The following is a 115,343-nucleotide window of genomic DNA, read 5'->3' on the forward strand; positions in this document are numbered from 1 at the left end:
GATCCCTGTATTTTTATCTACAATGAAAAAAAAGGTGAATGTGGAGGTTCAAATTCGTACTGCAGCAATGGATTTCTGGGCAAATCTTGAGCATGAATTAAAATATAAAAATGAATACAAAGACATGACGCTGATTCAAGAGCTGAAGCATTGTTCAGAGACGGCACACTTGCTGGATAAAGAGATGCTGCATTTAAGAGATAGAATCACATTGTTTAATCATTCGTCTTTATCAGGATAAGAGGTGTAACATGAAAATAAATAAAAAATACATAATCATCACTATTATCAGCTTGGCTGCTGTTTATTTTATCTTCTTTTTTAAATTGCCCAACCGATATATATTGAAGCCTGGACCTTTGGGAGATGCCGTTCAGATGGTTTCTGTAGCAAATACACCGGAAACGACAGAAGGGAAGGCCTTTGTCACTACAGTCAGACGACGTCAAGCGACGTTAGCCAGCTATCTGGCAGCTCTGGTCTCTTATTATTCGGATGTGAAAACAGATTACACGAATCAGGGGATCATGGGGAGAGATAACCAGGATATCCAACGAGCCTTTATGGCGAACTCTCAGCAAAAAGCGATCGTTGAAGCTTATCGGGCAGCTCAGATTGAAAATGAACTGAAAGCTGTAGGCATAAGGATTATGGCAGTCAATCGGGAGGCTTCAAGCTTAGATGATTTACGAGTCAATGATATTTTGACAGCGGTGAATGATGAACCGTTTTCGCAGGAAATACTCTCTGCTCTACCAGAACTGCTTCGCGCGGGAGAGACCAAGCTAACTGTTATCAGAAATGGAGAAACAGTAGATTTAACTGTGGAAAAAACAGAGCTGGAAGGGTATTTGTTAAGTGCTGTGCTGGCTATCGAGGAAAAAACACCATCAGTTATGATTGATTCAAAAGGCTTTGGCGGACCTTCGGCAGGAGCAATGCTTACATTGAGTATCTATCAGCAGCTTACCGGTCAGGACTTGCTGCAAGGCCGAACGATTGCCGGAACTGGCACGATTGAAGAATCAGGACTAATAGGTCAGGTTGGCGGGATTTCACAAAAAGTAGCGGCTTCTCACTCCGCAAGGGCTGAAATCTTCTTTGTTCCTGACTGGGCAGACCTTGATGTGACCTCGGAGTCAAATTATGCTGAAGCAGTGAGAACAAGAGATTTTTTGCAGTCGGATATGGAAATCGTTCCGGTAAATAATCTGCAGGATATCATCAGTTATTTAAAAGAAACTCAGTAAGCCCAATACGCAAACGAGTCTATACAATAAGTCCATAGAAAAACACCAATGAAATACCTGAATAGGGTTCATTGGTGTTTTTAGGTAAAATAAAAGAGTACAGATTGCCCCTGTACTCTACCTAGAAAGGACTAAAACAAATGCATACTGATTCTAACATGCAAGCAACTTACTTTGGAGCTATCCACTTCTTATACTCCATCAAAAAATAATAGCGCAGGGTTCATTAACGACCTCGTTGAAGCTCTCCAAATTTCTGAACCTTATCTGTTTGGCAGACCCAGAGAGTATGACCTGAGGCTATATTGAAATTACTTTTATTCGCTTACACCCACAGTGTCTTCAGTAGTCGGAAAATCCAGCAGTTAGCCAAAGAAAATCTTTCTGCCTGTTGGTTGACTCAGGAACTGGTTCCCTCCTATATATCGGTCTAGTATGTTGACCACCTTAAAATTAAATGATGCTTCTAACCCAAGAAATGTGCAGCCAGCACGGGAGCAACTCGGCAAAAAACGCCGATTTCATCTCTAACTGGAGTCAAACTAGCTGTAAAAATTATAGAAACAGCTGGTAATTCCCCAGTTGCTTTTGAGGCTGCTCGTTCTTGTTGTTAAAGCATACAAGTTAAAATTTTCTATCATTGAATATCATTTATGAACGATCTCTTAATATAATTTGGTCAGAGCACTAGGATAAGTCATCCGAGATTCATTATAAAGGATTTTTTTTGTTTTTGGATAGTGAATAGTTTAATGCAACATCAAGGATAAAACCAGTGAATAAAATTTCTCGTAAAAATTTCGTTCACTGGTTTTATGAATTTATAAGATGATTTTAATAGGTTGGATATATAAATGCTCAGTAGTATCTTCGATGGTTAGGAAATACATAGAAGGAAGCCTTTCATTCATAAAATGACCTTGTATAGCCATTTCTAAAGCTTAAAGATCGCCATTGAATGTTTAGTAATGAAGACCAATTCCTCCCATTATACAAGATCTGATCAGCCATGTTAGGTACGGATTTTACGTATGCTCGTGTTTTGGGTTCAAAATTACCAAGTATTTCTGTTAGTGCATCATTTCCCTCTAAATGGTTTGATGTTGCTGTCTCCTAAATTTTTGCAGCTGAAGCAGAATGTAGACCTAAACCAAAACAAGAAAAGCTGATAACGAATAAACAAAATGATGTGATAACTTTTTCATAAAAAATCCTTTCTAAAAATTTTTTTGAACTCTTTTATAGTACAATAATAAAAAGATGTCTAATTGTTAATAATTTTTTTAATGAAATAGTACAAAATGGAGGTATTTTATGGAGTTGATTATTGAGAATCTTACGGTGAAAATTGGAAAAGAGAAAATTATTGAACATTTATGTCTTCAAGTGGCTTCTGGTGAAGTACTGGGTGTCGTTGCACCTAATGGTACTGGTAAAACCACCTTATTTAAAACCATCGGTACATTATTGCCAATTGAACAAGGGCGAATCGCACTCTCCCATTTTGATTTGGAAACAAACCGAAAAATGTATCTGGGCAATATATTCTTTATTGAAGGTGTAGACAATTTATATGAAAATTTAACAGCAAGAGAACATTTAAATTATGTAAACCATATCTGGAAAGGGAAAGATGAGGTTGACAAAATTTTGACCTTGTTACAAATGACAGACTATGCAGATAAACCCGTTAAAAAGCTGTCACTAGGTATGAAGCAGCATCTATTGATTGGCATGTATCTAGCTAGTAATGCAACTGTTTTGCTATTTGATGAACCGCTTAATGGTTTAGACCCAACTAGTGTGGAAATCGTCAATAACTGCTTAAAAAGACTGAGTGAAGAAAATAAAATTATTCTTCTTTCCTCACACGATTTATTTAACTTGGAAAGAACCTGTTCGAGAGTTGTTTTTATGAAAAATAAAAAGATTGCTCGTGTAGTGAAACAACTAACTCATCTCGAAGAAGAATACAAGCTTATTTTTCAAGGAAAGGGGCGCTTGTAGCATGTTCATTTTTGAAATTAGAAAAATATTAAAAGAAAAGAGTTTTTATTTTCTTCTGGCGCTCTTCTTTTTGATGTTATTATCACCAGTTTTTTCAAGAGATACTTTGAATGACCAATTTCAAGCTGTTCAGCTTAAAAGCGTGCTGAAACAAAATAAGGAGAATATCAATCAATTAGCAGATACCCCGGAAGCAAGTACCCTCGTTAAAGACTTAAAGGAAGTGAATCACCGTTTAGAATCAATGCTTGAGGCGATAGAGCAGGGTGATAAGGAAGCATTAGTAAAAACAGAATATGAATTAGAAATGAAAAATTTGGAGGATACACTTTCAGGAAAATTATACGGAAGGCCGTTAGTGGAACAAGAGAAGACAGTGAAAGAGTTACACTTTTTAATTGAAAACCAGATTACACAAGTTGACTACAATAAAACGAAAATGCCTGGTCTAAATTATCTGCATATGACCGTATCATACGGCCTCCCTTATACTTTTTTCTTTGTATTTATTGGTTTGATTATTTCAGGAATAATGACTCTAGAAAAAAGGAAGCACACGATTTCATTTTATAATGTACTCCCTGTTTCTCCTTTAAAGAAGATGTTCATCAAAATAGCATCAGGATTCATATATACTTTTTTAGGGACACTGTTCTTTTTCGTTATTGTCTTCCTAATCTTTAGTGCTTTTGAAGGAACAGGTTCACTGGATTATCCAGTTGGGATTATTACTAACAATGGTGAAGCCGAACTTATTACACTTTCTGTGTATTTATTACGTATTTTCGTTTTGTTTAGCTTGTGGTTGCTCTTCTTTTCTTGCCTAAGCTTTCTGATTTCGCTGTTCACAGGGAATAGTGCTGTAAATATGTCAATGCTGTTCTTTTTGATTTTGGGCGCTGAATTTTCACCATTTAAAAATGATTTTCTGATTACTTCTCACGTTAATTTTCCCAACATTGTAGTTGGCGGCTCAGGATATACAGAGCCTATAGGAACAACGATTTCCTTTCCATTTTCAGCAGGTATTATTTTGAGCTATTGCCTAGCTATACTACTTGTTTCCTATTTCGTTTTAAAAAGAAAACGTTGGGTTTTTTAGTGAAGATTGGGACTGCAATGTCATCAAAGTAAGGAATTCAGCAGGTTATTGAGAAATGGAAAAAATTGAAAATAAGCAGGACCATTTGAAAAACTGATCATTTTTTGTAAAACAGCTGTCATGGTTCTGCCTTTCTTTCATTTTTTGACAAACCAAATAAGCCGACACTTATCTGCTTTTAGAAAGTAATGCTATTTTTTGTGGCAGAATAAACGCGGTTTTTTCCAAAGTGAGTTGACTTTCTTGCTCAAAGGCGGTGAACATAGAGTAATAAAACAGTACCGGAGAGAATGATCTTGGACGAATTGATAAAGCTATTGGACGACCATACGACTTACATCGGGCATGAACTAATTGAAGATGCTTTTACTATTTGTGTTTCGTCAAATCGACAGATTGCTGCCTGTCCTTTGTTTAAAAGCTAAATTGACTATGGAAAAGACTACTTGAAGAAAGTCCTGAATGTTCAGATTATTATTTCCCCAACACAACGTGTTGCACATGATAAAGAAGATCAAAAAATCTCTCCAGCTAATGAAACCCGCAAAATGACTTTGGAGAAAAAATACAGAAGAATCAAAGGCTTTCTGCCGTAACGAACCGAGATGTACCGATTGTCCGCTAAGTTCCTGCTTGACAGTTGTTTGAGCCCCCTGGTATTGTTCTTGATGAATGTTTAAAATAGTTAAATTTGAGTATTTTTTTGATATCACGAGATATGGTCTGTCGTTCCCTTCTGTTTTTTTGTGTAGTGACTTAATCTTAACAGAGAACGATAGGTTATTTTACTCTGAAATAAGAACGGGACTGAGGAATTATCTCTAATTTCATCAGTCCCGTTTATTATAGAGCTTCTTTTTATAACGCCAATTATAAAAATTAAGCTAGACAATATGAAAGATCATTTATGATACACTCAATCTGTATTTCAAACTAAAGAAAACAAGGAGTACTCATAAATGATCTATATCAATATTGTTATAAACAAACTCATCTTAAATAGGATATTATTTTCATTTCAATCAACCGGTCCGTTATGCAGCTCAAAAATTGGACTGTACACTTCAGGATGATTTATAATATCTATCTGTCTATTTGACAGGGAGTAGTTCATATATCAGTGATGTCTTTTAATTCTGCTTTCTCGGTTAATGGTTTATAAATAGTAACAATTGAAAGTTTTGTCTCAGCATCTGGAATAACAGGAGTTACTTTACAAACTAACTTATAATTTACACCGGCAACGATCTGAGTACCAAGTAGGGCAAAAGGTTCTATCTTTGACCCTACAAAGCCACTAACAGCTTCCTCTAAAACCTTTCTTACGTCTTCTGTGATTTCTGGTGTTTCAGGAATAGTCCAACCGCCAACTTTTGTCATAAATAATTCCTCCCATGTGCTTATTTTCAAAGTAAAAATCACTTTGTAAATAAAATTATATAATGTATGTCTGGATTGTGCAACAAATATGGTGTAAATTGCTGGAAAATGTAATTTGATCACCACATAGCATCTTTAAAAATACGCGGTTAGGCAATAATCGGTTACTTCGAAAAAATCAGTTTATGAGAAAGGAATACTGATATGAAAAAGAAGGATTGTTTTGAATGTGACGAAGAACTAAGGTTCAATACAAATATTGGCAATCCAGAATGTGAAGATTGCGGATAGATATATATTCATAAATTGACTATGTTGTTTTGAAAGCTTTTTATGATCGAGAGCAAGAGGAGCCTTCGACGGGCTTAGAAGCTGTTAGGATGGAGTATTTTCCAAACGGTTTTATATAAAAGTGATCTATTTCAAAAACCGTTGTTTTTGAGAAGAGAGAATTTTTATTGACATGGAATGACTACCATAAATATAAAGGTAAGGGCGGTCAATTTAGCTTTGATACAGAAAAAGATGAATATGTTAGATGTGGGCTATTTTTATAAGAGTATTCAGATGTATTGGGAGAAAAATTACCTGATGACTGCTATGTTGATGGTTTCAGAAATGATCTAACAGTTTGCAAATGGTGTGCCCAAAAATTGTCAAACAAAGTGTAGCCTATTCAATCTCATAAAAAAGAATCGGAGACTGGGATGAAATGATAGGCTCTCTATAAAATAGAGCTATTTTTCCTTGTCTACTTTATAGGGAGCCTGTCTATCCTGCTGGCTGCTTCTTATCAAGTCATTTTTAATGTTGATTTTATCTTTTTTTCCCTCAATACTGCCAGATTCAGAATAAAGAACGCTGTCGCAAAGCATAGAAGAATCATGAGGTTAAACAGAACATCCTTCTGGAAGTCTGCATTTAGCTGGGCAGATTCTGCGATCAGCTCATTGGTTCGTGCAAACCAGTAAGTCGGCGTGAACGAACCAATTTTTAAAACGAATGCCGGCATGATCGAAGCTGGAACGAAAATACCACCCGAGAAGCAGCTGCCCATGATAAAGACATTGTTGATACCGCCGATGGCTTCATTGTTGTGGATAAAGCTTGTAATAAAAGTTGAGAAACTGACCATGACAATAAAGAACACTGCGGTATTTAGTAAAGTATAGCCTGTATATGCGTTAAAGCCGCTCCTTGTAAAAATCAGCATATAGATAATAAATGCCAGTGTGATAGTAACAGAATAACCGAGCATACCTATGGAAATACGACGGGAAAGCTTTTGCTTGGAAATTGGCGAACAGTTATTGCGGTGCTTAATTTCTGGACGGTTAAAGGCCAGATTAATGACTGCATAGCCGGAAAAAATGGAGGTGAACAGTCCATACGCCAATAAATTAAATACTCTTGCTGTTACCAGTCGATTTTGCTTTTTGGCATGATTTGCATTCAGCACAACTTTCCCATTGGAGATGAGGCTTTTGTTTGTTGTTTTAATAAGTTCAGAGGTTTCCATATCTGCTGCTTTTTGAAAATCCAAATAGGTATTCAGATAGTTATTAATATAGGTATCCATTAATGATTTTGAGAAAGAGTCCGGTCTTGTCTGAACTTCCATCATAGGTATTTTGCCCGCTGAAAGCTTAGAAGCAAAGCCCTTTTTGATCGTCAGGATGTAATCAGTCTGACGGAAATACAGCGCATCATCTTTACTTTTTTGATTATTTTCAAGCTTCATAACATCAGCACGCTGTTCAATGTATGAAGCTAAGGCTTTACTAAGCTCAGAGTTGTCTTCGTCGATGATGGCTGCAGCAGCTGTTTCCAGATTGCTGACATCAGCCGAAGAGGAGCTGGAATATAAAAAGGTGACTGCAAACGTAATGATGACACCTAACAGCAGTGAACCTTTATTCTTTTTAAGGATTTGCAGGATAGCATTATAGATGGTCATAGTGAGCCTTCCTTTCGAAGTAGAAATTTGCAAGAATAAAGAAAACAGTAAAGCCGATTAAATATAGAATATTTGTAAAAAACGGTTGGATATCGCTGTAGTAATACAACTGATAAAAGCTTTCGCTCAGCAAGTTGACCAGATTGATGCGCCCTAAAATCGGGAAGTTCATATCAATCGTATATTTGATTTGTTCGGTTCCCATCATGCCGGCTAAAAAACTCATCATCATAGTCAGTGAAATGGCAATCGATGATTTTTTGTTGAAATCTCCTTTAACTGTATGGGCAATAAATGATCCGAAAGCAAGTGCACATAGACATCCTAATGCGCAGGTAAGGATAATCCAGCCCCAGCGCTGCCCGAAATCTACGCCGTAGACAAAGTGGAATACAGCTAATTGAATAAGTATTTCCAGGAAAAACAACGTATACGCAGCGAGCATATTGCTGATAATAATCAATAGTTTATTTGTTGGTGCCATGCTCAAACGAATCCCGTTTGGCGACTGATCAGCTTTTTCGTCATTGACATTTCTCAACCCCCAGAAAAATCCGTACATACAGGCCATTCCAACGAGGGTGAAGAAGTAAAAGCTTTTAGTACTGCCGTTTTTTGAATACTCATTTTCCTCAATAAAGTTTTTCTGTGAAAAATAGTCTTCTGTAAGCTGCTCCGGTGTTACTTGCCCGGAAGCAAGCAGTGTCTCTATCTTTTGTTTTTGCTGCAGATATTGATCCAAAAATTCTTTTAAAATAGTCTGGCTGATGCCGTCTGCTGCAATATGAAGGGTAATTTCATCTCCGTCAAAGCTGTAATAGCCGCTGATTTTTCCGCCTTCCAGCTGCTTTTGAGCTTCTGCGGCAGACAGTTCTTTATTTTTGAATGCAGGCTTTTCTCCCACTTTTAGCTGTTCTAAAATGCTGGTGAACGGTGCAATATTTTCTTCATTTTTAGCAACAACAGCGATATCTGACGGCTCTACAACATCCAGATTATCCAATCCGCTAAACGCAAAGTTAAACAGCAATCCCAGAACAATTGGGAAAGCCAATGTCCAAAACAACAACGAATAATTTTTTGACATAACCTTTATGCGATATTTATATAAATGCCAAAACATAATTTTCCTCCTAATCCCGCAGCTCTTGGCCGGTAATTTCAAGAAACACATCATTTAACGTAATTTCCTGTGTGCGGATACTTCCATATGAGACAGCCTGCTGCTCCAAATAGTTCAGTAATTCGATAAGTGTCGTTTTCGTATTTGAAGTTTGGATGGTCAGATAATTGTCTTCATGAACAGCTTCCAGAACGTTTGCCAGCTGATGGATTTGCTGGATATGGCTCTGAGAAAGCTCGGGAATCTCGAGAACCAGTTTTTCATTGTTGCGAATCATGTCCTTCAACTGTTCTTTGCTTCCTTCTGCAATCACCTGTCCTTGATCAATAATGACGATTTGATTGCACAATAATTCAACTTCTTCCATATAATGTGTGGTGTAAACAACAGTTGCTCCTTGAGCATTCAGTTCTTTGATACTGTCCAGAATTTTATTCCGGCTTTGCGGATCAACAGCCACAGTTGGCTCGTCCAGAAAGATTAATTCCGGTTTATGAACGATTCCGCAGGCGATGTTTAGTCGGCGTTTTAGCCCGCCGCTTAATTTGTTCGGAGTAAACTTTATAAATTCTTCCAGTCCGACGAGTTGGATGACCTCGTCCACATGTTGAATGCGTGCGGCCTTATCTGTAATATACAGACCACAGTAATAATCAATGTTGTCTTTCACTGTAAGTTCTTCAAAAACAGCTACTTCCTGAGGAACGATACCAATTCGGCGCTTCAAGTCATAACGGTTGGGCGCCATCGGTTCTCCAAAAAGTTTGATTTCACCACGGTCATAGGAAAGAAGGGAGAGCATACAGTTGATTGCTGTTGATTTTCCGCTGCCATTCGGTCCGAGTAAACCAAGAATGTCGCCGTTTTTTACGTTCAAATTAAAATGATTTAAAGCAGTTAGGTCCCCATAGCGTTTTACCAGATTATTTATTTCGATGATCATATGAAAAACTCCTTTAAAATTTCTTTATACTATGACTATAATAAATTGAGAAAACATTCACTAGTGAATATTGTCCAAATAAAACATGACAAATGTCATAAAAAAGAGGAAAGATATGAGAAAAGACAAAATTTATGTGTTGGAACAGGGTCTTTTTCTAATGATTGGTATTTTGCTGTCAATGCAGGAACACTTTCAGCCTCAGCTGATTATTTATCCATTGACTGCTGTCATTTTTTGCGGAGCAGGTTATCTTCTGGTACCTGAAAAAAATAGATGGCTGCTGCCGATTTTTTTTGCAGGACTGGGTGTTCGCTGGCCGCTGCTTCTGTTTTATTTGCCGTTGATTCTGCGTATTTTTGGTTCAAAACAGTGGAAACAGCCGAGTGTCCAGTTTTTGGCTGCTGCCTTTATTATGTATTTGTCGGGAAGCCTGTCATTAAGTTATCGTTCGATTGTGCTGGTGGTTTCGCTGGCTGCTCAGCTTGGCTGCTGGAATCAGCAGAGATATAGGCGTCTTGAAAAACAATTTAGGCTTTTAAAAGATGACAGTTGGGAAAATCAGCAGCAGTTAGAAAATAAAAATAAATTGTTACAGGAAAATCAGGAATCACTAATTGAACTGGAAATTTTACAGGAGAGAAATCGAATTGCTCGTGATATACATGACAATGTTGGTCATCTTTTGTCCAGTGCCATTATTCAATTAGGTGCTATCGAAGCTCTTAATCAACAGGAGAATTTGATGAAGCCTGTTCAATTACTAAAAGAGACCGTTCATCAGGGAATGGATAATATTCGCGAAAGTGTGCATGATCTGCATCAGGAGACATTGCCGTTAGATATGGCTGTTGATTTAATGGTGAACGAGTTTCGGTTTTGTCCGGTGGAGATTAAAGGGACATTTTTGGAGCGGCTGTCCGCTCAGGAAAATAAGGTGCTGATTATGGTTATCAAGGAAGCTTTATCCAATGTAATGAAGCATAGTCATGCATCAAAAGTTGTGATTGGGTTTACTGAGATGCCTGCCTTTTATCGCTGTAAAATTAGTAATGACTGTAGTAAAAAAGTTGAATATGATCCGACTGAAGCAGGAATCGGAATTACAGGAATGCATCAGCGTGTGAGGGGAATTGGTGGACAACTGCACGTGAAAGCATCAAAAAATGAATTTTTACTTACCGTTATTTTACCGAAAGGAGGAAGGATATGATTCAGGTAGTTATAATAGATGATGACGTACTGGTAACGGAGTCGCTGAAAACAATTTTGGAGGCTTCGGGAGAGATTGAGGTAATTGGTTTGGGGCATGATTCATCTGCTGCAGTTAGATTGTACAAAGAGTTGAGACCGGATGTGTTATTAACGGATATACGAATGGGTGAAATGACAGGGATTGATGCCTCTAAGAAAATTTTGGCAGAGTTTCCGCAGGCAGCGATTCTTTTATTAACAACATTTTCAGATGATAAATACATACGGGAAGCATTAAAGGTTGGAGTGAAAGGGTACCTGATTAAGCAAAATCTGGCGGCAATTCTTCCTTCTGTGAAAGCTGTTTACAATGGACAATCTGTTTTTGGGACACAAATCATCGATCACCTGTCGAATATATTACAAGAGACAACACAGGAACAGTCCTCTGACTACCAGCTTTCCGAAAGGGAAGAAACGATTTTGCTTCAGGTAGCTGCCGGAAAAAATAATCATGAAATTGCCAAAGAGCTGTTTCTTAGTGAAGGTACTGTGCGTAATTATATCAGTCAACTTCTTGAAAAGCTGAATGTACGTGACCGGACGCAGCTGGCTATTTTTTATTATCAGAAGTATAAGTAGGAATAGGACGAAACTGTATTCCCTAAAATAAATGGGTTGCCTGCAAAGTGCAGAACTATAATAATTTTTTAGGAAAAAAATGTATGAACTGCCAATAAAATCTAAACTGTCCCCCATAGAGGACACTCTTTTTCTAAGTGTCTACTCTATAGGGGACAGTTTAATCGTCTGGTTCATACACTTTTTCTTTATATTTTTATACTGGCTGCCTCAAGAAAAGATTCCGTTTTCATCTCGCAATTAGCTAGTGTATTGACCGAATTAAAACTAAGCTATGCTTCTAACCCAAGAAATGTGCAGCCAGCATGGGAGCAACTCGGCAGAAAACACCGAGTTCGTCCCTAACTGGAGTCAAACTAGCTGTAAAAATTATAGAAATAGCTAGTAGTTCCCTAGTTGCTTTTGAGGCTGCTCGTTCTTGTCATTGAAGCATACACGTTAACATTTTCTATCTTTGTACATCAGTTGTAACCGATCTTTTATTATAATTTATAATTTGGTCAGAGCGCTAGGACAAAAGCACGAAGAAAATACTAGTGAAAATTAGACCATTTATTTTTCTGAATCCAAAATTTTTCTACAGTTTCAGAAAAATAGCTCTTCATGTTTTTGTCGTGACAATTACCCAATTCTTTCCCCTTCGCCGTATCCATGAGAACTGCCCCAGTTAAACTCTTTCAAGCAGGTATCAATGTCCTCTTCAAAAGAGAAGATGCTGATTCCTTTTTCTTGGATTTTATTTGTGTCCAGACGCAAGTCTCGAAAAGAACCAGTATAACGCTGATCGTCAGGTAAAATGTATTGTTGGATCTTTTCTTTTGAAAAACCTAATTTTTTCCCAATTAGCTTTGCTGCTTCATAGCTGGATAAGTTGTTGGTACTGGAAAAATGATACGTATCTGTCGGCAGCTGAATAATTGTTTCAAAAGCATCTGTCAGCCGTTTTGCGTAAGTTAAGCCGCGAACCTCATTGACTGTGAAGACAGCCGGTTTCTGATAGAAGAGAGTCTGCATGACTTTTTTTATGATATTGGGACTTTCCTTAATTCCCGGAGAAGACAAGCCCATCATCCATGACAGTCTGAGAATCAGATAATCACTGCTGTTGTTAAGTAGAAATTGTTCAACCTCTATTTTTTGCCGACCATAAACAGATGAACTGTTCGTTTCCTGTACCTCTGAGAATGGACCTTTTTCTGCTGCATTGTTGAAGACCTGTTCCGTACTCAAAAAGACAAAACGAGCTTTTTTTCTTTGGCATAGTTCAGCAATTTTTATGGCGCTTTCGGTATTTATTCTTTTTGTTGCTTCTGGATTGCTTTCACAATCTGCTGTTTGCGTACGGGCAGCTGTATGAAAAACAAGGTCAAAATCCAGCTTTTCAAAATAAGCAGCAGTCTTTTTTGGGTCAGTTAAGTCTACGTTAGAACGTGTGACTGGGATAAAGTGAAAATTTTCTTTATTTGTTTGCTGAATAAGAGAAGCTAAATAACCATTGGCTCCGGTGATTGCAATTTTTTTCATAGGATTAAACCACTGGATTAATTGTTATCTGACCATCTACTGCTTCCTTTTTTAACTCCTCGATAATTGCAATACCTGCACTGGTGCCAATTCTTTCAGCGCCACAGGCAATCATCTGTTTAAAGGCAGCAGCGTCTCTTATTCCTCCGGCTGCCTTCACCTTCACCTGTGATCCTACTTGTTTTTTCATTAGTTTTACATCTTCAAAAGTGGCTCCGGTAGCAGCAAAGCCAGTGGAGGTCTTGATGTAATCCGGCTGTACTTCTTTTGCAATTTGGCAAAGCTGAATTTTTTCTTCCTCAGTCAGATAGGCATTCTCAAAAATAACTTTTGACGGGACATTTGCCTGACGACAGACAGCAACGATTTTTTCCATTTCTTCTTTTAAGTATGACCAGTTCCCGGCCTTTACTTCGGTCAGATTAATCATATAGTCGATTTCAGTGGCCCCTGAATCAATTGCATTTTGTGTTTCTGCAACCTTTGCTTTAATGGTTGTTTGTCCAAGAGGGAAACTTATAGCAGCCCCAATGCTGATATCACTGTCCTTTAAAAATAAACTACATCGTTTGGATTGAACCTGGTTGATTGCAACCATTTTAAAATGGTAAGTCCTTGCTTCTGAGCAGAGCTTGCTCATATCTGCCTCTGTTGCATCTGCCTTAAGATTTGTGTGGTCAATAAAACGCGCTAATTCATCAATAGTATACGTTGTCATTATTTATCCTCCTTTATGTATTTACATAATAGATGATAAAACAAGATTTGTTTATTGTCAATTGAAAAAATAATTACATTTTAATGTTGACAGCGATTTCTTTAGGGGTTATTATGATTTTGTTGAGTTATTTGTAATTACATAAAAGGAGTGGTTGAATGAAGTTGATTTTGGCATCTCATGGCGATCTTTGTACAGGTATGTTAAGCAGCTATCAAATGATTGCAGGGGTAAACAAAGATATCGCTGTCATCTCACTGACAGATGCAGGTATTGAAGATTTTGTCCGGCGGTTCAATACCATGTTGGATGAATTTGTTCGAACGCACGAAGTTTTAATTATCACAGATATTAAAGGTGGAACGCCATACAATGAAGCATTTAACTACTTTCTGAGAAAAAAGGAAAAAGTTCGAGTCATTTCAGGAATGAATCTTCCCATGGTAATTGAGACGGGGCTCAATTTACAAACCAAATCGCTGGGTGATCTGTATTCTCTGGCACTGGATATTGGAAGAAGCGGGATTGAAGGAGCAGAAGAGATCGAAACACAAACGGATGATATTGAATTTTAAATAGGAATGGAGAGAGGATAATGACAATTACTTTAGCAAGAGTCGATGACCGTGTGATACATGGGCAGACGACAACCAGATGGACGAAGGCCCGGTCTGTACAGGGAATTTTAGTTGTAGGAGACGATATCGCCAACGATGATTTAAGAAAAAGAGTATTGAAGGCAGCTGCCGGGAATTTAAAGTTGGGTGTTTATACAACGGAACAAGCAGTGGAAAGCATTCCAAAAGGAAAAAATTCTGACAAGGATTTCTTTTTAATCAGCAACTCGCCTCAAACCTTTGCAAAGCTGGTGGAACTGGGAGTGGATTTTGGCAGGAAATTAAATGTTGGACCGATGAATACTCGCGAAGGAGCCAAGGTACTGGGAAGAACAGTGGCAATTGATGGAAAGGATTATGAAGCATTTGAGTATCTGGAAAAAAATGGCATTGAAATCGGGTTTCAGCTGTTGCCTGATGATGAAGCAAAGCCATGGAAAGTGATGAAAGACAAATTTGATTCAATGACTTAGAGGAGGAATGTAGAAATGGATGGAAGTTTATTTTTACCGGCGTTGCTAACAGGTATTTTCTGCTACTTGGGCGCTATTGAAAGTCCCTGGCTGTTTGGAATGAGCGGCGGATTTTATGTGGTTGGCCGGCCGCTGGTGGCGGGACTTTTGACAGGTATCGCGTTTGGCGACATTCGTGCGGGCGTATTATGCGGGCTCGCTGTTCAAGCGGTTTTTATTGCCAACTTGTCAACCGGAGGAGCCACCAACAGTGAAATTACTTATGCTGCTTATGGCGGAATTGGTTTGGCTCTGGCAACAACGAGAGATCCGGCAGTTGCAGTGACATTGTCGATTTTAATCGGTCAAACGTTTGGACTTATTTTTTATAACACTCGGATGGCGCTGTATTCTTTTTGGAATACAAAAGCGCAAAAAGCAGCAGAGAATATTGATGATCGCGGAATTGTATTGAATCATGTCGTCTATCCGCAGATCACTACTTTCCTGCTTCGGGCCGTACCGATTTTTGCTGCAATCTTTTTTGGACGGGGACTAGTTGACTGGCTGCTGTCAAATGTGCCTGAGGTAGTTACCGATATTATCTCTGTTTTAGGCGGGGTTCTTCCTGCACTTGGGATTGCGATGTTAATGGGGATTGTTGTGAAGGACAAAATTCATTTGGTATTTTTCTTTGCCGGCTTCGTATTGATGGCTTTTGCCGGTTTGAATATGATTGCTTTAGTGTTTATTGCAGCAATGGTCAGCTATGTTGTCTATTTAAGTACTGGGAGCAGCGTGTCAAAAGGGAATACTGTTTCAGCAGCAGAAGCAGTTGGTTCAGATGCTGCATATGAAGATGACGATTTGTTCTAGGGAGGGCTAGTTAATGGATGTACAAAAAGAAAATAGAATGACGAAAAAGGAATTGCGCCAGATTTGGAAGCGGTGGGGTTTCACGCACCTTTCTTCCATGAGTTATGAAAAATTGCAGGCACATGCATGGGCATTTTCTTATTTGCCTTTTGCCGAGAAATATTATAAAAATGACCTGGAAGGAAAAAGAAAGTTATTACTCAGACATTCCATGTTTTATAATACAGAGCCACAAACCGGTCAGATCATTAATGGTATTGTTGCTTCGCTGGAAGAAGAGATTGCTCTTGGCGGAGATGTACCTGAAGAAATGCCGATTAACATCAAGACAACCTTGATGGGGCCGCTTGCTGGAATTGGGGATTCAATCATCCAGGGAATTATTGTACCGATTTTATTGTCTATTGGTATGGGATTGGCCGCAGGTGGAAATGCCTTAGGTCCGATTTTCTATATTATCAGCTATGGAATCGCCGGACCGCTGATTTCTTACCTGTGTTTTATGAATGGGTATCGTTTAGGAGTAAATGCAATTGATGTAATCATTGGTGAAAATGCGAAACGAATTACAGATGCGTTCAACATCTTGGGGATCATGGTTGTTGGCGGTCTGGCAGCTTCTAATATCGTGTTGAATACAGCCATTGAAATTCCTATGGGAGACGAGGTACAAAGTCTTCAAACCGTTTTGGATGGCATATTTCCAAACGTTTTACCATTGGCAATGGTTTTGCTGGCGTGGTATTTGTTAACATCAAAACAATTGACGGCAACAAAAGTGATTCTGGTACTGACTGTGATTTCTGCAGTTGGGGTTATGTTGGGAGTATTTTAAAAAGATGTTGTGACAAGCTTCTCCATGTGATGAGTAACTGCAGGAGCACGTACACGATTTTAACTGCGACGAGTAACCGCAGGAGCACGTGTACGAACAGAAGTACTAAGCACATCATGTATCATCTACTCTGACAAGTCACTCGTAGTGAAATGAGAACCGTAGATACAAGGACTTTCCACTGATGCAAGAACCTTTAATGAGACGGTATGTGTCTGATGATCAGAGGAGATAGCAATAAGTCATTCCTGTATTAAAAGCTTACTCCTATGCTTCTTACGAATACTCGAATCATACGAAGACTGGAACACTATTTATTCGGTTTTTAGGGGCTGCAACATACTAATGTCACAGCCCTTTTTTCTTAGGAGGGGAAATAATGTATATTTTAGAACCGATTTCCAAAGAGCGAATTTGGGGAACGCCGCGATTGCATGGATATAATGGTGCAGAAGAAATAGAAAGAATCGGCTCTGTTTATTCTGCAAGTGCAATCGCAGAAATAGACTGCCGGCTGGAGGAATTTGAGGGCAACATCACATTGGGTAAGCTGATTAAAGATAACCCAGCGGCTTTTGGTTTGTGTGAGGGAGAAGTGTATCCTTTGATTATTTCGTTTACCGCATGTGATGATAATTTGAGTATTCAGGTTCATCCAACTGACGATTTTGCCCAAAAAAATGAAGGAATGCCCTACGGGAAAAGCGAAGCATGGTACTTTCTGTCATCTCCAGAAGCTGGCTGGATTTATGCCGGTCAACAGCTGAAAGATAAGAACCGAATTGAAGCAGCAGTAAAAGATAACCAGTATAAGGATGTTTTAAATGAATATTCGGTTACGGAAAAAGAGCTGATCTATATTCCATCCGGCACTATTCACGCATTAACCAAAGGCTCTCTGGTTTATGAAATTCAGCAGGCGACAGATATTACTTATCGATTTTATGATTATGACCGTAAAGATCAGAACGGAAAAAAACGCGAATTGCACGTAGAAAAAGCTTTATCCACTCTTATTCCCCAACAGGAAGTAAAAAAGGATACTTTTCTTATAGGACAGGAAGCAAAATTTAGAGAATTTTCAATTACGCATTTCATTCCAGAAAATGTACTCGAAAATCCCAATAATATTGCCAGTATAGTAACCGTTCTTTCCGGCGAAATTATTGTAGAAAACAGTACTCTGACGGCTGGGCGCAGTCTGCTGCTGATGCCAAAAGAAAAAGTTCAGGTTCAGGGCTCCGGGGAATGTGTATTGGCAGTCCCTTACAGATATTGGGGGAAATAGCTGACTGAATTGATTTGTGCTATAATGAAAGCAATTTATTGAGGAGTGGAAGAAACATGGGCATCCCTTTGCACAAAAAAATTCAACAGGATCTTTTGGACAAAATAAAATCCGGTGAATATGCTGAAAATGAGACAATTCCCACTGAAATGGAGCTGGCTGATATTTACAGTGTCAGTAGACCTACCGTGAGACAGGCCGTTCAATCCTTAGTGAATGATGGCTATCTTGAGAAACGAAAAAAGCGCGGGACAGTGGTAAAGAAACCCAAAATTCAGCAGGAGTTCACGCATGTCATTGAAAGCTTTGATTCAGAAATGAATCGAAAGGGGATTTTACCAAAAACAAAAATTTTGAAATTTACATGTGTGAAGGCAAATGAAGAGGTAGCTGAAAAATTGAATTTGAAGCTGGGTGATGCTGTTTACAAGCTGATTCGTTTGAGGTATGCAGAAGAAAAGCCGGTTGTTTTAGTGACCAGTTATATCCCCTGTCACCTTTTTCCGGAACTGCAGAAGATTGATTTTACTTCTGAGCTTCTTTACACCACATTTGAGAGGCTGAATCATCCTATCCGTTCTGTTTCAAGAAAGCTGGAAGTGATTAAGGCAGATGAAACGACCAGTGATCTTCTGGATGTAGAAGAAGATGACCCAGTATTCTATTTTCATACGTTGGGTTTTTCAGATGAACGGTTGCCGGTGGAATATTCCATTTCCAAATATCGCGGTGATATTAATTATTTTGTATTCGAACTTTCCAGATAATGATACAAAAATTTAGAGAGATTGTGATACACAGATGGTGTGTTATAATGCATCACAGAACGAAATGAAAAGAAGCGGTCGACATGAACCGATCATTTGTCATGCTAATGTAAGAGGACAAATGAAGGGGCAGGTTGATCGCTTCTTGAGGTTTTCTCCAAGACCTTGTATGACAAACTGAGCTGTTTTGTTCATTTTTGAATAAGTAATTGGATTGAAAAAAACACATATAAAAATAAGAGTAGTTTTATGAATAGACTATCCTTTTTTTCTTCTTATTTTAAGCATAGTGGTGATAAGTAAAGAGAAAACTACTATAATAATTAGAGTTATACATATATGAGACAGAGAAGGTGATTTATTATGGAAAAGAGTAAAGATATTGTCCATGAGCTGTACATTAATCTTTCCAAATACTCAGGAAATGACATGGATGAGCTTAGAGAAGTGCTGCTAAAAGTTTATTCAAAGCTTGGACCTGCTGGGGAAAATCCGCCGTTAATCAATCACTTGGTTAACTTTATTTACTTTAAGGAAGTAAATGAGCGTCTGTCATTTACGGATAGTCAGCAGAAGCTGATCCGTCAGTTATTTGAAATTGGGAGTAAATCCGCTTTTAATGGTGTTTATCGTTCTGATTTTGTTGATACTGGACAATTCGATTAGTATTGTAAATTACAGTATTACTGATTTTTCACTTAATTGAAATTAAGGGGAGTTTGTATCAGTCAAAATTAAATAACGTGGAGGTGATGTGGATTATGAGTTGCAGTTACAAAAAACATTCAGTTTATAACGACGGAAGCTCAGTCAAATCTGTCTGTAAACTGCCAAGATGACGGGCTAAGCAGTAGGAAGTTGGCAATAATAAAGAGTATCAAGCTCTTGTAAATAGGTATGATTTTAATGATATTCCTCTATTTAAAGGATGTATTCAGCTATGACTAAATCAGGGTTACACTTATGTTTGGAAAGGTTTATATTTGCCTGATTGGAAGGATAGACTGTTTGGATGAGACAAAAGAAAAAGTCATGAATTACTTGAAAGTATGTTGGATGAAGATTCTGAATATATGGGATTGTGAGATAACGATGAACAGGTGAAAGAAGAGCTTTACAGGGAAATAGAGCTTCTTAGGTAGTTGGGTTGCTAAGATGCAGTAGTAGAAGGTATCTTGAAAAAAGACTTCATATACTATCTAAAAGTTATGTATATTTACTCCATTATCAACAACAATAGTGTATGTAAGCATACTGATTTTTATGATTTCTTCAGATAGTTTATTTTTCAGTACATTGGATTAAAATGATAAAAGGATTAACCAAACCTGCAAACTCAACAACCTGAAATTGGATAACGAAAGAGCTGAACCATATATTTATTTTCGCTTATCCTGTGTCCTATCGTAGAGTATCCTAATAGGTTGCTCGTATCTCAAAAAAATAAAAAGGTTGTTACACTGACTCCGTTAAGGGTTATGTGACAGCCTTTTTTCAGTCCTTTGCCAAAACAATTGCTCAAGGTCGAGCCAAAGTATTATAATTCGGTGAATTGCTTAGCTCGAATTACATCCAGTTGTTGATTACCAGCAGACAGCTTACATTTTATTTGGATGTATATGTTCTTTACAAGTATAAGAGGAAAGAACAATTTTAATGATTTCTGCCACAGTTCCTGCTTCAATTAATCTGCAGCGGCAGTACATTTCAACAGCTGTTTTGGAATTTTCTCCAAGCAATTGTACTTTTTTTCCTTGACAGACTCCGTGAATATACAGTGTTAGAGAATTATCCTGCTTATAACCAAAATTTACTGGAACAATATAAGGAAAGGGTTCATCAAATATTGTCAGACGAACTCCGTGACATTCTTCCGCAATTTCTTTTACCTTTTCCCAAGCCTAAATTTCCCATTCATTTCTTCTTATCTTCACAGACACATCCTTCTTGACTTATTATACTGCAAAGAGCAGAAAACATGTTTACCCATTAGGAAACAAGCTTTTTTTTGATATAAGTGTCTCAAATGGGGAGAGATGTCTAATGGCAAAATGTATTTTGAAGATTGATTATATTAGGGTGTGTCTGAAAACTCAAGCGGCGAATATTTTGGTGATTTTTATAGAACTCCTCATCATAAATACTCGCTTATGAACCACATAACCTGTACTTTCTTCCTTGATTTCCACAAAAACCACTGAAAAATTCAACTTCCACTACCTTTTCAGACACTCCCTAGATTTTGGTAAGTAAAATTTAATAAGGGTGTTCTTTGACAGGTACTTAGACTTGCAGATATATCGACAGTTAGGAAAATGTTTATGAGGATAGATAAATTTAGTGTTTGTGAAATTTCTGTTTCTGACCTGTTTTTAGTGATTTTTTTCTGCCATTGGTGATTGACAGGAAAATGTCTGGAGGCAGTTGAAAAATGAAGAGCGATTATACCATGCTTGCTGACTAAATTGTTCTCAGTATTTTGTAAATAAATGAGTAGACCAAATGAAGTGAGGGAATCTTTTATTGCACATCAAAACCCAAATAAGAAATTTTCTCAAAATCTTGTTGACAAAAATGATGAACGGCTATATATTTAATTTGTGAATAATACCAATGGCTCTTTTTAAGGTCCTTTGGTTTTTCCGGAAGGAGGAGGATACATTTGATCGGTTTACTGGTGGTTACTCACGGGAATTTAGGCAAGTCATTGTTGGAATCTATTGCTATTATCACTGGAGAAGTAAAATATGCAGAATCAATAGGGCTGTATCATGGAGATAGTCCGGAAGTATTTCGAGGCAGGATTCAGGAAATGATTGAAAAATTGGATTCAGGAAAAGGGGTGCTTGTTCTGGTTGATTTTTTCGGCGGAACACCTGGTAATGAGGTGTTGAAGCTGTTGCCAAGAGAAAAAATGAAAGTGCTTTCCGGAGTGAATATGGCGATGCTTTTGGAGGTTGTTGTGAACCGGGATTTTTCAAATGACGTGGAACAGATTGGCCGGATAGCGTTGGAAAGCGGAAGCAGGAGCGTCATGGATTTAAATAAAGCATACAATAATATGATAGAAAGGACAGGTAAATAATTATGGGTATTGTATTGGCAAGAATCGATGACCGTTTAATTCACGGACAAGTCATGACATCATGGCTTAATTATACTGGTGCAAACAGAATCATTATCGTAGATGAGGAGACAGCGAATGATACGTTTTTAAAGATGATAGTGACTTCTGTAGCTCCTGCAAATATAAGAACGGAGGTTTTTGATATTGAAGGAGGAGCCGAAATATTAAGCAATCTTGGTGAATCAGATAAGGTAATTGTTTTAGTAAAATCACCTTCTTGCTATGTGGAATTGCTGAAAAGAGGCGTAGCACTGGAAAAGGTGAATATTGGAGGAATGGGTGCCAAAGAAGGTCGTTCTAAATTTTATAAAAATATTTCTGCATCTGAAGAAGAAAAGGGTTGGTTAAAAGAGCTGATTGACAATGGTGTCAATGTTAGTATTCAAATTATTGCTGAAGATAAGTCCATTGATGTTTCAAAGTTAGTAAGTTAGGAGGAATAAGAGAATGGGTATTTCATTTATACAGGCAATCTTAATTGGTATCGTTTATTATCTTGGTGTTACAGGCACTCCGTGGTTCTCATTACTGGGAAGTATTTCATTTATGCAAAAGCCTCTTGTAGCAGGAACGATTGTTGGATTTATTCTGGGTGATCCTATTCAGGGTGTGATTATCGGAGCGGCGATTCAACTGCCGTATATTGCATTTATCTCTGCCGGGGGGACAGCCCCGGTAGATCCGGGACTGGCAGGTACGCTTGGTACGGCACTGGCACTGGCATCTGGAGCAGACCCGCAGACAGCAGTAACACTGGCGATGCCGATTGGATTACTGGGAACTGTAATTTGGGTTGCCCATATGACGGTGGATGTATTTTTTGTTCATATGGCTGATAAAGCAGCTGATGAGGGCAATCTCGACCGCATCAATTTTCTGCATGTAGTACCGCCGCAAATTATCCTCCTCCTGATGAGTGTAATTCCAGTTGCATTTGCAGCGTACTACGGCTCTGGGGCAGTAAGCAGTATACTGGGATATTTGGATGGGACGCCTCTTCATATTTTACAGGTCATCGGCGGGTTGCTTCCTGCGTTAGGTATCGCAATGAATTTGCGTTCCATTAATCGTCCAAACACGATGCTGTTCTTTATTTTAGGGTTTGTAATGGCAATATACATGGGATTGGATGTTATTGTCATAGCTGTGGTTGGAGCGATTATTGCCTACTTATATACCATTACACCAAGAAATGAAATTAGCGGGTTAGGCTAAAGAAGAGGGAGGAATAGAAATGGAGCAAGCAACAGAGAATGAAGGTTCAGAAGTAAGAAAAGAGCTCTCGAAAAAGGACGTGGCAAAATCGTTTTGGCGTTGGACATTTTTCAGTCATGCCAACTACAATTATGAACGTTTGGAAGCGACGGGATTAGTTCATGCATTTAGTCCAATCATAAAAAAGCTCTATGCAGATAATCCGGAGGAATACCGAAATGCGTTAAAAAGACACATGGCGTTTTTTAATACTGAGCCTCATTTTGGCGGAGTTATTTGCGGAATGGTTATTGCAATGGAAGAAGATCGTGCCAATGGCGCACCAATCACAGATGATGCCATTAATGGAATAAAGACCGGATTGATGGGACCGTTTGCCGGTATTGGCGATACACTTTGGCAGGGCACCTTGACTCCTATTTTGCTGGCTTTTGGGGTGAGTCTGGGTTCAGAAGGAAATCTGATGGGGCCGCTGGTTTACGGGCTGATGATGTTTGGGATTATGTTTTCTCTTGCCTATTTTGTCTGGATGCAGGGGTACAGGATGGGGAAGACAGGGATTGAAAAAATTTTAAGCAGTAATATTTTGCAGTATTTAATCACAGGTGCGTCCGCAATGGGTGCTATTGTACTGGGAGCATTAACAGCCAACTTTGTTTCAGTTTCTTCCCCTTTTGTTATTAAGGTCGGAACTGTCGAGCTGGGGCTGCAGGAAGATATACTGGATAAGCTGTTTAAAGGGATTCTGCCTTTAGGGATTACATTGCTCACACTGTATCTTTTGAAGAATCGAAAAATGAAGTCGACAACTGTTATGCTGATTTTAGTTGTGATAGGCGTTGTTTTTGGCACAGCAAATATATTCTAAGGGAAGATTAGAGGTGTAGAAAATGAGAACTGCAGTTTTTCATGGGATTAAAGACTTGGTGATTGAAGAGTGTGACATACCAAAAGTTTCAGCAGATAAGATTCTGATAAAAATCAAAGCCTGTGCGATTTGTACATGGGAGCAAAGAGTATATACAGGCGTTAAAAAGGTGGACTATCCTTTTATTGGCGGACATGAAATAGCTGCTGAGATTATTGATTTGGGCAGTAATATCGATTCGAAAAACTGGACAATTGGGGATAAAGTGGTTTTTGGAACAAATCTAGCCTGCGGGAATTGTGAATTCTGCAAGAGCGGGGAAGAGCAGAATTGTCTGGATTTCAACCACAGCAAGCACTTGGAAGGTCTGCCGCATAAAGGGATGGGCGGTTTGTCGGAATATATGCTTGTCGAACCGCGGCATCTGTTCCATTATTCTAATGTTTCTCCGGAAGAAGCAGCGTTGACAGAACCCTTATCTTGTGTGGTTCATAGTTGTGAAACTGCCGATATTCAATATGGAGATTTAGTAGTGGTCATCGGCTGCGGTATTATGGGACAGCTTCACATCGCACTGGCAGTCAAAAGCGGCGCAGCTGTACTGGCCTGTGATTTGAATCCGGACAGACTGGTTTTGGCAAAGAAGCTTGGCGCCCATTATACTGTCAATTCTGATGAACTGGATTTAGCTGATGAAATAAATCGAATCAGCCGAGGGTTGGGGGCAAATGTAGTGTTCGATACAACCCCTATTCCGTCTGTGGTTGAAGAGGCAGTATCTTTTGTAGCAAATACAGGTCGGGTTATTCTGTATTCTTCATTTTATCCAGACACTCCGGTGCCGTTCAGTCCTGACAAGCTTCACAAGGGAGGCTATCAAATTGCAGGAACAGCTAATTCAAACAGTCGTGATTTTGTTCGGGCAGCGAAAATGATCAGTGAGAAAATTATTGATGTACGACCCTTTATCAGTGAAGTGGTTGGGTTTGATGAAGTGGTTTCAGGTTTTGAATCGGCGATCAAAGGTGACAAGTACCGGGTAGTTGTAAAATTCTAGGATCAAGAGAGCGAAGCAGACGGTATCGATGGATGAAGGTATGTTATAATCAACATGAAAAAATCTGACAAAATGCATCCATCCCGGACGAATCTAACTGTCTGCTTTGAAGAGTATTTACTTGATATACTACTTAGAGCAGAATAACAAGGAGGTATATCAATTCATGGAAGAGTTCATTCCAAAATATAAACGTGTAAGTAATGATATTCAACATTTGGCAAAAATTTTAAGTAATCAGGGGAAGCCTCTTCCCAGTGAAAGAAAGCTCTCTGAAAGCTTAAATGTTAGTCGGACGACTGTTAAACGTGCCCTTGAAGCATTGGAAAGACAAGGAATTGTCTCATACATTGAAGGAAAAGGATTTATTTTGCAGGATCGGGATGTAAAAGTTGTTTCCAGTATGCATATTTCAGGATTTTATGATGATATTGTTTCAAGGAAAAAGAAAATCAGTTCAGAGGTCTTACAAAAGAATGTTATTCAAGCGGATAAAGAGTTAAGTACCGTGCTTGAAATTGCTGAAGGAGATTATGTTTTTAATCTCCTGAGACTGAGAAGCGTAGACAATATGGTTTATTCTCTGACTGAAAGCTTTATTCCACTAGATCGTTGTCCTGAAATAGGTTCAATTGATTTAACGGATAAATCGCTCTGGAAAACACTTAGTCAGTTTGGGATTCAACCGCAAATTGTCAGTCAGCGTGTCAGCGCACGAATGGCTAATTATACTGAAATTGATTACTTAAATATTTCTAAGCCTGCTGTTGTCATGGTTGTGAACAATCTTGCTTGTTGGGAAAATAAGCCCATTGAGCTTTCCTATGTATATACAGACGTCCTCTCGACAAATCTTGAATATCGTTTTACTAATTAAAACGAGGAGGACAAATTATGTTAGTCACATTGAAGGAACTCTTGAAAGATGCAAAACGCACACCTTATGCTGTTGGAGCAATAAATGTTCCAAACCTTGAAGCAATTCGTGCAGTGGTTGAGGCAGCAGAGGAGTTGAATTCTCCGGTTATTTTACAGCATGCCGAAGTACATGAAAATCTGGTTCGTCTGGAAGAAATTGGTCCGGTGATGTTGGATTATGCACGCCGGGCAAAAGTTCCTGTTGCAGTTCACTTAGACCACGGAGCATCTTTTGATATGTGTGTTCAGGCAATCAGATTGGGCTTTACGTCTATTATGTATGATGCATCCAGCAAGCCGTATGCAGTCAATTTGGCAGAAACAAAAGAAATTGTTAAAATTGCTCATGCAGCAGAGGTCTCTGTTGAGGCAGAATTGGGTCATATTTTTACCTCAGCTGTCGGCGGTGGTGAAGGGCGCGGTTCTGATTCCAGTGAAGATTATGATGATTTGGAGGATGTGTATACAGATCCAGACATGGCAAAAGCTTTTGTGGAGGAAACAGGGGTGGATTGTCTGGCGATTGGGTTTGGAACCGTTCACGGTATTTATTTAAAAGAGCCCAAACTGGATCTGGATCGTATTCTGCAAATCAAAAATAAGATTGATATCCCTTTTGTCATGCATGGCGGTTCAGGGGTATCCGAGGCAGACTATAAAATGGCAATCAGAAATGGTATTTGTAAAATTAATTACTATACTTATATGAATAAAGCCGGTGGTAAAGGGGTTATAAAATGTCTGAAAAAAATGATTGCCGGAGAAACGGTCTTTTTTGACGAACTTTCTTTGGCTGCAACAGCCGAAATGAAGAAAAATGTCAAAGAAGCAATGAAAATTTTTATGAACCCTTAGGAGCTGTCTGAGAACTTGGACTGTAAGAAAATTTAGAGATGCCATGATTTTGAAGTGAAAATAAGGTGTTTGTTTATAAGGTATGGAGTCGTTCTAGTCAGCGAAGGAGGCAAAGATGGCTAAAATTGCTGCTTCAATTATGTGCGGAAATCAACTGAAATTAGGTCAGGAACTGGAAGACCTGCAAATAGCTGGAATAGACTGGCTGCATTGTGATGTTATGGATGGAATGTTTGTGAATAATTTAGCAATGGGACCTTATGTGCTGGAGCCGATTATTCAATCTGGTCAATTTACAACAGACGTTCATTTGGCGTGTATTCATCCGGAAAAATATATAGAGATGTTTGCACTGATTCATCCTGACTATATTACATTTCATGTGGAAACAACGACAGATGCTGCAGGGCTCATTCGTCAGATTCATCAGATGGGAATGAAAGCGGGGATTGCTCTAAACCCACAGACAACGGTTGAAATGATTTTCCCTTATTTGTCTGATGTTGACCTGGTTTTAATGATGACGGTAAATCCGGGTTTTGCGGGACAGAAATTTGATTACAGTGTTTTGGAAAAGCTGAAGCTGTTAAACGAAGAATTAAAAAAGCAACAGCTCAGTCCGCTTATTGAAGTGGATGGAAATATACACTCAGAGACTGTTTCGTTGATCAGTCAGTATGGGGCTGATCTGTATGTGGTTGGAACCTCTGCGCTTTTTAACAGCAAACAAGGAAGCTATCGTGATAAGGTGGAAGACTTGTTAACAGCTGTTTGCAAAATCAAAAGCTAAAAGAAAATTGTAAAGAGATAAGGGATGTGACAAACATTCATAGGGGCAGTTGCCCTCATGAATGTTTGTCACAATCTCTTTTTTTTTTAGTAATAGATTACAGTTGCTGAAATTACAATATCTGTCAGTAAAACAGTTTCTGGTTAAGGATGAATGTTTCATATTCAAAGATTAATGAGATCGGTAGATATCTGGTTATTTTTGAAGCTGCTCGTTCTTGTCATTGAAGTATACAGGTTAAAATTTTCTATCATTGAACATTATTTATAAACGACCTTTTATTATAATTTATAATTTGGTCAGATTACTAGTGCTCAATATCATGGGGTTTATTTGTTTTTTTAATTAATTATTTATTTTATTTTAATATTTTATTTACTTTTTTTAAAATAACGTTTATTCTGTTGTTGGAAAGAAATGCTATTGTATGAAAAAGATTTTTAGTTTGATGAGGTGTTAATATGAATATTTTAAATAAAAGGGACTATGCTTATAGCTATATCATTAGAAGTATTTTTTCAGAAGAAGAACTGTCTGTGGAATCGTTGATTTATGAATTAAATATCAGCAAATCTACATTTGCTAATATTATTAATGAATTAAACGAAATTATTTATCCGATTCAAATTAAGTATTATCAAAATACAATAAAACTTATTCGACCTCCAGAATATTCCTTTGACTTTTGTATAGCTCAAATTTTAAAAAATAGTTTAGAGTATTCCATTATGGAATTGCTGTTTTTTGAACAACACCCTACTTACTTAGCGATTTCTGATGAATTATTTGTTAGTGAATCTACAATAAAAAGAATAATTGGGTCCATTAGACCCAAACTAAAAGAAATAGATATTATCCTTCAAACTAAACCTTTATGCATTACTGGAAATGAGACAAATATTCGTTATTTCTTTATGGCTTTTTTTAAAGAAAAATATGGCTTTTTTAACCTTCCCTTTCCAGAAGGCACTATAAAAGCTTTAGGGAACTTTTATAGATACGGTGCATTTGTTATGGAAAAACAATCTACAGCTCAACAATACATTCGATTTATATTATCAACTGCAGTTTCATATGAAAGAGAACTTCGTCACCATAGACTTGATTTACCTAATAGTTTAAATATAAAGTTTCTTAAAAAATTGATAGATACTGCTCCTAATCTTATTACCGAATTAGAAAGACCCGATGATCCAAATGATACTGAATTTTATATTCGTATTTTTTATCTTTTTACAAATAATACTCCCTTAAACCTTGAAATAAACAATCGCTCTGTTGCATCTCAAAATCAACAAATAGCTGAATTTTTAAGTCTATTTTGCGATATTTTCAAACTACAGATTGATAAAAAACAACTAGATGATCTTTCATTAGAAATTTTTGAAATTATTTACAACTTTAAAAGACCTATTGAGTCATCTAACTTTGTACTAACAAATCAATTTAAAGAATTTTACCAACTAAGTACTTTTTTTATGGAGTCTTATCATCTTATAATGAAAGAGATTTATGAATATTGTTTTTCAGAAGAATTTTATTCATACTTCTATATTGTCTTTTTTGCAGTTACAACTACTTTTCCACATCTATTAGATACGTTATATGATGATTATAGTAATATTACGATAACATTACTGATCGATTTTGATTTCCAATTCTCTAATTATTTAAAGAATAAACTCGAAAAATTGATTCCTGGCAGCCCACATTTCAATGTTATTTCTACCGCTAAAGATTTAAATATTTCAAAAATAGTTGAAACTACTGATTTATTAATTACAAATATATTAGATATTACGCCATTTAAAACATCAACAACTACCGTAATTTCTATTTCTCATTATTTAACTCAACAGGATTTAACCTATATACTAAATGCTGTTCAAGCTAAGTATAAGAAAAATCATATGGAACTTTTAACAGAAAGCTCTATTTATTTTACTAAATATAATGTATATTGAATGGTTATCAAATTGCTTGCTGGACGAATTCCTGTAAAAAAAGATAAAAAACTGAACTGCTTTTCAGTTCAATGGAAATTAGGTGCAAAGAATCTACCATCAATTTAGACAGATTTAAGGCAACACACTCAAAGCAACGCTGGCAAGCATAGTATCTTTTCTTTTCATTAGAATTAAGTCCATTCTAAAACAACGTTCAATTGACTGAAGCTGTGCTCCACCTCGATACGATCTCGATTGTCCAAGCGTTTGCTGTGAACTTCATTTTTAGGGGTATCCCAAGGCTGGACCGGAAAGACGAATCTCCCGTTGCTTACAGTAGTTGAGATTGTTCCGATTGCGATCGATTTTCCCTAAACGGGCAACTTCATTGGCTAAACTAATATCCAGCTTAGTGCCAAATTCCGTTGCTGCTTTGATTTTCACATGAACAATAGGCAGATAAACTTCCCGAGCTTTTCGACGGTAAGTGCGCGGTTTATTCAATTGCTTTTCTTCGTAGAGGGTGTCAATAATGGTTTCCTCAAGTGTCCGAGCATCATTCAATAACTTCGTGTCTGTTGGATACTTGATCTGGTGCGGTGCATGGGCGGTATCTAAAATAAGCGTTCTGCTATTCGAATCGCTGTCATCATCATCTTCTGGTTGTTCTTTCAAGTGAGCGCCTAAGATTTTTTCGTTAATTGTCATCAGTGTCATGTCGTCTAAGCGTTTGCAAAAATAGAGCATTGTAGACGCATCAAACGGTTGTTCATCTTGATAGCCAGACAAGCCGATAAAGAATTAAAGATAGGGGGTTTCTTGAATTTGCAGGATCATTTCTTCGTCAGAATAGCTGTATTCTTTTTGGATGAGTAATGCTTCTAGTGTCATCCGCAACGTTTGGTCACAGTGCCCTTTTTGTTCCGAAAGTTTTTGGCATATTCTTTTTCCAATACCTTCCACGGAATGATCTGCACTTTTTTGATCCAGTGATTTTGCGGTTAAATCGCTGAATAACCAATATTTTTTGATTATTCAGCAGGTATTATATAGCAAGCTTAACACTTAATTAGAATTTTCAAGTTCAAATTCTAATTAAATACAAACAAAAATGACCTTGTATCATTATGTCTTTCTATGCTATGGATTAACTACGGACTAAAGTTGATTTTCTATAAGTTAGCTGACAGAAAATAGCTAGCTTATTTGTTTTTTAACATAAAGTCTCAAAAATTTATAAAAAACGAGACTATGACATACTAATGTCATAGTCCCCTAACACCGAATAAACAGCGTTCCAGTCTTTATATGATCTGAGCATTTGTAAGAAGCGTAGGAGTGAAATCCCTCCATACTTCGAGGATCGGAACGAAGTCCTTTAATTCTTAGTGGCTTTGCCATTTAGAAATTGATGAGATCGAAACGAAGTGAAGTGTAGTATAGTGAGAATCGTAGACGCAGAAAAACGGATACCGCGTATTGGCGTAGTGTTTTGTCTCGAGAATCGTTAGACTCATAGAGACAGCAGTTCTTCTACGCTCCGCAGCATACAGTTCTACTACATCAAGTGAGCTGGTTTCATTCAAGGAATACTTATCAAAACTACGCATACCATTCTGCTAAAGTACGAATATAAGCAGAAGTGGCAAAGTAGAACTAGGATCTCGGAAATAAGCCGAATACTCTCAAAAATATGGAAAGCTCCAAGTAGACATCAATCCGCAGCCTTATTGTCATAAATCACTACGATTGACTTGTCAGAGTAGATGCGTGTTACCTACCTGGTTCTTGAGGCAGAACACTTCTGCTCCAGTGATTACTCGTCGTATGGAGCAGAAGTGTCACAACCTCTATAGTATCAAGTTTTATTTGTGTGAATTTTTTAAATTTTGATTATTAAAAAATATAAACTGGTGTAAATTTTGCTAATGATGTTTCTTTACTCGCACCATCTTCTTTAATATTTAGCGTATATTCTTGATTAGAAAACTTAGTATTTTGTGGAAAAACAAATAGTCGTTGCATAGGTGTAGGTAAAAAGGTGCTTCCCGCAATCTCTCCATTTTTATCTCGTAAAATAAATGTATACCCAGTTTTATATTTCTCGTTAAGTCTAAACTCAAGCGAGTGTGTTTCAGTTGTTAGTCTATTACTACTTTGTAATAATTTATCTCCAGAGGGTACATCTTCAAAAACATCTTTAAAGCCATTTAGTTGTAGGATATTACTTACCTTTCCGATGGCCCCCGTTTTCAAAAGCTCTCCACTATATGATTCTGGATTGAGTAGGGTATCTTTAAAAAAGTTATTTTGAATAGCAATTTCTTCATAAAATGAACCATCGTATGCTACTTGTCTGATAACTACAGAGTTTATTATTGATTCTCTTTCTTCTTCAGTAGGATACTGTTCAAAGAATTTATCTATATTAATATCAAAAGCTACTACTTTCCCTGACTCAATCACCTTTAATGCTTGAATATTTAGTAAAGCAACAAATGTATCCTTAGTGTCTACAGCTTTGTTTAAAGTTACTCTTAAAACATTATAGCTAGATAAAAATGCATCTTCCACTTGTAATGTAGAGTCACTCTTTTGTGATATTTCAATATTTTGAGAATCTGCAAAAGCTTGTTCACTTGTAGTTACTCCTGCTAAAGTTGCAATAGTCAATGCTGTTATTGTCGTTAATAAATATTTTTGTTTCATCTTTTCCTCCAAATTTTCTGATTTCTGATTAATGATGATTAATTTCCACACTAGTCCACAAAATAAATTATGTATTTCAGACCAGAATTAGATCATTCATTAGCTATAGAATACGATATCCTTTCTAATTAGGTCAGGTCATATTTCAATTTCAAAAATTAAAATTGACCGCAAGCGTATACTTTAGTATCCACGCACCTAGAGAGTATCGACATAAACCTAGATTAAAAATTAAGTATAGAAAAAATGGTGTAAATGTCAGGTAGCAAAGCACCCAGACGATGAATAGCCCGATTGCTATACTAACAATTGAGCGAAGGTTGTCTGCTAGTTATTTGTATTTTTCTTGAATGATTGTTGACCATAGAAGGTAGTCATCTAACATTTCCGAACAAAGAACCGGTAGATTAGGCAGTTCCTCCAATAAGTAAGTGAGGTAGTGGATCCCATTTAATCCATCCAGCTCCGCAATTTTCAGTACACTTAAGATATGGCTCGAAGTCGTGCCTCCTCCAAACTGTTTGAAAAAAAACAATTTTTTCTCCCCATTATGAGCTCTTTCACCAAACGTTCACTATAAGTATTGGTGACCTCTAAACGTCCATCCCCAACTGGAGTCAAACTAGCTGTAAAAACTATAGAAATAGCTAGTTTGACTCCAGTTTCTTTTAAAGCTGCTCCTTCTTGTCATTGAAACATACACGTTAACATTTTCTATCTTTGAACTTCATTTATAAATGATCTTTTATTATAATTTGGTCAGATCACTAGTGACTTAATATAATAGATATAAGTAAAAACAGACAGATGATAAATATACTCTCTAGTATATCAGCACTTGGGTTGCTGTTCCGGACAATATTTTTGAGCTGGCCAGTTTAGTTAAGAAAAAAATTGAATTTTATGAAACCTTTTTAAAGAAAAGACTGTCTAATAGATATAAGGTAGAAAGTAGGAGATGTATGGAGAAAGAGTTGCAAATAAGGTTGGTAAAACAGGCTAAAATTGGGGATGCCGAGGCATTTGTAAAGCTATGCGGGGCTTACCAAACGGTGTTGTATAATTCCGCCTACAAACTATTGGCAGACAATGAGGATGTGGCCGATTGTCTGCAGGAAACAGAAATTCGCGCATGGAAAAAAATAACTAATCTAAAAAATGAAGCAGCATTTAATTCTTGGATATTTAGGATCATGGTAAATATTGCCAAAGGAATCTTGAAAAGACGGGTTGAATCCGTTGAGTTTGAAGAAAGACATATGACTAGAGAAGAAGACAGTTATGGAACTTCTGATCTTGAACAAGGATTAAATAGATTGTCGGAGAAATACAAAATTCCACTCATTTTACATTATTATGCAGGATTTAGTATCAAAGAAATTGCTGTTCAGGAAAGGATATCTGCAAATACAGTGAAAACCAGACTGGCACGCGGAAGAGTCAAATTGAAAGCCTTATTGGAGGAGAACGGTCATGGATAAAAAGACGATCGACAGGATTAAAAACGAAAAAGAAATTCCTGCTGAAGTAATGGAAAAACTGCTTCTCAATCGGAAGCTGATTTTGACAAACCAAATCAGTCAAGAAAAAGCTGTTAAAGTGAGCCGCAGGAAAAAAGTGATGTTTATTTTGGCAGCGGCAGCCATTGTTTTTCTGCTTGTAATGATTAAGACGCCGGTGGGTACAGCACTTGAAAAGATGTTTGGCATCAGCCGGGATTCAGGGGTTGGAACAGTGGAAAGTCATGGTATTCCGAATAAGCTTGACTTGACAAGTATCCAAAATGGACGTGAAATTAAGCTGACTAAATTTGTCGCAACGAAGAAAAAACTTGCTTTCGATTATCAATTCAAGCTGAATGATGAGAAACTGAGAACTTTGCTGGAAAAAGAAATTGCAGCAGGTTCAAATTATCAGGATATTTTACTTGGACTTTTTGCTGAAGGGAACATGGAGGATTTATTTAGGGGTGTACTATCTTATTCGACCTTTCGTATTGAAGGGGATACGTTTTACGGGTCTGTTATAGCTATTTTTGATAAGGAGAAAATACCGGAAAATGCTAAATTAACCCTGCATATTTATCGGTTGCATTGGCAGGATTGGGATGAATATGAAGCTGTCATGGCTGAAGCGATTAAAAAGGCATACAGCTCTTTCAGTGTTGAAACAGCCTTAGTGTATGAAGGCGATTGGAGCTTCAACGTTGAATATGAGCCGCTGACTCAAACCGCTGAACCACAAGTTCTTCAGGCTGATAATGTTCATGAGATTAAAGCAAAAAGTGATGCGCTGCAGACCACTGTTTCTTTTAACATCCCTACAGAAGGAGATTCAGGCGACTTTCAATTTTATGATGTAATTATTTATAAAAACGACGTTAAGAATGAGGCGCAGTCAAGCTTTAGTTACGAAAATAAAAATGGTAATACTGCATTTGATTTTTCTTTTGATTTGAGTGCACTGGATAACACCTCTGTTTACAAAATTCAAGTCAATGAAGTTGACGAAATGGGGAATATAGTAAAAGAATTAGGCAGCTTTGAGCTGCAAAATAAATAAGTGAAATGCGTATAGAAAATAAGAAGAGAGAGTTTTATACGCAGGTTCTGTGACCTAATGATTGGTACAAAATAAGTAGAACGATCTAGTTTGTCCCTCAAGGTTAACTTGGAGAAGAACCTCAATAAGCGATCGACCTACACGCCCTTCTGTCCTCTTTAGTATGACAGGAAATAGCGTGTAGGTCGATCGTTTTTTTCTTTTCATTCTGTTTGGTGCGGGTGGATAGCCCTCATGAGTGTTTGTCCCAACCTCTTTTTTAGTGGTTACTTTCACAGCTGTGGTTTGCGTATGGTTTGAAAGTAAAAAAATCTTCGGTGATACAAAACAGTTCCCTGAAAATGAGGCACTTATCAAAAGAGGAATGCGTTTACAAGGTTGTTTGAATATGTTAATATTTACTTGTTCGAACAAGTAAACTATATTGTGGATCACTCAATAGGAAGCGGTGATAAATAATTTTTTTGGACAGATCACATTCTTTAAATTTGGTGTGAAGAATAAGTGAATGGTGGTGGAAGTAATCATAATTAAGGAAGAGTTGAATAGGCAAACTAAGTTAAGAAGTATTTACTTCAATCGATATCTCCTATTTCGTTATGCTACAGCAATGTTTTTCTTTATCAATTTATATTGGGGTGTATTAAGTTTTTCTGTTCCAAACATTTGGACGGCAGTGCCAATAGGGCTGCTTATAATTGATATCGCTATCATCATTGAACAAACCGCAAAATACTGGAATCCTTCCAAACGTTTGCTGTTTACGAAAGCAGGGTATGCCGTGCAGATTAGCAGTAATTTAGTGGGAATTATGCTGATTTTTCTGGGGCAACAGCAGCAGCTTTTTCCATTTATCAATGAGAGTGGTCGTGGATTGTTGCTTATATGTCTGATTATTGGGTGTCTTGCAGGAATCGTTGTCGAATGGAAGGTTTGGCAAATTGAACAGGACAAGGATTCCTATTTAGAACATATGAAAATTTTTGAGGATAGTTTAGAAAAGGAAAGGTGATAAAAATGGATTCAGATAACAAATTATTTAAGTTTTTGAACAATTATTTAATGGGACCGATGGGAAAAATTTCCCAGCTTAGAATTGTTCGGGGGGTTATGGCTGCAGGGATGGCCTCTATTCCATTTACGATTGTCGGCTCAATGTTTCTGATTATTGCTGTTTTACCGCAAAGCTTTCCGGCATTAGAGGGGATCTGGGAAGCTTCGTTCAATCGGGTTCAAAGCTTATACATGCTGGCAAATATGGCGACAATGGGAATTTTGGCTCTTTATTTTTGTATTGTTTTTGGCTACGAATATTCAAAAATTCAGGCTCAGGAAGAGAAAATCAATTTGAATCCATTGAACGGAGCTTTGCTGTCTATGATGGCATTCTTTATGTGTTTGCCGGAGCTGATTTTTGATGGCGGAGTTGCCGTATTGGTCAGTGTGATTACAGAGGATCAAAAAATTATTGATGGCTGGGAAATGTCCGGTGGTGTTACACGTCTGGGAACAACAGGAATTTTTACAGCAATTATTATGTCCATTATTGCAGTGAAGCTGTATACGTTGTGCGTGAAACGCAAGTGGGTCATCAAAATGCCGGAAACTGTTCCAACCGGGGTTTCAACTTCTTTTACTGCTCTTATTCCAACTATCTTGATTGCACTGACAGTTATTGTTATTAATGGCGTATTAATCGCTTTGGGAACAGATATCTTTAAGATGATTGCCATTCCATTCGGGTTTGTTACTAATTTAGCGAATACCTGGGTGGGGTTGCTGGTTATTTACTTCTTAATGCACGCGCTTTGGATCGTTGGTATTCATGGGGCAACGATAGTTACCTCATTTTTGACACCTATAGTTCTATCCAACATGGTTCAAAATCAAAATGGAGCAAATCTACCATTTGCAGGTGAGTTTAATAACAGTTTTGTTACGATTGGCGGTTCTGGTGCAACACTGGGGATGGTTGTTTTTATCACATTCTTTGCAAGATCAGCACAGCTAAGTGCTCTGGGAAAGGCAGCAGTGATTCCGTCACTCTTTAATATTAATGAACCGATTTTATTTGGGATGCCGGTTGTCTATAATCCTTATACAGCTATTCCTTTTTTCCTGGCTCCAATGAGTTCAATGTCCGTTGCTTACTTTGCCATCAAATTTGGGCTGGTTAACCCGCCAATTGCGCAGGTTGCCTGGCCGACACCACTTGGTTTGTCAGGATTTATTGGGTCAGGCGGTGACTGGAGGGCATTCGTGCTGGCAGTTGTCTGTGCGGGGACAGCATTTTTGATCTGGTTCCCGTTCATCAAGTTTTATGATGGGAAATTGTATCAGGAGGAGCAGGCAAAAGCTGCAGTAAACGAAATGAATTAGGAACTGCAGTTGTTATTGTATTATGTAATACAGAGCAATGAACAAAAGTATTAATAAAAAACAGAGAATTATTTTTTACTGAGTTGAGCGTGAAAAAGAGAAGTGAGAATGATAACTCCAGAGGATTGAGATATAATAATAAAGTGATAGTGACTAGTTATATTAATTAAAAAAGGAGTGTCAGTAATGCAGCGTAAACATCCACTGGATATTAAAATGTTGGTTAAAGAAATGGTCAATGAAATCCAAAAGGGGACGCTTGCTGATGAGAGCGGCAAGCTGCCAAGCGAGTATACCTTGATGTCCCATTATAATGTCTCTCGTTATGCATTACGACAGGCTCTTGGACAGCTAGGTGACATGGGCTATATCTATCAGTCACATGGTATTGGTTCTTTTGTTCGTCCCAAGCGTCGTGATACCGTGATGAATCTGCAAAATGACACAGAATTAACAGAAGAGCTGGCACGTCCTGGTCGTGTAATTACAACAGTGGCAGCCTGCCAGTGTATAGTGAGTGCAGCTGATGCCGATTTTTTACCGGAGAACCATGATTTGCCTGCTGGAGAGCGATTAATAGAAATTAAGCGTCAGCGAACACTTGATGGAGAACCTTATTTGATTGAGCAGTCGTATTATTTACAGTCAGTTGCTGAAGAAATTCCGGAAGAGTCGCTCTACGATTCTGTTTTTAAATATTTTGAACTGAAAAAAAATATCAAAGTAGGATTTATTGACAAAATCATCAGCAGTGAACCACTTTCTGACTGGGGAGCAAGTTTCTTTCAATTGCCTGCAGGAGCGCCGACACTGGTTGTGCGTGATGACAGTTTTTTAAGTTCAGGAAAACTTCTGGCCTTTTCAAAAATTTGCTATGACTATCGTAAAGCAGAGCTGTTTATGTTTAAGAAAAACTATTAATGGAGCTGAAAATAATTTTGTGAATCAGATATTTTGCTGAATAATCAAAAGCAGTAAATAAAGTTGTTGCAAATATTCCTCCTGTCTTATAAAATAAATAGACACACTCTTTAGGGGAGTAGCCGGCAAGAGTCATTGTGATAATATCAACAGTAAGTTAATCACTAAAGTGGTTTTCTGGTATTATATGAAACGGTGAGACCTAAGATAAGTAGCTTCTACTTGTCTTGGGTCTTTTTTAGTTGAAATTGCAGGCTTCAGACGATGCAGATTGCAGCAGTGTGGTCAAAAAACAAAATTTGGAGGATAAACATGGAAAATAATCAGGAAGCAAAACAAAAACAAATTTATCAACAATCATTGGGTACATTATTCACTGAAACAAAAAGCAGTGAATCTGGCCTAAATTCATCACAGACAGAGGAGAGATTAAAAGCAGATGGCTATAATCAGTTAAAAGAAGCGCCGAAAAAATCAAGCTTCGTACTCTTTTTGGAAACATTTAAGGATGCAATGGTTATCGTCCTGCTTATCGTTGCCATTGTTCAAATGGTTATGGGAGCCTACGTAGAATCGCTGGTTATTTTTGCAGTGCTAATGCTGAATTCAGTAGTCAGCGTGATTCAAACCAAAAAGGCAGAAGGATCACTAGAGGCTTTAAAAAGTTTGTCAGCACCGGATGCGCGTGTCTTGCGTGACGGACAGGAGAAAACGATTTTGGCAAAAGAAATCGTTGTTGGAGATATTGTCCTGCTGGATGCCGGCGACTATGTACCCGCAGATGGCCGTCTGCTGGAAGCTGGATCATTGAAGGTAGATGAAGGAATGCTGACTGGTGAATCGACACCGTCAGAAAAGGAAGTAAAGGAAATTTCAGATACAGTTCCAATTGGCGATCGTGTAAATATGGTGTTCAGCGGCACGATTGCTACTTACGGTCGTGGAAAATTTCTGGTGACCGGTGTTGCCAATCAAACAGAGATTGGACAGGTGGCTGGATTACTTGAAACAACAGTTGAAAATAAAACTCCGCTGCAGAGAGGTTTGGACAGCTTCAGTAAAAAACTCAGTCTGGCAATTTTAGCACTGTCTTTAGTTATTCTTGCTATCCAGCTAGGACGCTTATTTTTAGGTAGAGGTTCGGGTGATTTAACGGAAGATGTCATTCAGGCATTTATGTTTGCAGTTGCTGTAGCAGTTGCGGCCATTCCTGAAGCGCTGCAGTCTATTGTCACCATTGTTTTGTCAATAGGGACTAAAAAAATGGCAAAGAGACATGCGATTATCCGTAAACTCCCAGCTGTTGAGACGCTAGGTTCAACCAGTATCATCTGTACTGATAAAACAGGAACTCTGACACAAAATAAAATGACGGTTGTCAATTTTTATTTAGCTAATGGTAAAATGAGTGAATTTTCCAAAGAGCCGCAGAAATGGACGAGAGATGAACAGCGGTTAATGGAAATTGCTGTGTTGGCAAATGATGCAGCGATTAGTGAAGATGGAAGTCCGCTTGGTGATCCGACGGAAGTGGCTTTGATTGATTTTATCAATAAGCAAAATCAGCCGTATCAGATAATTAGAGAACAGTTTCCTCGGAAGGGTGAACTGCCTTTTGATTCTGATCGAAAACTGATGTCAACCCTTCATGATATAGACGGCGAGCAGTTGATTTTGGTTAAAGGCGGACCAGATATCGTTTTTGAAAGAAGCAGCCAGGTGCTGTTGGATGGAGAAATTGTTCCGTTTACTGAAAAAGCAAAACAAAAATTCCAGCATCAAAATGAAGAATTTTCCAAGCAGGCACTTAGAGTGTTAGCCTTTGCCTACAAGCCCGTTGCACATAAGGAACTGACATTGGATGATGAAAATGAATTAATTCTTGTTGGATTGCTGGCAATGATTGACCCACCTCGAAAAGAAGTGGTACAGGCGATAATTGAAGCAAAATCAGCGGGCATTAAAACGATTATGATTACTGGGGATCATAAAACAACAGCAGTGGCTATTGCCAAAGAAATCGGTATTTTCTCAGAAGGTGATCAGGCATTGACTGGGACAGAACTGGATGCATTAAGTGAAGAAGAATTAAAAGGAATTTTAGCAAAAGCCACTGTTTATGCACGTGTTTCTCCAGAAAATAAAATTAGAATTGTTCGAGCGTGGCAGGAAAAAGGGAATATTTCCGCAATGACCGGTGATGGTGTAAATGATGCACCGGCTCTAAAACAGGCTGATATTGGTATTGCGATGGGAACTGGAACAGATGTTGCCAAGGATGCAGCAGCTATGGTTCTGACAGATGACAACTTTGCTTCCATTGTAAGTGCAGTAGAAGTTGGCCGTAATGTATTTGATAATATCAAAAAGGCGATTGCCTATTTATTTGCCGGTAATTTAGGTGCCATCATTGCAATCATTTTTGCATTGATTATGGGCTGGGCAAATCCGTTTACTGCACTGCAGCTGTTGTTCATTAATCTGGTTAATGATTCGCTGCCTGCTATTGCATTAGGAACGGAAAAAGCAGAGCCGACAATTATGAAACGTCAGCCTCGCAATCCAAATGAAGGGATTTTTACCGGGCGTACTTTAATCTCTGTAACTTATCGGGGAGTGATTATTGCTGGAATGGTTATTTTCGCTCAATGGCTGGGAATGCAGCATTCAACTGAAATGGGTGTGGCAATGGCTTTTTCAACACTGATTTGGTGCCGTACGCTACAAACACTGCCAGCACGCTCCAACACACAAACAGCAATGCAAGCCGGAGTTTTCTCTAATAAAATGGTGCTGCTGGCTATAGTGATTTGCGGTATGCTGTATAGTGTTACGTTAATTCCCGGTGTAAGAGCAGTCTTTTCAATTCCGGAAAGCTTTGGTTTTGAACAAATTGGACTGTGTATAGGTTTGGCGGCAGTAGCAGTAGCGTTAATGGAGCTGTTAAAAACTGTACTTGTAAAAATGAAGAAACAGAAAAATGGGTTGTATGGTCCAGTTGATTGATATTGATATAATTAAGGTTTGGTGCAGGGGAACGGCTAATTTGAAGAGCAGTCTGTGCTCTGAATCAAAATGATTTAAGTCTGGGAATTTTTCTCAGGCTTTTTCTGTGTGTGTGAACAGACGTATCTGAAAAAGAGCTGTTCACTAGCCTGAATATCTGTGTCAACAGATTGGACTATGCTATACTTGTTTTGTGAAAGTGGCGTTGGATGAATCTAAATTTACTCAGGTGTTCATTTGAGACAGCGATTTTGCAGATGTTGATTTGAGAGAAACGAGTTTTAGAGAATCTATTTTGGAAAATGTGGATTTTAGCAATGCATTTGTTAAAGAAGCTCAGTAGTGGTGCAAAGAGGCTCATCCATCATTCGGTCTGCTTCAAGTCATTAGAACAAGCAGTCAACAATCCTGAATGCTTTACGATTACCCATGCAAGTGAACATAATTGAAATGGAAGAAACTATATAGGGACGGTAAAGAACTGGACTGTGACATAAGTATGTCTAAGTCCCCTAAAACCGAATAAACGGTGTTCCAAAGCCCCTCCATGCTTCGAGGATCGGAACGAAGTGAGAACCGTAGACGCAGAAGCTGTCTCTTCGGAAATAAGTCGAACTATACTGAAAATATGAGTAGCTCCAGGGAGGTATCAATTCACAGCTAGTCATTTTATGACTAGTGTTCCTTGACAATTTTCGTATAGTCCGACTTATTGTCATAAATCACTACGATTGACTTGTCAGAGTAGATGATGCATGATACCTACCTGGTTCTTGAGACAGAACACTTCTGTCACAACCTCGTTCAACGCTCAAAAGAAAAATGGTTTAGATAGTTGTGGCAGTTTTTAATAAAGTAATAGTAGTGGGGGACAAAAGCACCGATGGGACTCGAAAAAATTTTAGGAGAATCTTGTGATGAAAGAATATACAAATAAGAAAGAATTAATTTCTGCAATCAAAAGTAAATATGAGCTGTATATCAGAGAGTTTGCAGATATTCCGGAAACTAAAAAAAATCTGAGAATAGATGAAGCAGACAGAACGCCGTCAGAAAATCTGTCTTATCAGCTTGGCTGGATAAACTTGTTGTTGGATTGGGAAAGAAGAGAGAAGCAGGGGAAAACAGTTCAAACACCTGCTGAAGGATATAAGTGGAATGAGTTAGGCGGGCTATACCAGTCCTTTTATGAAAAATATGGTCAGATGACATTATTGGAACAACAGGAAGCGCTGTTAAACGGAGTGGAGGAACTCTGTCGGTGGATAGATTCTTTATCCGATATAGAATTGTTTGAGCCTGAACAGCGTGGCTGGGCAACGACGAAAGCAAAATGGCCGCTGTATAAATGGATTCATATTAACACAGTTGCTCCATTTACAAGCTTTAGGACAAAAATTCGCAAATGGAAAAAGTACACTTTATAACGATTTATCAAATGGAGGTTTATAGAAGAAGTTCGAAGTAAATAAAATAATGAGATGGTTTGAAAATGGGCAATATCTTAAGACTAGACTGATGAGTAGATATAATAAAATCTGTCTTTAACCTGTTATGTTATTCTGAACGTAGTTAAAACAAAAGGGAGTTGGAAAGAATAACATGTATTGTTGCTGGTACACTCTGTATTGAGCAATCTGTTTCTGCTCGTACAACGGTTAGGTCAGCCTTCTTTTTTAGGGAGGCTGTTTTTCATTTAGGCATAACCCCGAATATAATCTGGAGTAATCAAAAGCTGCAAATCCATCTTTTAAATCATAGAGACAGATTTTCTGTTATTTATGATTTTTTTGTTTAGCAAATGCTTTTTTGATTTAATAAATTCATTCACCTTTTTTATTTCTCAAAAAAAAAAGTGGGTATTAATTTTAGTCGCTATCTCTTTTATACTGTGCTTGTAAGGTGTAGAGGAGGAGCGGATCGATGAAAGATTGGTTAAATATTGCAGGAAAAAAAGTGATTGTTACAGGCGGTTCATCGGGAATTGGAGCCAGTATCGTAGATGCATTGCTGGAAGAAGGCGTAAGTGTCGCGAATTTTGATTTAAAAGAGAGTTCAAAAAAACATGAAAACCTGATGTTTTTGGCAACAGATATTTCTTCAAAGCAACAGGTGGAGGAAAATGTCCGGAAAGTTGAAGAGCTGTTTGGAGCAGTGGACGGATTAGTGAATAATGCCGGTATCAATGTACCCAGATTACTGGTGGATGTTGAAAAGCCGCATGGGGAATTTGAATTATCCGATACAGTCTTTGATAAGATTTTCGAAATTAATCAAAAAGGTCTTTTCCTGATGACACAGACAGTTGCCAGAATCATGGTGAAGAACAAACACGGCAGTATCATTAATATGTCATCGGAAAGCGGATTGGAAGGCTCGGAGGGTCAGAGTGCCTATGCAGCAACAAAAGCAGCTGTCAACAGCTATACCCGCTCATGGGCTAAGGAGCTGGGCAGGATGGGGATTCGAGTGATTGGAATCGCACCGGGAATTATGGAAGAAACAGGGCTGCGGACAATAGAATACGAAACAGCTTTAGCTTATACCCGAGGGATCACGGTGGACGAATTGCGCAAGAATTACAGTAAAACGACAACTATTCCTCTGGGGAGAAGCGGTCGGTTGGATGAAGTAGCTGATCTTGTGTGCTACTATTTGTCAGATCGGGCAAGTTATATCACTGGTATAACAACTAATATTGCAGGCGGTAAAACAAGAGGTTAAAGCGAAAGAGAGGGGAAGAGATGACGCTGGTGAATCGCTGGTATCAAATTTTACAGTATTTTATTGCTTACGATCGCCTGACGCGTGAAGAGCTTCAGAAGATCACTGCTACAACTTCCCAAACAGTCAAAAAAACGATTCAGCTATTGAATGAACAGCTGGATCATATCGCTAAAATTATTGAAAAAGAGGGCTTCTATCAGCTGAAGGTAATTGACACCCAACAGTTTGAAGCGGTGATGAATGGTAGTTTGAAACAGCATGTGGACCTTAATTCCAGCTCCAAGCGAATAGCAGTTCTGATTGACTGCTTTATTAAACAAAACGACTATATTGTGATTGATGATCTTTCAGATTTGCTTGGAGTCAGCCGTTCTACTGTCAATAAGGATTTACGCAGTTTAAAGCAGCTGCTGGCAGAGTATGACAGTACCTTAATCGGGACGCCGAACAAAGGACTTCTACTGAAAGGACAGGAAGAGAACCTGCGGATGCTTTATTTATATCATGCATATGATTATCTGGAATATACGCCATTAAACGGATCAGTACTTCAGCTAATTGAGGAATTATCACTGACAAAGAAACTGGATTTTCGAATGGTCGGTTTATTGAAAAAAGTCATTACCTTTACGATGAAACGGATTCATTCAGGGAATAGCCTTTCCATGAAAATTCCTTATTATGTGAATTATTTTGCTGCAGATCCGCAATTGGAAATGCTGATGATTGCGTTGGAAGAGAATTATAGTCTGACCATCAGTCAATATGATTTTGATTTCCTCTGTTTTCCGTTAAATATTTTCAATAATAATGCTGTAGATGATTGTTTTTCAGGGGAAATGCAGGCTGCTGAACTATTTCGCGGAATGATGGAAACTATTCGTGAATCAGTGATTCTTACACTTGATGAACAAAAATTATTCAGTCAGCTGAAATTACATTTTATGTTTTTGATCAATCGGATTATTTTTCGCGTTCAGGCTTATGATCTTTTTGGTCATGATTTTAGAAATAAATTGGCTTTTGCCTATGAGCTGGCTGATTTGGGAATTCAAGCACTCTCAAATTTCCTAGTGAAACCGAAACAAGAAGCAGAAATAGCTTATTTGGCTGTTTATTTCGAGCTGGCGCTAAAAAATGAAAGTGATGACGAGGACTTCAAAGAAATTGCAATTATCTGTAATACAGGAAAAGGAACCGCCTTAATGATTAAAAGACAATTGAGAAATGTTTTGGGCCCCAATATTCAAATTGTTCATTATTCAGAAGAGGCGTATAAAACGGAAGAGCTGAACTGTTATTTTGCCATTTTTACGACGATTCCATTAGAAGAAACAAAAGTACCGACGATAATGATTAAGCTGACGGATCTGTTTAATGACAGCTGGCTGTTGGGAGAATGGAAACGGATCATCGCTTCAAAGGCAGTGTCTTTTAAAAATATACAATTTAACTTTGAGCTGTTGGCAGTGGAAAAATCCTATGAAGAAAATCTGACTGTTATGCTTGAAAGATTAACTGCCGAAAAGCTGGTGGATGAAAAATTTGCTGCATATATTCTCCAAAAGGCACAGGAGGACTCAGCTGTTATTGAAAATGGGATCGCATTTCCACATGGTATAAACAATCAAAGTGATCAAATTATTGTCTCAATCGGTTCATACAGAGAAAAGGTTTCGTTGGAAGAAGTCGAATTAATTTTCCTTGTAGCTATTCCGGTTAATTTAACTATAGACGCAGAGGATGAGCTGTTAAGCTTTTATGATACGATTTTTCTGATTTCTTCTAATCCGACTCTGCGAAAACAGGTGCGGGAAATCACCTCTGAAAAAGACTACACGTGTTTATTAACGAAAGGAGAGCGCTGATATGAACATTCTCTTTCTAGGTGTCATTGCTATTATGGCATATGCCATTCAAATGATTTTAGGACTGAAGCAAATTAAAAATTTTAATACTGTTTACTCACGAATGAGGCGAAAAGGGAAAGTTGCGATTGGCAGAAGACCCGGAAAAATTGTTTCCGGAACCATCCTTTTATTGGCTGTTGCTTCAGATGGAAAAATCACTAAAGCTGAGATGATGCAGGGAACTTCAATTTTGGCTCGTTTTAAAGAACGACCGCAGTTTGTCGGACTGAATATTCATGAACTCTCAGAGAACCATCCTTTACTTCTAAAAGAGAATAAGCTGACTCGTCAAGCGGCACTAAACGCAAAAGGAATCTATTTAGACGTGGAAAAAGGAGAGTTTCAAGAGAGGCAATCTGTTTCACCAGTGATGAATCTTGGAATACAGCTGTCGATAGTTAAGAATTCAGTACAGACAGCATTTACAGAAAGAAAAAGCTGCTTTGTTTTTCGAAGAAAAAAGGAGTGATGTCCTTTGGTCTGACGAGGTTCAAGTAGCAAAAATTATATTTTTCTATAAAATAAAATATATTATATTAGGACATGTCTGAAAATTATCGAAGTATCCGAATTTTTGTGGAAACCTAGATTTACTCAATAAAAAAGCTGGCTTATTTTAGCGTGTTCATTTTTCTATAAACAAGGGTTGGAAAAATAGGACTAATTTTTGTACGTATGCCAGCAATCTCTTAGAGATGTCATATAAATGTTTAGCTCATTTCTCTCAATCAGAGTATTGCATACCATCCTGCTAACTGACTTTCTACTACGGAAAAATCTTGTATCTACGAGTCTCACTACACAACACAACACTACACTTCGTTTCGATCTCATCAATCTCTAAACGGCAGAGCCATTAAGAATTGAAGGACTTCGTTTCGATCTCATCAATTTCTAAATGGCAAAGCCACTAAGAATTGAAGGACTTCGTTTCGATCTCATCAATTTCTAAATGGCAGAGCCATTAAGAATTGAAGGACTTCGTTTCGATCTCATCAATTTCTAAATGGCAAAGCCACTAAGAATTGAAGGACTTCGTTTCGATCTCATCAATTTCTAAATGGCAGAGCCATTAAGAATTGAAGGACCTTGTTCGATTCTCGATACAAACGCATCTACTTGGAAAAGTGTTGGCAGCTACCTCCAAAAAGTGATTGAATGTTTACACATTCATCAGATTGGTGGTTCGCATACCATCCCACTAGATGTTCCTGCATCAGCGGGATTGGCAATGCAGCTCATAAGTGAATATTTATAACAACGAGTTTCATAAAAATAATGAGAACATTCGCCACTAGAGTTCTCAGACATGTCCCAGTATGAAGGAGTGTATAAGAATGAATTATCTTATTAAGTTTGCGGAAGGGTTCATGGGACTTTTCCAAACCGGAGCAGAAACCTTTATCAGCTGGATGACTGGCATTGTTCCGGTTGTTTTGTTGCTGATGGTTGCGATGAACACGTTGATTGCATTTCTGGGAGAGGCGCGTGTAACAAAAGTCGCCAGAGCTTCTTCCAAAAATCCGTTTACCCGTTATCTGATTTTGCCGTTTGTCTCAGCATTTATGCTTGGAAATCCAATGTCTTTTACAATGGCCCGTTTTTTGCCGGAGTTCTATAAGCCAAGCTACTATGCATCTCAGGCACAGTTTTGCCATACAAGCAATGGTGTGTTTCCTCATATCAATCCGGGAGAGTTGTTTGTCTGGATGGGGATTGCACAGGGGATTACTGCTTTAGGACTAAATTCAATGGAGCTGGCTATACGGTATCTTCTTGTGGGGCTGGTGATGAATTTTATTGGCGGCTGGGTGACTGATTTCACTACTGCGTTTGTCTGCAAACAACAGGGAGTGACGCTTAGCAAGGACGTTAAATTAGTAGACTAGGGGGAAATAGAATGACGTACAATCAAATTAAAATAATAAAAGGGTCAGGCGGCTTTGGCGGACCTTTGATTATCACACCTACGGAAGAGAAGCATAAGTTTATCTATGTAACCGGCGGCGGAGAAAAACCAGCGATTGTTGATAAAATTGCAGAGCTAAGCGGTATGGAGCCTGTCAATGGGTTCAAAACATCTATTCCTGATGAAGAAATTGCTCTGGCTATTATTGATTGCGGAGGCACATTGCGCTGCGGGATTTATCCTAAGAAGAGAATCCCTACTATCAATATTGTACCGACAGGGAAAAGTGGTCCGTTAGCCCAATATATCACAGAAGACATTTATGTATCTGCTGTGGGAGCAGAGCAGATTGGGCTCTCGGATGAGGTCTTGTCAAAAGCTGTTTCCGAGGCGCCGAAGGAAGAAAAGAAATATACGTATTCTACTGATAAAAAAATAACAGAGCAGCGTGCCGAGCAGCAAAGCTTTATTGCCAAAATCGGGATGGGGGCCGGAAAAGTGGTGGCAACCTTCAACCAATCTGCCCGTGAAGGGGTACAAACCATGATTAACACGGTTATTCCTTTTATGGCGTTTGTATCTTTACTGATTGGTATTATTCAGGGATCGGGAATCGGAACGGTCTTTGCCAATATGATGAAACCTCTGGCAGGCAATGTAATCGGTCTGATTATCATCGGTTTTATTTGTTCACTTCCTTTCCTATCGCCTCTTCTGGGACCAGGTGCAGTTATCAGTCAGATTTTAGGAACATTGATTGGGGTGGAAATTGGCAAAGGAAATATTCCGCCGCAGCTGGCACTGCCTGCGCTATTTGCGATTAATACGCAAAATGCAGCTGACTTTATTCCTGTTGGTTTAGGGCTGGAAGAGGCAGAAGCTGAAACAGTGGAAGTTGGAGTGCCATCCGTTCTGTATTCCAGATTTTTGAATGGGGTACCACGTGTTATTGTGGCCTGGCTGGCAAGCTTTGGAATGTACAGTTAAACTAGCAGTTGTTGGGAGAGAGGATAAATGATTTTTGAAACGTACGTGACAAACATTGGTTCAGAAGCAGACATGTTTCGGGAAGAAAATATGCTGATCTTTTTTGGCGATGAAGCTCCTGAAATGCTGGCTGATTACTGCTACAATATTGAGTTAAAACCTTCATCCGGAGAAATTCTTCCGGGAATGGACTTTGTTTTCGATAATCAGAGCTATAAAATTACTGCCGTGGGAGAAGTGGTCAAGAAGAACTTGGATGCTCTTGGACACATTACTTTGCGGTTTGATGGTTCTAATAAGGCAGAATTGCCGGGTACACTCTATGTGGAAAGGAAAACAATGCCAGCAATTCAAGTAGGAACAACAATCGGTATTAAATAAAAGGATTTCTTTCTGATTTCAACTCCGTTTTTTTATGATGAGATGAAGTCAGGAAGAACTTTTTTAATGTGCAAAGGTCAATCTTATCGCTTAGATAAGGGCTTACGCTCAGCTGACGACTTTCTGCTGCCTGGAAGATGCACACAGCAGAAATTATAATGAACAAGAATGAAAACGAGATGATGCGGCGTGGCATGTTTCTCTCATTGAATTTTGAGTGAAATCAACTGCTATTTCGCTATTTGATTGTCAGCGGATGCAGTATAATACGGATATGAAGAAGGAGGTTCGGTCATGAAGAAACTCATTATCAATGCCGACGATTTCGGTTATACACCTGGTGTCTCGCTTGGTATTATTGAAGCACATAACAAGGGAATTGTGACTTCGACGACAGCATTAACTGTTTCAGATCATTTTCTTGAAGGAATGAGACTTGCATCACAGCTGGCTCCTGGTCTGGGAATTGGTATTCATCTGACTTTGACATTGAATAAAGCAAAGCCTATTCTCAGAAAAGAAGAGGTACCTAGTCTAGTTGATGAAGAGGGGTATTTTTGGAATCAATCGGTGTATCTTGAAAAAGTTCGTCCAGAAGAAGTGAGGCTGGAGTGGGAAGCGCAGATTCTTCGCTTTTTAGAAAGCGGGAGAAAACCTGATCACTTGGATTCCCATCATTACGTTCACGGAAAAGTGGAAGAGCTGTTCAATGTCACACTTGAACTGGCGGAAAAGTATCGGCTGCCCATCAGAAACTGCAGTAATGAAGAGACCTTTGTAAGCTATAGATCAAGAAATGATGACTATCAAACCACGGACTGGACCTTTTTGGATTTTTATGGGAAAGCTGCTACACTCGAAGTTCTCGAACGGCTCTTTGATGAAGCTGTCAAAAGTGACAAAGAGATTTTTGAAATAGGCTGCCACCCAGCCTTTATTGATCCATACTTGCCGGAGCTGTCCAGCTATTGCATGGAAAGAATCAGCGAACTGAAGATTTTGACATTGCCTGAAGTGAAACAGATGCTGAAAAAACGCGGAATTCTGCTGACGAATTATAATATTTTTTATTAGAAGCTGTAATGTAGATTCCAAGTAAAAATAATTCTTGAAAAAGAGCCCCACTAAAGTCATTGACTGTCTGTACAGATAGCCAATGACTTTAGTGGGGCTCTTTGTTAATGATTGGCAGGAAGGAAGCTGATTGGAAACCTTTCTTATCAAGTTAGTTTGAAGCAGGACAGATTAGAAAGGTTTGCAAGAAGAAACAGTTACTATCAGTAATTGGAAATCAATTTGAGTCAAGTTGTTGAATCTGGTTTCTTTAAATAATCCTTTTAGACATGCGTTCCTGTAATTGGTAGTCATCATAATTTATCAGCATTTCGACAGCAATAAAAAATGAGTAAATGTTAGTTCGTAATTATAAAAGGAGTGTAGGGATGCGAATGTATATCTGTCATAAAGTGTGTTAAATATTGATTTTTTTAATTTAAAGTCTGAACTATGATTTTTATAATGAAAATAAATAATGATATTATATAACGAATAAACTATTTTAAAATAATATGACATGAGAAAATAATTTGCAAATAGTTTTTGTTTCATATATTTTTCTTGAACGATTCTTAAAAAAATCATTTTTATGTGTAAAAAATTAATTATTTATTTAAAGTACTGTATAAATTTTATTTAATAGAATAATATTCCTAATGGTTTTGCAAAACAGCCATATAATGTAGTATTATTAACTTGGTCATTTTTTTGAATAAAATTATTTTAGGAATGAGGAGATTATTTTGAAAAAAAGAAAGTTTTTAAAGTTATTTGTTGTAACTGTCTGTCTAAATTACAGTGCACAAATATTACCGTTCCATAGTATAGTCGCAGAAGCAACTTCCGGTTATGAAGATAACATGGCAGGGGATATTATAGAACAAGATATATCGATTGCTGAGATACCTGTTGAAGCTTCTGTTGCTGAAGAAGCTATTGAAGTTCTTGTTGCTGAAGAAGCTGCTGTAGCTGAGTCAGTAGTTGTTGAAGAAGAGGCAGCTTTTGTTGAAGCTCCTGTAGAGAATGAAGTTCAAAATATAGTGGAAGCAGAGCAGTTTGAGGCAGCAGAGTTGGCACCTGTCGAAGCTGGTATTTCTCCGGCAGATGAAGTAAGTGGAATTACCCCGACAGCTGTTGTAAATAATTTTGATCTGGTTATTGATGGAGTGGAAGTGGCTCCGGGTGCATGGTATGATTTTCCGACTTATGTATCAGGAAGCTATTTAGCAGATAATATCAATTCTTTTGTAGATTCTTATCAGTTAACGTTGACATCAGTGGAAACAGGAGAAGTATTTATTCTTAGCTCCACAGGCACTTCATTCAATTTTGATATTTCAGGATATGCTGATGGACAATATACTGTTCAGATAAATGCAATTGGACGATGGGAAATGAATGGAAATTCACTTCCTCAAAACTGGGTAATGACATTTGGACTTGAATTAAAATCAACAGATGCTGCAGTTATACCCGATGCAACATATAACCCCAATTCAATTGATACAAGTTTCCAAGGAGACAACAACAACTGGGTAATAAAGAATGAAGCAGGTGAAGTAGTTGCTCAAGGTTCTGGTGAAGTCATTGATGACAGTATATTGTCAACGTTGGAAGAAGGAAACTATACAGTAGAAAATACTGCGACAGCAACTACTCAAATGGGTTCGGAAGTTCCGCCAACAACTGCAACTGGTACTTTCACCATCCGCCATCCTGAAAGTACAACGACTGTTGATAAACCAATCAATCCTGACTCCATTACGGGAACACAGAAAATTACAGATTCAGTGTTAACATGGGAAATCAAAGACAGCAGCGGAACAGTTGTTGCATCAGGTACAGGCAGTGAAGTACCGCAGGATACGATTAAAGGTCTGGAAGAAGGTGACTACACAGTAGAATTTACCGAAACAAGTCCTGAAGGTGAAACACATACTTCCAGCGGATCATTTACTGCCAGATACCCGCAGAGTTCTACTAATGTAGATCGAGAATACAATCCGGAATCAATTACCGGAGGACAAAGATTGCCGGATTCAGAACTGACATGGGAGATTAAAGACAGTGAAGGAAATGTCGTGGAGTCTGGAACAGGAGATGAAGTTCCGCAAACTGTTATTGATGGACTTGGGGAAGGTTCTTATACGGTAGAATTTACTGAAACAAGTACTGAAAATCTAACATCGGTAACAGAAGGCAGCTTTATTATTCGCCATCCTGAAACAACAACAACTGTTGATAGACCAATCAATCCTGAGTCAGTAACAGGAACGCAAAAAATTCCAGATTCAGAATTGACATGGGAGATTAAGGACAGTGAAGGAAATGTCGTGGAATCAGGAACAGGGAGCGACGTACCACAAGATATTATCAGTGGTCTTGAAGAGGGTCCTTATACAGTAGAGTTTACAGAGACAAGCCCAGAAGGTGAAACACATACCTCAGATGGAAGCTTTACCGTTCGTCATCCTGAAACAACAACTACAGTAGATAAACCAGTCAATCCTGAATCGATTACAGGAACACAGAATATTCCAGATTCGGAATTGGTATGGGAAATCAAGGATAGCAACGGCAATGTTGTGGAATCAGGAACAGGGAATGAAGTTCCCCAAAGCATTATTGATGGACTTGAAGATGGGGACTATACAGTGGAATTTACCGAAACAAGTCCTGAGGGTGAAACACATACGTCAGAAGGGACATTCACTACTCGTCATCCTCAAAGTACCACAACCGTTGACCGTGAATATAACCCTGAGTCAGTTACTGGAGGACAAAAATTACCAGATTCAGAATTGACATGGGAGATTAAAGACAGTGAAGGAAATGTCGTGGAATCAGGAACAGGAAATGAAGTTCCTCAAAGTATTATTGATGGACTTGAAGAAGGTTCTTACACGGTTGAATTTACAGAGACGAGTACGGAGGATATGGTTTCAGTAACAGAAGGCAGCTTTATTATTCGTCATCCTGAAACAACGACAACTGTTGACAGACCAATCAATCCTGAGTCAGTAACAGGAACGCAAAAAATTCCGGATTCAGAACTGACATGGGAGATCAAAGACAGTGAAGGAAATGTAATAATTTCAGGAACAGGGAATGAAGTACCGCAAGACATTATTAAGGGTCTTGAAGAAGGCTCATATATAGTGGAGTTCGTTGAGACAAGTCAGGAAGGTGAAACACATGCAACGGAAGGAAGCTTTACCATTCGTTATCCTGAAACAACAACTACAGTAGATAAGCCAGTCAATCCTGACTCCATTACAGGAACACAAAAGATTCCAGGCTCAGAATTAACATGGGAGATTAAGGATAGTGAAGGTCGGGTGGTGAAATCAGGAACTGGAAGTGAAGTACCGCAGGACATCATAAATGCTCTTGAAAACGGAGAGTATATTGTAGAATTTACTGAAATAAGTCCTGAAGGTGAAACACATACAACCAATGGCAGCTTTACTGTTCGTCACCCGGAAGCTACTGTATCAATTGATAAAACAGAAAATCCGGATTCTATAACAGGTGGACAGAAGATACCAGACTCAGAACTAACATGGGTAATTAAAGATAAAGATGGTACAATTATTGCAGAAGGAGCTGGGAATACAGTACCACAGGACGTTATTTCTGGTTTGGCCCCAGGAAATTACACAGTGGAGTTTACTGAAATAAGTCCTGAGGGAGAAAGTTCTGTAGCTATCCAGGAATTCGTGATAACTGAGGCAGTTTTAGCAGATCCGGTCGATCCGGCAGAATCAACAACTCCAGCAGAGCTTGCAGGTACAACTGTCACTGGAACAAACAATGCGAAACCGGTAGGCAGCAATCCAACTATAGGCAAAAAGACCCTCCCGCAAACAGGTGAAAGTAATCCGACATGGTTGGCTTCATTTGGTGCAATGTTAGGTCTTACAGGATTAGCAGGTTTTGTTCGCAGAAGAAAAGACGGCGAAAACTCATAGTTTATAGTTTTTGACTATATAAGTAAATATGGGTTAGCAATAGTTGTCTTAACCCATTAAAAGCACTTCAATCGAAAGGTTGAAGTGCTTTTTTGATTTTAAAAACAGGGTGTAAAATGATAGTGTTGCTTAAATAAAATCTGTTAGTATCTAAAGTTGATCTTAATTTATGATGGTTGCTAAAGATAAATTAAGGATAGCTTTTAGTTGTTTTTTCTTTTTAAGTTGGTTTATAATTCAATTGAGCGAAATTTTGTTTCGTTCAAATGATTAAAAACTTGAAATTTTAATTCGCATCATTTATATTATATGTGTAAGCGATTCAAAAAAAGGGGAGACGTACCGTGTTAGAAAAACTGGAAACAGAAAAACGGAATAGTAAAACCGAAAATCTGGATCATTCATCCGTAAGAGAAATCGTTGGGATGATGAATCAGGAAGACCAAACAGTTGCTGAAGCTGTTTCAAATGAACTGGACAGTATTGAGAAAGTAATAAATGCTGTTATCGATTGTATGGAGAAAGGAGGAAGTTTATTTTATATTGGTGCAGGTACCAGCGGGCGGCTGGGCGTTCTTGATGCTGCCGAATGTATCCCCACATTCAATACAGATCCAAAATTGTTTCAGGCACTGATTGCTGGGGGGATGATTGCTATGACTGTAGCAGTAGAGGGTGCGGAAGATTCAAGGGCACTTGCGAAAAAAGATTTGGAAGAACGTCATTTGTCAGAAAATGATTTTGTACTGGGGATTGCAGCAAGCGGACGCACACCTTATGTAATTGGCGGACTGGATTATGCACGTGAAATCGGTGCGAAAACAGGTGCTTTATCGTGTAATAAACAAGCAGAAATATCAGCACATGCTGATTATCCGATTGAAGTTGAGGTTGGTCCTGAAGTTTTAGCCGGGTCAACAAGATTAAAAGCTGGTACTGCACAAAAACTGGTATTAAATATGATTTCAACAGCCAGTATGGTTCGGCAGGGAAAGGCTTATAAAAATTTAATGGTGGATGTTCAGCCGACAAATGAAAAACTGGTTGAGCGTGCTAAACGAATTATTATGGAGGCAACAGATTGCTCTCTTGAAGATGCAGCTTTCTATTTGGAGGATTCCGAGCAGAATCCTAAACTGGCTATTGTCCGTATTCTTTCCAGAAAAAGTAAAGAGGAAGCAAAGGTTTTACTTGGAAAAAACGGCGGACATGTTAGCAAAGCGATTGAAGATAAAAAATGAATGAACAATAAGGGGATGAAAAGAAATGCAAAAAGTATTAAATTGGATTGAAGTGAAAATGATGCCTCCGATGGCACGGTTTGCTGAGCAGAGACATATGAAAGCCATTCGTAACGGGGTAATTTCAACACTGTCTCTTATTATGATTGGAACATTGTTTTTAACAGTTTCCAATTTGCCGATACCGGGATTTGAAGAATGGATTTTACCTTATAAGGCTGATCTGGTTATTCCGTTCCGTATTACTATGGGGTTACTGGGAATTTATGGCTCATTCAGTATTGGTTATAATCTGACGAAGTCGTATAAACTGGATGGTATCACTGGAGGAATTCTTTCTCTGGCAACCTTTTTAATGTTAACCATTCCTCAAAATGTAGATGCATTGCTGCCGGAAGGTGAAGGGATTGGTTTGGCTTGGGTAATGCCAATGGATTATCTGGGCGGTTCAGGAATGTTTTCTGCTATTCTGGCTGCGATCTTTGCCAGTGAAATGTACCGTTTCTTTACAAAGCGAAATATTACCATTCGTATGCCTGAGCAAGTACCGCCAGCAGTAGCACGAAGTTTTGAAGCACTGATTCCGGGGATTTTTATTATTACATTTGTTTGGGTCATTCGTGTACTGTTTGGTTTTGATATCAATAAATTATTGATGGATTTATTTGCGCCGCTGGTTGATATTATGGGAAATAATTTGTTGGGTGTTCTTCTTCCAATGTTTTTTATTCATTTACTGTGGGCTGCAGGGGTTCACGGGATGAGTATCATTGGTTCACTTGTTCGACCAATGTGGCTGGTCATGCTGGATGCGAATGCAGATGCCTTTGCTTCGGGTACTTCAATCACAGAGCTGCCATACATTGCACCTGAACAGTTTTATCAATGGACAGTTACTATTGGAGGAGCAGGGGTTTCGATTTCTATTTGTATTTTACTGTTGTTCTGCCGCTCAAAATTCTTGAAACAGGTAGGGCGCTTCTCTTTGGTTCCGGGGCTTTTCAATATTAATGAAATGCTGATCTTTGGTGTTCCGATTATCATGAATCCGATTTTGGCTATGCCTTTTATTGCTGCACCATTGGTTACATCAACAATCAGTTATTTCGCAGTAAGTAGGGGCTTGGTTAACGGGTTTATTAGCAACCAGGCATGGACATTGCCGGCACCAATTGGAGCATATCTGGCTTCCGGGAATGACTGGCGCATGATTGTACTGGTGGTCATCAATATTCTAGTTGCGATGGCGATCTACTTCCCATTTGTTCAAATGTATGACAAACAAATGTTGGCAGAAGAAAAAGAAAACGAAGCAGCACAAACTATTTAAAAAAGTAAAAATGTTGGGGGAAATAATCATGGAAAGTTGCTATAGAAACGTTTTTCAGAAAGAGATACGTTTCAAAATATATTCAGAGACTCTCCAATAAAGAATACTTATTTCCCCTGACTTGCTTTATTGCATACAGGAAGAACAGTAACTTGTTATAATGTGCATAAAAATAATTTGAATGCTGAAAGGAGAAAAGCATGACAAGAATAATATTGATAGCGTTAGTTATTGGATTTATCCTGGCAGGTGTGGCGTTTACCCATTTTCTGGAAGAGAAAAAATGGCTGCCGAATCGTTTAATTACGGGGTGTCTGGTCTTCTTAATCATACTGATTCCAAGTATGCTATTTCCACAGCTTCCTCTATTTATTAAGCAGGTACTGTATGGTGTAAGTGGTATTCTGGCCATTGTCTTTTTTGAAACCTCTCGAAAAATGCTGGAGCATGGGCAGTACAAAGGGATTGTTAAATCAGAAAATGAAAGCAGTATAGAAAGATGAACTACATTATCGGTATGGACAGCGGAGGCACAAAAACAGAGGCTGTTGTTTATGACCTGGCTGGAAATGAGCTGCAGCGTGTGATGACAGGATTCGGTAATATGCTGGTGGATAAGGAACAGGGACTTGCAAACATAAAAAGTGCTGTACGATGTGTGCTGGATAATCGTAATCCGAATGAATGTCAACAGCTGGTTCTTGGACTTGCAGGTATAGACAGCGGTGGACTAAAGGAAGTGCTGCTGGATGAGCTGTCGGAATTTCAAGTTCCTGTCTTCTTATTAAATGATGCCCAGCTGGCACATTATGCACTGCTTAAAGGTGATGAAGGTGTCCTAGTAATTGCTGGAACAGGCTCAGTTTGCTTAGGCATGAAACAAGGTACCTGGTATCGAGTGGGCGGCTGGGGGCATTTGTTTGGTGACGAAGGCAGCGGCTATTACATAGGAAAACTTGTGATACAACAGGCACTTGCTGAATATGATTCTGGTCTGCCAATCAGTCTGTTGACTGAAAAATTATTCACCTATTTTAATATAGACACAGTCATGGAAATGGTAAGGGAAGCTTATCAACTGTCAAAGGATCAAGTGGCGGCGCTGGCTAAACTTGTTGCAGAAACAGCACCCGATGATCCGATTGCAGCAGCAATTCTGACAAAGGCCGGAAAGTCTCTTGCAGAGGAAGTAAAGAAATTGGTGAATAAAATGCAGTTGGATAATCAAACGGTCCGCGTTGGTTTGAACGGCAGCGTCATTGAGCACAATGAGTATGTTCGTCAAGCATTTTTCAGCACATTGGAACACTCTTTATATAGTTTTCAGTATATTGAAAAGAAAGAATCCAGTGCGAAGGGTGCCTATTATCATTATCAAAAGAATGGAGAAATAAAAAGATGAGAAGACTGGGAATTTCAGTATATCCTAATCACAGCAGTGTAGAAGAGATCAAAGAATATATGACGCTGGCAGCAAACTATCAATTCAAACGAGTATTTACCTGTTTGTTGTCTGTCGAAGAAGGAAAAGAAAAGATTGTGCAGGACTTTACTGAGACGATTGCTCATGCAAAATCGCTTGGTATGGAAGTAGTTGCCGATGTCAGCCCCAAAGTATTTGGCGAACTGGAAATTAGCTATGATGACTTGTCTTTTTTTAAAGAGATAGGTGCAGATGGTATTCGTCTGGATCTTGGCTTTACCGGAAGTGAAGAGTCAATTATGACCTTTAACCCGCAGGACCTGATGATTGAACTGAATATCAGCTCTGGAACGCGTTATCTGGAAAATATTCTGAGCTATCAGGCAAACCCTGATAAGCTGTTGGGGTGTCATAATTTTTATCCGCATCGCTATACTGGGCTAAGCTATGAGCATTTTATCGAAACGACAAAAATGTATAAAGAAAATGGCATTCATACTGCTGCATTTGTGAATTCTCCGTCTGCTTCAATAGGGCCATGGCCGGTGGAAGAAGGCTTGTGTACATTGGAAATGCATCGAGAATGGCCGATTACTACACAGGCAAAACATTTATGGGCGACAGATCTGATTGATGATGTCATCATTGCAAATGCTTTTGCATCAGAAGAAGAGTTGAAAGCATTGAGCAACATTAATCCTTATAAACTGACACTGGACTGTGTTATTGGAGATAAAACACCTGAGTTGGAACGGAAAATTATTTTAGAGGAGTTTCACTTTAACCGTGGAGATGTGTCTGACTATGTGGTTCGTTCAACACAAAGCCGTGTGAAATATAAAGGGCATAATTTTGAACCATTTAACACAGCAGATATGACAACAGGAGATATCATTGTGGAGACATCACTGTATGCTCACTACGCAGGTGAATTGCAAATCGCACTGCTGCCAATGGAAAACTCAGGGAAAACAAATGTAGTTGGAAAAATTACTGAATCAGATCAGGTTCTGCTTCCTTATCTGCGTCCGTGGCAGAAGTTTGCTTTTAATGAAGTAGATTGACATGGCAATTATACAAGGTAGTTTTTATTCAGAGACTTTGCATAGGTTGACAAATTATACAGCGATACTTCCGGATGCAGATTATGAGGAAGTAACGGTAATGTATCTGCTGCATGGACGTTCAGGAGATTGTCGCTCCTGGCTGAATCAGACAAGAATCAGTAGTTATGTCTCTAAAATACCACTGGTTGTTTTCTGTCCGGAAGTTGGGCTGAGCTGCTACAGTAATATGGCATTCGGCGGAAATTATCAGGATTTTTTGGAAAAGGAATTTCCCAAAAAAATGAAGCAGTTTCATTCATATAAAGTCTATCAAACGGTTGTTTCGGGAAATTCAATGGGCGGGTATGGTGCGTTGAAATGGGCACTGGCGGAGCCAGAGAGATTTGATCTCATCGGCTTGTTGTCTCCATTGGCTGATTTACGCAGCTTGTGGTCTATTTACCCGGAATCAATGAAGGAATTCCAGGCTGTTTTTCAATCAGAGGAGCTTTATGAAGGTTCAGAAAATGACCTGTTTACAGTGCTGGTTAATACCGAGAAAAACAGCTTGCCGCCTATTATACACAGCTGCGGCGAACAGGATTTTCTTCATCCGGACAATCTGAAACTACAAAAAGTACTGGCTCCCGTCAGCCAAAATTATCAATACAATTTTAGCGGCGGTGATCATAACTGGAATGAATGGGATCAACGAATACAGGATATTATTGAATATTTAAAGCAGAGCGGGGGATGAGGAATGGTTTATGCAGTCGGGCTGATGTCAGGTACTTCTTTAGATGGCATAGACGCAGCACTAGTGGAAATTTCAGGAAAAAATGAGCAGACAACAGTGAAGCTAGTCTCTTTTTTGACTCTGGCGTTTCCGGAAGGTACACTGAAACGGATCAGAGAAGCTTTGTCGATTGAGAAATCTACTGTGGAAAACATCTGCTCATTGAATGTCGAACTGGGTGAAAGATTTGCTGAAGCGGTTATAGAGGTCTGTAAAAAGGGAAGTGTCTCTTTAGAAGAGCTTCTTTTTATCGGCAGTCATGGACAAACATTATTCCATATTCCAAAAGGCAGAGAGGATGTGTTTGCATCCACACTTCAGATTGGCGATCCGGCAGTTATTTCTGAGCGGACAAAAACGACAGTCATTTCCAATTTCAGAGAACGGGATATGGCAGTTGGCGGTCAGGGGGCACCAATTGTCCCTTATTCGGAATACATTCTATTTAGAAGTGATCAGACGACACGTCTGCTTCAAAATATTGGCGGCATTGGTAATGTGACGGTGATACCCAAGGGAGGAAAACTGAAAGAAATCATTGCTTTTGATACTGGTCCGGGAAATGTCATTTTAAATGAACTGTGTCTCCATTTTTATCAACAGGAATATGATAAAGATGGTGAGCATGCAAAACAGGGTACTGTTAATAATGAGCTATTGAAGGAATTAATGAACCATCCATATATCCGGCGACCTTATCCAAAAACAACCGGAAGAGAAGAGTTTGGTAAAGAGTTTACTTTCAGTTTGTTGGAACGGTGGCATTTATCGGCTGAAGACTGGTTGGCCACAGCGACTATGTTTACCGCGTGTTCCATCGCACACGCGGTTACTCCGTTTATTGATGAGAAAACTGAACTGATTGTCGGTGGGGGCGGAAGTTATAACAGGACATTGCTGGAGATGCTGCAGAATGAATTACCAGAGGTTCTGGTGAAGACACAGGAGGACTTAGGGCAATCATCAGAAGCTAAAGAAGCGATTGCCATGACCATCTTAGCCAATCAAACGCTGCATCATCAGCCGGGCAATGTTCCTTCAGCAACGGGTGCTGAAAGAGCTGTTCCATTAGGAAGAATTACGTACTATCAATAAATGAAAGAAACAATCATCATGAAAATTGATGATTGTTTCTTTCATTCATGCGATAATAACAGAAGAAGCAAGAGTGGACAGAAGGAGTTGGAGCAATGAGCGGAGAAAATATTCTGGGGAGAATTCGCAGTATTATTGATATATTACCAGGTTCTGAGAAGAAGATCGGTCTGGCTGTTTTGGAAGATCCTTCTGCAGTGATAGGTATGACAGCTGCAGAGCTTTCGAAAGTTGCAGGAGCCAGTCCGGCTACGGTAATTCGTTTTTGCAAAAAAATAAATATTCCAAGTTTTACGCAGTTGAAAATAAAATTATCTGCTGAGATTGACTCTCCTGTTCAGGAAGGCTATTCAGATATTACAGAGAATGAGTCAATTCAGGAGTTAAAAGCGAAGCTTTTGGCAAACGCCTATCAATCAATGCAGGAAACGGTTGCTTTGATTGATGAGCAGCAGGTGGATCAAGTAGTTGATTTACTGATTAATGCACCCATTATTTATGTTTTTGGTGTGGGCGCTTCCTCACTGGTTGCGGAAAATATTTTTCAGAAATGGAACAGGGCTGGAAAAACGGTGGTCTATGTTCGTGATCCGCATGTTTTGATAACCATCCTGATCTCAGCACCTGAACAGGCTGTTTTCTTTGCGATTTCCAATTCAGGAGAGACCAAGGAAGTCCTTCAACTGGTGGAACTTGCTAAAAAATATCAGCTTCATACGGTGGGACTGACGCAGTTTGGAATGAATTCACTGGCCTCAAAAGTGGAGCTGCCGCTGCAGACAGTTCGCTCAAATGAAGCGGTTGTCCGGAGTGCAGCAACCACTTCTCTGCATAATCAGTTTATCGTTATTGATATACTCTTTTATGCTTACGCATCAAGAAACTTTGATGAGATGATTGACCGTATTCAGGAATCAAAATCTGAAGTGAGACAGTTTGATAAGAAATGAAAGTTGAACAAAAGAGTATACTGAAACAGGAAAAATAAAATTGTAAAGTATTCAGTGCAGCAGAAGGAGAAAAAGGAAACTATGAGAAACATTAAACTGACCGTCGAATATGACGGTGGAAGATATCTTGGCTGGCAAAGGCTTGGCAATTCAGATAAAACCATTCAGGGGAAAATAGAGAATGTCTTGAAACAAATAACAGGAACCGGTATTGAAATTATCGGCTCTGGAAGAACAGATGCGGGAACTCATGCAAGGGGACAGATTGCCAACTTTAAAATGGATACGCTGATAGAACTGCCGGAGCTGCTGAGTTCCTTAAATCATCGGCTTCCACAAGATATTGTTGTAAAAAAAGCAGAAGAGGTTCCTGAGAGATTTCATGCGCGGTACAATGCAACCGGTAAGAAATACAGGTATCATGTGTGGAACGATACAATTCCGTCAGCATTTGAACGCAATTACAGTTTTCACTATATGGAGAAGCTGGACATGACTCTGATGAATGAAGCTTGCCGTAAACTGATTGGTACTCATGACTTTATCGGTTTTTCTTCCCTGAAAAAAACAAAGAAGTCCACTATTCGGACAATTGACGAACTATCCATTCAAAAAGAAGGAAGCATGCTTTATTTTACTTTTGTCGGTGATGGCTTTCTGTATAAAATGGTTCGAATTATTATGGGCACACTTCTTGAAATTGGAGCAGGTAAACTGCCGCTGGAAACGATTGACGAAGTGCTTGAACGAAAAATCAGAAGTGATGCAGGGATGACAGTACCCTCTCAGGGACTGTTCCTGGAAGAGGTTTATTATCGTTGATTTTCTGCTTAAACGAATGACAAAATGAAAAAAAGGCGACCTATTTTTATACCGTCCCCCAAAAGTTAGAGCCAAAATCTAACACTCGGAGGGCGGTATTTTTTAAGATATCCTTCCCTTTATTTATTTGCTTTTTCTCCTGCTTCCAAATAACTGGTGTCGCCGATTGTATCAATCATCATTTGACCGTCTTTCATGTGAAGGGTGGTTACACTGCAGTTGCCGATGGATTCGCCTTTATAGGTACTGGGTACAAGAAATTCCAGAATGGTTGGGATTTCACTTCCATGTGCAACAATCAGCACATTTCCACCGCCTGCTTCTTTACTGGCTGCAATGATTTCGTCCATTGCTTCTTTAGAGCGCTTTACAATTTCATCGTAGGTTTCAGCGGTTTGTGTCGGATCATTTTTAGCTATCTCATTGGCGATGTCTTCATCCGATAGTTTTTCTGTCAGTTCTGCATACTGTGACCATTCATCATCAAATTTCAACCCCTGTGCTTCAAAGATGGGGGCCCACATTTCGGAATTGTCACGCCCTTCATACCCGCCGTAGTTCCATTCACGTAAGCCGGCTGAAGTCTGTAGCTCCAGTCCTTCCCTGTCTCCCTCTTCAAGAATGTAGTTTGCGGTGGAAACAGCACGACCCAGATCACTGGAATAAGCTAAAGTAAATGGAACATTCTTCAACCCAACAGCTAAATCTTTTGCTCCCTGAATCCCCGCATTTGTTAGAGGAGTATCAGACCACCCCTGCACCTGATCTGTTGTGTTGAACATAGTTTTTCCATGACGGATAAAGTAAAAGACAGTCTCAGTATTTTCCGTTGAAATTGATTCCTGTACAGAATCAATTTTATCATCTCCGGAAGAACAACCTGCCAAGACAAATCCTGCGACTAAGACTGCACATAATACTTTGACTTTTTTCATGGGTCTCTCCTTTATAATTAATCGATATCTTCTCCATTACTGCGAATGACTTTTTGATACCAGGCGAAGCTGTCTTTTTTCAGGCGTCTGCCGCTGCCTTTTCCATAATCATCTATGTCTACATAAATGAATCCATAGCGTTTGCTCATTTCACTGGATGAACAACTGACGATATCAATGGGTCCCCAGGCATAGTAGCCGCGCAGATCCACACCATCCTTAATCGCTTCTTTCATTGCTTGAATGTGATCCCGATAATAGTCAATACGGTAGGAATCATGAACACTTTCGTCTTCCAGTTCATCAAAATAGCCAATCCCATTTTCAGTGATATAAATCGGACATTGATAGCGGTCGTAAAACTCATTCAACAAAATTCTTAAGCCGATCGGATCAATTGTCCAGCCCCAGGGATTTGCCGGAAGTTCTTTATTTCTATGAGGTCCCAGATCTTTATTGTAGGAATCCTGATCACATATTTGTGTGTAGTAGTAAGAGAAAGACATGAAATCTGCTGTGTGCTTCAGTGCTTCCTCGTCGCCTTCACCGAATGCCACATGAATGCCTTTGTCGTCAAAGTAACGGAATGCATAGCCGGGATAATGACCGCGAAGCAGTATATCTGCAAAGAAGTATTCCATTTGATTTAGTTTCAATGTCGCTAAAACATCCTCTGCTTTACTTGTTGCTGCATAAGACGGTCCGCCGCAAAGCATCATGCCGATTTCATTGTCGGGATAATTTTCATGTGCATATTTTGTAATCAGCGCACTGGCAACCATTTCGTTGTGTACACCCTGATATTTGGCAGACAGCAAATCATCTACTGCGTCTTCGGCAATGCCCAGATGGTTGAAGGATTCATGAACAATCAGATTGATCTGATTAACAACGATCCATTTTTTTACTTTTCCGTGGTAACGATCCAGAATTACTTTCCCAAAGCGAACAAAGAAATCAATGACTTCTCGTGAATACCAGCCTTTGTATTCGGTTGTTAAATAAATCGGAATTTCATAATGCGACATTGTAATCATCGGCTCCATACCGTTTTTGATTATTTCATCAAATAAGTCATCATAAAACTGCAAGCCGGCTTCGTTTGGCTCTGTTTCATTACCCTTCGGGAAGATTCTTGCCCAGTTAATAGAAGTTCGGAAGGTTTTTAGCCCCAGCTCACCAAGCAGTTTCAAGTCTTCCTTGTACGTATGATAAAAATTAATTCCCCGGCGCTTTGGAAAAATTCGATCTGTGCTGACCATAGCATCCTTGATATAGGAAGTGGTCATTTCTACATTGGATTTTTTTTCCAATGCTACATCAGGAAGGAATTCATTGATATCTGCAACACACCAGCCTTTCCCATCAGTATCCCAGGCACCTTCTGCCTGATTGGCGGCAATCGCACCACCCCATAAAAAATTATTTGGGAACCCTTTAGGTACTCTAGTCATTTTCTTCCTGCCTTTCCAGTTTGTTTTCCAGTTGTCGTATACGCTGGTCGTATGTCTTAAAGATAGACAGCATACGTTTGACAATATTTATTTCACTGTAAATTGTCATTAGCGTATCCTGAGCATGCGTAAACAATACAGAATATTCGCCGTCTTCTCCAGAAGTTTCATCTGTGATGGCATCTGTTTGGACCTGATGTGCCTGAACAATTTCTTTATTTGCCAGTTTCATTTCCTGTTCAGCCTGCTCAAAATCATTGATTTCAATTGCTTTTAAGGCATCCATGCAGTGCTTTCTTGCATCTCCGGCATGTAGAATTATCTGCATGGCATTTTGAACGACTTGTTCTTTCACCATTTAAAAACCCTCTTTCGTTGTTATATCTATGTTTTTTCAACGGCTTCGGCAGCCTCTCTGTCACATTCCTGTTTTTCGTATACTTTAAAGAATGGATACCAGATTGCCGCAGCTGCAACAAAAATAATCAGCATTAACAGAATTCCCGAGAGGGTTCCTGTAGTCAGCCAGGTTGCGATCGGGAATGGGCAGTACCACATTTGAAACATGACCGTTGGTATAGGAGCAAAAGCAATAACCTTTGTAAACAGCCAGACAATTAATGGTAAAATCAGTCCCTGCAGCCACATCGGAACCATCAAAAGAGGATTCCAGGCGATACAGCCAAAAACGATCGGCTCATTGATATTGAAAATAGTTGGCGCAATAGAAGCTGTTCCCAGTGCTTTTAACTTTTTGGATTTTGAACGTATCAACATGAAAACAAGCGGCATGGTACAGCCAATTCCACCAATCCATAAATAGGCAGAGTAGATCGTTGGGTCAGTCACTAAATTCATGGCTTTTCCGTCAATATTTGCCTGAATTGCTGTCAGTAAAACTGGATTTAAAACAGGAGTCAATACCCACGTTGAAATACCCAAAGAGTAAAGGAAGCAGACAATCAGCATCATCAGAGAAAAGCCCCATGGTGTCTCAATGACGCTTTGCAGCGGCATAAAGATTGCCAGAACAGCGTTATATACATCAAAGCCGAGAATATCAACCAATATCCAGCCGACAAGTACAACAATTCCGATTGGAAGCATGGCGTCAAACCAGGAGCGGACAAAGTCAGGAATTACTGACTCCTCGCTGAAAAATGAAAATTTCCCAAATAAATTCAGTACAAAGCCTGCAAATAAACCTGCAACAATTGCGACAAACATTCCACCGGCACCGAGAGCACTATGACCAAAACCAGGTTCGCCGTCTGCAATAACCTGTGGTGAAATAATAATCAAAAATAAGATGATTCCGGATATTCCTGCATTAATTCTTTGCTTGCGCAGTCTTTTCTTCTCCATCAGATTGAAAGGAATTAGGAAAGAAATTACCAGTGAAATCATTCCCATTGTCCAACCATACGGTGTCCAAAAATTAGGCAGGCTTGGTAAATAATCATTTAGAATTGCCAGCATACAAAATACAGAACCTAAAAAAATTAAGGGTAGGGCCTGCATAATGGAATCCTTTAACGTTACAATCCACACATTGTGATTGATTTTATTCATTTTCGGTGTAAAACTGTTTTCCAACCAGTTAATTAAGGGTTTCATTTTTATACCTCCATTTTTAAAACTATTGAACTTCTCCCAGTAGATGTTCCAATGCCTGTTCTCCGTTTAATGTAGCATAATATTCAGGTTTCATTAGAATGACTTTCACTGGTGCATCACCAACAAATTCTTCCACTTCATCAAGGATATAAGCAAGGTGCGGTCCAACCATTAGAGCATCAATTTCATCAATATAGTTTTCAATCTCACTTTCTCCGCGTGCGGTAATTTTTATGTCCAATCCTTTTGCTGCGGCAGCTTTTCGAATATTGGCAGCCATAAAGCCTGAGCTTGCTCCCGATCCGCATACAAGTAACACGTTCATTTTTTTCATAATTTTTTCTCCTTTACATAGTTCCGATTGATAGCGCTATCAATTACAGTTATACTATAGTCAATCTCTAGTGGTGAAACAAATATTTTTTTGCACCGCAGAGGTGAAAGAGAGGAGAGTATCCGGTGAAAGCAAAATATATTAAACTTCTTCAATACTTGAACGAACAGGGGAATTGGGTCTCTTCCACACTGTTGGCGGAGAAATTTGGCTTGTCCAAACGAACAATAAAATCGTATATTTCAGATATTCAAACAATTGAACCTGATTTGGTTGTTTCTTCAAGCAGAGGCTATCGTGTGGAATCGGGTAAGCTGGCTGCTTTTTTTAATAACATCCAAACAAGTATTCCAGAGACACCTGCTGAACGAGCTGCCTATCTTCTCCTGAGATTGATCTCGACAGAAGAAGCAATATCTGTTTATGATCTGGCAGAAGAGTTATATATCAGTGAATCAACGCTGCTGAATGATGCAAAAAAACTCAAAAAGCAGTGTTTGGAGCTGTCTTTGGAAATTCGACTGATCAAGGATACGCTGCAGCTGATTGGAACAGAGAAAGCCAAACGGCAGTTAATCCACACTACCCTGCTATCTGAGTTGGATAATCATTTTGTTGATATCACTAAACTGCAGGAAAGCTTTGTAGACTTTGATCTGGATTATATTAAGGAAATTATTGCAGAGCTCTTTTCTGATTACGATTTTTTTACCAATGATTATGCATTGACGAATATTGTCATTCATCTGGCGATTGCCGTTGATCGAATGAAAGGGAATTTTCAGTTTCCTAAATCAGAAGCACAGCCGCCGCAGTCCATCCATCCTGCTGTTTTAAAAATTGCTGAAAAAATCGCCGGAAAAGTTGCTGAACGTTATAATATTTGTTTTCCTAAAGAAGAAATACGAGATCTGGCAATATTAATTTCCGCCAATGGTACCAGTGTTAATTTTACACAGATATCCGCTGAGGAACTGGAACAAGTTGCGGACAAACGCTGTCTTGATCTGGTAGGGAAAATTTTGGAAAAAGTCCATGAACTCTACTTTATCGACGGCAATGAGCCGGAGTTTTTTATTCGATTTGCACTCCATATAAAAAATTTATTATATCGGATAGATAACGGCTATTCCTGCAGAAATCCAATGACAGAAACGCTTAAGAAAGAATGCCCGCTTATTTATGACTGTGCTGTTCAGGTTTCACATGTGATTCAAAAAGAACTGGATTATACAATTAGTGAAGATGAGATTGCCTATATTGCATTTCATTTAGGCTATGCACTGGAAATTCAAAAGCAGCGGACAAACAAAATCAACTGTACCATTCTTGTTCCGCACTACTATAATATGAACATCCAGGTAATGGAAAAGCTGCAGAAAAACTTTGTTGACGACCTTGAGATTCAAAATATTCTGACCAGTGAAAAGGAGCTGAAATATGTAGATACAGAACTGATTGTTTCGGCAGTTAAGCTGAAGCAGGTGGTCACAACGCCCTATGTGGTCATTAATCCATTTTTTACACTGGAAGACCGTCAACAGATCGCATCAAAAATTTTTGATATCAAAGAAAAAAAGCGCAGAGACCAGTTTGCCCAAAATTTCCTGTCTATTGTTGATGAAGGCCGATTTATATACACGACTGAAAATCAGAATTCGGATGAATTGTTGAAGCAATTATGCAGTCGAATGGAGGAGGAGGGAATGGTTGATGAAAGGTTTTATCCTCAGGTAATGGAACGGGAGCAGCTTTCTTCTACAGCCTTTGGCTCAGTGGCCATTCCTCATTCCCTGACGATGAATGCCAATCGTACAGGTATTTCCATTGTTGTTAATCCAAACGGTATTGCGTGGGGCAGCAGCCGTGTCACATTGGTATTTCTGATTTCAATTAATTACCGTAATCGACATGTTTTTCGCGAGATATTTGATGACTTAGCCATGATTTGTACCGATGAGCAGAATGTTCACAGGCTAAGCTCCCTAACATCTTTTGAAGAGTTTGTGGATACACTGGTACAATGTTTTGTTACTTCAAATTGAGATACCTACGAATCTTTCAGATGTTTTTTTACAGCTAATAAAAGCGAAATAAAACTGGAATTATACCTTGTAAGTCATTTGATTTTTGTAAGAATTATTTTAGTGATATAGTTTTTATTAGTTATATTTTTTCTCAATTAGAAAAGGTTGATAGTGGAATGGGAGGTTTGGAAATGGAAAAGCTGAGTATAGGTAATAATGTTTGGAACAGAAGAAGCATATATGATCTGCTGTTCATCTTTCTTGTTTGCGGGATGCTGGGGTGGATTTTTGAAACAATCGCAGTGTATATTACTGTGGGAAAATTGACAGATAGAGGCTATCTTTTTATTTTAAATAAGCTTTCCAGCTATTTTCCTGTACTGAAAAAATATCCTTTAATCGGTAATATTCCTCTTATCTGGGGGCTTCCGCTCATTCAGATTTATGGAATCGGCGGTGTTCTTATGACTGTTTTCTTTGGACGGCTGAAAAAGCATCCTATTCGTTTATTCTTTGTAGGTGCGTTTTGGATGACTTTATTTGAATTATTTTCCAGTTATTTAACCAGCTGGCTGCTGGGGCGGACTTATTGGGATTACTCTCAGGAATTTATGAATTTTCAAGGGCGTATTTGCCTGAAATCAACGATTATGTGGGGAATATTATCTTTGTTTGCAGTAATGCTCCTTGGTCCGCTGCTCGATAAGCTGTATCAACGATTTGAGCGGGTAACTTATTATAAAGCAGCAGTCATTGTTTTGGTTGTTTATACAATTATTTGTGAAATCACGAAATACTGGCTGGACCCAACGATTATTTCTAATTAGTATTGTATGAAGCAAATAGGAGGAAGGGCAATGGATTTTCTTAAAAGAAACGGTTTTTATTTTCTGATGTTGGGCGCAGTCAGTGATTTTTTAACTCCATACATTCTGGGACTGTTTTTTCCGGCGATGAATCAGCTGATGATGGTAATCAGTGTGTTTGGGGATGTGAGCAGCCCGGTACGTCAGCCATTTCTAATTTGGTCAGTAGTCTCTGGAATCTTCTTTGTTTTAGCCTTACCGGCATTGTATCAGGAGTTTGTCGATACATCACGTACACTCACAATATTACTTGTGTCTGCAATAGGCTTTTATGGTGTTGGCGACTGTATCTTTACTGGCTTGTTCAGCATTAATATGGAGCAGGCAGGATGGAACCTGTCAACATGGATACACAATATAGGCTCTGGGCTTGGGTATACCGGTTTTTTGCTATTTCCATTCCTCTTGTTTCTACTTTATAAAAAACAGCTGAAGAAAGCTCTTAGTCATTTCTATCTATTTTCACTGTTTGTCAGTATACTGTTTGCGGGGATTTACGGACTGGCACGTATTCCCAAAGTCAGCCAATTTCCTTTTTTAAACCAAATAGGACTCTGTCAGCATGTTAGTTTTTTCTTTAATTATTTACCTATAGTTGTTTTTTCCTTTATGCAAATTAGACAGTCTAGAAGACCTTCAGGCAAATTTTCTTAAGTGGTAGGTCAGTTACAGTCTTAGGGGTAAAACCTATTTTAACAGTTGGAGAGCTCATCACCTAAAATCATTTATTTTGAAATTAAAAAAGGGGAATCAATATTCCGTATGTGATAGTTGCAACATCCTATTTTTTAGTCAGATAAAAAAATTTTTGAAAAACAGTTGTTGTCTATCCAACAATTGATTATAATTTTTATATAAGCAGATAGAAATAAAAACTGAAGGGGGTAGAAATACATGAGTAAGAAATATATGAATTACGTTGGAGAAATTTTAACAGATGCTGAATATCACGGATTGGGAAAACCTGAAAATTTTCTTGAAGTATGTATGGATAAGGAGCTGCCTTTTCGCCTTTATTGCAGAACTCATGAAAAGGACTGGGTAGAAGTAACAGAAGAGGAACGCCTGGATTTAATAAAAGATCTGAAAAACAAGAAATCAATGTATTCAAAGAGTGATTATCGCTATTATATGCTGGATTTCCATCTTGCAAGTTTGGGAGAACGATAGATCTATTTGTAAGCGTTTAAAAAATGAGAGTTTAAAGAATAAATGAAATAAAGGTATGAAGTTCGTTTGATAAATTTCATGCCTTTTTGGATTCTGAATTTCGCCTCTTTTATCTTCTGCAGTGTTCTTTGGAATGTGAGTGTTTTCAGCTATTCCTGGATTTGTAGTGTCAAATTTCCCATTTGCCAAAAGTCTTGAAAGGGTTCAAGAGGATTTCTGAAGCCTTTTCTTTATCGGTTTGTCTGTACATACTGTTTGCCTGTCTTCCAGCATGATAAAATAAAAAAGACTGAGAGGAATCGGCAGCTATCCACAGCTGAAATTCTCAGCACTCATTTAATAGATAAGGAGTTTCTCTAAATGAATGTCTGTGACTTATATAAAAAACTGGAGCTTTCCCCTGTGATTGCTGCGGTAAAAAATGAAGAAGAGCTGACTGCGGCATTGACATCAGAGGTTGAGGTTGTTTTTATTCTGCAGTCCCATCTAATGCAGCTTAGTGAAATATCGGAAAGAATTAAGAAGAGTAAGAAAATTGCATTTTTGCATGCTGACTTGGTTAAGGGGCTGTCTTCGGATGAAGCAGCCATTGACTATGTAAAAAAATGTACAGTATTTGATGGAATTATTTCAACAAAATCAGTGATTGTCCGCTATGCCAAAAAACATCAGCTGCTGGCTATTCAACGTTTTTTTCTGTTGGACTCTTCGGCTCTGGAAAATATGGAAAGACAGCTTGCACATATTGATGCAGATATGGTTGAACTGCTGCCCAATGTTTCTCCGAAGATCATTAAAGAAATTGTGAAATCGTCAAAAAAACCATTAATTGTAGGCGGCCTGATTCGGGATAAGGAAGATATTATGGGTGCTTTGGGAGCAGGAAGCCTTGCTGTTTCAACGACAAATGTGCCGACTTGGTCTGTCTAGTTTGAATTCACTCGCTTTTTACTAAAAAACCTATTATATCAGTAGTTACAGAAGCTGTTTTCTAAACAAAGGAAATACTGTTGGTTTAATTATTTTTTGTATTAGCTTTAAAAATTTTGGGTAAATTCAAAAAACTGTCTAGTTATTGTCCAAGCTCTATATAGGTGGTATAATATAAACAATTAAATACTTGCTGGAGAAAAGAGAGTATAGCAACAGACACCAAAAAAAGTGGTGTTTGTTTCTGTATTCTCTTTTTTGTGCTTGAGAGATATAGACAGGGGGAAAAAAGATGTACGATGTGGTGATTATCGGTTGTGGGATTGTGGGTGCTGCAACAGCCTATGAATTAAGTAAGTATCGGCTGAAAGTTTTAATTCTGGAAGCGGAAAATGATGTGAGTATGGGAGCAACTAAGGCTAATAGTGCTATCCTGCATGCCGGTTTTGATCCGGAACCGGGAACTCTGATGGCAAAATTGAACGTGGAAGGTGCTGCACGAGCCAAAGAGCTTTGCCAAAAGCTTTCAGTTCATTATCATCAGATTGGTTCTCTGGTGGCAGCATTTTCTAAAGAAGAGTTAGCGGTTATTCAGGAGCTTTATGCGCGTGGTCTTAAAAATGGGGTTTCAGAGCTGCAGATGGTGGATAAGGAAGAGCTTCTGGAAATGGAACCTGGGTTATCTCACCGAGCCCTCGGGGCACTTTATGCGCCGACTGCTGCAGTCGTGAATCCATGGGAGCTTTGTCTTGCTCTTACTGAAACTGCAGTAGTTAATGGCGTGGAACTTTCGCTTAATAATAAAGTGAAGGAGATCAGCAGGAGAGAGTCCGGTTACCAAATCACAGCAGAAAAAGGAATTTATCAGACTAAATATGTTTTTAATGCAGCGGGTGTTTATTCAGATGCTGTTCATAATATGGTGGCAGAGCCTGATTTTGAGATCGTACCCAGCCGGGGGGAGTATTATTTACTGGATAAATCTGAAGGTTCAGTTGTTTCTCACATTATCTTTCAATGTCCTTCCAATGTAGGAAAAGGGGTGCTGGTCAGCCCAACTGTACATGGAAACTTGATTGTCGGACCAAATGCTGAAGAAGTTTCAAAAACAGAGCTGGGAAGCGGTATGGATACAGGAAATACAGTCAAAGGATTGAGACAGGTATCTGAACTGGCAAAAAAAACGGTCCCTGACCTTAATTTAAGACGGTCTATTCGTAATTTTTCAGGGATTCGTGCAAACAGTACAAAAAAGGACTTTATTATTCAAGAAGCTGCTCCTGGTTTTATCGATTTAGCGGGTATTAAATCTCCCGGACTGACCTCTGCTCCGGCAATTGCACTCTATGGAATTAGGTTACTGGAACAATCAATAGGACGTACGTTTCAATTGAAAGCCCAATCTACGGATACCCGGGAGAAAATTGTTTTTCAGGAGCTGACAATTGAGGAGAAAAACAAGCTGATCCAGAAAGATTCCAGCTATGGACGAGTGATCTGCCGCTGTGAAATGATTACAGAAGGAGAAATAAGAGCTGCAGTGCATTCAGCAGTTGTTCCTGTATCGGTGGATGGCATCAAGCGAAGATGCAATGCCGGAATGGGCCGCTGTCAGGGCGGTTTTTGCGGTCCAAGAGTTGTTGAGATTTTAGCAGATGAGCTGGGAAAGTCTCCGCTGGAAATCTTGCAGGATCACACGAGCAGTTATGTTTTAACAGAAGCAACCAAGGGAGGTCTGGAACATGCATGAGTTAATCATTATCGGCGGAGGACCAGCTGGATTGGCAGCAGCAATGGCTGCTTACGAAAAAGGGATCAGGGATATCTTAATCATTGAAAGAGACAGTGAACTGGGCGGGATTCTTAACCAGTGTATTCACAATGGTTTTGGTCTTCATTATTTTAAAGAGGAATTAACCGGGCCGGAATATGCGGGACGTTTTATTGAGATGCTGAAAGAAACAAGTATAAAGGTTTACTTGGACACGATGGTTCTGGAAGTAACCAAAGAAAAAACGATTCACATTGTTAATAAGAGAAAGGGCTATCAAATTTTACAGGGAAAAGCACTAATTTTTGCAATGGGTTGTCGGGAGCGGACAAGGGGAGCCATCGGAATTCCGGGGAGTCGACCAGCGGGTGTTTATACAGCGGGAGCTGCTCAACGATATGTCAATATGGAAGGTTATCTTGTAGGGAAAAAAGTAATTATTTTGGGATCGGGAGATATTGGATTGATTATGGCTCGAAGAATGGTACTGGAAGGTGCGGAAGTATTGGCATGTATTGAAGTGATGCCTTATTCGGGCGGTCTAACAAGAAATATTGTGCAATGCTTGGACGATTTTGATATTCCCTTATTTCTTTCGCATACAATTACAGAGATTCGAGGGAAAAGCCGAGTAGAGGAAGTCGTCGTTTCAGAAGTAGATGAGAAGCGACAGCCGATTGCCGGGACAGAACAGATTTTTGCCTGTGATACGATTTTATTGTCTGTAGGATTGATTCCTGAAAATGAACTTAGCCGCAGTGCAGGAATTGTATTGGATAATCGAACAAACGGTGCACTTGTTTATGAAAATATGGAAACGTCGATTCCTGGAATTTTTGCCTGCGGAAACGTTGTCCACGTACATGATTTAGTAGATTTTGTAACGGCTGAGAGCATGAGAGCCGGAGCGGCGGCAGCAGAATTTATTTTGTCTCAGCACTTGATGGATGAGCTGACTGCAGATTACTTAACCATAAAAAATGGGGAGCATGTGACCTATGTAGTTCCTCAAAAAATTCGTGAAGACAAGGTTGATAAGAAGGTTGAGCTGTTTTTCCGAGTAAATAAAGTGTATGGCGACAGCCAAATCGTAGTAAAATCGCAAGGAGAAACACTGGTAAAACAGCGAAAGAGCTATATTGTCCCCGGCGAGATGGAGAAAATTAAATTATCCCGGAAAGCTATTGATAAAATCCAGAACGGCGAAATAGAAATTTGTGTGGAGGAGGTCGGCAGATGATGAAAGAGTTTATCTGTATTATGTGTCCCAAGGGCTGCCATTTAATGGTGGATACAGCAAATGAGTATCAGGTTAGCGGTCACAGCTGCAGTAAAGGTGTGAAGTATGGCAAAGCAGAAGCGACTAATCCAATACGTGTAGTCACTTCTACTGTAATTGTTGAGGGTGGAAGACATCGCCGCTGTCCTGTAAAAACTACGGATGGGATTCCTAAAGAATATGTAATGGAGGCGATGAAGGTGATCAATGAAGTTCGATTGAACGCACCAGTGAATATCGGTGATATTGCAATAAAAAATCTGTTGAATACAGGGGTAGATGTGGTGGCTACAGGGAACATGTAGATAATAAAAAGAAAATTTTTTAATGGGGAAAGCTCAGCATTATCAAGGATTTTGGATATCTTGGAGAGAAGTTTTGAGGTACAGGATTACAGTCGATAAGGAAAAAATGCTCTGTTAAATTGTACGGGAAAATAAAGTATGATTTGTCAGGTGAAGCTCCTATACAAACACAGACTGATGTCCCAAATATCAAGAGACTCCAATGGGGAGAACAGGCATGGTTGAATATAAGTCTTTTCATAAGGCAGCTAAGCTGTTGTTCTTTAGGTTGTATAGTGCTAAAACTCAATGAATAGGTCAAATTCTCTTTCTTATCAGTTTTGTAGGAGGCAATTTAGTATGACCTATCGCTGAGTTTGAAGCGGAAGCTCATTTGTTAGAGTACTCGGCAGAATAGATTTTTACTGACAGAGGTTGCTTTAAACAGTCTATGTTACTTCGCTGGACAACTCCAAGTACTCTATTTTCGAAAAAATTACAGTCAGTATAAGGTTGCGGTATGATTTTATAAAATTTGAAATAAGCAATAATTTAGTTCTTATTAAAAAAACGCTTGCACGAAATTTATTCATGTGCTATTGTTATGACAAAGAGATGTAGAAAGATGGTGGAGGAATGAATGATAATAGATTGCCGCTGTACATTCAAATTGCCAGTGATTTAAAGTTTAAAATTAATTCTGGTGAGTGGAAAGTCGAAGATCAGATCCCGACAGAATATGAGCTTTGTACAATCTATGACGTCAGCCGCATCACGATTAGAAAAGCGATTGATCAGCTGGTCAATGAGGGGTTGCTGTATCGAAAACGTGCAGTAGGCACCTTTGTTCAGGCGAAGGAGCTGGAGGTCAAAGAAACTGTAGTCAAAAGCTTCACACAGGAGATGAATAATCTAGGCAGAAAAGTGCATACATTGGAAGCGAAAGTTAACATGGTGAAAGCGACAGCAAAAATTGCAAATTTTTTGAATATTAATGAAGGTGATCCAGTGCTGAATTTACAGCGGATATTTGGTACTGAAGAACTGGCCTTCGCATTTTTTGACACATATTTTACGTATGAAACATTCTTTTCAACAAGCAGTGAAGATTATTACGGCTCATTTTATGAATATTTAAAAACTTTTGATATCATAGTAGATTCAGTTAAGGAATATGTTGAGGCAGTCAATCCTAGTGAGTACTTAGTGGAAGTGCTCAAAATAGATACAAACACACCAATTTTAAAAAGGGTTAGAATTACACAGCAACTTGGGAAGCAATTTCACGAGTATTCAGAATGTTTTTATATTGGCAGTGAATACCGTTACTATGTCAACGACTTTACTTAAAATAGGTAAAAAATATATTTCTATATTTAGAAATATATTTTTATTACATCTTATTGTAATTACATTATATCAATTGGGAGGAAGGAAAAAATGGCAATTTCATTTATTAGGATCGATGACCGGATTATTCACGGTCAAGTAGTTACTCGTTGGATGAGCGAAAGAAAGTGTGACGGTGTTGTAGCAGTTGATGATCCGTCAGCAACAAATCCTGTATTGGCTAAAATGCTGAAATCGGCAGTTCCGCTGCCCCTAAAAGGGTTTGTGATGACCGAAGAGGAAATTATTCAAAAATGGTCGAAAATCGTTGAAAGTAAACGTCAGTATTTTTTGATCGCCCGTTCGCCAGCAACACTTGTCCGAATTTTTGAAAACGGTGTTAACTTTATTTCGGAGATAAAAGAATTGAATGTGGGACCAATGAGTGTCCGTGAAGGTGCCAAGAAATATGGTAAAAATTTAAGTATGATTCCAGAAGAAGAAGAAGCGTTCGATGTACTGCAGAAAAATGGCATGACAATTTCATTTCAATTAGTTCCTGATTCAAAAAGAAGGACATGGGATGAACTGAAAGCTGAAGGAGGAGAGTAGTGTGGATATAACATTATTGATACAGGCAATCGCTATTTCTGTGATTTGTTATCTGGGTGCATTATCAACTCCTTGGTTATTAGGATTGACCGGAGGATGGTATACGATTACCCGACCTTTAGTCTCAGGGATGATTGTTGGCCTGATTTTAGGTGATATGAAACAAGGAATCATGATGGGTGTTGCAATTCAAACAGTCTATATTGCAATGGTAACGCCAGGAGGGCAAATGCCTGCAGATCTAAATTTTGTTGCTTTTCCGGCAATTGCATTGGCAATGCTTTCTAATACCAGCACAGAAGTTGCTGTAACACTGGCGACAACTATTGGAATTCTTGGAACAATTGTTTTTAATATGTATCAGGTTATCAATTCATTTTGGAACCATCGTGCAGTTGCAGCAATTCGTGAAGGAGATTACAAAAAATTCCGAATGAATGCAATTTTTGGACCTCAGTTAGTCAATTTTATTTCAAGATTTGTTCCCTCTTTTTTAGTGCTCTATTTTGGTTCAGGATTTGCGAAAACAATGCTGGATTCTATGCCTCAATATTTAATTGATGTTATGAGTTATTTAGGCGGTGTTCTGCCGGCAATCGGGATTGCTATGTTGTTGACAGCAGTGGTTAAAGAAAATTCGTTGTTCTTATTCTTTTTATTAGGTTTTGTCTGCATTGTATTCTTAGAGTTGAATATGATTGCATTGACAATCGTTGCAGCTGTGATTGCATATCTTTATTTCAACGGATTGAATAAAAACAGCTCTGTCAGCTCAGCAGGTGTAGTTATTGATGAAGAAGATGAGGAGGAGTTTTAGCAATGACCGAAAAAATCTTAGATAAAAAAACATTGACAAAATCCTATCATAGATGGATGATGTACAATTTGGTTGCTATGAGTTTTGAATTTTTAGAAGCAATGGGCTTTGCACTTTCGATGGAGCCGGTAGCTGACAAACTTTACAAGGATGAACCCGAGAAGAAAAAAGAAATGTTGGAACGTCACACCGCTTTTTATAATACAGAACCTCAAGTCGGTGCATTAATCAATGGAATCGCAGTTGGACTTGAAGAACAAAAAGCAATGGGGAATGCTGGTATCACAGGTGAGCTGATTAACAGCTTAAAAATTGGCTTGATGGGTCCTCTAGCTGGAATTGGAGATTCGATGGTGCCTGGAATGCTGATTCCCATTTTATTATCAATCGGAATGGGGCTTTCCGCTAATGGTAGTAGTTTAGGTGTTTTTTTCTACGTCATTTCATTTAATAGTATTGTTTATTTTGGTTCACGCTATTTATTTTTTAAGGGGTATGAGCTTGGAGCAGAGTCAATAGATGTTTTTACTGGCGAAAAAGCACAACAAATAACAAAAGCAATTACAGTATTAGGAATGACAGTGATCGGCGGTGTAGCAGCCTCGTATGTAAATCTTGAAATACCAGCAAAATTTGCTTTGACGGGAGCGGAAATTGATATACAAGCAATATTAGATGGGATTTTTCCTAAATTAGCACCATTGGTAGTGATTTTTACTTCGTGGTATTTAATGGCTAAAAGAAAAGTTTCCCCAGTTAAGCTGATTTTTATCTATTTCATTGTCGCATTTGCTGCAGTTGGTCTGGCATATTTACTTTAATAAAGGAGCGGATAGAGATGAAAAATCGAATTGTACTTGTAAGTCACTTTGGTCTTGCTTCCGGTATGAAGAAAGCATCGGAATTTATTGTCGGTGAACAGCCAGAGCTTTATGCAGTAGAATTAGATGAGGAAGGTATCGAAGCTTTTAAGAAAAAGCTATCATTTTTACATGACCATGCTTTTGACGGACAGACTATCATTGTCAGTGATATCCCATCAGGTTCACCGGGAGCCGCTGCGTATAGTTTGCTGAACGAAATTAATAATGTTCATTTAATCAGCGGGATGAATCTGCCGCTGATTCTTGAGTTAGTTCTGTCTGGGGGAATAAAACCAATTGCTGAGCTAATTTCGGACGCAGTCCATTCTGCACGGGAAACGATTCAAGATTATACCATTGTTCCCGAAAAAGGAGAGGGTGAGGATGAGTTTTAATTCTGGATTAAATATTTGGTTGAATGAAGCAGAATTAAAGCTGGAATTTGGTGAAGGTCTATTTTATCCTGAACGAGCAGAGAAGCGCCATTTAAATGACATTCGCAGCAGTTTATTGAATAAACATGCTGAGGGACCGGAAGTATTATACACAATCGCAATGGATGTAGGGAAAGAAGGTCATTATAAAGACTTAAAGAAACGAAATCTGCTTTATGGTATCGTTGCCTATAATGACGGGTTAATTGGAAATGAGCTGGTTCGCAGCCAAGGACATATTCATGCCGTTTCTCCCTCATGTCAGTCATCTACACCAGAAGTATACGAAATTTTACAGGGTCAGGCATATATTTATATGCAGGAATTTGTAGGTGAAGTTCCTGGACATTGTATTGCTATTGCAGCAAAACAAGGAGATATCGTGATTGTTCCACCAAACTGGGCACATTATACAGTTAATGCCAGCATAGATGAAAAAATGCTTTTTGGAGCCTGGTGTATTCGTGATTATGCGTTTGAGTATAAAGAAATAAGAGAAAAACAAGGTCTGGCCTTTTATCCGGTGATGGAAAATAATCAAGTTAAATGGTTGAAAAACAACCATTACAGAGAAGCAAAATTGATAGAAAAAACAACAAGGCTATATCCTGAATTTGGTTTATCAAAAGAAAATATATATGTTCAGTATGAAAAACAACCATCACTTTTTGAGTTTGTTACAAAACCACTAAATTATCGACATTTATGGGAGAATTTTCAGCTATAAAAAGGAGTGAGGAAATGATTTGTTTTAATAAAGAGCAGGTTTGTTTAACTGGAAAAGACGTGATACGTAAACAAACAAAGCTTAAAAATTATGCAAATTATTATCAAATGGTTTCTGAATCGGAAGATTTTGAGAAAGTCATTTATGAAGTGGAATACCATGATAATGGTCTAATAGAAGGTGTAAATGGCGGTTTATTTTTTGGAATTTCACATATAATGTCGGGAAAAATTGGTAATGAATATCATATGACTAAAGGACATATCCATCAAAAAAAGGATACTGGAGAATATTACTGGGGACTAAAAGGGGAAGGGTTGCTTTTGTTAGTTTTTAAAGATAAGACCTATCGATTAGAAGAAGTCAAGGAAGGTTCTGTCCATTATATTCCTGGAAATACGAGTCATAGGCTGATTAATACAGGTACTGAGAAATTATCTGTCGGTGCATGCTGGTTAACGGAATCAGGACATGATTATCTGAATTGTGATTTTCCAATCAGAGTAATAAAGAATGGAGAGAAAGCTGTTGAAATCATCAATTGTACGTCCCAAGATAAAAATGAATAAAAAAGCATCTGTTTTAACAACATATGAGGATATTGTCTATTTTATAAAACAAAAATCAGAACATAAAAAGAATTTTACACTTGCGATTGAGTGTTATCCGGTAACTAACGAGCAATTATTGCTGGAAAAAATTATTACACCACTCCAACCATCGATGACGCTCCATGCGGATGAACTGTTTATAAAGGCAGAGGAGATCAACACGAGGATTCAGGAAAATTTAACAGATGATCGAATATTTGGTTTGATGAGTCATCATAAATTAACAGATTTCATTGATAAAGAAAACGTTAAAAATATCTCAAAACGCTTGGAAGAACAAACGAAGAAAGGCGGATTCACTACCATTTATGGAATGGGTGCCTCACTTTTAGAGCAAGTGGATATGGTGATTTATGTAGATCTAGCCAGATGGGAAGTTCAAAAACGTTACCGTTCTGGGAATTATAGCAATTGGTTGGCGAATAATGCAGGCGAAGATTCTCTAAAAATGATTAAACGCGGCTATTTTTTTGAATGGCCTTTAGCAGATTGTTATAAACAAGAAATTGTGGATAGCATTGATTATTTACTAGATATTCATGATGAACAAAGTCCTAAATTGATTGCTTATGATGATTATTTGCAAGGATTGGAAGAAGTTGTTTCTCAGCCCTTTTCTTTAATACCATTTTTTGATCCAGGTGTTTGGGGTGGGACTTGGATGCAGAAGCAATTCGGCGTTGGTTTAACAGAGAAGAATTTGGCGTGGAGTTTTAATGGTGTCCCAGAGGAAAATAGTCTATTGTTGGATTTTTCAGGAACATGTGTTGAAGTTCCGGCAAATAATTTAGTTTTTAATTATGCAGAAAAATTGCTGGGAGAACGGGCTTTTGGTCGTTTTGGTCACGAGTTTCCAATTCGTTTTAATTTTTTGGATACGATGGATGGACAAAATCTCAGCTTGCAGGTACATCCAAAGGTTGACTATGCTCAAAAAGAATTTGGTGTCAATTATACACAGGACGAAAGTTACTATGTACTAGAAGCAAAGAATGATGCTGTTGTCTATTTAGGCGTGAATGAGGGTGTGAAAAAAGAAGAACTGATCCATGCTTTAAAGGAAGCCGAAAAAGGCGAAACAGGATTTGATGATGAAAAATACATTTATCGTCATACGATGGCTAAACATGACCATTATTCTATCCCAGCTGGAACGATTCATTCCAGCGGAAAAGATGCTGTTATTTTAGAAATCAGCGCTACTCCAAATCGTTTTACTTTTAAATTGTGGGACTGGGATCGTGTAGATTTTGATGGTTTGCCTCGACCTGTCAATATCGATCACGGTGAACCTAATATTGATATCTATAAGGATGAACAGTGGGTCAAACGAGAGTTGATCAATCCGTTTACAATTATAGATCAAGGAGAAGGCTGGGTTGAAGAAAAGACGGGGCTTCACGAAACGGAATTTATTGAAACAAGACGCCATACTTTTAGTAAAAAAGTGAGACATGAGAATCATGGCAGTGTTAACGTGTTGAATCTGATTGAAGGAGACGAAGCTTTAGTCACTAGTCCGGAAGGGAAATTTGAACCGTTTCTTATCCAATATGCTCAAACATTTATTATTCCGGCAACTATCGACAACTATGAAATAGAGCCTTGTGGTGCAAGTGCAGGTCAAACAATTAAAACAATCAAAGCATTTGTACGGTAAGATTACTGAGTAAGGAGGAGTTTGGGACAGAAATAAAGTTCCAAACTCTCTTCATATCTACACCCGAATAAACGGCGGTACAAAAACAACTCCTTCGGAATTAAGCCGAACTATCCTGAAAATATGAGGAGCTATTTTCGGATATTCCTTCTTAATTCTCGGAGCTGATCGTTTTTGTCCCGACCTCTCTTGTTTATTGAAGGCTGGTTGATTGCAAGGGTAAAATACGTTTGTTATTAATAAAAAACGAGTTTAATTTATTAATTATTTCAAAATTTTATTTTTTTTTACTGAAAATATGTTGAAAATGTTTGTGGAATATTGTATTTTTGTACGAGTGGAAGAATATTCTGCTGATAAATCTAAAAAAATACATAGTGAAATGAACAATTAATTATAATGAAAATGAAAATTAATTGACATTTATAGATATGGAAGCATCAATTATATAGTATCTAAAATAAAGTCACTTTTCTGAAAAAGACTTTTTGGAATAACACATATAGAAGAAAGGAGGACGTTTTTGAACAAGCTTACATTATTGATGTCGATTTTATTGCTTGGGAATGGAACAGGGGTTTCAGGATTAAGTGTTTTTCAACCAGTTGCTGAAGGAAGTCCAACAACCGAGGTAAACACGGAAGCTGCAAAACAGGCAGATGATGTAAATCAGGAAATAGAAACTTCGGAAGGCTTGGAAGAAACGACCGCGTCTTCATCGGAAGCAGATCCCGAATCTGAAATAGTAACAACAGAAGAAAATCAAATAGAAACAAGCTCGACAGAAACTTTCTCAGATAAGGAAGACGATGATCCTCCGAAAGAAAAAGCTTCAACCTTTGCGGATGGATTACAGGATGAAGATGGTTACTGGCTGGCTGGCGATTTGGCTACACTGAGAACATATATTGTGACGGACAAGAAAAAAGAAATTCGGCTGACAGCTGACATTGATATTGCTGCAACAGCATTACCTCTGTATGATGGATTTGTTTTAGATGGAGCGGGTCATACGATTACTTACAATAAAGGTATACTAGCTGCTGCAGGATTTTATCTACAGGTTACAGGAGCAACTGTTACGATGAAAAATATTAATTTTGGCAACCCAGACGGCTCAGGAGCTGTCGGCTACTATGGGATTATTACCTGCTACGATGCTAATCCAAACATAAACATGATTTTTGAAAATATCAATTACATAACTACAAACGGTCAGCCGTTATACAATATAAATGGGAAGATTATTTTTAGAGGAAACAATACATTTAATCAAACCGGCTCAGGATATTCTCAGGAATGGGCAGAGGCTAATTACATAGAAGTAGAGTCTGGAATAACCAATGTTTACCATAATACTACCGCTAGCTATGGCTTTATTTACGCTCATGGGACGAATTCCAATAGTCCCTATGCCAGTTCAATAAATGTTGTTGTACGTTCGGGAGCAGTATTTGACGTAGAAACCAGCCATGCTTTTTTTTACAGTGCAGCAGCGAGTTATGACCAATCAATTATTGTAGAAGATAATGGAACATTAAAAGTAAAGCAGACATCAACAAACTCGGTGAAAAGCCGGTTTATCTATCCGAATTTAGGAACGAGTGCAGCGACAGATTTTTGTTTTGGTAAAAATGCCAATGTTCAACTGGATTTAAAGGGATCAATTCCTTTGTATAGCTCCAGAGGCGGAATGACTGTTGGTGAAGGTGCAGTGTATGAAATGAATGTTGAAGAAGGTCAAATGTTTTCCTTAAGCACTTTGGGAACATTTTCAATGAATATCGATAATGTAAAAAGAGCTGCTTTTAATGGTACAGCAGATGGAACATTAGGTATTCGAAGCAGCAATACTGCAATCAGCAATCTTTCTTTTCGGGGAACGAACCGGATCAAAGTGGATGCGTATAGCAATGCCTCCACAGAGCTGCCAAGCACCACCTTTAATAAAGTGGACACAGCGTTATACGTCTCGAATACGACTTACCAAAATGTATCAGGAGATACACTGAGTGCGCCAGAATTAAGTGCGTTCGCAACCTCCAAACGATTGGTTTTTTCCAGTGTGTGGGTACCAGACGTTCTTTCTGTAAGCGTGTCAGATGAAAGCAGTCAGGGAGCGACACTGTCTGTCAACTCTGAAAATCACGGACTTCCTGCAACTAAAGTAATATATTATCTCTTTACAGAAGAGAAGGATATCGGTGTGCCGGAAAAAGCAAAATATATTTATACACTGACTGATTTATCTCAACAAGCAGATGGATTCTACAATTACGATGCAGATGATCTAAATCCTAATACGAAGTACTGGATGCAGGTAGTTGTTTCAAATACAAACGGTCAGGGTGACTGGTCAGGTCCGATTTCATTTGCCACAGATCCTGGTCTGAAGTCATTGGAAATAATAAATGATGAAGATCTGACGGAAACAACTGCGAAGATTTCTGGTGCTTTTGCCAACAACACTGGTTTATGGACAGATTTTAGCAATGGCGTAGACAATCCTGCTGGAAACCAGACTGCTGACTTCGGTGCCAGCTTTACGGATGCACTGATTCAACTGGAATACAGCAGAAACAGTGATTTTTCAAATGCAGAAAGTATTTCAGTAGAAAATAGATTTGGGGATAATGACAGTCAGTTTACTGAAGAATTAACCGGTTTGCGTCCGTCTGCAACGTATTATGTCAGAGTCAGAGCAACAGCGGTTTCCGGTAGAGAGATTGTACTTCCGCTGGTTTATGAATTTGAAACAAAGTATGGTGAATATATTGATGTGTCAATACCTGTAGAGATGTTGTTTGGTACAGATAATTCAGAAGCAGCAACTGAAAGTGCTGGAACAATTTATAGTAAAGGCGCCTCCTATGAAGTCGTTAATCAGGGGAATGTGGACACAGCTGTTCAGGTCACAGGTTTTACCCCCAAAAATAAAGCAGCAGAAAATCTTAAATTACTTCCAGACATGAATGGTCAAGTCGCCTCCAACCAATTAGCATTGAAGCTCTTAATGAGCGGTGCTTCCAGCAGTGAAATATTCCTAACACCGGAACTTCAGATAAGTCCGGTAATGATCGGGATAATGAATACAACCGATGAAAATAAACTGCAGTTGGATTTTGGCGGAAAGTTCTTTAATCCTATAGGAGAAGTACTATTTCCATCTTATACAATGACGCTGAGGTTTGAAAAATCAGAATAGGAGAGATTATTATAGAAAAGCAGAACACAATAAGTAATAATAAGAAAAAATGGTTAGGGCTGGCTCTGTTATTATTTTTACTGATTAGCGGCGGTGTGTATTACTATTTCACACAGCAGGAAGAACCAGTTCGGATAGTATCCGGGGATTATCTGCCGGATGCAAAGGAAGCGCAGAAGATGACGGACAAACAGATAAAAGCAGCCGAGCAGAAAATGGTAGATGCCAGCAAGTTCAATATGGTCATCAAACCGGAAGCAACTTTTGCTTCTGGAAATGAAGAAGGAGATATCTATATTCAAAATCCTGAACATAATGCTTACCCAATCAACGTGGTTATTGCTTTGGATGAAGATGGTAAGGAAGTATATTCTTCCGGTGCTGTTGAACCGGGCTATGAGATAAAGAATGCTGTATTAGATGTAGCGCTGGCAAAAGGAGACTATCCGGCAACAGCAACATTTAATATTTATGATCCGGTAACAAAACAGAAGCAGGGGCAGGTTCAAGCAAGCATTATGATTAACGTCTTAGCATAAGAAATGAGTTTAGCAGAATATTCATTCTGTTGACATAAATAAAAAATTATAGAGGAGAAACACATTTATGAAATTAAATAAGAAATTAGTCGCAGCAGCAATGGTTTTAGGTACGGGATTTGCAGGAGTTTCTGCAGCAGGCTCAACTGCAAATGCAGAAACATTTGACGGAATTAATACAGGTGACATTGAAATTAATGGAACAATCGGAAAAATGGATAACACAGATCCGGAGACTGATTTGCCGGAAGGTTCAGATGACTGGATTAACATCACGGTTGATACAGCGACAGCATTCCATACAACAATTGCTTCAGATCATACAGAGATTGAATCAGCTGACTACAGCATTCAAAATAATTCAGGTCGCGGTGTCGCGGTTTATCTGTCTTCACTGACAGGAACACCAAACTATGTGACACAATTAACGGTTAATCCAGCAGCAGCTTCAACTGCTTTGGTTTCAACTCCGGCAGCTGTTAATTTGATTGATGGAGGAGCAGTTGCATCAATGCCGGCAACGCCATGGCTGACGCTGGCAAATAATGAAGGCCGTCTGAATCTTGTGAGTGACGCTGCAGATACATATGGAAGCGAAGCCACATTCCACTATACAGGAACAGTTGAAAATGCACCGGCAGTTGCAGAATCAGAAAACTATACATTAACATTGAAATTTGCTTCTGTACAAGCTGACGGTACAACAATCGGCAGATAATTAAGCATTATAGCAGCAATTCTGAGGGAGAGGTCACAATGAAAAAGCACTGGTCTAACAGAATACTCTTTATCATTCTCGTGATTTTTTCTCTTGGATTTTCCTGGTTCAACTAATGCCAACAGTGCTTCGGTTGAAATTAGTGGGAAAGTTGGAAGAGGAATAACTACTGAGAGCTCTGTGATTCCAGAAGAGTCTGATTCAACCGAACCTTCAGAGGAACCTGCTTCACCAAAAGAAGATACTATTTTTGGAGGGCGGCTACCAAATGCTGGTGAACATAGCCTATATTTATTAATGTTCATTAGAATTGTCGTACTTCTGCTGTTTGCTCGGGCAAGTAACAGAAAGAGCAAAGAAGATGAATGAAGAGGCAGGGGAATCTTCCTTTGTCTTTTTTTCGATTCTATCAAAAGCTGAGAAACAATTCTTGGAACCGTGAGTCTTATTTGTGCAGGAATATTTGCTTGTTGCATGTTCGAAGATCATACAAGATGTGCTATATATTTAGTTTATATAAAATATAAAAGCTATACAGCATTTGAAACACATCGCAGTGATTCTGAATGGCTGACCTAATTGTATAATGATTGGCTGAGAGAGAACTGAAAATATCCTCATTTATTTCAGTATGTGCAGTAAATCACTTGTCTAATCTTGAATAAACAAATATACTTTATTATGTATAACTGAATAGCGAATGACTGCCTAGCTCCATTCAAACGAATAGTTGAAACAGGAGTATAAAGGCGATCTTATTTAAAAAAAGGAAATATTTATTTTTTGGACATACATTTGTGAATCTGATCACGAATTTGTCATTTATAGTATTGTATGAAAAAAAGTTTTAGGGGGAATCAACGTGAAAAAAGGAATGGTAAAAAACTGCATTTTGGGGTTCTCGGCAGTGCTGCTTTTGGGTGCTTGCGGAGGCGGCAACACAACAAAAGAAAGCAGCGGGAGTTCTTCAAGTTCAACTGGAAGCTCAGCTGAAACGGTCTCAGGTGCATCTCAGCAGGAGTACACAGATCCAAGCAAGCTGGAAGATGAGTATGATATTGTTATTGTGGGTGCAGGCGGAGCTGGAATGGCGGCAGCTTTATCAGCAAAAGAAGCTGGAATGAATCCGGTAATTTTTGAGAAGATGCCTTTTGCCGGAGGGAATACACTGAAATCCTCTGGTGGGATGAACGCTTCTGAAACAAAATTTCAGAAAGAACAGGGGATTGAAGACAGCAATGATCTTTTCTATGAAGATACGCTGACTGGTGGAAAAGGAACCAACGATAAAGAATTGCTGCGTTATCTTGTAGATAACTCTGCAGCTGGTATTGAGTGGCTGGATTCAATGGGGATTACACTTGATAATATCAGTTACAGCGGCGGAGCGAGTGTGAAACGAATTCACCGCCCGACAGACGGTTCAGCAGTAGGCACGTATCTGGTTGCCGGCTTGATTAGAAATATTCATGAACAGGAAATTCCGATATTTGTCAATTCAACAGTTACTAAGATAAATGAAAAAGACGGAAAAGTAACGGGAGTGGAAGTTGATGTTGAGGGTGAAACAAAAACAGTTTCTGGAGATGCTCTGATTATAACTACTGGAGGATATGGTTCAAACAAAGAAATGATTGAAAAATATCGTCCGGATTTGAAAGGATATGTGAGTACAACATCTGAAGGCAGTACTGGCGACGGTATCACAATGATTGAAAAGCTGGGTGGAGCAACCGTGGATATGGATCAGATTCAGGTTCACCCAACAGTTGTTCAGGAAACAGGAATGCTGATCAGTGAAACCGTTCGTGGAGAAGGTGCCATCCTTGTGAATCAGCAGGGAGAACGTTTCTATAATGAGCTTGAAACAAGAGATAATGTATCTGCGGCAATTACTGATTTACCTGAAGGTTATGCTTATTTGATTTTTGATGATGCTTTGGCAAATCGGGCGAAACAGCTGGAGTATTATAAAGAGCAAGGCGTAGTTATAGAGGCAGATACGATTGAAGCATTGGCAGAAAAAATTGATGCAGAACCTGAGATATTGAAAGCTTCGTTGGACACATGGAACAAAGCAGTGAAAGATCAGAAGGACCCGGACTTTGGCCGAGAAACTGCGATGGATTATGACTTAACAGAAGCACCTTACTATGCGATTCAAATAGCTCCCGGTATTCACCATACAATGGGCGGCGTGAAAATTAATAAGGACACACAGGTCTTAAAAGAAGATGGCTCAGCAATTGAAGGTTTGTATGCTGCCGGCGAACTGACGGGTGGAATTCATGGTCAGAATCGAATTGGCGGAAATGCTGTTGCAGATATTATTGTATTCGGACGTCAGGCGGGAACAAAATCTGCTGAATTTGCTGGAAAAGCAGCTGAATAATTTATCTTCATGAATGCGTGAATAACTGTAAGTAGCTCTGCTTGGCAGATGTCTATTTACAGTTTTTTGATTATCATATCCCCTTCTATCTGTTCCTTCCTGCTTGGTAACTGGATAGAAAGTTTCTGATAGTCTAAACTGTTTTTTTATTCATTAGTAACTTTATTGATTTTCCGCATAGCATTGACTATAATTTTGAGGAATCACTTAGAAGATAGGTACAGAAAGGAATGAAATCGATAAAACTTGTTCAGCAATCATCAAGTATACCATTGATTTATTTATTAAGATAAAGATAGGAGAAAGGGGGGAAGAACATGCTGCAGCAGTTAAATCAGTTGATGGACTACATCGAACAGCATCTGACAGAAGAACTTTTTATTGAAGATGAAGCTAAACGTATTGGGCTGTCAGAGTATCATCTCAGGAGAACCTTTTCTTTTATTGCGGGTATGCCCTTGAGTGAATATATTAAAAATCGAAAGCTGGCATCTGCAAATCTCGATTTGGTAAAAGGGGAGAAAGTCACCGCTGTAGCTTTCAAATACGGATATCAGTCAATCGAAGGATTTTCAAGAGCGTTTCGTGACTGGACGGGATATCTGCCGTCGGAAGTCAGCAAAAGCGGTCTGCAGAAGACTTTTCCCAAACGCTCCTTTTTTATTACAGTTCAAGGAGGAGAATCAATGCATGTAAAACTTGAGAAAAAAGAAGCTTTTAATCTAGTGGGGGTTACTAAGAAGGCTCCAATTCAATTTGAAGGGGAAAATAATGTAATTGTTGAACTGGCGCAGTCAATTACGGAGAAACAACGGAAAGAGATGCATGAGTTGGGAGATCTCTATCCTCATCAGGTTATGAATGCTTCTTATGGCTTTAGTGAGGGGCGGATGGAAGAGAAGGGGGAGCTCATTCATTTAATCGGATTCTTAACTACTAGTGAAAAGAAGCCGGAAACATTGGAATTGATACGAGTACCGGCGAATTTGTGGGCTATATTTCCAAATGAGGGACCATTTCCAGCAACCTTACAGGAGACATGGGGAAAAATCTATTCAGAATGGCTGCCGTCTTCTGATTATGAGCTTGTCGAAGCACCGGAGATTTCATTCACGAAGTTTGAAGATAAAAAAGAGTTATACAGTGAACTATGGATTGCTGTAAAGAGAAAATAAAAATAGTGTAAATCGCAGTGAAGATAAGCGATTCATACTTTTCAGAAATACTTCTCACTTAATGAACACTAAAAGGAAAATTACTACGGAAATACGAATCAGTACATGGGCAGTTCCCCTAAATCTGATTCGTGTTTTTCTGTTTTCTAATGTGCTGCAAACTTGTATCGTAGCAAGAATAATGTGTAAAAGTATAAAGAGGAAGCTGTTTCTGATTCACTTGAGTTCAGACTTAAGTCGTATTCACACGTCATTATTTCTGCGGTATAGTTCAGGGTAAGAGGTGTTGTGCATGAGAAAATTATTCGGTGCAGCCATTGAAGTGCTGTCTGAGCTCATCTTACATTTATTTTTTAGACTTCCTGAATAGGGAAGTTTTTTGTTGCAGCTCATTAATAAATTATGATGCATGTTTCGTCCTTTAAAATTGCGTGGCAGTAATTAATAAAAGCAGTGTAAACACAATTATTATATAACGATTATGAAAGGTGGAAAGGAATAGATAATCAGAAAAAGAGTAGGATTTCTCTTGTTTTTCCACATTATTTGATAAATAACAGAACAAAATTTCAACTGTAAGGTTGACTAACAGGACTTTGATGGTGTAGTTTTAATAAGCAAGTGTTTTTCGTATAAGAAAAATCATTCCATGTTATTGAGATAGTCATCTTTTAAGCTGATTCAGGTCAGAGAAAATAGATTTTCGCAGAGCAGTATAGAGATAGAGCTGGCTGCCGATTTAAAGTATAGAAAGAGGGAGGGATAGGAATGTTTAGGGTTTACAAATATTTTTTGGCTCAACCGTTGGATTGGATTTTTTGTTTTATGACAGTGGAAGAGTACAAAGCGTCTTTGAGAAAGAAATATGGTGAAAATAAGAAAGCGAACGATCGGATTTTTGGAACGGTTACAGGATTTATTGAAGAGATTGATGATCTTGTGGATTTTGCGCTTGATGATTTTGATCAGATGTTTGGAGAATATACACGGCTGAGAGTAGCACCGTTGGTATTTCCTCTTCCGACAGGAGAGATGGACGGCTCTGCTTCTTTTGCTGTTATTTTGAAAAGAGCAGAGGATGGCGATACGTTTATCTATTCATCTGTAAAACTTGCATATTTAGAATAAACATGGCAGCAGGTAAAAAAATAAGCACTGGTTTTTAGATATAAAAATCTGAAAACCAGTGCTTATTTATGCTATTCAGTTAAAGAATCGTAGTGTACTTAATTATAAAATGCGTATGGATATTATACAGAGGATGAAGAAAAAAACAGCCGAAGTCCGGAATCGGATGAAAAATCCGAGAAAGAGCTTTGACTGTCCATCCCTGTTTATTTAAACTGATGCCAGAATTTTTTACGATAGTGGCGAATCCATAGAAAGATAAAAAGGAAAAGTACAGCAAGAACAAACAGGTTCAGCGGCCAGAAAGGCAGAAATGCTGTGGCAAATCCATAAGCTGTAAGAACCAGAATACTGCCGAATATAGTTCCCAGCATAGTAACAACAAGGCCGACACTGCCGGAACCCCTGTTAAACAGCTGAGTGATACTTGTCCAGTCCAGCAAAAGAAATTGATAATCCCTAGAAAAAAAACGCAGGCAGAACAAGAAGCATCCCAAGAGTGCACCGGCTAAAAGAGCGATAATTAAAGCTGGCGGCAGTTTGAAAACAAAACCTGCAATTAATGAAATCGCTCCGGTTAGAATGCTTTGAATAATCAAACCAACTAAAAATTTCTGTTTCATATAATAATGCATGGAGATTGGCAGGGATTGTAAAAACGTAAAATTTTCCTGATCCAATGAAATCAGATTACTGATAAAGGAAGTCTGATTAACTGTCATCGCAGCTATGGCTGCGCCCGCAAGAAAAACGACACCAATAAAACGAATGTCTAGTGCACTTAAATTCAGCATTCCGCCGATTGCAAATGTAACAATGAAGATAATCGGCATCAGCAGAGAATTGGAAAGTACCTGCATGATCAAATTTGGTTCTTTTAACAACTGGAGATTGTAGCTGATATACAATTGGGATAAGCTTTGGTTGGCTTTATACGTACGTCGAATGTTTCCTTTTGCGGCAGATGCCTCAGTCAGCTGTTCGTAAAGTCTTGGTAAAATCAGTAATTTGATTCCTTCAAACAACACCAGAAGAAGCCCTAAAAGCCCTGCAAAACTAATTAATCCAGCTGTTGAAAATGGTGTTGCACTGATATGGAAAATCGGCATAAAAAATATAATTGGATTGCGGTCCATCTGCTCTATCCCTGTTGAAGAGCTTTCCATATTCATCCAGACAATCCCGATGACTGCAATAGTCATGGAAAGCCCCAATAATAAACTGGTTACCACTTTTTTATGCTTTTTGAAAAAGCTGGTTCTAGTTAAACCAAAAACAATGAGAGAACAAAAAGTAAAAACGATAGCCAGAATAAGGAGGAACAGCAAAAGTGATAGTAGGATAGTCAGCGGCATAAAAATTCCTGAACGCCAGCCGGTCATCATAAAGACAATGAACATGGGAAATACAAAGGGTGAAACGGTCATTGTCACTACTAAAATTTTTGACAGAAAAATCGTACCCTGACTAAATGGCAGGGGAAGATAAGCAGGAAGGTCCCGGCTTTCAAAAAAGATATTATAAATCACAGAAATTCCCTGTGAAAATGCTAAGATGGTGAATAATGCCACGTAATAAGTAAAGAATCCCGGCAGTTTGCTGAAATCCAGCATAAACATCGTAGTACCGTAGATGAATAAAAATGCAACGCCGGAAAACAGATACTGATTAATCAGAGAACGTGTCAGTTCTTTTCCGCTTTTTCCTTTTCTACGGAGCTTGTCAGTAATCTGAGGATTGGCATAACGTAAATTTGTGCGCACCAATTCTGAAAGCTGCAGCTTATTCATGTTCGTTATCCTCAATGCTTTCCAGCAGCGTATCTGACTGACGTCCAGCCATCTTCAGATAAATTGCTTCTAGGGATTCATTCGGAGATTGTTCCAAAAGCTGTTTGACAGAACCGTTATAAATCAGCTCACCCTTTTTCAAAATAGCTAATTCATCACACAACTGCTGTGCTGTATCAAGAGCGTGTGTAGAAAAAATGACAGTTTTTCCCTTTTGTGCATGAGCTTTCATCAATTCTTTTAAATCAAACGCAGCTTGAGGATCCAATCCCTGCATCGGTTCATCTAAAATCCAAATATCAGGATCAGGCAGCAGGGCACCGATAACAATTGTCTTTTGACGCATCCCATGGGAAAAGCTTGCCAGGGTTTCGTCTTGATGACTCAGCATATCGAACAAAATTGCCAGCTCATTTAACCGCTGCTGTTTCTGTCCTATCTCAATTTCGTAAGCTGCTGCAATTAAATCCCAATATTCACCTGCTGTTAACTGCAGGAAGATATCCGGTGTATCTGCAACATAGGCTATTTTCTTTTTAATGGCAATTCTGTTTGCTTTCAGTTCCAGCCCATCAATTGTGATTGTGCCTGTTGTGGGCTCAATGACACTGACCAAGCTCTTAATGGTCGTTGATTTACCGGCACCGTTGTGTCCAAGAAAGCCAAAAATTTCCCCCGGTCTGATTGTTAAAGTTAAATCTTTCAGTGCTTGCTTTGTGCCATAGCTTTTACTGACATTTACTAATTCGATCATATACATCCCACCTTTTCTTATTAAATACTTCCTCTTTCATTATACGTGCAGCTTGGTATTTTTGGAAAGCGAATATGTGTTGAATTTTTTTCAAATAGTATTGTCGCAAAGATATAAGTAAATTTGAAGCAAAAGGATTTAAAAGACAATCTGACTGTCTGGCTAAAACAGATATTGGCACGGAAAATTCCAAAGAACAGCTTAAGGTGCTGATTCGTACAGCTCTGCTTCATTGTAACCAAGGCTTGGACAAAGACAAACTAAATGAGGAACTTGGATTAATTGACTCGGGGTATCTGGGAGATGCCGGCATTATGATAGAAAGTCTGCATGTAGGGATTGCTGGATTTCGTTAAATGATAGGATTTATGTTTGAATTAGTGGAAATGAAAAGATTGGATGATCAAGAATTTTTGCAGTGTCAAAGGAAATTTGGGAATCAACAGCTGTTTTACACGGATAGTTCCAGTTGGTTTGATTCCAGTTAGGGATGAAATCGGCGTTCTTTGCTAAGTTGCTCCCGTGTTGGCTGTACGTTTCTTAGATTAGATTTAATTCGGGCGATATACTAGGTGATGTGAGAGGGGTGGAAAGTTATTCAACTTTCCCCTATACTCAATTTCATTTTTCAGAAGAAATATTATATTTATTGGTTTGAAAATAAACTTAACATGAATTTTGCTTTAATATTCACTAGGATATACGAATAGTTCAAAAAAATACTATTCCTTTTCTTGTTTTTTTCGCTTTCTTCCTTTTGTTTTGTTAAAATCTAATATGAGAGGCAGGAGTAGGGAATTGTTATACCGAAATGGAGGGGATGAATGAGAGTTTATTTGATTGAGGATGATGCGGCATTGCCCCGCTTGCTTCAGACTGCTATTGAAAAATATGCCTTTGAAGTGGTTCCGGCAAATGAGTTTGAACATTTGAAAAATGAATTTCAACAGCAGCAGCCTGATTTTGGTTGATGGACATCAATCCGCCAGATTTTGACAGTTTTTACTGGATCAGAGAAACTCGTAAACAGTCAAATGTGCCGATTATTATTTTGTCTGCTCGGGATTATTCAATGGATCAGGTTATGGCAATGGAGTATGGCAGGGATGATTATTTGGGGAAACCAGCGGATACATAAGTACTGATTGCCCAAATTAAAAGCCAGCTGCAACTGGTTTATGGAGAATATTTGGTAGTGGGGGAACGGATTTTTATCTATCATGAGCTGAAGTATTTTTCAGAACGGCTGGAGGTTCACTAGCATGGAAAACACGAGTCTTTGATGAAAAAGAAGATGTGCTTCTGGAACTGCTGATTCAGCATGCCCCAATGTTGTTAAGCAGGAAAACTTATTAATGAAACTGTGGGATGATCAGCGTTTTATTGATGACAGTACGCTGCCTGTCAATAGGAAAGGTCTTCAAAAAAAATGGAGGATATGGGACTGCCGAATAAAATAAAAGCGATACGAAATAAAGGATATCAAATGGATTGGAAAGGTGAATAATGAAACTATATATCAAAAACTACTGGATTAAATTTTTGCTGTGTTGTGGAATTTTTCTATTTGTTTTTTTCATCTCTGGATTGACAGAGACATTCAACTGGCAACTAACCGCCTATCTAATGGGGGTGGGGAGCTTTCTTTTTCTAATGTATTTTGCAGTTGATTATTACATGAAACGCCAGCTTTATGCATTTTTAAGCGGTCAGACAAACAGAATAGCATCTGGAGATACGAATCCGGAAAGTTTAGCTATTCAGAGAAAGGTCAGCAAGGTATTGAAGGACCAGGAGATCGATCTGATGATTCAGAGTGAAAAGCGGGAGCAGCAAGTAACGTTTATGAATCTTTGGGTCCATCAGATGAAGACACCGCTCACTGCACTGGAAATGCTGGCACAGGAAAATCAGCTGGACAGTGATGCTGTATTGGCAGAAACACAGCGACTGAAAAGCGGCTTGGATCTGGCTTTAAATGAAGCCAGATTGGTGGAGGGGATAGAAAAAGATTTTGTGCTGAAGCAGGTCTCACTTTCAGAGATAGTGAATAAAGTGATCAATGCACAGAAGAATTATTTCATTCAGTATGAGACGTATCCTGTAGTGCATTTGGATGAAGATATAATAGTAATTACTGATGAAAAATGGTTGTTTTTTATTATTGAACAACTGTTGATTAATGCGATTAAATATTCTCATCCAAAAGGAAATATTTTGATTGAGACTAAGCTTTTAGATGAGAAACCAAACGTGATAATTAATGATTTTGGCATAGGAATTCCAAGAGAAGATTTGTTTCGTGTCTGGCAGCCGTTTTTCACTGGCGAAAATGGACGAGATTCAGGAGAAGCTGCAGGAATGGGCCTGTACCTTGTTGAACTGGCTGCTGATCCCCTGGGAATTATGGTTGAAATTGACTCATCTGAAGGACAAGGAACGACTGCCTCAGTAGAGTTTCCAAAACAGCAGTCTTAGATATAGAATAATCGCTCTTTTCAGTCTAGCTCGGGACAAAAGCAATCAGCTCCAAGAATTAAGAAAGAATATCCGAAAATTGTCAAGAAACACGATTCATAAAATGAATAGCTATGAATTGATACACTACGCTGTGTTTCGATCACATCAATTTCTACGTAGGGAACATACGAGAGTTGACGGGCGCTTCACTGGGATTGCTTTAGTAGAGTAGATGAAGTCCTGTTATCTACTCGGTGAAGAACCTGGAGCTGCTCATATTTTCAGGCTCGTTCGGTTTAATTCCGAAGGAGCTGCTCCTGCGGTTACTCGTCGCAAAAAGAATTTTTGCTTTTGTACCGCCGTTTATTCGGGGGATATACAAAGATCGTTTGGAACTTTATTTCTGTCCCACTCTCAATGAATTTGCTGCTGTTTGAGCAGACTGATTATCTTGCTTCTCTTCAACATTTTCTTATAACTGTGTAAGAAAAATGACAGCTTCGGCAATAGGAAGAATGAAGTGATCTTGATACACTTAAGATACTGAAAAGAGGAGGATAATAGTATGCCGGTTTTAGAGATCAGTTATTTAGTTAAGACTTATACGAATGAAGTTCCTGTTGAAGTGCTGAAAGGAATTGATTTAACGGGTGACAAGGGATAGTTTGTTGCGATTATGGGGTCTTCATTATTTTCACTGCCTCAATTTTATATTTCTGTTTGTTTGGAGATTTAGATAAAGAGGGATGTTATCACCGTAATCTTTATCAGATGGGGCTTCAGCCAAAGCTGCGCCGCCGGATAGCAACTTATCAGATACTCCTGATGTATTTTGCTCCAATGATTTTGGCTGTATCCCATACAGCAGTTGCTTTTTGGGTAGTGAATGCACTCAGCGGTATGAATCTGTGGCACTATTTCTGGATGAGTTGTATCAGCTATCTAATCATACTGGGCCTGTTTTTTTATCTCATGCTGGCGCTATCTGGTTCACGTAGATGTATGGGCAGAAAATTTTAGCAAGAAGTATATAAGTGGAAAATTAATGACAATGAGTGCTATAAGCAGTAAGAAAATAGCTATCATTAGAGAGTTTAGAAAAGCTACAAAATAGAAAACTTTGTATTGAAGCATGTTTAGAGCCGAATTAAGGAGAGAACGCAACTGTTCTTCCGGGAAGCTCTGGATATGTTTCTTTTTTTACAAATCAATGAGTAGTTCTTCTTAATTTTAACAAATCAATAATTTTACTTTATCAAGTAAATTAATTTACTTAAAAACGTTTACATTTTTTAATTCATATGATATATTGAAATTAAGGAACTATAATTAAATAGTTAGTGGATCGTAACTAATTCGATTAGGCGACACCGCGGATTGTAAATGGCAGAAGTTTTGTTCGAATTTATTTGCTGTTTATCATTCGCGTTTTTTTATTTATATGGGGGTGAGTGTGTGTACCGAATCGTAAAACCGCTCAATAACAATATTGCTGTTGTTCGTCTGGAAAATGGTGAGCAGGCAATTGCCATGGGGAAAGGGATCGCGTTTCAAAAGAAAAAAGGGGAGCTGGTACCGGAAGCAGCAGTGAGTAATCTGTTTCTCCTTCGAGATGAGGAGGTGCAGCATAATTTTGCTGAGCTGTTGAAAAATGTACCGCTGGAGTATATTAGGACAACCTATGAAGTGATTGACAAAGCGATAGAGAACTATCAGTATGCGGTACAGGAATATTTATATATCACATTAACCGATCATGTTTACTGGAGCTGCGGGAACCTTAAAAAAGGACTGTATGTACCAAGTAAGCTGCCGGACTTTGCTCAGCAGTATCCCATAGAGACTGCAATAGGTAAGTATGCAATAAAAATCATTCGGGAGAGAATCAGCCCGGAATATCCTGAGGATGAGGCGGCTCGAATTGCACTTCATTTTATTAATGCGAAAAGAGAGAAGTCTTCTATAGAACCCAAAACAAGTCAAAAGATGAGTATCCTTTCTTTTGTTGAGAGTGAACTGAACCGCATAGGTATCAGACGGACACAGGAAAATCAGAATTTCTATGACCGGTTAATGATTCACCTGATGTATTTTACGAAAAACTTGGACAGAGAAGCTCAAAATCCCAATAAGCTATCTCAGAATCTTGATGAGCACTTAAAATTTGATTATCCCAAAGCTTATGAAATCGGCAATTATCTCTATCAGTTGATTAAAAATAAAAGCGGTAGGGAGCTGAGCAGTACTGAACGTATTTATCTAACGCTGCACATGCAACGACTTTTATAAGACAGGGAGACCGAGTAACAAGATACTGAATTCAGGTTTATCTAAAGAATAAAGCAATAAATATAGTATTTAAATAGCTGGAAAATGAGAAAAGAAACAGATGAAGGAGCGGATAGTTATGAAGAAGCAGCATACATTGCCGGAGGATTTTATTATGGGAGGGGCAACGGCAGCTTATCAGGCTGAAGGAGCAACAACCGGAGACGGAAAAGGTCAAGTAATCTGGGATACTTTTTTAGTGGATAAAGGTCGTTACACAGCAGACCCTGCCAGCGATTTTTATCATCAGTATCCAGTGGATCTGGAACTGTGTAAAAAATTTAATATCAACAGCATTCGACTGTCTATTGCATGGAGCAGAATCTTCCCTAAAGGGTGTGGAGAAGTGAACAGGAAAGGCGTCGAATTCTATCACAATGTCTTTGCAGAATGTAAAAAGAATGGTGTGATTCCATTTGTGACACTGCATCATTTTGATACACCTAAAGAGCTGTTTGACAAAGATGATTTTTTGAACCGTGAAAATGCGGAACATTTTGTGAACTACGCAAAATTCTGTTTTGAAGAATTCTCGGAAGTTTATTACTGGAGTACATTTAATGAAATTTATCCCGTTGCATCCAATCAGTATTTGTTAGGTTCATTTCCGCCGGAAGTCCAATTTAATTTTTCTAAAACAGTTACTTGTCTGCATAATATGATGTATGCTCATGCCCGAACGGTAAATATATTCAAAGATTATGGCTATACTGGAGAGATCGGCGTGGTACACTCGCTGGAAATGAAATATCCTGCAACGGATAAGCCGGAAGATATCCATGCTGCAAAACTGGATGATGCGCTTTCCATTAGATTTTTACTAGATGCGACCTATCTGGGCTATTATACTGACAGCACCTGGCAGGATGTTCAGGAGATTTTGGCAGCGAATAACCAATCTGTTGCGATTGATGAAAAAGATTTTGTTGAAATGAAAAGAGCGGCAGACCGCAATGATTTTCTGGGAATCAATAACTATGGCAGCCATTGGGTAAAAAAATATGAGGGAGAAAGTACTCTGAACTACAATACAACTGGTGAAAAAGGGACACAGGTTTATCGAATTAAGGGAATTGGGGAACGTATTGTCCGCAATGATCTGCCTAAAACAGACTGGGACTGGATTATTTATCCAAAAGGACTCTATGATTTACTGCTTCGTATTAAAGAAGAGTATTCAAACTACAATAAAATTTTTATTACAGAAAATGGTTTGGGGTACAAAGATCCCTTTGAAGACGGAGTTGTTATGGATGATGCCCGTATTGATTATCTGCGGCAGCATTTTATCGCACTCTCAGAAGCGATCGAACAGGGAGTGAATGTGAAAGGCTACTTTATTTGGTCGTTGATGGATGTTTTCTCATGGGTAAATGGATATAAAAAACGATATGGGCTGTTTTATGTGGATTTTGATACACAAAAACGTTATCCAAAAGAATCAGCTTACTGGTATAAGCTAGTCAGTGATACAAAAACAATTATATAGGAAGAAAAAATAAGGAACAAAATATTAAACTGGCTGAAAACAAGGAGAAAATGAGCTGATAAAAGAAGAATTATCCATGCTTGGTTTTGAAGTCGCAGCCTATTCTGGCGATACCCGAAGTACGCTGTTGACGCTTAGTCGTGAAATACACACTGGAAACTTTGAAAATATCGAAACAGAATTGGCAGAAGCTGATGAAAAGTTGAAGTTGGCTCATAATACACAAACTAATGTTCTGGCAGATGAAGCAGCCGGAAAAGAACTGGAACTGAATTTATTTTTATTCATGGTCAGGATCATTTGATGACAACGATTCTGCTGTGTGAAATAGCCAAAGATTTTGTTGAGCTGTATAAAGAAAAATATCATAAATAGAGAAGGGGATACTTTATGAATGCAATGATTAAACAGATTGAAAAAGGAAAGCCATTTTTCGAGAAAATTTCCAGAAACATTTATTTAGGTGCCATTCGTGACGGCTTCCTTACAGCAATGCCTGCCATTCTTTTTTCAAGTATTTTTATTATGATTGCTGCTGTTCCGGAGGTCTTTAATATTGCGCTGCCTGAAGAATTCTCAAACTGGCTGTGGAAGGTTTACGGATATTCCATGGGCTTTGTCGGACTGCTTGTTACAGCTACAACAGCTCGCTGTCTGGCTAATTCAATGAATCGTCGGCTGAGTGATTCAGGTAAACAGATGAATGAAATTTCTGTTATGCTGGCTTCTATCTGCGGTTTTCTGATGCTGGGAGCGAACCAGATAGATGGAGGAGTTTCTACTGATTACATGGGGACAAAAGGACTGATTGCTTCTTTTATTGCAGCTTTTCTGACGGTAAATATCTATAAGTTTTGTGTGAGACGAGATCTTACCATTCGTATGCCAAAAGAAGTGCCTGGTACGATTACCCAAATGTTTCGCGATATTATCCCTTTTTCTTTTGCTGTATTTTCAGCGGTAATCATAGACACAGTAATTCGAATATTTACAAACGGTTCTTTTGCCGAAGTAGTGATTACCTTTCTGCAGCCGTTATTTGGTGCTGCAGACGGCTATGTTGGGATTGCGATTATCTGGGGAGCTATGGCTATGTTTTGGTTTGTCGGTGTCCATGGTCCGTCGATCGTTGAACCGGCAATTGCTGTAATTATTTATGCGAATGTAGAAACAAACTTTGAACTTTTTAAAAATGGTGAGCAGGCTTCCAAGGTTTTGACAGTTGGACTGGGTAATTTTGTCGGAACGATGGGCGGAACAGGAGCCACGCTAGTTGTACCGTTTCTGTTTATGCTGTTTGCCAAGTCAAAACAATTAAAGGCAGTCGGAAAAGCTTCATTTATTCCAGTTTCGTTTGCTGTAAATGAACCGCTGCTGTTTGCGACACCAATAATTTTAAATCCATATTTTCTGATTCCGTTTTTACTGACTCCCATTGCCAATGTCTGGGTTTTTAAATTTTTTGTGGATATTTTGAAAATGAACAGCTTTATTTCTGTTCTGCCTTGGGCGACACCGGCACCCATTGGACTTATTATGGGGACGGGTTTCAGTCTGCTGGCAATTGTACTGATGCTTGTATTGATTTTTGTAGATGCAGTGATTTACTTGCCGTTTATTAAAGCCTATGATGCGGTGCTGCTTGAAGAAGAAGCTGTGAACAGTGGGATTGCTGAAGTTGAGGAAGAAATTGCAGAGGAGCAAAAGCAGGTTGGGGATATAATTACTGCTGTTACAGAAGCTGAAAAGGAAAAAATCAGGGATGGGGAAAAAGTACTGGTGTTATGTGCCGGAGCTGGAACGAGTACCATGCTGGCGAAGGCACTGGAAGAAGGGGCAAAAGAAACCGGAATTGCTATCTCAGCTCAAGCGGGAGCATACGGCTCTCATTACGATATTATGAAAAATTTTGATTTAATAGTTTTGGCGCCTCAGATAAATTCTTACCTGGAAGACATTAAAAAGGATGCTGACAAGTTAGGTGTGAAGGTGATTGCGACGAAAGGAGCAGAATACATCAATCTTACACGTGATCCGAAAGGTGCAGTAGATTTTGTTTTAAGAGTCATTTAGTTCGGTATTAAGTAAAAAATCCAGGCTTTCAGATGTTTACATTCACATTTGAAAGTCAGGATTATTTTTTTATTCTACCAGATTTTTATTTGTTTCAATCGGAATGAAACTTTTACGAACAGTCAATTCAGCATCAAGCAAAACTTTTTTTGTGATGGTGCGGGGATAAACCAGCTGATCTGAAAGCTGATCAATTGTTGTTTTAGCCATTTCCTTCACATTTATATGGAATGTTGTCAAAGGTGGTGAAACGTATTTGGCAATTTCGTAATCATTGATACTGATAATGGCTATCTGCTCAGGCAGCAAGATTCCTTTTTCATGAAATCCCTGTAAAACACCGACAGCAATCGTATCAGAAGCAACAAAGCAGGCTTCAGGCAAGTCAGAACTCAGGTTATCAGCCATCTGTTTTGCAAGTTCGTAGCCTTGCTCAACAGAAAACTCACCTCCGCTGAATACATAGTCCTCATTGAACAGCCCTTTCTGTGTCAGATATTCTCTGAATACATATTCACGGCTGTCCATCTCATCAATCATTGTATCGGGATTCTGGAATGCTCCACCGATAAAGCCTATTTTGGTCAGCCCTGCTTCAAGAAAGTAATCAATGGCTTCACGGGTCATCGACTGGATATCTGACTCTACGGTATCAAAAAATTTCGGCAGCGGATTAATTCCTCTGACAACTCCCTTGTATCCTTTTTTATGAAGAGCAAGCAATTCTTTTTTCGTAATCGGTCCAATCGCAATAAATCCTGTAACATCCTGTGGGATCGCTTCGATCCCATCACTTTTTGAGACAAATTCAAGTGCCATGTTGGCTGCCTTGCTGTATGAGAATAATTCCTCCTTCAAATAGTTGAAATAAATATCCTCCATCATTTTCGTTTCAGACAACCAAAACAGTACAGCAATTTTATGAAGAGTCGTCTTTATTTTTGAACGGTCATAACCCAGTGCCAGTGCAGTTGCAATAATTTTATTTTTTGCTTTACTGGTAATGGCTAATGTTTCATCACCTTTAAATAATCTGGAAATAGTCGCTTGTGAATAACCGGATTCTTTTGCAACATCCTTTATTGTAACCATAGCCTGCCTCCCACAATAATATCTTAAGAATACTATACCTGAACAACAGGTTATAAAACAATAAATTTACCAATTTAAGTAAAAATTGAATGAGTGAAGAAGATGAATCATCTGTTTTAACAAAATATACAGATTTAAAATAGAAGGAAGTAAGTTAGAAGATAATATCGCTTAGATTTTATCATAAATGAATTTAGCTCTGAATAATGAATCGACTCAGTTATTGACCTTAATTTTATTGTTTGATGATTTAATAACAAGATAAAAATATTAGCTGCATTTTTCAAGTCATAGAAACTAATTATTGTCATTTTGTTAGCAAACAGTAAAATATATTATTGAATTCTAATTTTTTACTTTGTTATAGTATTGCCATTGTTTTGATCGGTTGTTTTTTTATTACAAAATACAATAAAAACATTTATAACTAGAGCTGTTTTTTGAGAAAAAAGAACTAAAACACTTTTCAATGAAAGCATAAGTATACTAATGAATGAAAGCGTTTTTATGTTAAAATAAAGTGTGGAGTGTATATATTTTTTATTTTGTTCCATTTCTTTTATACTTAAGTGGAACAAAAATGAAAATTTGATTATAAGGACTCCCAAAATAGTCCTGAAACAGAGAGCAGTTCCCGAAAAATAATTTCAGCAGAGGAGGTTGAGAATGGACGAAACAAGTCAGTCAGGGAATACACCGGAAAAAGATCAGCTTCAACGATTTCTTTCAGGTGAAAATTTCTATAGTCATCATTATTTTGGTTTTCACAGAGAGACAAAAAACGGTTTGGATGGATATGTTTTTCGAGTCTGGGCTCCAAATGCTGAACAGATTTGGCTGGTTGGCGATTTTAATGGATGGACAGATTCTTTGGCTATGAATAAATTGGAAACATATGGGATCTGGGAGCTGTTTACTGAATTGCCGTCGGAAGGGGATTATTATAAATATAAGGTTCGACAGGCAGGAGGAAGGGAAATCTACAAGATTGATCCGTTTGCAGTACATTTTGAAAAGCGCCCCAATGATGCAGCAGTGATCCACACTATTCTTGAGAGAAAGTGGAAGGACGGATTATGGCTGGGCAGAAAGAAACGATCGGACTATTTTAAACGCCCGATGAATATCTATGAAGTTCATGCGAGTTCATGGAAGCAGAACGAAGACGGTACTCCTTACAGCTTTAGTCAGCTGACAGAAGAACTGATCCCTTATGTTAAAGAGATGGGCTATACCCATATTGAATTCATGCCATTGATGGAGCACCCTTTAGGCATGTCATGGGGCTATCAGCTGATTGGCTATTTTGCTTTAAGCTCTTATTATGGAACACCGGAAGAGTTTCAGGAATTTGTAGAGACCTGTCATTTGAATAATATTGGTGTTCTTGTGGATTGGGTACCGGGACATTTTTGTATCAATGATGATACATTGCCTTATTATGACGGAACTCCGCAGTTTGAATACGAAGATCCTGACCGTGCTAAAAATATCCGCTGGGGCTCTCTGAATTTCGATTTAGGGAAACCTCAGGTGCAAAGCTTTTTAATTTCAAGTGCGTTGTTTTGGCTGGAAATGTATCACTTGGATGGTATCAGAGTAGATGCTGTTTCAAACATGTTGTATAGAGACTATGATGAAGGACCTTGGACGCTGAATCATGAGGGCGGTAATCGAAATCTGGAAGGGTATTATTTTCTGCAGAAAATGAACGCAGTCATCAAACTGGCCTATCCTGAAACGATAATGATAGCTGAAGAGAGCTCTTCGGAGACGCAGGTTACCGGACTGATTGAAACCGGCGCGCTGGGCTTTGACTACAAATGGAACATGGGGTGGATGAATGACACGCTGCGATTCTACGAAATGAATCCAGTATTTAGAAAGGATCACTTCAATTTACTGACCTTTTCTTTTATGTACATGATGGATGAAAACTTTATTTTACCGCTGTCTCATGATGAAGTCGTTCATGGGAAGAAGAGTTTGATGCATAAAATGTGGGGAGATCGTTATAAACAGTTTTCGCAGCTTAGAAATCTTTATGTGTATCTGATGACGCATCCTGGGAAGAAATTATTGTTCATGGGTAGTGAGTGGGGGCAGTTTCTGGAATGGAAGTATGATGAAGGACTTGAGTGGCGCGATCTTACTGATGAAATGAATGCCAAAATGCAGCAGTTTACCAAATATTTGAATCAATTTTATAAGGAAAATCGGGCACTGTGGGAGCTGGATCACAGCTATGACACCATCGAGATTATTGATGCAGATAACAGCCAGGAAACAATTCTGAGCTATATCCGTAAAGGAAAGGCTAAAAAGGATTTTTTAATTATTGTGTTGAATATGACACCGGTTGAACGGCAGGATTTTCCGATTGGTGTTCCTTATGAAGGAATCTATGAGGAGGTTCTGAATACTGAAATGAAGGAATTCGGCGGGACCTGGACCCAATCTAATGCGCCTGCTGAAACCTATGCAGAGTCCTTTAAGCAGCTAGGGTATCAGATCAGAACGATTGTTCCTGCACTCGGCGCCATCATTTTAAAGCCAAAGGATATCAATACACGGAAAAAAAGGTAATAGCTAGGGGTAGTCTGAAAATTATAAAAAGGATTTAAAAGTGCTCGTTATTGGTCTGTTCAGCAAAATCCTGCTTAGTTCAGGTGAAGACAAAACTTTTATCAGCACTGGAATATCTTATGATGCATAGAATTTTTGAGGATGAAAGGAGGCAAAGGGGATCTAGGACGTATTTGAAAAATTCAGATTTCAGCTGTAGGTTTCAGATTCGCCCAGTGACCTGTAAAAAAGATGAATAATGAAATGCTAGCAATGATCTTAGCCGGAGGACAAGGAACAAGATTAGGGAAATTAACCAAAAATATCGCAAAGCCTGCTGTACCATTTGGAGGCAGATATCGCATTATTGACTTTACCTTAAGTAATTGTGTCAACTCGGGGATTACTGATGTTGCTGTGGTAACTCAATATCAACCTCTGGCTTTAAATAGTCACATAGGTAACGGAGCCAGCTGGGGATTGGATGGCATCAACTCCGGATTGACAATTTTACAGCCATACTCAAGCTCAGATGGAGAAAAATGGTTTCAGGGAACAGCTCATGCAATTTATCAAAATGTTTCCTATATCAGCCAAATGAGTCCTCAATATGTACTGGTGCTCTCCGGAGACCATATTTATAAAATGAATTATGAAGCAATGCTGGAAGAACACAAGAAACATAATGCTTCTCTGACTGTTGCGGTGATTGAGGTACCGATTAAAGAAGCTTCCCGCTTTGGGATCATGAATACTGATGAGAATGATCGAATTATAGAATTTGAAGAAAAACCGGAGGAGCCTAAAAGCAATCTGGCTTCAATGGGTATTTACATTTTTAACTGGGCCCGTTTAAAAGAATTGTTGACCAACAGCTATTCAAAAGACAGCCAAATGCTGGACTTCGGAAAAAATGTTATTCCTGCTTATCTGGATGCCGGGGACAATGTGTATGCCCATCGTTTCAGCGGTTATTGGAAAGATGTGGGGACAATTGATTCACTATGGGAAGCGAATATGGAATTTATTGATCCTGAAAATGAGCTGAATATTCGAGATCGGACCTGGAAAATATTCTCTAAAAATACCAGTTCGCCGCCGCACTTTTTAACGGAGACAGCTTCTGTGAAAAATTCTCTGATTGTAGACGGTTGTTATGTTGCCGGAGAAATCAAGGACAGTATTCTTTCGACGGATGTTCAGGTGAAGGAAGGAACGACAATAGAAAAAAGTATTGTTATGCCTGGTGCAAAAATAGGTGAGAATGTGACCATCAAAAATGCGATTATCGGTGAAGACGCTGTAATTGGTGATAATGCTGTAGTTTATGATGAAGAAGAAATTGTTGTAGTAGGGTATTCTGAAGTAATTGGGGTGAAAAGCGATGAAGACTAATAGAATGTGCGCAATTATTGGAAATGTGGAACGATTTGACAATTTAATGCCGTTGATTGAAAAACGGCCACTGGCCATGCTTCCGTTTGACTGTAAGTACCGACTGATTGATTTCCAGCTGTCTAGTGTGGTAAATGCTAATATCGACAGCCTATTTATGATTTTTAATGATGGAGAAACCCAGTCTGTATTTGACCACATTGGTGGTGGAAAAGAATGGAATTTGGCTTCGTTGAAGAATCGCTTTTTCACTTACTTTTATCAGGACTTTATTAAAAGAAAGAACGAAGGAAAACCTTACTTCAGCTCAGTAATTGATTATCTGAATAAATCTGAATCTGAGTACACAGTGATTATGAGCAGCCGAATGCTCTGCAATCTGGATCTTAGAGCGATATTGAAAATCCATCAGGCTCAGCAAAATACAATGACACTTGTCTATAAACGAGTGAATAAGGAAAGTGTCTGCTCGAAAGACACGTTACTGGATATTGATGAAAACGGACAAGTCAGCAGCTGTCATACATTGAAGGATTGCAGCTCTGAAACTGAGACTGGAAATCTTAGTATGGATGCGTTTATTGTTCAAACGGCTTGGCTGATCCAGTCACTGGAAGAAGCTCAGAAACATGGTGTATCGCCAAATCTGGTAGATTTTCTGAAAAGTCAGCTTGGTGCTGTAAAAAATTCAGTCTATAAATATACCGGCTATCTAAAAAATATTCACAGTCTGCAGTCTTATTATAAAGCCAACATGGATATGCTTGAGCCGGCTAAGTTTAACGCTTTAATGTATACGAATCAAAAAATCTATACCAAACTGAAAAATGAAGTGCCAACCTATTACTCTGAAAATTCTAAGGTGAACAGCAGTCAGTTTGCGACTGGCTGTGTGATTCAGGGAACGGTGGAGCATTCGCTGGTTTCCCGCCGAAGCAGAATTGACAAAGGTGCCTCAGTGAAGCATTCCATTATCAACGGGAGCGCCAAAATCGCCTCTAATGCCCAAATTGAATATGCTATACTTGATAAAAATGTTATTGTTGATCCCGGTGTGCAGATTATAGGAACGCCGGAGAAGCCGGTAGTGATCCGAAAAGGAGAACATGTCACCGCAAATGTGTCTGAAGGAGAGATCTGAATGAAAGTTTTATTTACTGCAGCTGAATGTGCACCATTTTTCAAAACCGGCGGACTGGGTGATGTTGCCGGAGCGCTGCCGAAACAATTGAAGGATAAAGGGGCGGATATACGTATTGTTTTGCCTTATTATAAGCAAATGCCGACGAAATATCAGGAGCTCTGTGAAGATGTTTTTTACTTTTATGTGAATGTCGGCTGGCGCCGCCAGTATTGCGGTATAAAAAAAATGGTACTTGATGGACTCACCTATTATTTTATTGACAATCAGTATTATTTTGATCGTGACGGATTGTACGGTTATTATGATGATGGAGAACGGTTTGCCTATTTCCAGCTTGCTGTGATTGAGATGATGGAGAAAATTGATTTTATTCCAGATATCATTCATGTAAATGATTACCACACAGCGATGATTCCGTTTCTCATCAGAGAAAAGTATTATTGGATTCAGGCCTACCAAGCGATTGAAACAGTCCTGACGATTCATAATATTGAATTTCAGGGTGTTTTTGGTGAAAATATTTTGTCGGACCTCTTTGGAATGGGAAAAGAGCGTTACTATGACGGAACTGTTCGTTTTGACGATAATATCAATTTTCTCAAAACAGGAATCTTGTATGCTGGACGGGTTAATACGGTTAGTCCTTCTTATGCCGAAGAAATTCAGACACCGGAATTTGGCTCAGGACTCGATGGTGTACTGCGGATGGCAAAAGATAAATTAAGCGGCATTCTAAATGGAATTAACTATGAGATCAATGATCCGGAGACAGACCCGTTAATCCCTGCCAATTTTTCAAAAGAAGATTTAACAGGAAAAGCAACAAATAAAGCAGCTCTCCAACAGAAAATGGGATTGCCGATTCGGGATGTTCCGTTGATGGCGATTGTCAGTCGTCTGACACACCAAAAAGGCTTTCAGCTGCTGATGGATGAGATGGAATATATGATGCAGGATGATGTGCAGCTGGTTGTGTTAGGAACAGGAGAAGCCGAATTTGAACAAGGCTTTAAAGCGTTCGTTCATCGTTTTCCAGAAAAATGTGCTGTCAGTATTTCTTTTGATGTCAAGCTGGCTCAGCTGTTCTATGCTGGAGCAGATTTATTTTTGATGCCTTCTGCGTTTGAACCTTGCGGACTTTCGCAAATGATCTCCATGAGATATGGAACACTACCTGTAGTTCATGAAATTGGCGGGTTGAAGGATAGCGTGATTCCTTACAACCCAATAACAAAAGAAGGAACCGGCTTCGGTTTTTCTGAGTTTCGTTCTGTTTATCTGATGGAAACGATTCGAATGGCAGCAGCTGTTTACAGAGAGGAACCGGAAGTCTGGCAGCAGCTGATTCAAACAGCTATGGCAAAAGATTTCAGTTGGGATTCTCCTGCTAAAGAATATATAGGGCTCTATCAACTGTTAACAGAACGTTAAGAATTAAATAGTTGTTCGTACTTGTTCTAGAAAACGGGGTATACTTAAAAGAAGTATTGTTACAATCAACTTTGGCGTTAAATGATAACAGAGGTTGAGACAGCAATTCGGTTGTCCCGACCTCTTGTTTTACAAATAATCAAGGGAGTAAGTGACTAATGAACATTACAAAAGAACAGTTTAAAAAAGATTTTAAGCGACGCGTACGGGAAAAATTTGCCAATGAGGTTGAGGAGTCCTCCAACGATGAATTGTTCGCCTCGTTGGGATCAGTGATTCAAGCATACTATTCAAATGCCTGGAAGGATACACGAAAGGAAGTACGTGCTTCGCAATGTAAGCAGGCCTACTATTTTTCGATAGAGTTTCTACCAGGTAAAATGCTGAAAAGCAATTTACTGAACATGGGGCTGCTGGATACTGTTCGTGACAGCTTAAAGGAAATGAGTATTGATCTGGAAGAGCTTTGCAAAGTGGAGAAGGATATGGCGTTGGGAAATGGCGGACTGGGACGTTTGGCTTCCTGTTTTATGGACTCCATTGCTTCTTGCGGATTACCGGGAAATGGGAATGGTATCCGTTACGATTATGGCTTGTTTAAACAAAAATTTGTTGATGGTAATCAAGTAGAGCTGCCGGATGAATGGCTTCGTGAAGGTAATGCCTGGGAAGTCCGTAAAGCCAGCAAGGCTGTTAATGTAAATTATGGCGGGCATGTTTATTTAAAAGAGGATGAGGATGGGAAACTGAAACCGGTCTATGAAAACCAGCAGGTTCTGAGAGCCGTTCCATACGATACTGGAATGTTGGGTTATCATAACAATATAGTTAATACCTTGAGACTTTGGTCAGCGGAAATTCCTGAATCTGAAGAGAACAGATATCAGAGTATTGAAGAACGCCGGGATTTTCGGGATTTGACCTCTGTCCTTTATCCAGATGATTCCAATTATGAAGGACGTCTGATGCGTTTAGTTCAGGAATACTTTTTTGTTTCAGCAGGGATTCAAAGTATCATTCTTTCGCAGAAAAAAACTGGAGTTGCCATGCTTGATCTGCCAAATTATGTGTCTATCCATATCAATGACACCCATCCGGCACTGTGTGTAGCGGAAATGATGCGTATTCTGGTTGATGAAGAAGAATTAAGCTGGGAAAAGGCCTGGAATGTCACAGTCAAAACGATGAGCTATACAAATCATACAATTATGGCGGAAGCTTTGGAAAAATGGCCGATATCGATGTTGAAGGAAGTTGTACCGAGACTGTATCAGATTATTGAAGAAATTGATCGTCGATTTGTGGAGGAAATGACACTGTTAGTTGATTCTGAGCTGGTTGAACGGACAAGGATCATTAAAGACGGCCATGTACATATGGCACATTTGGCAATTATCGGCAGTCACAGTACAAATGGAGTGGCGAAGCTTCATTCGGACTTGCTGAAAGGGGTCGTACTGCATGACTTCTATTTGCTATATCCGGAACGATTTAACAATAAAACAAATGGCATTGCTCAAAGACGCTGGCTGCAGCTGGCGAATGAACCCTTGGCAAATGTGCTGGATCAGACGATCGGAACTTCATGGCGTAAAGAAGCCAACGATCTGCATTTACTGATGAATTATAAAGATGATCCGAAAGTCTTGCAGAAGTTGGCAGATACTAAGCATACGAATAAAGTACGACTGGCGAATTATATTATGCAAACAACGGGAATTGAGGTTTCGGCAGATGCAATTTTTGATGTTCAGATTAAGCGTCTCCATGCATATAAGCGTCAGTTATTAAATTTGCTGCATATTCTAAAGTTGTATTTTGAACTGAAGGACAATCCAGAAGCGGATATTTACCCACGAGTCTTTATTTTTGGTGCAAAAGCAGCACCCAGCTATACGTATGCGAAACACATTATTAAGTGTATCAATGAAGCAGCCTGCCTGATTAACAACGATGAAATAATACAGGGAAAATTAAAAGTGGTCTTTTTGGAAAATTACAATGTTTCTCTGGCAGAACTGATTATTCCGGCAGCTGATGTGAGTGAACAGATATCGCTGGCTTCCAAAGAAGCATCCGGGACCAGCAATATGAAACTGATGCTGGACGGGGCAGTAACGATTGCAACACTTGACGGTGCCAATATTGAGATTCGAGACATCGTTGGGGATGATAATATAGCAATTTTTGGCTTAACTGAAGAGGAAGTGTACCGTTACTATGAGACACAGGACTATTCAGCATTGAAAATTTATGAAAACGACCCGGTTATTCAACGCATATTAAATGCATTTATAGATGGAACGATTCCAAATATAAAAGTGGAAGGACAGGAAATCTTCGATTCTCTGATTCGATACAATGATGAATACTTCGTTTTACGTGATTTTCAGTCTTATGTGGATGCACAGAAATCGATTGAAACTCTTTATCGGGACAAACCTCGCTGGCAGAAAGTCAGTTTGATTAATACAGCACATGCCGGGCATTTTTCTTCGGACTATACCGTGCAGCGCTATGCAGAGGATATTTGGCAGATTGAACCGATAAGAAAAGCGGGAAATGAATCTGGACAATAAGGGAGACAGTAATGACGGCAATTTATTTTAATTCCTGGCTGGAAGAATATAAGCAGCCTTTCGGAGCAATTGAAAAAGGAGCAGCAGTAACTTTTTCAATTGCTGTTCAGGAATCAATCGTTGAACAGGTTTTGCTGGTGGTGCGCAAAGAGGGTGGAGAACGAGGATTTGAAAAAATCAACATGTCTCCAGAAGAGCATCATCATTATATTTGCACCTATACTTTAGAGCAGGGAGCAGGACTTTACTTCTACTATTTTGAAATCATAAAAAAGGAATCAGATCAAGACGTGAAAACTATATACTGCGGATCAGATCAGGGAAAAGGCGGAGAAGGCGTCCTGACTTATGATTCAGGAAATCTGCATCCTTATCAGCTGACTTGCTATGAGAAGGCAGACCCGGCACCAGACTGGTATCGAAAGGGAATCGTATATCAAATTTTTCCTGACAGGTTTTATAATGGTAATCCTCACAAAGAAATCTCTCAGCCTAAAAAGAATACATTCATTTACGGCACTTGGAAAGATGAACCGATGTATATCAAAGATGCAGAAGGAGAGATCATACGCTGGGATTTTTATGGCGGCAATCTGCAGGGAATCATAGAAAAAATTCCTTATTTGAAAGAGCTGGGTGTCACTGCACTCTATTTGAATCCTATATTTGAATCCGCAAGCAATCATCGATATGATACCGGTGATTATCTGGCGATTGATGGAATGCTGGGAGATGAGAAAACCTTTCTGCATTTACTTGACTGTCTTCATGAGAACGATATGCAGCTTATTTTGGATGGGGTTTTCAGTCATGTAGGAAGAAACAGCCGCTACTTTAATTATGATGGCCGCTATGGTGAAGGAGTGGGAGCTTATCGTAATCCAAAAAGCAGATATCGGCAATGGTTCAAATTTTCTGACTATCCGGAAGATTATAAATCATGGTGGGGTGTGAGGGATTTGCCGGAAGCGGATAAGGAGAATTCCAATTTTCAACAGTTTATTTATGGAGAAAAAGAGAGTGTACTTGAAAAGTGGACAGCTATGGGAGTGGATGGCTGGCGTTTGGATGTAGCAGATGAATTGCCGGATTTCTTTATAGAAGGGATTAGACAGGCGGTGAATCGGTATCCGGAAAAGGTATTGCTTGGTGAAGTTTGGGAGGATGCATCCAATAAGATATCTTATGGACATCGGCGTCAGTATATCTTCGGAAACAGCCTTCATGGTGTGATGAACTACCCGTTTCGTGATATTATTCTGAGCCTTCTTTTAGGAAAACATTCAGCACAAGAGGCAGCAGAAAAGCTGACTGTCCTTCAGGAAAATTATCCTGCAGATATTTTTGCCAATAACTTGAATAACATTGGCACACACGACAGTGAAAGGATTGCGACCTTGCTGGACAATCATTTTTCCAAACTGACTTTAGCAGTCGGATTAATGTTTGTTTTACCAGGAGTTCCCACGATCTACTATGGGGATGAAGCTGGAGTGACTGGCGGAAAAGATCCAGAGAACCGTAAATTTTTCCCTTGGGATGCTATTGATCCAGATGCTTATACCTGTTATCAGGAATGGACACAGAAACGTAAAGCAACGGAAGCGCTGGTTTATGGAGAGTTTTATCCGTTTTATTCAAATGGTCTCTTGGGGGTTTTGCGTTACAGTGAACAGTCTCAATTTGCTCTTTATCTTGTCAATGCGCAGAATCAGACTGCTTCTGCCGAAGAGCTGATCTTTACCCGGAAGCCACCGATTTCAACGGCTATTCTGGAGGAGATGCTGGCAGATGCAGTGATCTCTGAATGGGGCGATTATTTTGTAGTGAAAGAGTTGAGTTAAATTAAAAGCAAGAAGTTGTGATAAAGCTTCTCCATGTGACGAGTATTCGAAGAAGCGCAGAAGCAAGCTTTTAATACAGGAATGAATTAGTACTAATTCATAAGATTGTCGGTTCGCATACCATCCTATTAGATGTTCCTGCAACAGTGAGACCGGCAATTCTGCTAACTGACTTTCTACTACGGAAAAGTCTTGTATCTGCGAGTCTCACTACACTACACTTCGTTTCGATCTCATCAATTTCTAAATGGCAAAGCCACTAAGAATTGAAGGACTTCGTTTCGATCCTCGAAGTATGGAGGGGCTTTGTAACGCCGTTTATTCGGTTTTAGGGGACTCAGTGAATAGGCTACACTTTGTTTGACAATTTTTCTGTGGAAAATAGAGCGTTAAAAAACACGATCTACGGTGGTTCGTTGGCGAAGCGAACCATTGACAATGAGTTGGGGGATGTTATCTGGAGGGAATCGTCTGTGCCGTTTCTAGGCTCAGGCGACAAGACGAAAACACATACCTTAGAAGGCTCATTGTCAATGGCAACCGTAACAGAACAAACGGATGTGCCTCAATTATTTATAGAAACTGTCAAAAAATTGTTGCCATTCCTCAGACATACTTAATGTCACAGACCCTGATAGAATAGAGGAAGCTATCTTTAAAGTAATTAACTTAATGACTATGGTTTTAAGAAAGATACTGAAGTAAACAGGGGATAAAGAAATACCGGATAGAAATCACATTCTATTCCGGCTTATTTTATTCGTTAATTTTTTTTGAAGAAAGCGACATAATTCCTGTAATAAACAGAAGTGCAGCTCCTGCAAAGAGGACATAAATACCTGTTGAGGCT

The 115,343-nt window shown here is 38.8% G+C and carries 105 protein-coding genes, 2 pseudogenes and 1 riboswitch (2 of these 108 cut by a window edge); of the genes and pseudogenes, 88 read left to right on the forward strand and 19 right to left on the reverse strand.

From position 1 onward, the window contains the following. The 7 genes from LI954_RS02150 to LI954_RS02170 all read left to right on the forward strand — a co-directional run. On the forward strand, positions 1-241 hold the 3' portion of the coding sequence (locus LI954_RS02150) for a GTP pyrophosphokinase (RefSeq protein ID WP_229443372.1). The gene continues 398 nt to the left of window position 1, outside the view; the window shows 241 of its 639 coding nt (coding positions 399-639); the start codon falls outside the window, past its left edge; the stop codon is at positions 239-241. Positions 242-251: 10 nt separating this feature from the next. Then, the gene (locus LI954_RS02155; RefSeq protein WP_229443374.1) at positions 252-1,250 is read left to right on the forward strand and encodes a S16 family serine protease; all 999 of its coding nucleotides are present in this window, start codon (positions 252-254) and stop codon (positions 1,248-1,250) included. A 305-nt stretch (positions 1,251-1,555) separates the two neighbouring features. Further along, the gene (locus tag LI954_RS16200; protein WP_324254739.1) at positions 1,556-1,684 is read left to right on the forward strand and encodes a hypothetical protein; all 129 of its coding nucleotides are present in this window, start codon (positions 1,556-1,558) and stop codon (positions 1,682-1,684) included. Between the two features lie 880 nt (positions 1,685-2,564). Beyond that, the gene (locus LI954_RS02160) at positions 2,565-3,257 is read left to right on the forward strand and encodes an ATP-binding cassette domain-containing protein (protein WP_229443376.1); all 693 of its coding nucleotides are present in this window, start codon (positions 2,565-2,567) and stop codon (positions 3,255-3,257) included. 1 nt (position 3,258) lies between these two features. Next, positions 3,259-4,359, forward strand: a complete 1,101-nt coding sequence (locus LI954_RS02165) for an ABC transporter permease (protein ID WP_229443378.1) — start codon at positions 3,259-3,261, stop codon at positions 4,357-4,359. Positions 4,360-4,655: 296 nt separating this feature from the next. Beyond that, entirely contained in the window at positions 4,656-4,784 is a 129-nt protein-coding gene (locus LI954_RS16015; protein WP_267491400.1) for a hypothetical protein, read from the forward strand. 21 nt (positions 4,785-4,805) lie between these two features. Beyond that, positions 4,806-4,955, forward strand: a complete 150-nt coding sequence (locus tag LI954_RS02170; protein WP_229443380.1) for a hypothetical protein — start codon at positions 4,806-4,808, stop codon at positions 4,953-4,955. A 514-nt stretch (positions 4,956-5,469) separates the two neighbouring features. Here LI954_RS02170 and LI954_RS02175 read toward each other — a convergent pair. The 4 genes from LI954_RS02175 to LI954_RS02190 form a co-directional block, all read right to left on the reverse strand. After that, a complete protein-coding gene (locus tag LI954_RS02175; protein WP_229443382.1) occupies positions 5,470-5,739 on the reverse strand; it encodes a hypothetical protein in 270 nt (89 codons plus the stop codon). A gap of 793 nt (positions 5,740-6,532) precedes the next feature. After that, positions 6,533-7,696, reverse strand: coding sequence for an ABC transporter permease (locus tag LI954_RS02180; protein WP_229443383.1), 1,164 nt, complete (start codon positions 7,694-7,696; stop codon positions 6,533-6,535). Next, positions 7,683-8,819: an ABC transporter permease gene (locus LI954_RS02185; protein WP_229443385.1), complete on the reverse strand. Its 1,137-nt coding sequence runs from the start codon at positions 8,817-8,819 to the stop codon at positions 7,683-7,685. Before LI954_RS02185 ends, LI954_RS02180 begins: the two co-directional genes overlap by 14 nt. 10 nt (positions 8,820-8,829) lie before the next feature. Further along, a complete protein-coding gene (locus LI954_RS02190) occupies positions 8,830-9,762 on the reverse strand; it encodes an ABC transporter ATP-binding protein (RefSeq protein ID WP_229443386.1) in 933 nt (310 codons plus the stop codon). A 115-nt stretch (positions 9,763-9,877) separates the two neighbouring features. Between LI954_RS02190 and LI954_RS02195 the strand changes: the two genes are divergently transcribed. Continuing rightward, the gene (locus LI954_RS02195) at positions 9,878-10,975 is read left to right on the forward strand and encodes a sensor histidine kinase (protein WP_229443387.1); all 1,098 of its coding nucleotides are present in this window, start codon (positions 9,878-9,880) and stop codon (positions 10,973-10,975) included. Beyond that, entirely contained in the window at positions 10,972-11,598 is a 627-nt protein-coding gene (locus LI954_RS02200; protein ID WP_202067589.1) for a response regulator, read from the forward strand. Before LI954_RS02195 ends, LI954_RS02200 begins: the two co-directional genes overlap by 4 nt. Positions 11,599-12,219: 621 nt before the next feature. On the opposite strand, the gene LI954_RS02205 is transcribed toward LI954_RS02200, so the two are convergent. Beyond that, a complete protein-coding gene (locus LI954_RS02205; RefSeq protein ID WP_229443389.1) occupies positions 12,220-13,122 on the reverse strand; it encodes an SDR family oxidoreductase in 903 nt (300 codons plus the stop codon). A gap of 4 nt (positions 13,123-13,126) precedes the next feature. Next, positions 13,127-13,840, reverse strand: coding sequence for a deoxyribose-phosphate aldolase (deoC, locus tag LI954_RS02210; RefSeq protein ID WP_202067591.1), 714 nt, complete (start codon positions 13,838-13,840; stop codon positions 13,127-13,129). 158 nt (positions 13,841-13,998) lie between these two features. On the opposite strand from deoC, the gene LI954_RS02215 reads away from it, so the two are divergent. From LI954_RS02215 to LI954_RS02295, 16 genes are all read left to right on the forward strand, one after another. Continuing rightward, on the forward strand, positions 13,999-14,415 hold the full coding sequence (locus LI954_RS02215) for a PTS sugar transporter subunit IIA (protein ID WP_202067592.1): 417 nt from the start codon (positions 13,999-14,001) through the stop codon (positions 14,413-14,415). Between the two features lie 20 nt (positions 14,416-14,435). Next, positions 14,436-14,930 (forward strand): PTS system mannose/fructose/N-acetylgalactosamine-transporter subunit IIB, encoded by a 495-nt coding sequence (locus LI954_RS02220; RefSeq protein WP_202067593.1) that lies wholly within the window; start codon positions 14,436-14,438, stop codon positions 14,928-14,930. 15 nt (positions 14,931-14,945) lie between these two features. Further along, a complete protein-coding gene (locus tag LI954_RS02225) occupies positions 14,946-15,785 on the forward strand; it encodes a PTS mannose/fructose/sorbose/N-acetylgalactosamine transporter subunit IIC (RefSeq protein WP_202067594.1) in 840 nt (279 codons plus the stop codon). Between the two features lie 13 nt (positions 15,786-15,798). After that, entirely contained in the window at positions 15,799-16,620 is an 822-nt protein-coding gene (locus tag LI954_RS02230) for a PTS system mannose/fructose/sorbose family transporter subunit IID (RefSeq protein WP_202067595.1), read from the forward strand. A 379-nt stretch (positions 16,621-16,999) separates the two neighbouring features. Continuing rightward, positions 17,000-17,908: a class I mannose-6-phosphate isomerase gene (locus LI954_RS02235; RefSeq protein ID WP_229443390.1), complete on the forward strand. Its 909-nt coding sequence runs from the start codon at positions 17,000-17,002 to the stop codon at positions 17,906-17,908. 56 nt (positions 17,909-17,964) lie between these two features. Further along, a complete protein-coding gene (locus LI954_RS02240) occupies positions 17,965-18,675 on the forward strand; it encodes a GntR family transcriptional regulator (protein WP_202067597.1) in 711 nt (236 codons plus the stop codon). Positions 18,676-19,038: 363 nt separating this feature from the next. Beyond that, positions 19,039-19,341, forward strand: coding sequence for a bacteriocin immunity protein (locus LI954_RS02245; protein ID WP_229442329.1), 303 nt, complete (start codon positions 19,039-19,041; stop codon positions 19,339-19,341). Positions 19,342-21,337: 1,996 nt separating this feature from the next. Beyond that, positions 21,338-21,760 (forward strand): PTS sugar transporter subunit IIA, encoded by a 423-nt coding sequence (locus LI954_RS02255; protein WP_202067599.1) that lies wholly within the window; start codon positions 21,338-21,340, stop codon positions 21,758-21,760. Positions 21,761-21,762: 2 nt separating this feature from the next. After that, entirely contained in the window at positions 21,763-22,236 is a 474-nt protein-coding gene (locus LI954_RS02260) for a PTS system mannose/fructose/N-acetylgalactosamine-transporter subunit IIB (protein ID WP_202067600.1), read from the forward strand. A 13-nt stretch (positions 22,237-22,249) separates the two neighbouring features. Beyond that, entirely contained in the window at positions 22,250-23,017 is a 768-nt protein-coding gene (locus LI954_RS02265; protein ID WP_202067601.1) for a PTS mannose/fructose/sorbose/N-acetylgalactosamine transporter subunit IIC, read from the forward strand. Positions 23,018-23,036: 19 nt separating this feature from the next. Beyond that, on the forward strand, positions 23,037-23,885 hold the full coding sequence (locus tag LI954_RS02270) for a PTS system mannose/fructose/sorbose family transporter subunit IID (RefSeq protein WP_229442330.1): 849 nt from the start codon (positions 23,037-23,039) through the stop codon (positions 23,883-23,885). 22 nt (positions 23,886-23,907) lie between these two features. After that, positions 23,908-24,942 (forward strand): zinc-dependent alcohol dehydrogenase, encoded by a 1,035-nt coding sequence (locus tag LI954_RS02275; protein ID WP_229442331.1) that lies wholly within the window; start codon positions 23,908-23,910, stop codon positions 24,940-24,942. Positions 24,943-25,108: 166 nt separating this feature from the next. After that, positions 25,109-25,819, forward strand: coding sequence for a GntR family transcriptional regulator (locus LI954_RS02280; protein ID WP_202067604.1), 711 nt, complete (start codon positions 25,109-25,111; stop codon positions 25,817-25,819). Between the two features lie 17 nt (positions 25,820-25,836). Beyond that, entirely contained in the window at positions 25,837-26,715 is an 879-nt protein-coding gene (locus LI954_RS02285) for a class II fructose-bisphosphate aldolase (protein WP_229442332.1), read from the forward strand. Positions 26,716-26,830: 115 nt separating this feature from the next. Then, positions 26,831-27,505: a ribulose-phosphate 3-epimerase gene (locus LI954_RS02290; RefSeq protein WP_229442333.1), complete on the forward strand. Its 675-nt coding sequence runs from the start codon at positions 26,831-26,833 to the stop codon at positions 27,503-27,505. Between the two features lie 461 nt (positions 27,506-27,966). Further along, on the forward strand, positions 27,967-29,469 hold the full coding sequence (locus LI954_RS02295) for a helix-turn-helix domain-containing protein (RefSeq protein WP_229442334.1): 1,503 nt from the start codon (positions 27,967-27,969) through the stop codon (positions 29,467-29,469). Positions 29,470-29,736: 267 nt separating this feature from the next. On the opposite strand, the gene LI954_RS02300 is transcribed toward LI954_RS02295, so the two are convergent. The 3 genes from LI954_RS02300 to LI954_RS02310 form a co-directional block, all read right to left on the reverse strand. Further along, a complete protein-coding gene (locus tag LI954_RS02300) occupies positions 29,737-30,159 on the reverse strand; it encodes a hypothetical protein (RefSeq protein ID WP_229442335.1) in 423 nt (140 codons plus the stop codon). Between the two features lie 93 nt (positions 30,160-30,252). Next, the gene (locus LI954_RS02305) at positions 30,253-30,414 is read right to left on the reverse strand and encodes a hypothetical protein (protein WP_229442336.1); all 162 of its coding nucleotides are present in this window, start codon (positions 30,412-30,414) and stop codon (positions 30,253-30,255) included. Between the two features lie 933 nt (positions 30,415-31,347). Further along, positions 31,348-32,160 (reverse strand): hypothetical protein, encoded by an 813-nt coding sequence (locus LI954_RS02310; protein WP_229442337.1) that lies wholly within the window; start codon positions 32,158-32,160, stop codon positions 31,348-31,350. 962 nt (positions 32,161-33,122) lie between these two features. Here LI954_RS02310 and LI954_RS02315 point away from each other — a divergent pair. The 25 genes and pseudogenes from LI954_RS02315 (at position 33,123) to truA (ending at position 62,672) form a co-directional block, all read left to right on the forward strand. Next, positions 33,123-33,641, forward strand: a complete 519-nt coding sequence (locus LI954_RS02315; protein WP_202067611.1) for an RNA polymerase sigma factor — start codon at positions 33,123-33,125, stop codon at positions 33,639-33,641. Next, complete coding sequence (locus LI954_RS02320; protein ID WP_229443392.1) at positions 33,634-34,722, forward strand: hypothetical protein; 1,089 nt, start codon at positions 33,634-33,636, stop codon at positions 34,720-34,722. Before LI954_RS02315 ends, LI954_RS02320 begins: the two co-directional genes overlap by 8 nt. A gap of 508 nt (positions 34,723-35,230) precedes the next feature. Further along, entirely contained in the window at positions 35,231-35,734 is a 504-nt protein-coding gene (locus LI954_RS02325) for a hypothetical protein (RefSeq protein WP_202067613.1), read from the forward strand. Positions 35,735-35,739: 5 nt separating this feature from the next. Next, the gene (celB, locus tag LI954_RS02330) at positions 35,740-37,101 is read left to right on the forward strand and encodes a PTS cellobiose transporter subunit IIC (protein ID WP_229443394.1); all 1,362 of its coding nucleotides are present in this window, start codon (positions 35,740-35,742) and stop codon (positions 37,099-37,101) included. A gap of 186 nt (positions 37,102-37,287) precedes the next feature. Further along, the gene (locus LI954_RS02335; protein ID WP_202067615.1) at positions 37,288-38,022 is read left to right on the forward strand and encodes a GntR family transcriptional regulator; all 735 of its coding nucleotides are present in this window, start codon (positions 37,288-37,290) and stop codon (positions 38,020-38,022) included. A 312-nt stretch (positions 38,023-38,334) separates the two neighbouring features. Further along, positions 38,335-41,028, forward strand: a complete 2,694-nt coding sequence (locus LI954_RS02340) for a cation-translocating P-type ATPase (RefSeq protein ID WP_229443396.1) — start codon at positions 38,335-38,337, stop codon at positions 41,026-41,028. Positions 41,029-41,284: 256 nt separating this feature from the next. After that, positions 41,285-41,371, forward strand: a pseudogene (locus LI954_RS16300) (pentapeptide repeat-containing protein); the annotation flags it as partial. 574 nt (positions 41,372-41,945) lie between these two features. Continuing rightward, complete coding sequence (locus LI954_RS02345) at positions 41,946-42,455, forward strand: ClbS/DfsB family four-helix bundle protein (RefSeq protein WP_229443398.1); 510 nt, start codon at positions 41,946-41,948, stop codon at positions 42,453-42,455. Between the two features lie 496 nt (positions 42,456-42,951). Continuing rightward, positions 42,952-43,752, forward strand: a complete 801-nt coding sequence (locus tag LI954_RS02350) for an SDR family oxidoreductase (RefSeq protein WP_229443400.1) — start codon at positions 42,952-42,954, stop codon at positions 43,750-43,752. A 20-nt stretch (positions 43,753-43,772) separates the two neighbouring features. Then, positions 43,773-45,623: a BglG family transcription antiterminator gene (locus LI954_RS02355; protein ID WP_202067619.1), complete on the forward strand. Its 1,851-nt coding sequence runs from the start codon at positions 43,773-43,775 to the stop codon at positions 45,621-45,623. Between the two features lies 1 nt (position 45,624). Further along, complete coding sequence (locus LI954_RS02360) at positions 45,625-46,134, forward strand: transcriptional regulator GutM (protein ID WP_202067620.1); 510 nt, start codon at positions 45,625-45,627, stop codon at positions 46,132-46,134. Between the two features lie 868 nt (positions 46,135-47,002). Next, on the forward strand, positions 47,003-47,554 hold the full coding sequence (srlA, locus tag LI954_RS02365; RefSeq protein ID WP_229443402.1) for a PTS glucitol/sorbitol transporter subunit IIC: 552 nt from the start codon (positions 47,003-47,005) through the stop codon (positions 47,552-47,554). A gap of 11 nt (positions 47,555-47,565) precedes the next feature. Beyond that, positions 47,566-48,561 carry a PTS glucitol/sorbitol transporter subunit IIB gene (gene srlE, locus LI954_RS02370; RefSeq protein WP_229443403.1) on the forward strand — a complete coding sequence of 332 codons (996 nt, stop codon included), beginning with the start codon at positions 47,566-47,568 and terminating at the stop codon, positions 48,559-48,561. A gap of 27 nt (positions 48,562-48,588) precedes the next feature. After that, positions 48,589-48,942, forward strand: a complete 354-nt coding sequence (locus LI954_RS02375; protein ID WP_202067623.1) for a PTS glucitol/sorbitol transporter subunit IIA — start codon at positions 48,589-48,591, stop codon at positions 48,940-48,942. A 294-nt stretch (positions 48,943-49,236) separates the two neighbouring features. After that, the gene (locus LI954_RS02380; protein ID WP_229442346.1) at positions 49,237-50,016 is read left to right on the forward strand and encodes a carbohydrate deacetylase; all 780 of its coding nucleotides are present in this window, start codon (positions 49,237-49,239) and stop codon (positions 50,014-50,016) included. Between the two features lie 725 nt (positions 50,017-50,741). Continuing rightward, positions 50,742-53,969 (forward strand): LPXTG cell wall anchor domain-containing protein, encoded by a 3,228-nt coding sequence (locus tag LI954_RS02385; RefSeq protein WP_229443404.1) that lies wholly within the window; start codon positions 50,742-50,744, stop codon positions 53,967-53,969. Between the two features lie 344 nt (positions 53,970-54,313). Further along, positions 54,314-55,210, forward strand: a complete 897-nt coding sequence (murQ, locus tag LI954_RS02390) for an N-acetylmuramic acid 6-phosphate etherase (protein ID WP_229443405.1) — start codon at positions 54,314-54,316, stop codon at positions 55,208-55,210. Between the two features lie 25 nt (positions 55,211-55,235). Beyond that, entirely contained in the window at positions 55,236-56,540 is a 1,305-nt protein-coding gene (locus LI954_RS02395; RefSeq protein WP_229443406.1) for a PTS sugar transporter subunit IIC, read from the forward strand. Positions 56,541-56,740: 200 nt separating this feature from the next. Beyond that, the gene (locus tag LI954_RS02400) at positions 56,741-57,043 is read left to right on the forward strand and encodes a hypothetical protein (protein WP_229443407.1); all 303 of its coding nucleotides are present in this window, start codon (positions 56,741-56,743) and stop codon (positions 57,041-57,043) included. Beyond that, positions 57,040-57,942 (forward strand): N-acetylglucosamine kinase, encoded by a 903-nt coding sequence (locus LI954_RS02405; RefSeq protein WP_229443408.1) that lies wholly within the window; start codon positions 57,040-57,042, stop codon positions 57,940-57,942. Before LI954_RS02400 ends, LI954_RS02405 begins: the two co-directional genes overlap by 4 nt. After that, positions 57,939-59,027 carry a DUF871 domain-containing protein gene (locus LI954_RS02410; RefSeq protein ID WP_229443409.1) on the forward strand — a complete coding sequence of 363 codons (1,089 nt, stop codon included), beginning with the start codon at positions 57,939-57,941 and terminating at the stop codon, positions 59,025-59,027. The genes LI954_RS02405 and LI954_RS02410 overlap by 4 nt, the downstream gene beginning before the upstream one ends. Before the next feature lies 1 nt (position 59,028). Then, positions 59,029-59,766, forward strand: coding sequence for an alpha/beta hydrolase (locus tag LI954_RS02415; protein WP_229443410.1), 738 nt, complete (start codon positions 59,029-59,031; stop codon positions 59,764-59,766). Positions 59,767-59,769: 3 nt separating this feature from the next. Then, positions 59,770-60,900 carry an anhydro-N-acetylmuramic acid kinase AnmK gene (anmK, locus tag LI954_RS02420; protein WP_229443412.1) on the forward strand — a complete coding sequence of 377 codons (1,131 nt, stop codon included), beginning with the start codon at positions 59,770-59,772 and terminating at the stop codon, positions 60,898-60,900. Positions 60,901-60,995: 95 nt separating this feature from the next. Then, on the forward strand, positions 60,996-61,850 hold the full coding sequence (locus LI954_RS02425; protein WP_229442351.1) for a MurR/RpiR family transcriptional regulator: 855 nt from the start codon (positions 60,996-60,998) through the stop codon (positions 61,848-61,850). 81 nt (positions 61,851-61,931) lie between these two features. Further along, positions 61,932-62,672, forward strand: coding sequence for a tRNA pseudouridine(38-40) synthase TruA (truA, locus tag LI954_RS02430; protein ID WP_229443414.1), 741 nt, complete (start codon positions 61,932-61,934; stop codon positions 62,670-62,672). 119 nt (positions 62,673-62,791) lie between these two features. On the opposite strand, the gene LI954_RS02435 is transcribed toward truA, so the two are convergent. From LI954_RS02435 to LI954_RS02455, 5 genes are read right to left on the reverse strand one after another with little or no spacing between them, the layout of a single operon-like run. Then, on the reverse strand, positions 62,792-63,607 hold the full coding sequence (locus tag LI954_RS02435; protein ID WP_202067628.1) for a histidine phosphatase family protein: 816 nt from the start codon (positions 63,605-63,607) through the stop codon (positions 62,792-62,794). Positions 63,608-63,624: 17 nt separating this feature from the next. Further along, the gene (locus LI954_RS02440) at positions 63,625-65,061 is read right to left on the reverse strand and encodes a glycoside hydrolase family 1 protein (RefSeq protein WP_202067629.1); all 1,437 of its coding nucleotides are present in this window, start codon (positions 65,059-65,061) and stop codon (positions 63,625-63,627) included. Further along, a complete protein-coding gene (locus LI954_RS02445) occupies positions 65,054-65,419 on the reverse strand; it encodes a PTS lactose/cellobiose transporter subunit IIA (protein ID WP_236671881.1) in 366 nt (121 codons plus the stop codon). The genes LI954_RS02440 and LI954_RS02445 overlap by 8 nt, the downstream gene beginning before the upstream one ends. A 26-nt stretch (positions 65,420-65,445) precedes the next feature. Next, positions 65,446-66,678 (reverse strand): PTS sugar transporter subunit IIC, encoded by a 1,233-nt coding sequence (locus LI954_RS02450; RefSeq protein WP_202067630.1) that lies wholly within the window; start codon positions 66,676-66,678, stop codon positions 65,446-65,448. 22 nt (positions 66,679-66,700) lie between these two features. Further along, positions 66,701-67,012, reverse strand: coding sequence for a PTS sugar transporter subunit IIB (locus LI954_RS02455; RefSeq protein ID WP_202067631.1), 312 nt, complete (start codon positions 67,010-67,012; stop codon positions 66,701-66,703). A 125-nt stretch (positions 67,013-67,137) separates the two neighbouring features. Between LI954_RS02455 and LI954_RS16210 the strand changes: the two genes are divergently transcribed. From LI954_RS16210 to LI954_RS02550, 19 genes are all read left to right on the forward strand, one after another. Continuing rightward, positions 67,138-69,057, forward strand: a complete 1,920-nt coding sequence (locus LI954_RS16210; RefSeq protein ID WP_229443416.1) for a BglG family transcription antiterminator — start codon at positions 67,138-67,140, stop codon at positions 69,055-69,057. Between the two features lie 173 nt (positions 69,058-69,230). Continuing rightward, the gene (locus LI954_RS02465; RefSeq protein ID WP_229443417.1) at positions 69,231-69,866 is read left to right on the forward strand and encodes a putative ABC transporter permease; all 636 of its coding nucleotides are present in this window, start codon (positions 69,231-69,233) and stop codon (positions 69,864-69,866) included. A 30-nt stretch (positions 69,867-69,896) separates the two neighbouring features. Then, on the forward strand, positions 69,897-70,559 hold the full coding sequence (locus tag LI954_RS02470; RefSeq protein WP_229443419.1) for a DUF998 domain-containing protein: 663 nt from the start codon (positions 69,897-69,899) through the stop codon (positions 70,557-70,559). Between the two features lie 240 nt (positions 70,560-70,799). After that, on the forward strand, positions 70,800-71,075 hold the full coding sequence (locus tag LI954_RS02475) for a hypothetical protein (protein WP_229443421.1): 276 nt from the start codon (positions 70,800-70,802) through the stop codon (positions 71,073-71,075). A 360-nt stretch (positions 71,076-71,435) separates the two neighbouring features. Then, positions 71,436-72,005: a glycerol-3-phosphate responsive antiterminator gene (locus LI954_RS02480; RefSeq protein WP_229442357.1), complete on the forward strand. Its 570-nt coding sequence runs from the start codon at positions 71,436-71,438 to the stop codon at positions 72,003-72,005. Positions 72,006-72,297: 292 nt separating this feature from the next. Then, a complete protein-coding gene (locus LI954_RS02485; protein ID WP_229443423.1) occupies positions 72,298-73,755 on the forward strand; it encodes an NAD(P)/FAD-dependent oxidoreductase in 1,458 nt (485 codons plus the stop codon). Next, positions 73,748-75,016 carry an NAD(P)/FAD-dependent oxidoreductase gene (locus LI954_RS02490; RefSeq protein WP_229443425.1) on the forward strand — a complete coding sequence of 423 codons (1,269 nt, stop codon included), beginning with the start codon at positions 73,748-73,750 and terminating at the stop codon, positions 75,014-75,016. Before LI954_RS02485 ends, LI954_RS02490 begins: the two co-directional genes overlap by 8 nt. Continuing rightward, complete coding sequence (locus tag LI954_RS02495; RefSeq protein ID WP_229442360.1) at positions 75,013-75,360, forward strand: DUF1667 domain-containing protein; 348 nt, start codon at positions 75,013-75,015, stop codon at positions 75,358-75,360. Before LI954_RS02490 ends, LI954_RS02495 begins: the two co-directional genes overlap by 4 nt. A 135-nt stretch (positions 75,361-75,495) precedes the next feature. Further along, positions 75,496-75,664, forward strand: a riboswitch (M-box (ykoK) riboswitch). Positions 75,665-75,975: 311 nt separating this feature from the next. Beyond that, positions 75,976-76,689 (forward strand): GntR family transcriptional regulator, encoded by a 714-nt coding sequence (locus tag LI954_RS02500; RefSeq protein WP_202067639.1) that lies wholly within the window; start codon positions 75,976-75,978, stop codon positions 76,687-76,689. Between the two features lie 90 nt (positions 76,690-76,779). After that, positions 76,780-77,280, forward strand: a complete 501-nt coding sequence (locus LI954_RS02505) for a PTS system mannose/fructose/N-acetylgalactosamine-transporter subunit IIB (protein WP_229443426.1) — start codon at positions 76,780-76,782, stop codon at positions 77,278-77,280. Between the two features lies 1 nt (position 77,281). Beyond that, positions 77,282-78,097 (forward strand): PTS mannose/fructose/sorbose/N-acetylgalactosamine transporter subunit IIC, encoded by an 816-nt coding sequence (locus LI954_RS02510; RefSeq protein WP_202067641.1) that lies wholly within the window; start codon positions 77,282-77,284, stop codon positions 78,095-78,097. Positions 78,098-78,099: 2 nt separating this feature from the next. Next, entirely contained in the window at positions 78,100-78,918 is an 819-nt protein-coding gene (locus tag LI954_RS02515) for a PTS system mannose/fructose/sorbose family transporter subunit IID (RefSeq protein ID WP_229442363.1), read from the forward strand. Between the two features lie 17 nt (positions 78,919-78,935). Continuing rightward, positions 78,936-79,355, forward strand: a complete 420-nt coding sequence (locus tag LI954_RS02520; RefSeq protein WP_202067643.1) for a PTS sugar transporter subunit IIA — start codon at positions 78,936-78,938, stop codon at positions 79,353-79,355. Next, complete coding sequence (locus tag LI954_RS02525) at positions 79,345-80,121, forward strand: glucose-6-phosphate isomerase family protein (protein ID WP_202067644.1); 777 nt, start codon at positions 79,345-79,347, stop codon at positions 80,119-80,121. Before LI954_RS02520 ends, LI954_RS02525 begins: the two co-directional genes overlap by 11 nt. Positions 80,122-80,135: 14 nt before the next feature. After that, positions 80,136-80,690 (forward strand): glucose-6-phosphate isomerase family protein, encoded by a 555-nt coding sequence (locus LI954_RS02530; RefSeq protein WP_202067645.1) that lies wholly within the window; start codon positions 80,136-80,138, stop codon positions 80,688-80,690. Beyond that, positions 80,650-82,392: a class I mannose-6-phosphate isomerase gene (locus LI954_RS02535; RefSeq protein ID WP_229443428.1), complete on the forward strand. Its 1,743-nt coding sequence runs from the start codon at positions 80,650-80,652 to the stop codon at positions 82,390-82,392. Before LI954_RS02530 ends, LI954_RS02535 begins: the two co-directional genes overlap by 41 nt. A gap of 523 nt (positions 82,393-82,915) precedes the next feature. Continuing rightward, positions 82,916-85,597, forward strand: a complete 2,682-nt coding sequence (locus LI954_RS02540) for a hypothetical protein (RefSeq protein ID WP_229443429.1) — start codon at positions 82,916-82,918, stop codon at positions 85,595-85,597. 95 nt (positions 85,598-85,692) lie between these two features. After that, the gene (locus tag LI954_RS02545; protein WP_229442368.1) at positions 85,693-86,136 is read left to right on the forward strand and encodes a hypothetical protein; all 444 of its coding nucleotides are present in this window, start codon (positions 85,693-85,695) and stop codon (positions 86,134-86,136) included. Between the two features lie 67 nt (positions 86,137-86,203). Further along, positions 86,204-86,854, forward strand: a complete 651-nt coding sequence (locus LI954_RS02550) for a hypothetical protein (RefSeq protein ID WP_229443430.1) — start codon at positions 86,204-86,206, stop codon at positions 86,852-86,854. On the opposite strand, the gene LI954_RS02555 is transcribed toward LI954_RS02550, so the two are convergent. Continuing rightward, positions 86,794-87,330 carry a hypothetical protein gene (locus LI954_RS02555; protein ID WP_229443431.1) on the reverse strand — a complete coding sequence of 179 codons (537 nt, stop codon included), beginning with the start codon at positions 87,328-87,330 and terminating at the stop codon, positions 86,794-86,796. The two genes, LI954_RS02550 and LI954_RS02555, sit on opposite strands and share 61 nt — an antisense overlap. Before the next feature lie 398 nt (positions 87,331-87,728). On the opposite strand from LI954_RS02555, the gene LI954_RS02560 reads away from it, so the two are divergent. The 3 genes from LI954_RS02560 (at position 87,729) to LI954_RS02570 (ending at position 91,549) form a co-directional block, all read left to right on the forward strand. Continuing rightward, positions 87,729-89,246 (forward strand): flavocytochrome c, encoded by a 1,518-nt coding sequence (locus tag LI954_RS02560; protein ID WP_229442388.1) that lies wholly within the window; start codon positions 87,729-87,731, stop codon positions 89,244-89,246. Between the two features lie 317 nt (positions 89,247-89,563). Next, positions 89,564-90,421 (forward strand): AraC family transcriptional regulator, encoded by an 858-nt coding sequence (locus LI954_RS02565; protein ID WP_202067650.1) that lies wholly within the window; start codon positions 89,564-89,566, stop codon positions 90,419-90,421. A 768-nt stretch (positions 90,422-91,189) separates the two neighbouring features. After that, positions 91,190-91,549, forward strand: a complete 360-nt coding sequence (locus tag LI954_RS02570; RefSeq protein WP_202067651.1) for a hypothetical protein — start codon at positions 91,190-91,192, stop codon at positions 91,547-91,549. Between the two features lie 206 nt (positions 91,550-91,755). Here LI954_RS02570 and LI954_RS02575 read toward each other — a convergent pair whose 3' ends face one another. Both LI954_RS02575 and LI954_RS02580 read right to left on the reverse strand, forming a co-directional pair. After that, positions 91,756-93,339 carry an ABC transporter gene (locus LI954_RS02575; RefSeq protein ID WP_229442370.1) on the reverse strand — a complete coding sequence of 528 codons (1,584 nt, stop codon included), beginning with the start codon at positions 93,337-93,339 and terminating at the stop codon, positions 91,756-91,758. Continuing rightward, positions 93,332-94,093, reverse strand: a complete 762-nt coding sequence (locus LI954_RS02580; RefSeq protein WP_229443433.1) for an ABC transporter ATP-binding protein — start codon at positions 94,091-94,093, stop codon at positions 93,332-93,334. Before LI954_RS02580 ends, LI954_RS02575 begins: the two co-directional genes overlap by 8 nt. A 206-nt stretch (positions 94,094-94,299) precedes the next feature. Between LI954_RS02580 and LI954_RS02585 the strand changes: the two genes are divergently transcribed. The 9 genes and pseudogenes from LI954_RS02585 (at position 94,300) to LI954_RS02625 (ending at position 102,443) form a co-directional block, all read left to right on the forward strand. Beyond that, complete coding sequence (locus LI954_RS02585; RefSeq protein WP_229442372.1) at positions 94,300-94,449, forward strand: hypothetical protein; 150 nt, start codon at positions 94,300-94,302, stop codon at positions 94,447-94,449. Positions 94,450-94,917: 468 nt separating this feature from the next. Beyond that, positions 94,918-95,064, forward strand: coding sequence for a hypothetical protein (locus LI954_RS02590; RefSeq protein WP_229443435.1), 147 nt, complete (start codon positions 94,918-94,920; stop codon positions 95,062-95,064). Further along, positions 95,064-95,231 (forward strand): hypothetical protein, encoded by a 168-nt coding sequence (locus LI954_RS02595; RefSeq protein ID WP_202067655.1) that lies wholly within the window; start codon positions 95,064-95,066, stop codon positions 95,229-95,231. The genes LI954_RS02590 and LI954_RS02595 overlap by 1 nt, the downstream gene beginning before the upstream one ends. Positions 95,232-95,599: 368 nt before the next feature. Next, complete coding sequence (locus LI954_RS02600) at positions 95,600-96,571, forward strand: sensor histidine kinase (protein ID WP_229443437.1); 972 nt, start codon at positions 95,600-95,602, stop codon at positions 96,569-96,571. Between the two features lie 702 nt (positions 96,572-97,273). After that, the gene (locus LI954_RS02605) at positions 97,274-97,573 is read left to right on the forward strand and encodes a hypothetical protein (RefSeq protein WP_229443439.1); all 300 of its coding nucleotides are present in this window, start codon (positions 97,274-97,276) and stop codon (positions 97,571-97,573) included. Positions 97,574-98,008: 435 nt separating this feature from the next. Then, the gene (locus LI954_RS02610) at positions 98,009-98,842 is read left to right on the forward strand and encodes a PRD domain-containing protein (RefSeq protein ID WP_229443441.1); all 834 of its coding nucleotides are present in this window, start codon (positions 98,009-98,011) and stop codon (positions 98,840-98,842) included. A 118-nt stretch (positions 98,843-98,960) separates the two neighbouring features. Further along, complete coding sequence (gene lacG, locus LI954_RS02615; RefSeq protein WP_229443443.1) at positions 98,961-100,370, forward strand: 6-phospho-beta-galactosidase; 1,410 nt, start codon at positions 98,961-98,963, stop codon at positions 100,368-100,370. Between the two features lie 127 nt (positions 100,371-100,497). Then, positions 100,498-100,745: pseudogene (locus LI954_RS02620) on the forward strand (PTS lactose/cellobiose transporter subunit IIA). 15 nt (positions 100,746-100,760) lie between these two features. After that, positions 100,761-102,443, forward strand: coding sequence for a PTS lactose transporter subunit IIBC (locus tag LI954_RS02625; protein ID WP_229443444.1), 1,683 nt, complete (start codon positions 100,761-100,763; stop codon positions 102,441-102,443). A gap of 69 nt (positions 102,444-102,512) precedes the next feature. Here LI954_RS02625 and LI954_RS02630 read toward each other — a convergent pair whose 3' ends face one another. Further along, positions 102,513-103,535 carry a LacI family DNA-binding transcriptional regulator gene (locus tag LI954_RS02630; protein ID WP_229442376.1) on the reverse strand — a complete coding sequence of 341 codons (1,023 nt, stop codon included), beginning with the start codon at positions 103,533-103,535 and terminating at the stop codon, positions 102,513-102,515. A 666-nt stretch (positions 103,536-104,201) separates the two neighbouring features. Here LI954_RS02630 and glgB point away from each other — a divergent pair. From glgB to LI954_RS02665, 7 genes are all read left to right on the forward strand, one after another. Continuing rightward, on the forward strand, positions 104,202-106,121 hold the full coding sequence (glgB, locus tag LI954_RS02635; RefSeq protein WP_202067658.1) for a 1,4-alpha-glucan branching protein GlgB: 1,920 nt from the start codon (positions 104,202-104,204) through the stop codon (positions 106,119-106,121). 231 nt (positions 106,122-106,352) lie between these two features. Further along, positions 106,353-107,495: a glucose-1-phosphate adenylyltransferase gene (locus LI954_RS02640; protein WP_229443445.1), complete on the forward strand. Its 1,143-nt coding sequence runs from the start codon at positions 106,353-106,355 to the stop codon at positions 107,493-107,495. Next, a complete protein-coding gene (gene glgD, locus LI954_RS02645) occupies positions 107,485-108,636 on the forward strand; it encodes a glucose-1-phosphate adenylyltransferase subunit GlgD (RefSeq protein WP_229443446.1) in 1,152 nt (383 codons plus the stop codon). Before LI954_RS02640 ends, glgD begins: the two co-directional genes overlap by 11 nt. Then, positions 108,637-110,070, forward strand: coding sequence for a glycogen synthase GlgA (glgA, locus tag LI954_RS02650; RefSeq protein ID WP_202067661.1), 1,434 nt, complete (start codon positions 108,637-108,639; stop codon positions 110,068-110,070). A gap of 164 nt (positions 110,071-110,234) precedes the next feature. After that, positions 110,235-112,649: a glycogen/starch/alpha-glucan phosphorylase gene (locus tag LI954_RS02655; protein ID WP_420705937.1), complete on the forward strand. Its 2,415-nt coding sequence runs from the start codon at positions 110,235-110,237 to the stop codon at positions 112,647-112,649. Positions 112,650-112,660: 11 nt separating this feature from the next. Further along, complete coding sequence (locus LI954_RS02660) at positions 112,661-114,493, forward strand: glycoside hydrolase family 13 protein (RefSeq protein ID WP_229443449.1); 1,833 nt, start codon at positions 112,661-112,663, stop codon at positions 114,491-114,493. A 356-nt stretch (positions 114,494-114,849) separates the two neighbouring features. Continuing rightward, positions 114,850-115,113 (forward strand): hypothetical protein, encoded by a 264-nt coding sequence (locus LI954_RS02665; RefSeq protein ID WP_229443450.1) that lies wholly within the window; start codon positions 114,850-114,852, stop codon positions 115,111-115,113. Between the two features lie 136 nt (positions 115,114-115,249). On the opposite strand, the gene LI954_RS02670 is transcribed toward LI954_RS02665, so the two are convergent. Next, positions 115,250-115,343: the 3' end of a hypothetical protein gene (locus LI954_RS02670; RefSeq protein WP_229443452.1), read on the reverse strand. Its footprint extends 317 nt past the window's final position; 94 of the gene's 411 nt are visible here — the last part of the coding sequence; its start codon lies off the right edge, out of view; its stop codon occupies positions 115,250-115,252.

The organism is Enterococcus sp. CWB-B31 (genome assembly GCF_020567645.1).
Classification (GTDB): Bacteria; Bacillota; Bacilli; order Lactobacillales; family Enterococcaceae; genus Enterococcus_L.

Excerpts from the sequence above, each read along its gene's own strand:
- LI954_RS02155 (WP_229443374.1), top strand. The coding sequence starts at position 252 with ATGAAAATAAATAAAAAATACATAATCATCACTATTATCAGCTTGGCT.
- LI954_RS02160 (WP_229443376.1), top strand. The coding sequence starts at position 2,565 with ATGGAGTTGATTATTGAGAATCTTACGGTGAAAATTGGAAAAGAGAAA.
- LI954_RS02165 (WP_229443378.1), top strand. The coding sequence starts at position 3,259 with ATGTTCATTTTTGAAATTAGAAAAATATTAAAAGAAAAGAGTTTTTAT.
- LI954_RS02175 (WP_229443382.1), bottom strand. The coding sequence starts at position 5,739 with ATGACAAAAGTTGGCGGTTGGACTATTCCTGAAACACCAGAAATCACA.
- LI954_RS02180 (WP_229443383.1), bottom strand. The coding sequence starts at position 7,696 with ATGACCATCTATAATGCTATCCTGCAAATCCTTAAAAAGAATAAAGGT.
- LI954_RS02185 (WP_229443385.1), bottom strand. The coding sequence starts at position 8,819 with ATGTTTTGGCATTTATATAAATATCGCATAAAGGTTATGTCAAAAAAT.
- LI954_RS02190 (WP_229443386.1), bottom strand. The coding sequence starts at position 9,762 with ATGATCATCGAAATAAATAATCTGGTAAAACGCTATGGGGACCTAACT.
- LI954_RS02195 (WP_229443387.1), top strand. The coding sequence starts at position 9,878 with ATGAGAAAAGACAAAATTTATGTGTTGGAACAGGGTCTTTTTCTAATG.
- LI954_RS02200 (WP_202067589.1), top strand. The coding sequence starts at position 10,972 with ATGATTCAGGTAGTTATAATAGATGATGACGTACTGGTAACGGAGTCG.
- LI954_RS02205 (WP_229443389.1), bottom strand. The coding sequence starts at position 13,122 with ATGAAAAAAATTGCAATCACCGGAGCCAATGGTTATTTAGCTTCTCTT.
- deoC (WP_202067591.1), bottom strand. The coding sequence starts at position 13,840 with ATGACAACGTATACTATTGATGAATTAGCGCGTTTTATTGACCACACA.
- LI954_RS02215 (WP_202067592.1), top strand. The coding sequence starts at position 13,999 with ATGAAGTTGATTTTGGCATCTCATGGCGATCTTTGTACAGGTATGTTA.
- LI954_RS02220 (WP_202067593.1), top strand. The coding sequence starts at position 14,436 with ATGACAATTACTTTAGCAAGAGTCGATGACCGTGTGATACATGGGCAG.
- LI954_RS02225 (WP_202067594.1), top strand. The coding sequence starts at position 14,946 with ATGGATGGAAGTTTATTTTTACCGGCGTTGCTAACAGGTATTTTCTGC.
- LI954_RS02230 (WP_202067595.1), top strand. The coding sequence starts at position 15,799 with ATGGATGTACAAAAAGAAAATAGAATGACGAAAAAGGAATTGCGCCAG.
- LI954_RS02235 (WP_229443390.1), top strand. The coding sequence starts at position 17,000 with ATGTATATTTTAGAACCGATTTCCAAAGAGCGAATTTGGGGAACGCCG.
- LI954_RS02240 (WP_202067597.1), top strand. The coding sequence starts at position 17,965 with ATGGGCATCCCTTTGCACAAAAAAATTCAACAGGATCTTTTGGACAAA.
- LI954_RS02245 (WP_229442329.1), top strand. The coding sequence starts at position 19,039 with ATGGAAAAGAGTAAAGATATTGTCCATGAGCTGTACATTAATCTTTCC.
- LI954_RS02260 (WP_202067600.1), top strand. The coding sequence starts at position 21,763 with ATGGGTATTGTATTGGCAAGAATCGATGACCGTTTAATTCACGGACAA.
- LI954_RS02265 (WP_202067601.1), top strand. The coding sequence starts at position 22,250 with ATGGGTATTTCATTTATACAGGCAATCTTAATTGGTATCGTTTATTAT.
- LI954_RS02270 (WP_229442330.1), top strand. The coding sequence starts at position 23,037 with ATGGAGCAAGCAACAGAGAATGAAGGTTCAGAAGTAAGAAAAGAGCTC.
- LI954_RS02275 (WP_229442331.1), top strand. The coding sequence starts at position 23,908 with ATGAGAACTGCAGTTTTTCATGGGATTAAAGACTTGGTGATTGAAGAG.
- LI954_RS02280 (WP_202067604.1), top strand. The coding sequence starts at position 25,109 with ATGGAAGAGTTCATTCCAAAATATAAACGTGTAAGTAATGATATTCAA.
- LI954_RS02285 (WP_229442332.1), top strand. The coding sequence starts at position 25,837 with ATGTTAGTCACATTGAAGGAACTCTTGAAAGATGCAAAACGCACACCT.
- LI954_RS02290 (WP_229442333.1), top strand. The coding sequence starts at position 26,831 with ATGGCTAAAATTGCTGCTTCAATTATGTGCGGAAATCAACTGAAATTA.
- LI954_RS02295 (WP_229442334.1), top strand. The coding sequence starts at position 27,967 with ATGAATATTTTAAATAAAAGGGACTATGCTTATAGCTATATCATTAGA.
- LI954_RS02300 (WP_229442335.1), bottom strand. The coding sequence starts at position 30,159 with ATGACAATTAACGAAAAAATCTTAGGCGCTCACTTGAAAGAACAACCA.
- LI954_RS02310 (WP_229442337.1), bottom strand. The coding sequence starts at position 32,160 with ATGAAACAAAAATATTTATTAACGACAATAACAGCATTGACTATTGCA.
- LI954_RS02315 (WP_202067611.1), top strand. The coding sequence starts at position 33,123 with ATGGAGAAAGAGTTGCAAATAAGGTTGGTAAAACAGGCTAAAATTGGG.
- LI954_RS02320 (WP_229443392.1), top strand. The coding sequence starts at position 33,634 with ATGGATAAAAAGACGATCGACAGGATTAAAAACGAAAAAGAAATTCCT.
- LI954_RS02325 (WP_202067613.1), top strand. The coding sequence starts at position 35,231 with ATGGTGGTGGAAGTAATCATAATTAAGGAAGAGTTGAATAGGCAAACT.
- celB (WP_229443394.1), top strand. The coding sequence starts at position 35,740 with ATGGATTCAGATAACAAATTATTTAAGTTTTTGAACAATTATTTAATG.
- LI954_RS02335 (WP_202067615.1), top strand. The coding sequence starts at position 37,288 with ATGCAGCGTAAACATCCACTGGATATTAAAATGTTGGTTAAAGAAATG.
- LI954_RS02340 (WP_229443396.1), top strand. The coding sequence starts at position 38,335 with ATGGAAAATAATCAGGAAGCAAAACAAAAACAAATTTATCAACAATCA.
- LI954_RS02345 (WP_229443398.1), top strand. The coding sequence starts at position 41,946 with ATGAAAGAATATACAAATAAGAAAGAATTAATTTCTGCAATCAAAAGT.
- LI954_RS02350 (WP_229443400.1), top strand. The coding sequence starts at position 42,952 with ATGAAAGATTGGTTAAATATTGCAGGAAAAAAAGTGATTGTTACAGGC.
- LI954_RS02355 (WP_202067619.1), top strand. The coding sequence starts at position 43,773 with ATGACGCTGGTGAATCGCTGGTATCAAATTTTACAGTATTTTATTGCT.
- LI954_RS02360 (WP_202067620.1), top strand. The coding sequence starts at position 45,625 with ATGAACATTCTCTTTCTAGGTGTCATTGCTATTATGGCATATGCCATT.
- srlA (WP_229443402.1), top strand. The coding sequence starts at position 47,003 with ATGAATTATCTTATTAAGTTTGCGGAAGGGTTCATGGGACTTTTCCAA.
- srlE (WP_229443403.1), top strand. The coding sequence starts at position 47,566 with ATGACGTACAATCAAATTAAAATAATAAAAGGGTCAGGCGGCTTTGGC.
- LI954_RS02375 (WP_202067623.1), top strand. The coding sequence starts at position 48,589 with ATGATTTTTGAAACGTACGTGACAAACATTGGTTCAGAAGCAGACATG.
- LI954_RS02380 (WP_229442346.1), top strand. The coding sequence starts at position 49,237 with ATGAAGAAACTCATTATCAATGCCGACGATTTCGGTTATACACCTGGT.
- LI954_RS02395 (WP_229443406.1), top strand. The coding sequence starts at position 55,236 with ATGCAAAAAGTATTAAATTGGATTGAAGTGAAAATGATGCCTCCGATG.
- LI954_RS02400 (WP_229443407.1), top strand. The coding sequence starts at position 56,741 with ATGACAAGAATAATATTGATAGCGTTAGTTATTGGATTTATCCTGGCA.
- LI954_RS02405 (WP_229443408.1), top strand. The coding sequence starts at position 57,040 with ATGAACTACATTATCGGTATGGACAGCGGAGGCACAAAAACAGAGGCT.
- LI954_RS02410 (WP_229443409.1), top strand. The coding sequence starts at position 57,939 with ATGAGAAGACTGGGAATTTCAGTATATCCTAATCACAGCAGTGTAGAA.
- LI954_RS02415 (WP_229443410.1), top strand. The coding sequence starts at position 59,029 with ATGGCAATTATACAAGGTAGTTTTTATTCAGAGACTTTGCATAGGTTG.
- anmK (WP_229443412.1), top strand. The coding sequence starts at position 59,770 with ATGGTTTATGCAGTCGGGCTGATGTCAGGTACTTCTTTAGATGGCATA.
- LI954_RS02425 (WP_229442351.1), top strand. The coding sequence starts at position 60,996 with ATGAGCGGAGAAAATATTCTGGGGAGAATTCGCAGTATTATTGATATA.
- truA (WP_229443414.1), top strand. The coding sequence starts at position 61,932 with ATGAGAAACATTAAACTGACCGTCGAATATGACGGTGGAAGATATCTT.
- LI954_RS02435 (WP_202067628.1), bottom strand. The coding sequence starts at position 63,607 with ATGAAAAAAGTCAAAGTATTATGTGCAGTCTTAGTCGCAGGATTTGTC.
- LI954_RS02440 (WP_202067629.1), bottom strand. The coding sequence starts at position 65,061 with ATGACTAGAGTACCTAAAGGGTTCCCAAATAATTTTTTATGGGGTGGT.
- LI954_RS02445 (WP_236671881.1), bottom strand. The coding sequence starts at position 65,419 with ATGGTGAAAGAACAAGTCGTTCAAAATGCCATGCAGATAATTCTACAT.
- LI954_RS02450 (WP_202067630.1), bottom strand. The coding sequence starts at position 66,678 with ATGAAACCCTTAATTAACTGGTTGGAAAACAGTTTTACACCGAAAATG.
- LI954_RS02455 (WP_202067631.1), bottom strand. The coding sequence starts at position 67,012 with ATGAAAAAAATGAACGTGTTACTTGTATGCGGATCGGGAGCAAGCTCA.
- LI954_RS02465 (WP_229443417.1), top strand. The coding sequence starts at position 69,231 with ATGGAAAAGCTGAGTATAGGTAATAATGTTTGGAACAGAAGAAGCATA.
- LI954_RS02470 (WP_229443419.1), top strand. The coding sequence starts at position 69,897 with ATGGATTTTCTTAAAAGAAACGGTTTTTATTTTCTGATGTTGGGCGCA.
- LI954_RS02475 (WP_229443421.1), top strand. The coding sequence starts at position 70,800 with ATGAGTAAGAAATATATGAATTACGTTGGAGAAATTTTAACAGATGCT.
- LI954_RS02480 (WP_229442357.1), top strand. The coding sequence starts at position 71,436 with ATGAATGTCTGTGACTTATATAAAAAACTGGAGCTTTCCCCTGTGATT.
- LI954_RS02485 (WP_229443423.1), top strand. The coding sequence starts at position 72,298 with ATGTACGATGTGGTGATTATCGGTTGTGGGATTGTGGGTGCTGCAACA.
- LI954_RS02490 (WP_229443425.1), top strand. The coding sequence starts at position 73,748 with ATGCATGAGTTAATCATTATCGGCGGAGGACCAGCTGGATTGGCAGCA.
- LI954_RS02495 (WP_229442360.1), top strand. The coding sequence starts at position 75,013 with ATGATGAAAGAGTTTATCTGTATTATGTGTCCCAAGGGCTGCCATTTA.
- LI954_RS02500 (WP_202067639.1), top strand. The coding sequence starts at position 75,976 with ATGAATGATAATAGATTGCCGCTGTACATTCAAATTGCCAGTGATTTA.
- LI954_RS02505 (WP_229443426.1), top strand. The coding sequence starts at position 76,780 with ATGGCAATTTCATTTATTAGGATCGATGACCGGATTATTCACGGTCAA.
- LI954_RS02515 (WP_229442363.1), top strand. The coding sequence starts at position 78,100 with ATGACCGAAAAAATCTTAGATAAAAAAACATTGACAAAATCCTATCAT.
- LI954_RS02520 (WP_202067643.1), top strand. The coding sequence starts at position 78,936 with ATGAAAAATCGAATTGTACTTGTAAGTCACTTTGGTCTTGCTTCCGGT.
- LI954_RS02525 (WP_202067644.1), top strand. The coding sequence starts at position 79,345 with ATGAGTTTTAATTCTGGATTAAATATTTGGTTGAATGAAGCAGAATTA.
- LI954_RS02530 (WP_202067645.1), top strand. The coding sequence starts at position 80,136 with ATGATTTGTTTTAATAAAGAGCAGGTTTGTTTAACTGGAAAAGACGTG.
- LI954_RS02550 (WP_229443430.1), top strand. The coding sequence starts at position 86,204 with ATGAAATTAAATAAGAAATTAGTCGCAGCAGCAATGGTTTTAGGTACG.
- LI954_RS02555 (WP_229443431.1), bottom strand. The coding sequence starts at position 87,330 with ATGCAACAAGCAAATATTCCTGCACAAATAAGACTCACGGTTCCAAGA.
- LI954_RS02560 (WP_229442388.1), top strand. The coding sequence starts at position 87,729 with ATGGTAAAAAACTGCATTTTGGGGTTCTCGGCAGTGCTGCTTTTGGGT.
- LI954_RS02565 (WP_202067650.1), top strand. The coding sequence starts at position 89,564 with ATGCTGCAGCAGTTAAATCAGTTGATGGACTACATCGAACAGCATCTG.
- LI954_RS02570 (WP_202067651.1), top strand. The coding sequence starts at position 91,190 with ATGTTTAGGGTTTACAAATATTTTTTGGCTCAACCGTTGGATTGGATT.
- LI954_RS02575 (WP_229442370.1), bottom strand. The coding sequence starts at position 93,339 with ATGAATAAGCTGCAGCTTTCAGAATTGGTGCGCACAAATTTACGTTAT.
- LI954_RS02580 (WP_229443433.1), bottom strand. The coding sequence starts at position 94,093 with ATGATCGAATTAGTAAATGTCAGTAAAAGCTATGGCACAAAGCAAGCA.
- LI954_RS02590 (WP_229443435.1), top strand. The coding sequence starts at position 94,918 with ATGAGAGTTTATTTGATTGAGGATGATGCGGCATTGCCCCGCTTGCTT.
- LI954_RS02595 (WP_202067655.1), top strand. The coding sequence starts at position 95,064 with ATGGACATCAATCCGCCAGATTTTGACAGTTTTTACTGGATCAGAGAA.
- LI954_RS02600 (WP_229443437.1), top strand. The coding sequence starts at position 95,600 with ATGAAACTATATATCAAAAACTACTGGATTAAATTTTTGCTGTGTTGT.
- lacG (WP_229443443.1), top strand. The coding sequence starts at position 98,961 with ATGAAGAAGCAGCATACATTGCCGGAGGATTTTATTATGGGAGGGGCA.
- LI954_RS02625 (WP_229443444.1), top strand. The coding sequence starts at position 100,761 with ATGAATGCAATGATTAAACAGATTGAAAAAGGAAAGCCATTTTTCGAG.
- LI954_RS02630 (WP_229442376.1), bottom strand. The coding sequence starts at position 103,535 with ATGGTTACAATAAAGGATGTTGCAAAAGAATCCGGTTATTCACAAGCG.
- glgB (WP_202067658.1), top strand. The coding sequence starts at position 104,202 with ATGGACGAAACAAGTCAGTCAGGGAATACACCGGAAAAAGATCAGCTT.
- LI954_RS02640 (WP_229443445.1), top strand. The coding sequence starts at position 106,353 with ATGAATAATGAAATGCTAGCAATGATCTTAGCCGGAGGACAAGGAACA.
- glgD (WP_229443446.1), top strand. The coding sequence starts at position 107,485 with ATGAAGACTAATAGAATGTGCGCAATTATTGGAAATGTGGAACGATTT.
- glgA (WP_202067661.1), top strand. The coding sequence starts at position 108,637 with ATGAAAGTTTTATTTACTGCAGCTGAATGTGCACCATTTTTCAAAACC.
- LI954_RS02660 (WP_229443449.1), top strand. The coding sequence starts at position 112,661 with ATGACGGCAATTTATTTTAATTCCTGGCTGGAAGAATATAAGCAGCCT.